The sequence below is a fragment of the Rhodococcus globerulus genome (assembly GCF_019334125.1).
GTDB classification, from domain to species: Bacteria; Actinomycetota; Actinomycetes; order Mycobacteriales; family Mycobacteriaceae; genus Rhodococcus_F; species Rhodococcus_F globerula.
Genome location: NZ_CP079698.1, coordinates 4,290,698 through 4,406,040 on the forward strand (window position 1 = coordinate 4,290,698; position 115,343 = coordinate 4,406,040).

Genomic DNA, 115,343 nt, shown 5'->3' on the forward strand with positions numbered 1-115,343 from the left:
ACAGCAACGACTCTAAGGTTCTTTCCTTACCGGTAAGTTTGTTTTGCGGTATATGTTACCCTGCGTTCACTGTGTGTCAGAGCACAGTGCAAACGACGTGGGGAGAACGTGAACGTGAAGAACCGAATGTGGTGGGCAGCAGGCCTGTCCGTTGCAGCACTGGTGGTCAGTGCTGCAACGGCGCCGTTCGCGGCAGCTGAGCCGGCGGATTTCTACACTCCGCCGACTGAACTGCCCGCCGGGGACAACGGCGACCTCATTCGCAGTGAGCCGACGCCCTTGCTTCTCAGCGTGCCGGGATCGAATGGTCCGTGGCCGGCTACCGCCACCAAGATCATGTACCGCAGCGAAGACGCCACTGGTGCTCCCGTTGCAGTCACCGGCACGTACCTCGAGCCGACAAACCCGTGGACCGGGCAGGGGGCGCGTCCACTGGTTGCCAGCGCAGTAGGTACTCACGGACAAGGTGACCAGTGTGCCCCGTCCAAGCTGTTCAACACCGGACTGGAATACAGGTTTCCGACGGACGTGATGGTCGGCTACGAGTCCATCTGGGTGAATATGTTGTTGCTCAACGGCATTGCCGTTGTGGTCACCGACTACGACGGGCTGGGAACGCCGGGCGACCACACGTACGTGAACCGCGCCGCCGAAGCGCACGCCGTCCTCGATTCGGTGCGGGCTGCGCAGCAACTTCCGAACACCAGCATTCCCGACAACGGGCCCGTCGGCCTGTGGGGTTATTCGCAGGGTGGCGGCGCTGCCGCTGCAGCAACGGAGCTGAAGCCGTCGTACGCCCCGGAGCTCGATCTGAAGGGCACGTACGCGGGCGCTCCTCCGGCTGATCTGGAAGCCACCCTCGAGCAGATCGACGGCACATTTCTCACCGGCTTGATCGGATACGCGCTCAACGGAATCGTGGCTCAGTACCCCGACGTGGAGCCGCTACTCGACGCGGAAATCAACGATCGTGGACGCGCGATGCTCGCGGCGACCAAAAATCAGTGCGTCGGCGAGACGGGCCTGCAATTTGCCTTCCAGAAGACGTCGGAGTTCACGAAATCGGGCGAATCGTTGTCGGTTGTGCTCGATCGCTTGCCCGTTGCACAGGGGATCCTGGCAGAACAGAAGATCGGCAACCTGACGCCGACGTCGCCGGTCCTGATCCAGCACGGGCGAGCTGACGACATCGTGCCGTTCGGCCAGGGACAGGAACTCGCGCGGGAATGGTGCAGCAACGGCGCGACGGTGCAGTTCTCCGTCAACGAGCTGCCCTCTGTCGCTCCGGGTGTTGCACTGGGCCATCTAGCCCCGTACATCACGGGAACCCCGGAATCCATCGGCTACATGATCGATCGGTTCAACAACGTTCCGGCGCCGTCGAACTGCTGACCGGCGCTCACCAACGAAGAGAGGCCCGGAACACACTGTGTTCCGGGCCTCTTTGCTTCAAGATCTACGCAGTCTGTTCGTCAACTCGCGGCGGAGCCGACGCCACCGGCGGGTGCTCGCGGTGGCGGCTCTTGTAGAAAACAGCTCCACCGATCACAGCCACACCGGCAATGACGAACAGGCCGATGCGCTTACGTCCACGCGGCTTCGGTTCACGCTCTGCACGCGCCGCTGACTTGGCGGGGAGGGACTTTGCACACTCCACGCCCTTCTTGGCGAGAACAGCGCTCTGACGGCCCAGGAACAGGCCGAGCTGTCCGGCGCCACGGGCAGTTGCCGTGGCGACAACAGCGGCGATGCGACGGGCGTTGTCGGCTGCGTCAGATTCCTTGATGCGGGTTGCTGTTTCCTCGAAAGAGTCTTCGACGCGGGCCACGGCCTGGTCGAACGTGTCGGGAAGCTGGCTGCTGAGGGACTCGGTCACTCGTGTCATGACTCCACTTTGTCACAGGATCTGCCCCAGGAACGCCCGGGTGCGAGGATTCCGAGGGTTGTCGAAGAATTGATCCGGAGCAGCGTCTTCGACGATCTTGCCGTCACTCATGAAAACGATGCGATCCGCGGCAGCGCGGGCAAATGCCATTTCATGGGTGACCACCACCATGGTCATACCTTCGTCGCGAAGCCGGACCATCACGTCAAGCACCTCCTTGACCATTTCCGGGTCGAGCGCCGAGGTCGGCTCGTCGAAAAGCATGACGCTCGGCTTCATGGCCAGTGCTCGGGCGATGGCAACGCGTTGTTGTTGTCCGCCGGAGAGCTGGGAGGGGTAGTTCTCGGCTTTGTCGGACAACCCGACGAGGGCGAGGAGTTCGCGCGCCTGCGCCTGGGCTTTGTCCTTGGGTACTCCCTGTACGTGACGTGGGCCGGCTGCGACGTTCTCCACAGCGGTCATCATCGGGAAGAGGTTGAAATTCTGGAACACCATCCCGGTGCCCTGCCGTTGTTTCGCGATCTGTGCTTCGCTGCGCAAGCGCCGTTTGCCGTTGCTGTCGACGTAGCCCATCGATTCGCCACATACTTCGACGATCCCTGAGTCGATGATCTCGAGGCAGTTGAGGGTGCGCAGGAGGGTGCTCTTGCCGCTACCGGACGGTCCGAGCAGCAGTACAACTTCGCCCTCGGCGACGCTGAAATCGATGCCGTCGAGTACCCGGACGTCGTTGAAGGACTTGATCATGTTCTCGACGCGAACAACCGTTGTGGCGGCGGCAATGTCGGTGGTGGTCATCTGTTCACTGCTTCCGCTAGCTGAGCCGACTCGGCGACATTTGCATCGCCGGAAGTGTTCTTGCGCTTGTAGTTACGGTCGTATCCCCGGCCGGCGCGGGCTTCGAGTACACGCTGAATCATTCCCCAGGCAGTGGTCAGGACGAGGAAGTACAGAGCCGCCGCGCACAGGCCTTCGAGTACTCGGAAGTTGACCTGTACCAGAAACTGTGTGCGCCGCAACAACTCTTGGACCGAGATGACCGATACCAAGGTTGTGGTCTTGAGCAATCCGTTGAAGCTGTTGCCCAGCGGAGGAATCATGACGCGAAATGCCTGGGGTAGCACTACAACTCGGAATACCTTGAACGGCGACATGCCCAGCGCCCGGGCCGCCTCGGTCTGACCGGCCGGCACCGACATCAGTCCGGACCGGACAATCTCGGACAGGTAGGCGGCTTCGTTGAGAACAAGCCCGAGTAGGGCGGACTCGATGACTCCGAGCTTGATTCCCACCTGAGGCAAGCCGGTATAGATGATGACCAATTGCACCAGTAGGGGAGTGCCGCGCATCAACCACACGTAGAAGCCGACAATTGCCCGCAGAATCCACCAGCGGGAGGAGCGTGCCGCAGCAACGACGACGGCCAGTATCAGGCCGAGAACCATGCTGACGACAGTGAGCCAGATGGTGACCCATGCGCCCTCGAGCAGCTGCTTACTGGTCAAGATCGAGAAGAATGCATCCCAGGACCACATGGGGTTACCTTTCGGCTAGATGAGCGGAGCTCAGCGTTGAAGATGAGCGGAGCTCAGGGCTGCAGCGGGCCGGTACTGACGGAGATATCGCCGTCGTAACCGTCGACGCCGTATTCCTCGAACAGAGCGGGGAGGTAGCCGTCGGCACGCATGTCCGTGAGGACGCGCGCCACCTCGACGGCAGTTTTGCTGCCTTGGGAGAATCCGAGGGCCAAGGGTGAGTTGTTGATGCCGTCGACGCCCGTCTCGAAGCGGCCGTCCTTCTGGTAGAAGGAGGTTACCGAGCTCACGATCGCCGCCCCGTCCGCTTGTCCTGCCGAAAGTGCTTGGTAAGCATCAGCATTCGTCTTGAAGGTTTGCACGTTCATGGTCGGCTTGCCGGCGGCGCTGAATGTCTCGTTCAATGCGTTGAGCGTGTCGAACTCGTATCCCGGTGCCTCGACGGCGATGGTCTTACCGGCCAGATCGTCGACGGACGAGATGGACTCGGGGTTTCCTGCCGGTACCGAGACGGAGACCGCCTGTACCTCGTAGGGAACGAGCGAGATGGTCTCGGCGCGAGCCGGTGTGTAGAACATCCCGGTGTCGATCATGTCCCAACGGCCGCTCTGCACGCCGGGGATCTGGGCGTCGAACTCGATGTTGACGAAGTCGGCGCGCAGGCACAGGCGGTTCGCGATCTCCTTGCCCAGGTCAACGCGCATTCCGACGACCTTGCCTGACTCGTCCACGTACTGCATCGGTGGGAGCGTGGCGTTGGTGGCGATGGTGAGGGTGCCTTCTTCTGCGAGGTCCGATGATCCCAGTGTGGGGGTGCAGTCGGTGGGAGCGGCAGTGTCGTCGCTTCCCGATCCACAGGCTGTGAGGGTGGCTGCCAAAGCGGTGGCGGCTGCGACTGCGAGGATTCTGCGCATTTTTCGAGTTGCCTTTCGGGAGTGGCTTCCGCCTACATTTTTTTCGGGCTCCAAAGCACATTTTGGGGAGGCTCTGAATCGTCCGAATCAGTTTCATGGGATCGATTGCACTGAGCTTGGCACGCGATTGATGAAGGGTCAACGCCGTTAACGCGAGAGATACCGACGAAACGAACTGTTAACGAAACAGCGTGTCGTGCGCCACGATCGTTGCTGTTTTCAGTGACCTCCGTCATGTGGCGCGCAGGAATTTCGGTCGATCAGCGTCGAGCCGATCCGGTAGGTACGGCCATGGTCTTCTTTGCCGAGTTTCCCCGAATCTATTTGCTGGAAAAGAAGATCCATTGCGACATTGGCCAGTTGTACTGCACCGTTGTCAATCGTGGTGATCGCGGGTTGCCACATCTCTAGCCACGGCATGTCCTCGTGGCACACCAGGGACAACTCGTTCGGAATGCTCACGCCACGGCCGACGAGGGTGGGAAGGATGCCGAAAACCGCTTCGTGGTTGGCGGCGTACAACGCAGTCATCTTCGGCGCGTGATCGAGCAGGGAACCTATTGCCTCGGCTCCGAAATACGTTGTGAAAGAGCCTTTTCTGACCAGGGATTCATCCACCTCGACGCCGTACTCTGCCAGCGCGCGGCGGTATCCCTCGAACCGTTCACGGCCGGACGTCGCGTCGTCGGTGCCGCCGATATAGCCGATGTTGCGGTGGCCGAGTGCGAGTAGATGACGGGTAGCGAACATGGCACCGTCGATGTCGTCGGCAAGAACGTTGGGTGCTTTGCTGCCTTCCACAGACCGAATGAGGTTGACGACGGCGCTTCCCGAGAGCAGGTCGTTGGTCGCGGTGGCGTTACGGCCGCTACCGATCACGATCGTCCCGTCCACGCCGTGCTCGGCCAGCATCTCGAGCACGTCACGTTCACGCGACACATCAGCGTCTGTGATGCAGAGGATGACTTGAAAACCCTTGTCCGACGCTCTTTTCTGCACTACTTCGGCGACCGTGTGGAACGACGCGTTGAGCAGGTTGTTCATCACGAGACCGATGAGGTGTGACCGCCGGGAGCGCAGCGCGCTCGCGGCGCGATTGGGGCGGTACTGCAGCTTGCGCGCGGCTTCCTGCACGGCCGCCCTGGTCTGCGGAGAGATCAACGCCGATCCACTCAATGCGCGTGATGCAGTGCTTCGCGAAACACCGGCGGCGTTTGCGACATCGATCAGGGTGACTGTCATCGTGTCCTCTTGGCTTCATTGACTGCGTGGTTGCTTCATTCGACTATGCCCGTGTTACGAGTCTGTTTCCTGGCTTGACGATTTTACCGGTTCGGAGCAATGTATGGAATCGATCCCATTCGCACAGTCTGTGCATCTCCATCGAGAGGTCTACTTCTATGAATCGCGACGATGTCGCTTGGTCGGGCTATTGGCCCGCGTCTCCCACCCCGTTCGACGCTGCTGGAGCGGTGGATGTCGATGCATTTGCCGAGCTCATGGATCTCTACGCACGTATGGGCGTCGACGGAGTTCTGATCAACGGCAGCACCGGTGAGTGGTTTTCCCAGACCCATGCCGAGCGCAAACTTGTCGCCGAGGTGGCAGTGAGCGCCGTGAGTGGTCGCTTCCCCGTGCTGATCGGAGTGAGCGCATACACGGCTGACGAATCACGGCGACTCGCGAAGCACGCGGCCGGCACCGGTGCGGATGGAATTCTTGCGACCCCGCCGCCGTACGTTCACACGTCGGCCGACGAGACGGTTGCGTACTACGAAAGTGTTTCCACAGCAACAGATCTACCGTTCATGGCGTACAACTGGCCGCGCGGGGTCTCGGTGGACATGGGTAAGATTCCCGGATTATTCGCCCGCATCGCGGATCTAGAGAATGTGGTGGCGATCAAGGACAGCACCGGCGATTGGCTGAGCATGCTCGACACCGTCGAGCAGTTCTCTTCGCAGGTAAGGGTTTTCGGTAGTTTCCTGCATCGCCGCGGACTGGCCGCGCTTCTCGAACTCGGTGGTGACGGCAACATCGACGGCGGTGGCGTCGGCGCTCCCTTCGGTGTCCCCTTCTATCGCGCTGTTGCCGCAAAAGATGCTGCGGCAGCGCAGGAATGGGCCGACCGTTACCGCGCACTTTCCGGTGCGCTGATCAACGGTGACTACAGCGGCATTCACGCGTCACCGATTCCCCAGCTCAAAGCGGTCATGAACCTGCTGGGGCAGCCAGGCGGTCACGTGCGGGAACCGCTGCTGCCGGTCACCGACCCGAGCATCATCGAAGCCCTGCAGTCGATCATCGATCGATCCGGCATAGCCGAAGCCAGCGCACATACGTCGAAGGAGTTCACACATGTCCACTGAGTTCATGACCAGCGAGGTCGATGTCGTGATCATCGGTGCCGGAATTGTGGGAGCTGCAGCGGCATTTCGACTGACCGATGCAGGCTTCCGTGTCGTGGTGCTTGATCGGTCGGTACCCAATTGCGCCGGATCGGGAACGACGGCCGGAAATTTGCACATACAGACGATTCACACGCGCCGACCCGGTCAGGGTGTGGCACTGGATGTGCGTCGTCTGCTTCCACTGCAGCTAGCGGCGAGTCAGTTGTGGGATCAGCTCGAGCACGATGTTCCCGGCGGTGTCGGCCTCGTCCGCTGCGGCGGTTACATGGTTGCCGAGACCGAGGAGCAGTGTGCCGCTCTGGTACAGAAGCACGAATGGGAACGGGAAGTTGGAATTCCGACCCGTCTTCTCACCGGTGACGAAGTACGCCAAGAGCTTCCGTTACTCGGATCGACCATTGCCGGTGCCAGCTGGTGCGGCTTGGACGGTTACGCGGAACCCGATATCGCGGGCCCGGCTCTCCTGGCGGAAGCGGTCGCTCGTGGTGCGCAGCTGGCTACCGATACCAAGGTCACGGCAATCGAGCGGATCGGTGAATCCTGGAACGTCAGTACCGCGAAGGGGACGTGGCAGGCACCCCACGTGGTCAATGCTGCGGGTCCGTGGATGGCAGAGGTCGCCGCGATGGTCGACGTGCAACTGGAACTGCGGGCTCTGTCGCTGCAAATGCACACCCTTGCCGCCCCGCCCGAAACCTTGAATGTGTTGGTACAGCACGTCGGTGAGGGTATTTCGATCAAGCAGGACCGGCGCAATCGCATAGTGCTCGGCGGTGGATGGCCCGCAGGACAGTTCCGGACTGCAGGTGCGGCACCGATCCGCGAGGAGAGCATCGCGGGCAATCTCGCCCAGACTGGGCGGTTGATGCCGGGCCTCGGTGAGATCGAGCTGTCCGACGTCTGGACCGGCCCGGTTGTGACCACACCGGACGAATTGCCGATCATCGGTGAACTCGAGAGTGCATCAGGCGTTTTTGTTGCGGGTGGAACATACTCGTTCACCTTTGCGTCGCTGTGGGCCGACGTCCTCACAGCTCTGGTCCAGGGCAAGGAACCGGCTGTCGATGTCAGTTCCTTCGGGCCGGCGCGACTGACCGCCTCTCACTGATACCAACGTTATTCGAAACTAGAGGAGACAAGAATGGCAACCGTGACGATGTTCGTGAACGGGCAAGCACTGTCCGGCGGAACACTGAACGACGCGCTGGCAGGGGCAACGTTCCTGGGTGCGGCCGATACCGCGCCGAACTACCAGTTCTTCTCCGTGCGAGACGAATTCCCCGGATTGCACCCGGTGGCCGAAGGTGGATTCACCGTGCCCGGTGAGCTGTACGAGGTCGACTACGACCTCCTTCGACTCGAACTGCTGCCCCGTGAGCCGGAGGAGTTGGAACTGGGCGTGATTCTTCTTGCCGACGGACGAGGGTCGTTGTCCATGCGCATGCGGGCCGAGTGGCTGGATCGTCCCGAAGTGGTGGACATCAGCGACCGCGGCGGTTGGCGTGCGTACCTTGCGAGTAAGTCGTGACCACCTCCCCACTCACTGTTGTGCGGGGCGGAACGGTGGTGGAGTCGTCGTGGAGCGAGCTTGCCGATCTGGTGATGCGCGACGGCAAAATCATTGCAATAGCCGAGCCGGGCGGGCTGATTCCGGACGGTGCGACGGTGCTCGACGCTACGGGGAAGCTGGTTATGCCGGGTGGGGTGGATCCGCACTGCCACGTCGGGTTCACGTCGGGTGAATTCACGTCGCTCGATTCCTACGCCGAATGCACCACCGCCGCAGTGTTCGGCGGCACCACTACGATCATCGATTTTGCGATACCTAGGCCGGGTCAGGATCCGCTGGATGCGGCGAACAAGCTCCGAACCAAAGCTACTGAGGGTCTGTGTGATTCGGCTCTGCACGGATGTGTTGTCGAATGGGACGATACGACGGCCGATCAACTGGCTACGATGGCTGCCGCCGGAATCCGCACGGTCAAGATGTTCACGACCTATGCCGGCGAGTCGATGGCCGACGAACACACCATTCTGCGCACCATGCAAACCACGCGTGATCTTGGTGGCATGGTGATCATTCACTGCGAATCGGACGCCATTGTCGGTGACGCGCAGAATGCCGCCGCCAGTTGTGGGCACATCGATGCGGCCGGGATGGCGACCACGCGTCCGGAATTAGCTGAAACAGCCTCGGTAGCAGCAGTATTGGCTATTGCGGAATCGCAACGGGCGCCGGTGTACTTTGTGCATCAATCGTCGGCGGCGGCTGTCGAACTGGTTGCCGATGCTCGCAAGCGTGGGTTGGTAGCCTTCACCGAGGTCGTGGCACATCATGTGACACTGGATGATTCGGAGTACCAAGGCTCAGAACCGGAACGATTTGTGTGCTGCCCACCGCTGCGTTCACGCGGTACCGTCGACGGATTGGGTAAGCACCTCTTCACCGGTCACATCACGACCATCGGTTCCGATCACTGCTGCTACGACACCGCGCAGAAGCGTCAACACCGCCACGATGTTCGTCATATGCCGAACGGCTTGCCTGGCGTCGAGACTCGCCTGCCCGTCGTATTCTCGAAGTTTGTTGCGGCCAACGGTCTGTCGCCGAGTCGTTTTGTGCAGTTGACGGCTGCCAATCCGGCTCGCACCAATGGGCTCTATCCGCGCAAGGGTTCGATCATGCCGGGTTCCGATGCCGATGTAGCTATCTGGGACCCGGATCTGGAATGGACCGTCTCGGACGCAGACCTGCACATGGCCACCGACTACACGCCCTACGAAGGTCGGCGGCTGCGCGGAAAGCCGGTGACCGTTGTTGTCGGTGGTCACGTCGTCGTCGATGACGGGATTCTGGTGGACGACACTCCACGGGGACGCCATCTACCCGCCGCGCCGCTGGATTTCACGTCGATGTGTTAGATCTTGTTGCGGTAGTTGAGCTGTGGAGCCACAGTCGGGCGGGAGCGCAGCCCCACAGTTCAACAGCGCGTGGTCAGTGCAGGTGTGGTGTCAGCCGAGCGATCCGCTGAAGAAATCGAGGGCGCTGAAGAGATCGGTGAAGGCGCCGAAAAGATCAGTCAGGTAGCTCAGGTCCATGGTGTGTGCCTTTCGTTGGTGATTGCGCTGATGTGCGCATCTCGAATGATTCCAGCGCTCCCTGGTAACGAGGTTCCGTGAAACTGGCGATCGCCTGGGAAAGCCTGAACGCTGGCTTTTGCCCCGGTTTGGCAGCCTCACATCCATCGGAAGCCAGACAATGGCACGATGGGGTGGTGACTTCAACTCATCAGACCGCAACCGCAACGCTGCACACGAACCGCGGCGACATCAAGATCGCTCTGTTCGGCAACCATGCGCCGAAGACCGTCGAGAACTTCGTCGGCCTGGCCGACGGCTCGAAGGAATACTCCACCGAGAACGCATCCGGCGCCAAGACCGGACCGTTCTACGACGGCGCAGTCTTCCACCGCGTCATCGACGGTTTCATGATCCAGGGTGGCGACCCCACCGGAACCGGCCGTGGCGGCCCGGGTTACCAGTTCGGCGACGAGTTCCACCCGGAACTGCAGTTCGACCGCTCCTACCTGCTCGCCATGGCTAATGCCGGCCCGGGCACCAACGGATCGCAGTTCTTCATCACCACCGGCCCGACGCCGCACCTGAACCGTCGCCACACCATCTTCGGTGAGGTTCTCGACGACGAGTCGCGCAAGGTTGTCGACGCTATCTCCTCCACCGCGGTCGATCGCTCCGATCGCCCGGTCGAGCCGGTCGTCATCAACAGCATCACCATCTCCTGAACAGGTAAACAACGAAGATGACTAACCCCGGTTGGGGCGGCGGTGCGAGTGAGGGCCTCCCGCCCCAACCGCGGTGCGTCCGCCATCCAGATCGACCCACTGCTCTCTCCTGCAATCGTTGCGGCCGCCCGGCGTGCCCCGATTGCCTCCGTGAGGCTGCGGTGGGCTACCAATGTGTTGACTGTGTAGCTGCCGGTCAACGCGATGTTCGACCCGTGCGTGGCGTCGCGGGTAATACCGTGACGCAGGCGCGGCCGGTGCCGGTCGTGACGTACACGCTCATGGGCCTCAACGTCCTGGCGTTCCTGGCGACGCTCGTGCAGTCGCGCAGCATCATGAACAATCAGGTCGATTCGTCGATCTTCGCGAACTGGGCCCTCAACCCCGCACTGGTTGCGGGCGGCGAGTGGTTCCGTCTGATCGGGTCGGGATTCCTGCACTTCGGAATCCTGCATCTGGCCGTCAATATGTATGCGCTCTACATCCTTGGCCGCGACACGGAGATCGTGATGGGCCGCTCCCGGTACATCAGCATCTATCTCGTGTCGCTGGTCGGCGGCAGCGCGTCGGTGATGGCGTTTCAGCCGGTCTTTGCGTCGGTGACGTCGCTGTCGTGGACCGCGGGTGCGTCCGGTGCGATATTCGGCATCATGGGCGCGCAGGCGGTTCTGCTGCTGCGTCTGCGTCGTAGCCCGGTCCCGATCATCTCGGTGATCGCGATCAATGTGATCATCAGCATTTCGCTGCCAGGCATCTCGTTCTGGGGACACGCGGGTGGTCTGCTGGCAGGCGCCGCTGCCGCTGCCGCATTCCTGTACGTGCCGCAGTGGTTGGGTGCGGGTCAAGATCGGCTGAAAGCAGTCCGGATCGGCTGGATCGCTTTTGGCGCCGTCACCGTGGTCACGATCGGAATCATCGTGATGCGCGTCGTGCAACTGCGCGAGCAGGGGCTGTTCCTCACCAGCGGCTAGAGATAGTGCACATAGCGGTACTTCTTCTGTGGAGATAATCCACATAGTGCGACGAAGCAATGAATTCTACTGTGGCTCGAGTCACGTAAGTAGAAGCGATGCTTCCGGCCATTCTTAGGAGTACCACCCGCAATGACCTCCACCGATCGCGCCACCCCTGACGGTGGAGTTGCGCCAAGCGAGATCGAATCTCGTGTGGTGAAGAAGGTAGCCAGGCGGCTCATTCCGTTCTTGATCCTGCTCTATTTCGTGAACTATCTGGATCGTACGAACATCGCGTTTGCCAAGCTCACCATGAGCGCCGACCTCGGCATGACCGAGACGATGTTCGGGCTCGCGTCCGGCCTCTTCTTTGTCGGCTATCTCCTGTTCGAGGTGCCGAGTAACTTGGCCCTCCACCGTTTCGGCGCACGCTTGTGGATCGCGCGCATCATGCTCACCTGGGGCATTCTGGCCGCGGCTCTGGCCTTTGTACCGAATGTGGGAAGTCTCTACTTCCTGCGAATTCTCTTGGGTATCGCCGAGGCCGGCTTCTTCCCCGGCGTGCTGCTCTACCTGACATTCTGGTTCCCCAAGAAGTACCGCGTTCGTTTGATGGGCCTGTTCCTGCTGACACTTCCCCTGTCGTCGGCCCTCGGCGCACCGCTGTCCGCTGCGATCATCCAGTACGGCGACGGCTTGTTCGGCCTGGCCGGGTGGCGCGTGATGTATCTGATCGAGGGCTTACCCGCGGTGATCCTGGCGTTTGTCGTGTGGTTCTATCTCACCGATCGACCCGCCGACGCCAAGTGGTTGACCCTGGAAGAGCGCACGTGGCTCATGCGATCGATGGAAGACGAGGAACGAGAACTCGGCGACGCCGGTCACCAGTCGGCCGCCAAGACACTGCGTGATCCGCGGGTTATCGGATTCGGTTTGGTGTACTTCGGCATCACGTACGGCCTGTACGCCCTGAGTTTCTTCCTGCCCAGCATCGTCGCCGGATTCAAGCAGACATTCGATACCGACTTCTCGCTCATGGAGACCGGCCTGATCGTGGCAGTTCCCTACGCAATCGGTGCCGTGGCGATGGTGCTGTGGAGCCGTCACTCCGACAAGACCGGTGAGCGGATGTGGCACGTGGCTGCGCCGACGCTCCTCGGTGCCGTCTCTATTCCGATTGCGCTGTACCTGGATTCGCCGTTCACCGTCATGATCGCCGTATCGCTCACCGCTGTGGGCGTACTGTGCGCGCTGCCGGTCTTCTGGTATCTGCCCACCACGTTCCTCACGGGAGCGAGTGCGGCCGCCGGTATCGCGATGATCAACTCCATCGGCAACGCGTCGGGCTTCGGCGCTCCGTACATCACGGGATGGCTCACCGATGTGACCGGAAACGCCAAGGCGGGCCTGTGGGTGGTGGGCGGCGTGATGCTCTGTGCTGCAACCCTTGTTGTGATGTTGGCAAAGCGATCGGACAATCCTGCTCAGATTTGACCGAGCTTCCCCGCACTGGCACGCAGTCGGATCAGGAGCGCAAGATCGAGCGCCTGGTCCGGCTGACGCCATTCGGCGCCGATCAATCGGTCGATGGATTCGAGTCGTTGATACAGGGTGTTCGCGTGGATCGCGAGGGCAGTTGCCGTCGCGGAGTGCCGGCAGTTGTGAGCCAGGTACGACGCAAGGGTGTCCAGCAACGGAACACCGCGCCGGGTTTCCTCCTCGAGGAGCGGCCCCAGGGACCGCTGCGTCAGCATTTCCAGTTCGTCTCGGCCGGTGCGGCTTAGCAGGATTCGATAGATGCCGAGCGAATTCGCGGCCTCGACCTGTGATTCTCGGCCCAGAGTCTCGAGAACGTCGACGGTGCGCTGTGCCTCCACGTATGCCCGCGCCAGACCTTCTCCGCCGACGGCTGGATCGGCGATACCGACGGTGGGATTCTCAGGTGGTTGTACCCAGGCGGCAGCGACCTCGGCGGGTGTCATCCCCGGAATCATGGCAATGACGCGGGAACCATGTTCGGCAACAACAGTTCCCGGAGGAAAGATGATCTCCTCGATGCTCCGACGCGTTCGTTCGACGGCGTCGGCAGGGCGGGCCACCACCACGGTGTACGAGCGGTCCGGATTGAGACCGGCCAGCCGGAACTGCCCCGTCACCTCGGCCGGCGTCGGTGCCGGCCGGGTGATGAGGTCGACCAGGAACGCGTCGCGGGCGCGGCGGGTGGCTTCCCGGGCTGCACGTTCGCCGACCAGCGCCAGCGCTACGGCCGGGGCCGAGCGTTCGAGAACCAATCGCATTGCCGCAGTAGGATCTTGGCGTGAAGTCAGGAACAGCACGCCGAGGCGATCGCCGGCGCTGCGGACCTCGACGGCAAACAGGAACTGATCACCGTCGATCAGAGTCAGCGCTTGTTCACGTCGATCTGCGGCCAGAATTTCGAAGGCGCGCACCACAGCGCCACGCAGGTGCTGCAGTCCTGACGGGATTTCGGCCGTGCCGGTCACGAAGAACACCGGGCATCGCGTCGACGACGATGCCTCCTGCACCAGTTCGCGAACTCCTCCGCCGCGCAACACAACTTGGGTAAGCGAGCGGTCCCACGTCAGAGTCTGTTCGAGAAGTGCTGTGCGCTTGGCAAGTTCGGTATTGGCGGCGTTGACTTCCGCGACCGTCGCGCGGTACTGCTCGAGGAGGCGGGCATTCTCGATAGCCACTGACGCATGAGCGGCAAGTGCGGACAGTAGTGCAACTTCCTCGTTGCCGAAGCGTCGCTCCTGGCGCTTGCAGGCACACAACGCGCCCAGGATCTTGCCGTCGACCTGCAATGGAACGGCCAGCAGTCCGCGCATGTTCTCGGCTCGAGCGGCGTCGTCGGCGGGGCCGATGTGCGCAAACGACGGATCATTGCGGTAGTCCGGTGTCCATGCGGGAGAGGAGTTTTCGACAACGCGTCCGATGAGGCCTTCGCGGAACGGGACGGTGAGTCCGAGTAGCTGTGACGTATACGCGCCGCTGGTCACTTCGATGATCAGGATGTCGCCGTGAATGAGCGCGAGGTACGAGAGATCTACTCCGAGTAGTCGTTTTGCCTGGTCTACGATTTCCTGCAGTAGCGCGTGATGGTCGTGCATCGTGGTCAACAGTGTTGCGATGTCGTTGAGAGCGGACAGTTCGGTGGCGCGCTGGCGGCGCTGGGCGAGGAGGCTGCGCAGTTGGAGAGCGGATCGTGCTGCCTGTTCGATGTCGTGAACCGCGCCGAGAGGTGCGGCCTCGGCGAGTTGATCACGATGAGCAATCAGTTCATCCGTTGATGCCTCGGTCAGGAGCATCTGTAGCCATTGTTCGTGCATTGTCACTCCCGCGCATGGAGAAATAGCCCATGCATTCGCCGATTTCCTGGAGTAAATCTACATGGGCTGGCATTTCGGGTGTCACTATCGTGGAATTATGACTCCGCTTGATCAGGCCACCGTCGATTCCGCCGCGCTCCTCGAGGCGATCGGCTCGCAGATCGATGCGGATCGCCTGATCGTCGATCCGGACATCATGGCGAGCTACGCGCACGATGATGCCGAATGGGCTCCGTACGCCATGCCTGTTGCCGTTGTGCGTCCCCGCACCGCGGAGCAGGTCCAGGCCGTTGTCCGCGCCTGCATCGCGCACGGTGCGCCGGTGGTGACGCGTGGCGCCGGAACGGGGCTGTCCGGTGGAGCCAATGCCGTCTCCGGTGGTGTGGTGATTGCCTTCGACGCGATGAACGCCATCAAGGAGATCAACACTCTCGAGCGGTTGGCTGTCGTTGAACCCGGCGTGGTCAACGATCACCTGCGTGAGGCCTGCGCCGAGCAAGGCCTCTGGTACCCGCCGGACCCGGCCAGCGCCCCGTGGTCGACTATCGGCGGTAACGTCGCGACCAACGCGGGCGGTCTGTGCTGCGTCAAATACGGCGTCACCAAGGACTACGTGTTGGGGATGCAGGTGGTCACCGGCACCGGCGAACTCGTTCGCCTTGGGCGTCGTACAGCCAAAGGTGTTGCAGGATTCGATCTTTCGGCACTTATGGTGGGATCGGAGGGCACTCTCGGCGTGATCACCGAGGTAACCGTGAAACTTCGCCCTCAGCGCGATCCCGAACGCACCATCGTCGGCTACTTCGACTCCATTGTTGCCGCCGGCAAAGCTGTCGAAGCCGTTGCCGCAGAAGGTCTCACACCGTCAGCCCTCGAACTGATCGATCGGCAATGCCTGCTGGCCGTCGACGCGTGGAAGAACATGGGCCTCTCCGCCGATGCCGAGGTGGTGCTCCTCGGACGGATCGACACTCCCGGTGAGATCGGCGACGCCGAAGCCGAGCGAATGTTGGCGTGTTTCAACCGTTCCGGCGCTACGTGGAGTGCCCGCTCCACTGACCAGGAAGAAGCCGACGCGCTGTTCTCGGCTCGTCGTCTCGCGTATCCGGCGCTCGAGCGACTGGGCCCAGTGCTGACCGAGGACATCTGCGTCCCGAAGGCCGCGGTTCCGGAAATGTTGGCCCGCATCGAACAGATCTCGGCTCGGCACGACACCCACATCGCGAATATCGCTCACGCCGGTGACGGCAACCTGCACCCCTTGTTGATCACGCCGCACGACGACGAGGCGGCCCGTGCGCGTGCCCAGGCCGCTTTTGCCGAGATCATCGACAACGCCCTCGAGTTGGGTGGAACCGTCACCGGTGAGCACGGCGTCGGCCTCCTCAAGATGGGTGGTCTGGCCCAGGAACTCTCGCCGGCCGTGGTCGCGATGCACCACGCGATCAAGAATGCTCTGGATCCGCACGGAATTATGAACCCCGGCAAGGTGATCTGAGCGCCGCCAGTCGTAACCGAATCGATTTCCGGAGTTACATCGGCGAAATCCCACCTCCCTACTCTCGAGTTGAACCACTTGGTTCAACTCGACGTAGGGAGTCACGAATGTTCTCTTCTCAACTGACCACGGCCAGTATCGTTCCCCGGCGCGTGGACACCGTGGCGGCAGTTCGGGCAGCCATCGCGCTTGACGGCGCCGCGGTGTTCGGCGGATTGCATACGGAAACCGACGCCATTGCGTTTGCGTCGAAGTTGCTCGGTGACAAGTACATTCGCGTCGGACGCCAGTTCGAGGCAACAGCCCGCAGCCAGGACGCGGAAGCTGCTGTTGTCGACGAGCAGCCGGTGGACAAGCGTGGCCGCAAGCGGTATTTCGACATGTCGCCGGACCGTATGACGGCACACAACGACGGCTTTGCCTTTGGCGACTACGCGCCCGATTATCTGTTCCTGTGGTGCAAGCAGCCGGCGCTTCCCAGTGGTGGAGATTCGTTCCTGATCGATGCGGTCAAACTCACCAGACTGCTGGCACTGGATCCGTCCACGGCGGAGCTCGCGGACTTCTGCTGGAGCGTGGACATCGACCATTCCGAACCGAACTTTCAGCAGTCCACGTTCTCGCCCATCGCCAGGACGGTTGCCAGTGGTCGTGAGCAGGCGCGATACCACCCCTTCCTCGCGCCGATCGAGGGTGAATCCGAAGATGCGCAGTGGCCGATGGTCCGTAGATGGAGCGAGACGGTGACTCACGTGCGTGACAGCGGACCGATGTTTCGCGCCGAGGCCGGCGAGATGATCTGCATCGACAACTACCGCGTGCTGCACGGCCGTGACGGATACACCGATCCGAACCGTGAGTTGTACTCGATCTGGGGATGGTCGACCGAAGCCGTCGCGGTTCCGCAGCAGGCCCTCGACATCGTCCAACCGGACCTTGCGGCGCTGGCTATGTAATCGGTTCCGCAGCAGCGATGATCGACTCCGTCAGATGCCGAGCGGCGCGATTGACCAGTGTGCTGTCCCCACCGCCGATCAGCGTCATCTGGAACCCGCGCCACGCGGCCACGATTTCGTGTCCCAAAGTTTCGGCAAGTTCGGCGTCGACGCCGGTTTCGGCTATGGCACGGGCGGTTTCGTCGGCCCACTCGTTTGCGACGCCCTCGAGGAGTGGTCGGTACTGCTCCGAGTCGAATGCGGCCACTCCGAAGAGTTCGAAGAAGAGCCGATGGTAGGCAACAAGTTCGGGGTCGGCGAGGATGTCCCACGCGCCGTGGAGACGGTCCGCGATGGGGATCTCGGAATCGCGGATCAGATCGAGGAGGTGGGCTATTCCGGAAAAGCGAAGCCCGGCGCGGCGTAGTGCCTCGAGGAGCAAACCGGCCTTGCTCCCGAAGTAGTACAGCAGCATGCGATTGTTGGAGCCGAGGGCGCGGCTCAACCCGCGGAGCGTTGCAGAGGAGACGCCGAACTCGAGCACGTAGTCGGCAGCTAGGTCGAGAAGGCGATCGCGCTCTGCGCTCTCCGGACTACTCACCGCTCGACTCTACTTCTCGGGCGGCACCAAGCCGTGGACTGTGAGCACCTCGAGGACATCCTCGGGGTTGGTGCCCAGATCCCAGCGTCCGAAGATCAACAGTTTCTCGGTGTCGGTCGCACGGTCCACGATGTCGATCTCGAGCATGGGGACGCGTCGACCCAGACGCGGGTAGCGCACCAGGCGCACCCGGTCGATCTGTGGCCGGGGAAACACGTGGCGCGCTAGTAGACGCTGCACGGCGATAGCTGGGGTGCCGTTGTCGTCGATCACGGCGAGTCGCGGACGCTGCTTCAGGGCGAGCCCGGCCATCACGAACAATCCGATCACGGCAAGGGCGAGAAGGAACCGTCCGGCAGTCTCCGTCGGCACCACGATCGCGGCGATCGCAAGCGCGATTCCACCCGCAAACATCGCGTAGACAGCACCCATCGGAGTGGCCCACGAGACTACGTCCGAGCCGTTGTCACGAGGCTGTGGATGAAATTCATCCTCGAGCATGTGGATAACTTCCTAGGTTGTCCACAGGAGTTATCCACACTGGGGATGAATGACACCCATGTAATTGAAAGCCGGTCACGATCAGGACTAAATCGAGAACGCGCAGGTCAACGCCATTTCATGGTCATGATGAGTCCGACAACCATGAAACCGAAGCCGATCAGGAAGTTGTACGCTCCCAAGTCGTTCATCCATGTGATCGAATCTGCGGCCAAGTAATACACAATCAACCATGCCAATCCGACAAGCATGAAACCGAGCATCACCGACACGTACAACGTGCTCGACGGACCCATCTTCACCTTGACCGGAGTGCGGTTCGCCGGGTTGATCGTGTAGTCGTTCTTCTTGCGTACCTTCGACTTGGGCATAACGTCCTCGCTCTTACGGTGTGACCTGCATATGTGTACCTACACGCTAACGTAGCTGGGTCCGGCCGGTCACGGGCCGACTGGGCATGACAGAGGAAGAACCAGGACAGGAACTAGGAGAGTGACGTGGGACAAACCGTCAGGTCCACCGGGTCACGCAACACCGGGTCACGCACCTTCTGGCGCGTCGGTGTCCTTGTTGTCTGCCTCGTGGCGGGACTGATGGTCGCCACCGCTTCGCGTTCGGCCGAAGAAAATCAGCTTCAGGTCACCGACAGCACCAGGCTCTCCGATCTTGTGCGCAGCGCACAGGCAAACGCCGACGGTATCTCCTCGACGCGCGACGAACTCTCGGCGCAACTGAATGAACTGCAAGTGGAGGCCGCGCGGTCCGACGACGGCGTTGCCGAGGCGCTTGCGCAACTCGACGCGATGGCCGTCGACGCGGGTCTGACGGCCATGACCGGTCCCGGTGTAGTCGTCACCATGACCGACGCTCCGCGCAATGCGGATGGCAAGTATCCCGTCGACGCCACCCCGGACGACCTCGTGGTCCATCAGCAGGACGTCCAGAGTGTCCTGAACGCTCTGTGGGCGGGCGGAGCCGAAGCGGTCGGGATGCAGGACCAGCGAATCGTGAACACGTCGGCGCCGCGGTGTATCGGCAACACGCTGCTCCTGCATGGTCGGACGTACAGCCCGCCGTACGTGATGCGAGCGATCGGCAACACCGAACAGCTCGAGGCGGCGTTGGCCGGCGAACCGGGAATTCGCGTGTTCAAGCAGTACGCCACCAGGTTCGGTCTCGGCTATACCCAGGCGAGTTCGGGCGAGATCACAGTGCCCGCGTACACCGGCGGTTAGCTCGGGCGTTTACCCTGCTCCTATGAGGATTCTCGTCGTCGACAACTACGACAGCTTTGTGTTCAACCTGGTTCAGTACCTGGGTCAGCTCGGAACCGAAGCCGTGGTGTGGCGTAACGACGATCCGCGACTGACCGCTCCGGGCGGGCTTCATGCGGCTGCAGAGCAGTTCGACGGCATTCTCCTGAGCCCCGGCCCCGGCACTCCGCAGCGTGCGGGAGTGACCATGGACCTGGTGAAGGTATGTGCCGAAACCAAGACGCCGGTACTCGGTGTCTGCCTCGGCCATCAGGCGATCGGCGCGGCTTTCGGTGCCACCGTGGACCGTGCACCGGAGTTGTTGCACGGAAAAACGAGCAAGGTTCTTCACATGAACGTCGGCGTACTGGCCGGTTTGCCCAATCCGTTCACTGCGACGCGCTACCACTCGCTGACGGTCCTCGAGGACACCATTCCCGACGAACTGGAAATCACCGCGCACACCGAGAGTGGCGTCGTGATGGCGATGCGCCACCGCGAACTTCCCATTCACTGCGTGCAGTTCCACCCCGAATCCGTCCTCACGCAGGGTGGGCATCGGATGCTGGCCAACTGGTTGACGGTATGCGGCGAGGCTCCACCGGAAGCGCTTGTCGCTGCCCTCGAAGCTGAGGTCGCGTCGGCGCTCGGTGGAGCCCTGCCGGCAATACTCTGATTTACCGACTCTGAACTATCGGTTGGGAATTCCCAACGCTCCCACACTGACCGTGACGACCGCGTCCTTGGAGATCTCGGACCCGGCGGGCTGAGTCTGCGAGAGAATCTTGCCGACCATTTCCGGTATCAGTGTGGTGGTCTGCGTCTGCACCAACTGGCCGGCCGTTCCCGCCCAACCGGCTGCACGCAGCGTGGTCAACGCTTCGGAGACGGTCTTGTTGGTGAGATCGGGAATCGCGATCTTGTTGCCGTTTGACACCCGAAGCGTCACCGTCGAGCCCTTGGTGGCAGACGTTCCACCGACGGGATCAGTGGAGACGACCTGGCCTGCAGGCAGGCCTGAGTCGATCTCGGTTATCTGAACGACAAATCCGGCACCTTCGATGTTGGGTCGCGCCACCTCTTCACGCTGGCCAGTGACATCGGGAACGCGGACCTGTTCGGGACCGGAACCGACGGTGATCGAGACAGCCGAATCGAGAACAACCGAAACCCCGACCGCCGGATCTTGACCGACAACCTTGTCCACCTCGGCGATCGTCGACGCGGCCTGACCGATCGTGGGATCGAGTCGCAGGCCGATGGCGGTGAGTTTGCGTTCGGCGTCGTCCTGACTCAATCCGGTCAAGCGCGGGATGGCGACCTGCTCCGGTCCGGTGGAGACGTCGAGCGTGACTGTGCTGCCCTTTTCGAGGTTGACTCCGCCGACCGGGCGCGTGGTGATCACATTGCCCGGCGCAACAACCTTGTCGGTCTTGTTCTGCCGCTCGACGTTGAAGCCGGCGTTGCGGAGAGTCGCCTCCGCGGAATCGGCGGGCTGATTGGTCAGGCCCGTCGGCACGGCGACGGTTTCCGTCTTCGGCGAGTTCACCTGCCACAGGAAGGCTCCGATCAACGCGATGACGATGACGGCGGCGAAGCCCATCAACGCGTAGCGCAGACCTTTCTTCTTGGCCGGCGGCTCCGGTGCCCGCCTACTCGCGGCGGCGGTGGTGACGGGAGCAACGGGATCAGCTGCGGTGCGGAGATTTCCGGTCTCGCTGCCGACGGCACCGAGAATCGTGGTGCGATCCTCGTCGTTCATCACCATCGGCGCGCTCGGACGCTGGCCGCCAAGCACCCGAACCAGATCGCTTCGCATGTCGCCCGCGCTCTGGTAACGGTTGGCGGGGTTCTTGCTCATCGCCTTGAGGATGATCGAATCCAGCTCGCGCGGAATGTCGGGGTTGATCTCCGACGGCGTCGGCGGATCCTCACGGACATGCTGGTACGCCACGGCAACGGGAGAGTCGCCGGAGAACGGCGGCTGACCGGTCAGGACCTCGTACAGCACACAGCCGAGCGAGTAGACGTCCGAACGTGCGTCGACCTGCTCGCCGCGAGCTTGCTCGGGTGAGAGGTACTGGGCGGTGCCGATCACGGCAGCCGTCTGCGTCATCGGGCTGGACGCGTCGGAGATCGCTCGGGCGATACCGAAGTCCATCACCTTCACGGCGCCGGCGCGGTTGATCATGATGTTGGCCGGCTTCACGTCACGGTGGACGATGCCGTTGCGGTGACTGAAGTCGAGTGCGGCGCAGACGTCCGCGATCACTTCCATCGCATGACGCGGCGCCATCGGGCCGTTGCTGCGCACGATGTCACGCAGGGTGTCGCCATCGACGTACTCCATCACGATGTACGGCAGCGGTCCGGCGTCGGTCTCGGCCTCACCGGTGTCGTAGACGGCCACGATCGCTGGGTGATTCAGTGCGGCAGCATTGTGTGCCTCACGACGGAATCGCAGGTAGAACGTAGGGTCGCGCGCGAGGTCGGCCCGCAGGACCTTGATGGCTACATCTCGGCTGAGGCGGAGGTCGCGTGCCAGATGAACCTCGGACATTCCACCGAAGCCGAGAATCTCACCCAGCTCGTATCGGGAGGAGAGATTACGAGGTGTCGTCATTCGTCTTGTCCTAGCGGTTCTTCTGCAGCGTTTGTCGTGGTGGTTGTAGTTGTCGTGGTGGTTGTGGTCGTTGTGGTGGTCGGCTCGGTGGTGGTCGTCGTAGTCGGCACCGTTGTTGTCGTGGTGGTCGGCTCGGTCGTTGTTGTCGTCGGCCGCGTTGTCGTGGTGGTCGGCTCGACGGTTGTGGTGGTGGTGGGACGCGTCGTTGTTGTCGTCGGCCGCGTTGTTGTCGTCGTGGGACGCGTGGTTGTCGACGACGTCACGACGGCCGGCGAGGAATTGTCAGGGCCGTCCGTCGCGATCCACACGCCGCCGATGATCAACGCCAGAGCGATCAAACCACCGCCGGCCCACGCCATCGCCTTCTGGCCACTGGTCAGTCCACCTGCTGCGGCCGCATCGTCAGCGGCCATCGCGGCCGGACCCGCGTAGCCGGCGGTCGGGGGCATTATCTGAGTGGCGCCCGTCGGGGGCAGCGTGCCGCCCTGGCCCAATCCTGGTGGCGGCGGACGCCTTCCAGCGCGGACGGCTGCGACGGCGTCGGCGAATTCGCCACCGTTTGCGTAGCGACCGGCCGGGTCCTTGGTCAACGTGATGTCGATGAGTTCGCGGATGTTGGGCGCCAGGTCGGCCGGCATCGGAGCCGGAATCTCCTGGACATGCTTCATTGCGACGGTCAAAGCGCCGTCGCCGGTGAACGGGCGACGGCCTGAAAGTGCTTCGTAACCAACGATTCCCAGCGAGTACACGTCACTGGCCGACGTGGCGTCCTGCCCGAGGGCCTGCTCGGGAGCGATGTACTGGGCGGTGCCCATCACCATTCCGGTGCGCGTGACAGGCGCGCTCTCGACGGCCTTCGCGATACCGAAATCGGTGATCTTGACCTGACCTGCGGGTGTGATGAGGATGTTGCCCGGCTTGACGTCCCGGTGCACCACACCTGCATCGTGCGCAACCTGCAGGGCCCGACCGGTCTGCTCGAGCATGTCCAGCGCATGGGGAACCGCAAGACGGCCGACGCGCGCCAACACGGCATTGAGCGGTTCGCCGTTGACCAGTTCCATCACCAGGTAGGCAGTGGAATCGCCTGAGCTGTCCCGAGTCTCGCCGTAATCGTAAATACCGGCAATGCCAGGATGATTCAGCTGCGCTGTGGTGCGCGCCTCGAACCGGAAACGTTCCAAGAACTCCGGATCGGACGAGAACTCGGACTTGAGTACCTTGACGGCAACGCGTCGATTGAGCCGAGAATCCGTGGCTTCCCAGACCTGTCCCATACCGCCGGTGGCGATGAGACGGTTCAGTCGGTAACGATCGGCGATCAAAGCGCCATTGTTCAACGCCATGGTTCAGCCCCCTTGTATTCCGGCTGCGATAACTGCTCGACCGATCGGTGCAGCCACCGAGCCACCGGTAGCGGCAAGTCCGCGGTCGCCACCGTTCTCGACGATGACGGCGACTGCAACCGTCGGATTCTGAGCCGGTGCAAACGCGATGTACCAGGCATGCGGCGGTGTTTCGCGCGGATTCACGCCATGCTCGGCGGTGCCTGTCTTGGATGCGATCTGGACGCCGGGGATCTTGCCCTCGCCGCCGGTGAAGTTCTCCGAGCCGATCATCAGATCGGTCAGAGTTGCCGCCACCGTCGGTGAAATCGCCTGGCCCATCGATACCGGGGCCGGTGCACTGAGCTCGGTCAGGTCCGGTGCCTGCAGTTGGGAAATCAGATTGGGAGCCATCCGCACACCACCGTTGGCGACGGTAGCGGCGATCACGGCATTCTCGAGCGGCGTCACAGCGACGTCGCGTTGACCGATACTGGTCTGTCCGAGGGCCGCGTCATCGGGGATGTCGCCGACGGTGCTGTCTGCGACCGACAACGGGATGGCGGGAGTGTTGGGGCCGATGCCGAATGCCTTGGCCTCGTCCTTGATGGCGTCGGCGCCGTCCTTGATACCCAGCTCGACGAATGCGGTGTTGCAGGAACGCGCAAACGCGTCACGCAGCGACGCCGTCGGATTGGATCCGCAGGTGCTTCCGTTGTAGTTCTCGAGCGTGGTGCTGGTTCCGGGCAGCGTGATCTGCGGCGCCGCAGTCAACTGATCCTCCGGGGTAGCACCGTTCGTGAGCGCAGCCGAGGTGGTGATCACCTTGAACGTCGAGCCGGGCGGGTAGGTCTGGGAAATAGCCCGGTTCACCAACGGATCGGCTGGGTCAGCGTTCAGTTCGTCCCACGCTTTTGTCGTCTCGGCGCCGTCGTGGCCCGCAAGCAGGTTCGGGTCGTAGCTCGGTGTGCTCACCATGCTCAGGATTCGGCCGGTGCTCGGCTCGATCGCAACGACGGAACCGGTGTAGCCCTTGCTGGTCAACTGGTCGTAGGCAACCTGCTGCATTGCCGGATTGAGAGTTGTCACGACGTTTCCGCCGCGCGGATCGCGACCGGACACCAGATCGAAGAATCGCTGGCTGAACAACCGGTTGTCCGAACCGTTGAGGATCGGATCTTCGGTGCGCTCGAGGCCGGTGCTGCCGTACTGCATCGAGTAGAAGCCGGTCACCGGCGCGTACGGGTACGGATTGGGGTATTCGCGCAGGTACTTGTACCGATCCTCGGTGATGCTGGATGAGGCCAGTACCTGACCGGCAGCGGAGATCTGACCGCGCTGGCGTGAGTACTCGTCGAGCAGCACCCGCGAGTTGCGGGGGTCGGCCCGCAGGTCATCGGCTTTGATGACCTGAACGTAAGTCGCGTTGGCGAGGAGTGCGACAACCATCAACATGACGGCCATCGCGACGCGGCGTAGGGGAATGTTCATACGCGCGGCATCATCTCGGTATTGGCGTCGGCGATAGGGGGCGGACCCTTCTTCTTGGCAACTACCGGCGCGCGGGCCGCGTCGGAGATTCGGATGAGGATGGCCATCAGGAGGTAGTTCGCGAGAAGCGACGAACCGCCGTACGACATGAATGGCGTCGTCAAACCTGTGAGCGGAATCAGCTTGGTGACGCCGCCGACGACGACAAAGATCTGGATCGCGATGGTGAACGACAAGCCGGCGGCAAGCAGCTTGCCGAAGCTGTCACGCACGGCCAGTGCCGTGCGCAGGCCACGAACGATCAGGATCAGGAACAACATCAAGACAGCAGCGAGGCCGATGAGCCCCAACTCTTCGCCGATGGTCGCGATGATGAAGTCGGTCTTGGCGAACGGCACCTGATTGGGCCGGCCACTGCCCAAGCCTGTACCGGCGATACCGCCCGTGGCCAGGCCGAACAGCGACTGTGAAATCTGATAACCGGTGTTGGCGTAGTCGCCGAGCGGGTCCAGCCAGGTGTCGACGCGCACGCGGACGTGGCCGAACATCTTGTAGGCGAAGAAGAATCCGATGGCGAGCAGTCCGCCACCGATCACGAGCCACCCCACGCGCTCGGTGGCGATGTACAGCATCACCAGCACCGTGCTGAACAGCAGCAACGACGTACCGAGGTCGGTCTCGAACACGAGCACCCCGACGGACACGATCCAGGCGAGCAGGATCGGACCGAGATCGCGGGCACGCGGAAAGTCCATGCCGAGGAAGTGCTTGCCGGCCGTGGTGAACAGATCGCGCTTGGCAACCAGGACCGACGCAAAGAAGATGATCAGCAGGATCTTGGCGAACTCACCAGGCTGAATGCTGAATCCGGGCAGACGAATCCAGATCTTCGCGCCGTTCACACTCGAGAACTTCGCCGGCAGGATTGCCGGGATCGCCAAAAACACCAGTCCGGCCAGACCCAGCGTGTAGCTGAACCGGGCCATCAACCGGTAGTCCCTCAAGAACACCAGCAGCAGAACAAAACCCGCAATCGCCAGGGCCGTCCACATGACCTGCTGGTTAGCGTCCGGCGATGGCGCTTCGACGCCGTTGTACAGCGCAGTCTGTTGGTCGGCCAGGTCCAGACGGTGAATCAGGACCAGGCCGAGGCCGTTGAGCAATGCCACGATCGGCAACAGCAACGGATCCGCGTACGGCGCATATCGCCTGATCGCCAAGTGTGCAATCAGGAACAGACCCGTGTACGCGAGCGCGTACTTCGCCAGATCCAGAGTGATCTTCTGCTCCTGGCTTGCCTCCACCAGCAGCAGTGACACCGTGGTGATGATGACGGCAAACCCGAGCAGCATCAGTTCCATGTTGCGCCGAGTGGACTGGACCGGCGCCGGAGCAAAACCTCCGGGCGGGCTCGGAAAAGCCGTCCCAGCAGTGGCGTTGGACGACATCAGTTGACCGTCCTGCAAGTCTGACCGGGAATTCCGGTCGGGGTCGGTGCCGGTGTCGGAGTGGTGGTTGTTGCCACGGGAGGCACAGGCTCTACCGGTGGCGGCGGCGCTTCGGTAGTCGGAACCACCGCTGTTCCCACCGGCGGCGGCGTCGGAGTCGCCGAAGTCGTGGTGGACGGAATCGATTCACAACGAGGCAGAAGGTCGCCGCCGATGAGCCGGATCATCTGGCTCTGCGCGTCCGTACGATTGCCAGACGGCAGCCCGGCCCTGACCTGTTCCTGCGCCGACGGTTGCAGATCGGTCACCTCGAGGACGTTGCAATCGCTCGGGATCTCGTTCGGGGAGACAAGCGTCAGGACGTCGTCGTCGCCGACGCACCCGATCAGGTCAGCTTCCTGCAGCGAGTAACCGAGGACTGAACCGGGAATTCCGCGCAGCACCGTGACGCGGCCCTCGTCGGCTCCGACGTAGTAGTTGTTGCGGATAACGGTGCGTCCGATGACGGCGCCAACTCCGATCACCGCGAGCAGCACAACGGCGATAACCACCCACCACAACCGGTTCCGCTTCTTCTTCGGCTCGGGTTCAGGCTGGGAAACAACACGTTTGGGTGTCGCGCGCGGTGGACGCATAGCGGCAGCGCGTCCGGCAGCGGTATTGGGAGGAGGAGTGAACTCTTCTTCCTCGGTGGACGCGGCGCCCGCGACGATGGGACGTGACTGTCCGTAATCGAGGTCGATGACGTCGGCCACGACGACGGTGACGTTGTCCGGACCGCCGCTGCGCAGGGCCAACTCGATGAGTCGGTCCGCGCACTCTTCCTGCGAGCCCTCGCGCATCGTGTTCTCGATGGTTTCGTCGCTGACCACGTCGGACAATCCGTCGGAGCACAGGAGATAACGATCGCCGGCGCGGGCTTCGCGCATGGTGAGCGTCGGCTCGATCTCGTTGCCCGTCAGCGCGCGCATGATCAGCGACCGCTGCGGGTGAGTGTGTGCCTGCTCTGCAGTGATCCGGCCCTCGTCGACCAAGGACTGAACAAAAGTGTCGTCGCGGGTGATCTGCGTCAGATGGTTGTCGCGCAGCAGATACGCGCGCGAGTCACCGATATGCACCAGGCCGAGCTTGCTGCCCGAGAAGAGAATCGCGGTGAGCGTTGTCCCCATGCCGTCGAGTTCAGGTTCTTCCTCGACATGATCGGCAATGGAGTCGTTGCCCTCACGCGTTGCCGCCTCTAGCTTGCCGAGCAGATCCTCGCCGGGCTCGTCGTCGTCGAGATGGGCAAGTGCCGCGATCATCAGCTGCGACGCAACTTCACCGGCCGCGTGGCCGCCCATACCGTCGGCCAGAGCCAGGAGGCGAGCGCCCGCGTACACGGAATCTTCGTTGTTGGAGCGCACCAGACCACGGTCGCTGCGCGCCGCGTAGCGGAGAACAAGGGTCACGGGCGTAACTCGATTACCGTCTTGCCGACACGGACCGGGGTACCCAACGGGACCCGCACAGCCGTGGTGACCTTGGCGCGGTCCAGGTAAGTGCCGTTGGTGGAACCAAGATCTTCGACGTACCAGTCGGCCCCGCGTTGGGAGAGCCGCGCATGGCGCGTCGACGCGTAGTCATCGGTCAGGACCAGCGTGGAATCGTCGGCGCGACCGATCATGACGGGTTGCGAACCCAACGTGATGCGAGTGCCGGCGAGAGCGCCCTGTGTGACGACCAGATAGCGAGGCACCTTCGTTTTACCGAGGGAGGGGAGGACTTTCCCGGCGCGTGTGTACCGCTGAGGAACACGCACTCCGGAGCCGGCGTAGATATCCGACCGCAGCGTGCGCAGGACTGCCCAGACGAACAGCCACAAGAGGAGCAGAAAGCCTGCCCGTGTGAGTTGCAGAATCAGGCCCTGCACGGCTGTCCACCTCCTTCTATGGCTCGATCCCCGCCGCAGCAAGGGTTCGAGCGTTGTCGACTGGCAGCATCATATGGGGCACGGGGCCCCGAAAGATCACGATACTGACATGGAGTGCCGGAGGCGCGCCGACGGACCGCCCTATGTTCGATTGTTATCGGAATATTCGCCAGCAACCTTCGTCACACTCAGAGGATACGGACCAAGATCTCGGAGTGACCAGCGCGAATGATGTCGCCGTCGGCGAGTTGCCAGTCCTGAACCGGCGCCCCGTTAACTGTGGTGCCGTTCGTGGAACCGAGATCGGACAGCATTGCCGTCCGGCCGTCCCAGCGGATGTCGATGTGACGACGTGAAACACCGGTGTCGGGAAGGCGGAACTGTGCTTCCTGGCCGCGGCCGATGATGTTGCTGCCATCGCGGAGCTGGAAGTGGCGTCCACTGCCGTCCTCGAGCTGGAGGGTTGCCGTCACAGCAGCCTGCGGGGCTGCGGGCGCGTAACCACCCTGGTTGTAACCCTGCTGGGCGTACGACTGTGTCTGGTCGTAGTTGCCGCCCTGATTGTTGTATGCCTGCTGGTCGTAGCTGCCCTGATCGTAAGACTGAGCGTCGTACGGCTGCTGCTGGTAACCCTGCTGTTCGTAGCTGCCCTGATCGTAAGACTGGGCGTCGTACGGCTGCTGCTGGTAACCCTGCTGGTCGTAACCACCCTGGTACGCCTGCTGGTTGTAACCGCCCTGGTCGTAGGACTGCTGATCGTAGGCAGGCTGCTGGTAGCCGCCCTGCTGAGCGTCGTACGGCTGCTGCTGCTGGTAACCCTGCTGGTCGTAGCTGCCTTGGTACGCCTGCTGGTTGTTGTTGTACGGCTGCTGCTGGTAGCCCTGCTGGTTGTACCCGCCCTGGTCGTAGGGCGCCTGCTGCGGCTGATCGTCACCGGTGCGGTAACCGTCGCCGCGGTCGTACCCGTTCTGCGGCGGCGCTTCCTGGCCCCGTGGTGCCGGGTAGTTGCCGTCGTCGTGTGAGTATCCGTTGCGCGCCGGCTGCTGATCGGGCTGGCGACCAGCCGGTTCGCGGCTGGACTCGTAGCCTGAGTTCTGCGTCATGGTGCCGGCTCCTGGTTGTGACGGGACTGGATTCGAAACAGGGGGAACAATAGGTGCAGGTGATTGTGGCGGTCGAGACGATACCTGCGGAACATTGGACCGGGGCGATGCCTGATCGGCATCGTCGTCCGGGTCGACAGTGCCGCGGGTGCGGAACTGACCGGTATGCAATGTAGGCGAGGGCTCGAAAGTCACCGAAATATCGCCATACGTCTGCCAGCCCTGATCTCGGATGAAATCCTGCAGATGCCGGCTGAAAGCCTTGATAGTGAGGTCGCGGTCGGCCGCCAACTCCTCGTGATCCGAATTGTTGATCGTGATCACATAGTGGTTGGGGGCAAGGAGAATTCCGCCGCCGAGGTGCTCGACGCGGTCGCGCGCTTCCTGTTGGAGCGCAGCCTCTACTTCTTGCGGTACGACGCCGCCGCCGAAGACACGTGCGAATGCGTCGCCGACAGCTCCTTGAAGCTTTCGCTCAAAACGCTGAACGATGCCCATCGGGGTCTCCTCTCGCTTCGCATTTCCCGGTGGAAAAATGCTCGGCAACTAGCGCCGGCATCGCCCACTCGCGTGTCGTTCGAACTACTGTCAGGTTCCACGGTACTGTCAAACGGCTGTTCGGCAGTATCTGCCTCTGGTTCCTGCATGATATCGGTTCCTCCCACTGAAGTACCCTGTGTTCTTCGTTTCATGCCGTGACCAGTACGAATAGAAGTTTCAAATGTTGTCGTGATAATGTTTCGACGTTGCTCGGGCGAGTGGCGGAATGGCAGACGCGCTGGCTTCAGGTGCCAGTGTCCTTAGGGACGTGGGGGTTCAAGTCCCCCTTCGCCCACCACAGACGAGGCCACAAACTCTTTCGAGTTTGTGGCCTCGTTTTTTGTTGGTTGAGGTAGTCCGGAAATTACGCGTTGTTCTGTCGTCGGACCATCTCGTTGATCCAGATGGGTGCAAACGGAGATGTGCAGTTCGGGGGAGTCGGGTAATCCTCGAGTACCCGCAGTCGTTCACCGATGTCGATTGCCCGCGCCCGGTACTCGGCGTGCTCGATCCCGATCTGAGCCAGGGTGTGGTTCATCGCCCACTGCAAGCGATCGGGGGCGTCCTTCATCTCCGCCTCGATGACGTCGAGCAGACGCGCTAGGTCGAGGCCCTCGGGTTTCTTCGCCACGCGCTCGGTGGTCAGTGCCCAACCGGCGCTCGCGACCACTGGATCCGAATCGCCTGACCAGGCGAGGCGCAGTTCCTCGGAGTGCGGGTTCTTCTTCACTACATAGTTCACGAGCCAGTCGTGAACCTTGGGAGTGCGGGCCTCCCGCAACATGGCGTCCAACTCGTCGCGGTCGAACGCCTTCGGACGGCAGATCAGGATCGCCAGCAGGCGCGCTGCGGTGTCCTCCGTCTTCCAAAGCTGTTGTGCGAGTTTCTGCTGCGTCTTCAGTCGCTTCGCGATGGCGCGCAATTTGCTGAGGTTCACGCCGTGATCGTCGCCGTGCTTCTCGTTCACCGCGCGGGCTTTCGGATCCTCGAGTGCGGCCAGTTCGGCGATTACCTCGGCCACTGTCGTATCGGCCACCTCAGCTTTATCGGCCACCTCAGCCTCCTGTCTTTCGCGTCTGAGTTTTCAGTCTAGGAGGGCAGTGTCGTCAGGAGGGCAGTGTCGTCGACCATGGTTTCCAGTGGCCATCCTGCGGCGGTTGCACCGGTGCGGCCCGAAGTTCAGCGGCTCGCTCCTTGGACAGAGGTGTTTTGCCGCTACGCCCCCAGTCATTGCCTTCCCAGGAATGTTCGAGGACCGGTGGGATGCTGCCCGTGATGCGTTCGGACAGCTGCCCGGTGGTAAGAGCTTCGGCGTAGTTTGCCAGTTCCCGCGCAACGTCTTCGGCATCCTCATCGCACGCGTCGCATCCGCATGCGGGGAGCGCGATGTGCTGCCACGCACCGACGTCGAGATACAACCCGGGAAACGAGGTGAAGGTGATCGCGAGCGGTGCCTGGTCCACGTGAACTGGAGTTATCTGTACAGACTCCAACGTCGCGACGGTCTTGGACTTCGACGGTGCCGCCGGACCGCGGGAAATCGTCACGTCGAACCTGCGTGCGAGATCGCTGATCAACTCTTCGGCAGCCGGTATCAACGGAGCAAACCGTTCCGGGTTCGTCACTCGCCCGTATGCCTCTTCGGGTGGATCGTCCAACGTTGTATCCCTCCGTCATGACCGCTGTGCTCACGCTCCGTCACTTCTTGCCTGAAATATCGTCCCCGCGGGGACGTTTCAGAAGCAATTCAGCCCAGGTGGCTTGTCGGTCGATCACGCGACAGACACGGGACCATTTTCAGTGCAAAAATATCTCGTTGCGTTGTTTTGGTCAGCGGTTTCATGCGCGGTGAGGAATTCGATGAGCGGTCCGAAGGGAATTCAGTACCGAGTTGACCCGAAAGTGGCGCGTCGTCTTGCCGAGGAGCAGCGAAGCCGACAGTTACTTGCACGATGGCGGCAGATCGAATCTGCGGCGATTCGCTTGTCGGCACGTTGCCACGCACACGATCTTCCCATCCTCGCAGTAGCGATTCCGACGGTGGCTGCCGACGACACCGCGCAGATGGAAGCTCTCGCGGATCAGCTCGAACATGAAGTGAATCAGTCGAATCGGCAGTTGGACGCGAAGGTGCGGGAGAATCGATCACGACGGTTCGATCACGATCTGGAAGCCGTTCTAACGGACCTCGCGGCAGTCGAGGAAGCGGCGCGAGTGGCGAGACCGGTCGACGCTGACAAGTCTGTCGATACCTCGAGGAATGCGTCGGATTGCACTGCTGCCGAGCGTCGTAAGCGGCTGTCGGATCAGGTGTCCCGCCGTCTCGGTCGACTTGTCGAACCGGCATCCGAAATCGAAGATTTTGCAGTGGCTGTCGTGACGGCACCGCTGGATCGTGCCCCGATGCTCCTCGACGAACTTGATGCGCAGATTTCCGAACGGAACGCCATCACGAATCGGGTCGGTGCGGATAATTCTCGGCTCGACGCGCTGCGAGTGAAGGCGGCTGCTTTGCAGGATGCCGCAGCAGTCGGCGGCCTTTTGGCGCAGGCAGCCAACGAGATCGAGTGTCAACGTTCCGCTGCTGCGATTCTGGACGCAGTGACGAATCTCGTAGATGCGGCGACTGCCCGCGTCACGGCAGAAGTGGAGCGCCAGTACGTGCTCGAAGCGGTACGAGAGTCACTCGAGGAACTGGGATACGTCACCACCGAAGTTGACGGTGGTGGTCCGGACAGCGTGGTGTTGAGTCGCGCCGGCTCGACAACTCATGGAGTTCGCGCCCGAGTATCCGAAGGGGAGGTCGACCTGCACTCGATCGGTTTCGCAGACCGTAACGACAAAGCGGCGGATACGGCCGCCGATCAAGCGCTGTGTGGCGACCTCGATCCGATGTTGGGAGCACTCGAACGCCGTGGTGTGTCGCCGGGGCGGGTCCGCAGAATCCCGGCTGGTGTTCTCCCGGTGTCGCTTGTTCGCGTTGTCGAACCTCATGGGGAAGGAATCCGAACCGCGCGTAGATCGACTCGTGCGCAAGTCCGGGAGACAGGGCTGTGACGGAAGTGGTGGCCGTGCGAGTTTCCGGGCTGACGCATCATGGTGCGGTGCGCACGAACAACGAGGACGGTATCGGCTGGCTCGGCTGGTCGCTCCGGGGTATGAGCCCAACGGTGTGGGAAACCGACGTGCTCGTGACCGCACCTGTGACGCTTGTCGTATGCGATGGCATGGGCGGTCACGCAGCAGGTGAGGAAGCCAGCCGACTTGCCTGTGAAATGCTCACCACTCCAGGCTATTTCGATCACATTGCGGATGCACAGAGCGCGCGTGAGGCAGTTCGGGTGTTGGTGCAGCGAACATCGGATTCCATTAACGATCTGTCCGATCAACAGCCGTATCTGCGGGGCATGGGTTGCACGGTTGCTGGGGTGGTGGTGTTCCCCGACGGAAGTGCGTTGGTATTCAACGTCGGAGATTCTCGTGTTTACTGCATGGATGGTGACTACCTAGGTCAGTTGACCGTTGATCACCGATCAGCTGATACGAATGCACTCACTCAAGCGCTCGGAGGTGGGCGTCGGGTGGTCCTCGAGCCCGCGTTCTTCGAATGCCGAATACCGGGCAAACCTGGGCTACTGCTGTGCACCGACGGTCTTGACGATTACGCCGACGAACTCGACATAGAGCGGTTGATGGCAGGCGATTCGAACAACATCCTCTGTGAACTCCGAGATCTGGCCCTGTCCGGCGGCGGAGGGGACAACATCACCTTGGCGCGAATCACCGCGCACAAGCGCACCGCGAACGGAGAAATGCATGGCTGATGTGACGCGTCTTGACGGCGGACGAGTTCCCGCACCTGCCACCAGGCTTGACGGTGCAACTCCAATTGCGCAGCCCTCAAACTACATTCGCGAGAACCTGCCAACAACTCTCGCGCAGAGATACAGTATCGTTCGCGAACTGGGCCGCGGGGGCGAGGCGACGGTGTGGCTGTGCACGGATACCGTCGGCAATCAAGTCGCGATCAAGATGTTCCAGCATCCTCCGACCTACAGAACAGATTTCGGTTCTGCCGCATATCGTGATCGATTCCGAGCCGAACACACGGTCCAGGTATTCGCCCGTGGACAGGACGATGGTGTCTCTTACGAAGTGATGGAGTTCTGTGCTCTCGGGACACTCGAAGATCACATGAACCGACACTCGGGCAAGATCACTCACGGAGATGCGGTCGACATTCTGAGGGAGTTGGCCGGGGCGCTGCACGGAATGCAAGGGCCTGACACGGGCATGAAATTGGTACACGGCGACATCAACCCGAAGAACATCCTGGTGCGTACCGATCGGCCCTTGGATTTGGTTCTCACAGACTTCGGCCTGAGCGTCGACCTCGCCGGACGGTCCAGGCTGTCGAACACGGGAAAGGGAACTCTCGCTTACAGCGCTCCTGGTGCGATGCGGTACTACACCCAGGCCGACGACTGGTGGAGTGTTGGCATGACGATGTACCAAATCATTGTTGGGCGCAACTACTTTCAACGGTCGGACGGGCATTGGATCAGCGACGATCGGATCGAGAACGAACTCACCGTGCGAGACATCGCATTGGGTGAGATCAATGAATTGCCGTTCACCGAGCACGAGAAGAAGCGGTGGCAGCTTCTGCTTGCCGGATTGCTCACCCGTGACCGTGAATTCCGTTGGTCGATGCGGGAAGTCGGCGAATGGTGCGGAGGTGGTGCACCGAAGGTGCATCGACTAATCGACGTATCAAAGGTTCCCGATTCGGAATTCGGTACCGGCACAACCCAGGAGAATCAGCATTCCATACCGCCTTTTGCACTCGCCGGTGTCGGGGAGTTTCGAGACCCTCGCGAATTGGGGGAGGCAATGGCCGCAGATCCCAAAGCTGCCGCACGTGCCGTCAGTGGTCGTCGAGCGCAAGTATTGCTGGCGTGGCTGAAGGACGAGGTGAAGACGAGGGCCAGTTATGCGGAGTTGCGAACGTACAGCGACCTGTGGGGACCCGACGAGATTGCGGTCTACTTCGTATCTCAGCTAGCGCCGGCCGCTACTTTGACGTATCGCGATCATCCGATCTCCACTCCTGGAGATTTACGGAAGTTAGCTCAGTCAGCCAGCACGGTGACGGTCGTGAGCCGACTATTCGAGACCCATATTCTTGCGGGCATCGACGGTTCTTCCGCGGAGCGTGGAAGATACAGGATGATTGATGCGAACTGGCATGACATGGTCGAGCAGGCGGACGATCAGGCCAGGTCTGCGAGGGTTTCGATTTCTTCCGACGAGCGAGCCGGACTCACTGCCAATGCGCTGTTGATCGCGGCGTCGGACGATGCGGTTGCCCGAAAGTACATCGCGTCGGTGGCAAAGCGAGTCGAGCAATCAGTAGCGGCGCGTGAGACGTCCGGTTGGTTCGCTTCGATCAGACGGGGATTCGGTCAGTGAGGTTCTCAGCGAATGGCCAATCCATTGTTCCCCGCGTCCAATAGATTTGTCGAGACGGTGCGCCCCCATTCGGTGCGAACGTTGAGCCACACTTCTGCTGGGTCGTGATTCTGCACCCACGAGTTGGACGCGAGAACCTCATCATTGGCGCCGACGTATGTCCAACGGGCATCAGACGAGTCATCGAATTCGTCACCGTCAGTGAGGGATAGGTAACCCATATAGATCCATCCTTTGTAGACGGAGACACGGTTGCACCCTTCGCCTGTGTATCCCTTGTCCGATCCCAGATACATCTGCCACAGCTGGTCCGGGACAGTCGTCCCCTCGGGTGCGCGGACAGTCAATTCCAGTGCATGGCCACACTCGAGATATCTTTGGGTGAAGGGAAATGCTGTCGAGGACAGCTTGGCTATCGAGTCCTCCTCGGCGCCGGCGAAGAGAGATTTCCCCGTGTTGAGAGCCCAAATTCCGCCGATGAGCAGCACAACACCGACTGATCCGAACGCCACTCGCGCCGTCCAGGGGCGGCATACGAGAACGGCTCCGACGATCAACGCGATCACAGACCAACCGGCTACCAACTCCGCCCAGAAGTACGGCAGGAGTGCCCGGATCTCAGGCTCGAAAACCCCCGGGTCCTCCGAGAAGATTCGGCCGCGTAACACGAAATGTCCTATTGCCCAAGGTATAACGATGCTCATTGCGGCCAGGGCGCCCAGCCGTACAGCTGTACCGTCGATCCTGCGGCTGCGCTGCGCGGCGGAAGTGCGTCTTGCCTGTTCTGCGGCGGCTTCGGCCTGTAGTCGATCCGCCGTTTGTTGAATTTCCGCCGCGTCCTGGGCGGCCTGCCGTTCCCGTACCTCTTCCTCGGCGCGTGGGAGTGTCGCATCCAACAGGAGAGCCTGTGCCACCACGTTGTTGTTCATCCTGGGTCCTCCTCGAGGTGGTACGAAAATTCAGTCGATCTGCAGGTCGAGGCTTACGTCAGCGGCCAGGCGTACAACTTGACCGGGTCGGACCTCGTATTCGGTTTGAGGGTTGATTCGAACCCCTTCGATGAAGATGCCGTTTGCCGATCCGGTGTCCGTAACATGGAAGCAGCTACCGTCGAATCGCAAAATACCGTGTCGTCGTGAGAGATTCGGGTATTGCGCGAATATCGCTGCTTGCGGATAGTCGTCATCTCGGCCCAACAGCAGTACGTCGTCTGCGGTGATGTCGAGCGTGTCGCGACTCCCGATGACAACATGGCCGACGCGACGCCGAGTGCTCGGACGGTCGATGACAGTTCTTGGGGACATCGCAGATTCCGACTCGTGCGTATCCTGAGACGTCGGTTCGGTCGGTGCTACGAGATCCCACAGGTCCATACCGCAACCCGGGCACTGCGCGAACACAGAACGATCGGCAACCGCATTGCACCCGCAGGTGACGAGGTCGGTTGTCATGACAGCCACGAGGTGCGATCGAGAGTGACGCCGCGGTCCGCGAGTGCCCCACGCAAACGCGTCATGTCATTCTGCAATGGAATTCCAACCATCCATATTGTGTGTTCGTCCACGTGAACTCCGATTTCCCGACGCTGATCGGCGTACGTTTCTTCACGGCTTTCCGCCGGATATCGCATGGCGCCCAATTTCGAACAGACTTCGACGACTTGGTTCGACGATCCGCGTAATGCACTGTCGGAAGCTAGTTCACGAATGTACGGACCGCTGACCACAACATCGACCGCTTTGCTCAACCAGGGTAGGGACTGAGCGAGTTCATCGGTTGTACGGCCGGAGTAGAGCAGCACGTCCACATCATTGGCGCGGGTCGCGCGCCACATCTCGATCCCGTTGAGCAGTATCCGAAGTGCATCGGGCTGATCTGTCGGTTCACCGCCCGAGACCGTAATCCCGTCGACGTCATCGAGCTCCCTCAACCAGTCCAGTACGCTGTCGATTTCAACGCGCATCGCTTCGTCAGCCGGCCAGGTATCGCGGGACACACAGCCGCGGCAGTGCACGGTACAACCTTGGACCCAGATGCCGGCGCGCCGTCCGAAACCGAGACTGGTTACCGGATAGTGAAGGCGCGAAAGCAGCATCGTCGTCACGACAGTGTCACCATCCATCCGGTGGAATCTTGTGTGATCGCGGTGACCGTGGCGTGGGCTGTGGAAATATCCATCTCGAACAGAGCGCGAGAGAGGGGGTTGACTAGCATTGTCTCGACAATTGTTCCGACCCCACGACCGCCGAAATCCAGTCTTTCACAAGCTGATTCGACGAGTTGCTGAATTACGGAGTCGGCCACCGAGATGTGTGTCCCACTGATGCTGTGCACGCGCCGCGTGACGTTGTCGACGAACATCGGCACCAGATCTTCTGCTGTTCTCGGTGAGATGAAGTCGAAGACCACAATATTGTCGCCGATGCGGTTCAGTAGTTCAGGTCTGCCGATGTCTTTTGTGAAGTGCTCGGAGACAGCAGCTCTGATGGTCGACTCGATCTCGGTATATGGCCGACCTCGGGAGACGACGGGTACCCGTTCGCCCTGACTGTCGGTCCGGTAGACACCTAGGTTCGACGTGAAGACGATCAACGCTTCGGAGAAGTACACGGTCGAGCCGTTTCCGTCGGTCAGTCGGCCGTCCTCGAGAATCTGTAGGAATTTGTCGAGGATCCTCGGATGCGCCTTCTCGATTTCGTCGAATAGGAGCAGGCTGAAGGGATTGTGCCGCACGGCATTCGTGAGTTCGCCCCCGGTGTTATAGCCGACGTACCCTGGTGGTGCGCCGATCAGCCGGGCTTCGGCATGCTCGGATGAGAACTCGCTCATGTCGAAGCGAATGAACGCATCCTTGCGTCCGAATACCAACTCGGCCATCGACTTCGCGAGCTCCGTTTTTCCTACCCCGGTCGGGCCTGCAAAGAACAGAATGCCTTGCGGACGGGAGCTGTCGCCTGACCCTTGTGCGCCGGTCAGGCCGGTCGTCGATCGAATCAGGATGTCAACCGTTTTCCGAATCGGCGCCTGCTGACCGAGAACTCTGCTCCCGAGATACTTGGCACCCTCACGAATTCGCTGTTTGAGCGCGGGATCTTGCCAGGGATTGTCGGGCACCCCTACCCGGAAAGTGCGGATTGCGTCCTCGATCGACGTGGCCGCGATTCGACGATCGATTGCGAGTCGGTTGACCTCGGTGATGGACCGCAGAGTCAATCCGTTGGTTTGTGCGGCGTAACTGTCGATTACGGCTTCACGGGCAGTTGGATCTAGGTCGACACCTCCAGGTAGGGAAGGAACAAGGCTGGTCACTGCTGTCCGACGCTGACCAAATGTAGGTGCGGGGATGGACACGACCCGGACCGCATCTGTGGCGACTAACCAATGCGGTAGATCGTTTTCTTGGTCGACAAGCCAGAAGACCGTGTTGTACAGCGGCGTGATGTGTGGCCCCGGAACTGGATTCCGGCGCGCGGTGGACAACAGTTTCTCTGCTACTACCAGGACACGATGAAACTCAGGATCACTGAAGTCGGGTCCAGGCGTCAGGCGGGAGGCGTTGTCGATGACGAGACACATCGGTCGTTCGGAGACGGCAACTGATTCAAGGAGTTGTTGAAGTGCGGGAAGCTGGCTCGTTCCGGGGGCAGAGGCCTTCCGATCCAGCTGCGACAGTACAGCTGCAGCGCTGCCGCTTTCGTTGTCGTGTAGTACGCGTGCTCCGCTGACGATGTCGAAAGTGATCTGGCATGAGTGGCCGGCGATCGACAACAGGGTGCTCAATGCCTCGATGACAGTTGCAAATCGTGGATGTGGAGTGCCCGGGCGCGGGAGTATTACAAAATCGCGCAGATTGCCGGTAATCGCAACCTGGGGATTTGCGGCGAGTGCCACATCGATTTCTCGGAGCCAGTTGGGGAGATTCTTGATGTGCTCAGGGGTAAGAGTAGGCGCAGTCACGTGAGCAACCATTTTCCTGAGCCGGCCATGGCAGTTCTCCTCTTGTGCCGAAAATTGTCCAGGAACGGAGTATTTCATCGTTGATGGAAATCGGCTGTCGTTCGTTTGACCTACACGCGCAAATGATCCGGGGGTTCGGTCCATGACATGAAAGCTCTCGACAACCAAGGAGACCCTCATGACAGTTCGCACACGTACAGCCGTTCTGGCACTTGCCGCTTCGGGACTTGTACTCACCGCACTGACGGCACTGCATGCTCCGGAGGCCGGCGCCGCTATACGGACCGGCAAGGTGATACAGCAGGTTAACGTCCGCAATGCTCCGAATACGAACGGACCGGCGGTTCGGACGATTCCTGCGGGAACCAACGTCGGAATCAATTGTTGGGTACCGGGACAGGCAATCACCGGACCGTACCGGACAACTTCTACGATCTGGTACACCATCGACGGCGGTGGTTATGTCACTGACTCCTACCTCGAGACCGGTTCCAACGCTGCTGTGACTCCCCGGTGTTCCGCCCCCGCTCTTGCGGGTGGTCGGGCCATGGGACGCAGCATGACAGTGAACGACGCTACTCCGGGTCAATGCACTTGGGGTGCAAAGAATTACTGGAAGCAAGCAACCGGCTATTACCCCAATATTCACGGCGATGCCAAGGCCTGGGCCAACGATGCACGTGCAAACGGGTGGACGGTGGTCGCCGACGCTCAGGCACGGAGCATCGTCGTGTTCCAGCCGGGCGTGCATGGTGCCGACCGCAACTTCGGCCACGTGGGGTGGGTCGATTCCGTCGAGAATCGTGCTGACGGTCGGTACATCCGGGGTCGTGATATGAACGGTTACGGGAATTTCGTGCTGAAGGACGTTCCAGGGATGAGTTACATACTCGCACCGTGATTGACGCGCCCACAGGTCGTCAGATCACCGGAACCACGGTGGGTCCCGAGACTGTGCCGTAACGCGTATCCATCGAGCGCAGGTAGCGCTCGAGTGCGATCTGCCCCCCGGGCATCTGCAGTAGCGGAGGTGGGCGCATGGGGAGTGCCGCGCCGGCGACGAGGGCACTTGCACCGCCCATGCCAAGACCAGCGTCGTCGGCGATCTGAGGTGTCGGCGATTCGATGTCGACATCGGTCAGGAACCGATCGGCCGAAATCTCGGCCACGTGCGTTCCGGAGTTGATCGTCGACTCGACGAGCTCGCTCAAGAGCTGTCGATCGCCCAATTTGTCCGCCCACACGAATATCTCCGCCATCCACTGCGAAGCCGTTTTCTCCCAGGAGAGTCGACTACTGGCGATCTCGAACTGGAATCGCTGCGCGTTGACGTACTGAACTGCGGGCAGTGCGAGTTCGAGTGCTTCACGGTAGCGTTCGCCACCGGAGGCCGCAATAATCGATACGGCGGCCAGGAAGTCGCACTTGGCAACATCGATCATGGTCCTCAGCGCCAGGAACAGCTCCCGTGCGGCACCTAGGTGCACCAGTGCAGTGCCGGGACTTCCTTCCATGATTTCGGCGCACGCAAGGTTACGTTGGCACCAGCCGACATTGCGTCTGTAGGCGAGATCGGAACCGAAGTCTTCGATGGCCTCGGTAAGCACCTTCTTGGCTCGAACGAAATCCGAGGTCATGAAAGCAACGACCCCGATATTGCACCGGCAGACGGCCGCTCGCGCGTGTTGCCCCAGACCGGCGAAAAGTTCCGCTGCACTGGAGAACGCCGCCTCGGCAAGGTCGAAGTCTCCTCTCGCGACATGAAGGCCACCCACATTTTGGTCGACCATCGCGACTCGATCGGTCGAGCCGAACGAGTCGAACGCCGCGCGAGCCTTGACAAACGAATTCTCCGCGTCGGCGAGCCTTCCGGCCTCAAGATAGACCTGACTGAGGTGGGAATCGCTGGTCGCAACGCCGAAGCGAATGCCACTGTTCGAAAAGGCTTTTCGTGATTCGAGTAGTGCTTGCTCGGCATCGTCGTATCGACCCAAGGAGAGGAGGCACACGCCGATACTCTGTTGGCATGCGGCAGACTTCTCGACATTCTCCCCGTTCACGAATGCGGCTCGAGCGAACTCGAGCCCGTCAATTGCCGCCTCGTATTCAGCGTTTTGCATCAACACCAGAGCTAACTCTTGCCGACAATCCGCCTCCAACTCGGACTCGCCCAATCCCACGATCAGTGCGAGCGATTGGTTGACAAAGTCTTCCGCTCTGGATAATTCGAGCTTTTCTCGCGCGAGCGCGCCGAAGTATCGTAGGCATGTCGCACGAAGTACCGGCTCTTCCGCGGCGCTGAACTCTGCCAAGGCCGAGATCAGTAGTCGCTCGGCGGAGACCAAGTCACCGAGCTGCATCTGGACTGTGGCCAAGTGCATGTCGCACGTGGCCACAGAAACGATGTCACCAAGGCGTGTGTGAGCTTGTCGCGCACGGTTATAGGCGTCAACTGCATCGGAATGCCTTCCCTGGTCTTCGTAGATCATTCCGAGGCCGACGTCGATACCTGCTGCGTCGTCCGGATGTTCGTCGGCAAACAGATTGCGCGCGGATACCAAGGATGTGATTGCGTCGTCGATCATTCGGAGATGCAACAGCAAGAGTCCCAACTGCCTGTGGCAGTGTGCGCTGCGACTTGGACGGTCTGTGTGCGAGTGCAGCGCGATCGCCGCTCGGTAGGACTCGACTGCGTCTGTCACACGTTTAGCCTCGAAGTAGAGGTCTCCGAGTTGTTCCCAGCAATCTCCCTCTGCATCAGGGACTTCAGCCGTTCGAAAGAAATCGATTGCCGCGTGCAATTCGATTTCGGCGTCAGCAAGGTCCTCGACAGTTGACGTGATTCCGATGAGGTACTGGCACCGAGCAGCTTCCGGACCTTTGTCGACTTCGCGGTAGAGTGTCCGCGCGATGGTGAACTGCGCCTTTGCGGAAGTGATGTCCTCCATCTCGAGGAGACACGATCCACCACCTTCGTGGCAGCGGGCGGACTCCTCTATCTGCCCGGTGGCGAAGAATCCGCGTGCCGCCCGACTGAACGCAGCGTACGCATGCGCGACAGCGCCACTGTCCTCGTACAGTTCGGCGAGCACACCGCAGTATGCGGCTCCGGTCTCGACATCACCCCAGGATTCGAAGAGGTCACATGATCTCTGGAGCCACATGATCGCCTCGCGCTTGTCACCTGTGTCCGCGAGAACGAGGCCGAGTTCGCCGGCACAGTCTGCTGTCAATTCCGGATCGTCGAGATCTGTCAGCAATTCCAGTGCCTGGTGCAACGTTTTGATCGAATCTGCGAATTGTTCGATGTCCGCCTGTGCAATGCCGATCAATCGTAGGCAGTGTGCAATGCCGTGAAGTTCGCCTTCTCTGACACATTCGCGCTGTGCGGCCCGAAGAAGTTCCAGCGCGTCGATGGCGTTGCCATCGGCAAGAAGATCGAGTCCGTCTAGATACAGACGGCTCGGCCAAGGGTGGTGTTTCATTTTCATCGCACTCGGTCGGGCATGAATTTGCCGATCGTCCATCGACCTATTCCGAATACAACTGCATACGTGGCAAACACTGTCAGTGATCCCACAGAATCAACCTCGTCGCAATTGGTGGACATTCCAGATGCCGACGAAAGTAGCACGATAAGTCCCAATGCGGTGCCGACGATCAAGAGTCCCGTCTCAGGCCTCGCTCCGATCGTGCTTCCCAGAATTACAGCCGCAATAATACCGAGTGCAAGTGGAGTGGAACCCGAGGTGACCCCGACAGGAGAGGTGAGAAACAGGACGACATCAATAGCGCCGAACCAGGCCAGGCCGGCGACTGCTGCGCCGTTTATATTCATACCCCCGATAACGAACCCGCACGCAGCGCTGAGGAATGCGATCGCGACGAACAGTGCAACTGCGCTTATCCGCAGCGGTACATTCGTATCTATTCCGCAAATACTTGGCTCAGTGAGTTCTGACATCGCCGGCACCAGGGCTATAAGTCCGATCACGGAGTAGAGCAGGTCAGCCCCGATGGATACCCCTGGCAACGAGCCGAGCAGGGCAACGACCAGGGCGAAGATGCCAACTGCCACTCCCACTTCGGCCGGAGAGCCAAACGTCGGACTCTCGGACGCTGACAGTTGCACAAGCGCACTCACTGCTATGAACCCTGCCAGAAATGAACGTCCAAATCTATTTGAATTCGATGACGGTTTCAATGGGAAGGTTGACCCACCTGGGTGTTCAGCGCGCGATGCTCGCCCGCCGAGCACGAAATACACCACCATCATCAGGAAGGCTAGAACGATGACGATCGCAGTCATAATGGGAAGTGAGTAGACATTGCGACCAGTCCTTCCGTCCGATCCGATATTGGCGAGGTTTCGAATAGGAGGACGATCACCTGCTTGTCGGATAATGATGAAGGAGTTCAGCGCCGGCCGAAAGTCATTCGATGAGACTAATCTACGAAGACGTTTCAATAGGGAGTTGGTGACATGTCGGGGAGCAGTGACTGGGCCGTCAGTGGTTGGTGGATCGGCCGTGAACTCGGCCGTGGTGGTCGTGCCGAGGCAACCCTGACACGAAATGACCTGATCGAATTATGGGTTAAGGCTTCGGCGTCACCGAAACCGAATATCAGGCACTTCGCCGAGGATCTTACGACGTGGACACACGAACTGGGAGCCACTGAATGGGTCGAGACGATGACCACACCCGAGGTTGCGCGGCGTATGCGTCAGGGTGTCAACGAAGTGGCAACAGGTGTCGAAATTTGGGACATGGTGAGCATGATTGCTGCAGAGTATGCGGATCCCTTCGCGCGATGCTCCGCCAATGTTGTTCGGGACGTGAGGGCAGAGCGTCCTAGAGGTCTGTCCACTGCAATGGTTGATTCCATTCGGCCGCTCGAAGAAAACCATCCACGCACCGCTGCGCGAAACGCCATGATCGCAACCGAGCAGTGCGGCACAGTGACATCAACTCGAGATCATGCCGATCGCTTTGTCGAGACCCCGCAGTCGTTCACGAGTGAGATCGTGGCCGCAGCTATGCGGGGGTACAGCGGAAAGTTGGTGGACTATCTGGATCGAATCGCCGACGATGACGGCAATGAAGACCTCGAAATCCTCAGCAGCGCAATCGAAGATATGACCATCAGATATGGTGAACCCGACGTTGCGGATCGCTCCCCGTCAGCAGAGGAAATCGAGTTTGTCGAGCGAACTCTCGAGTCCTATCTCAATCGACGAATTGTCGACACCGGAGATCTCGACAGGCCACTGATCCAAGGAAGCAACCTGTACACCAGCTCCGACGTCGTGGGCGAGACATGGCGCCGTGCACGTCGAAATATGTTGAAGCTTCATATCGCCGAAATTGAACTGACCGATGACCTCGTGACACGCGTCTACAAATCGAATCGCCACCGTGCGACGCAGGATCTGCGGCGGAAACTGTTCCGGTCAGCTGATCGGACGGCCCACGCGCAACACCCTGAGAGCTATGGTCTTGAACACACTGAACTTGCGCTCGGCTACCGAGGTGCGTTGATGAGGCTTCTGTTCGCCCGCGCGCGTACGTACGTGATGGACAGCTCGATCGAGTCGAGTCATCCGTGGGGCGAAAAATACGAAGGGCCGCTGCCGTGTTGGGAACGCGAGGTAGTTCTCGGCATACTGCAATCTGATGCCGAGACCGTGGTCGATGGTTCCGTCCCCGAGGTCGCAGCATTCATAGATCGAGGTGCAGTTCGGCCAATGGTGCGTCACCTGCTCGAAGTACACAGACCCACGAACACCCTCGCCCCTAGTCCGACCAAATCGGTTGCGCTGGTCATGCAACTCTTACAGGGGGCCCTGGCAATGGCAATCAATGACGACGACATCTTTGCCGGCGACGGTATCGAACTCGTCGGAAAGAAGGCCGCAGGACAAACCTGGACGCAGAAATCTGCCGAAATCATTCGGAGGCTTCGGACACACCGCGACGAATGGACCGAGTTGACGGAGACGAACAAGTGAGTGCATCGAAATACCCGCGCTCGATACGACGCGATGGCGGCGATCTCTCTTGGGATAGTGACGTTGCTCCCGCGGTTGCAGAAGTTGCGGTGTCCATCGCACCCGGCGTTGTAGTAGTCGTCGACGCTGCGGACACGTCGACGGTCCTGCGTTGGCATGTGGCCGAGGGCGGTGGGATCAGGGCGCTGGCCGCGGCCTGTGTGGAACCTGGCCTTGGCGGAATCCTCGAACGTGCGGCCAGTGGCATCGAAAGCGAATGTGACGCTGTTCATCTCGATGCACGGTGGACTCGTCTGGGTCTGACCGCGGCCTGTGGTCGCTGGTCGATGGTTCGGATGAACGAGAGCGTACTGGTGTTGGACGGCGCTGCTGCACGACACCGAATCGGCGATACCACCGCGGCTGCTCGCCTTTTTGCGGTTGCGTCTGCAACTCTCGAAGGGTTGGGGGTGGATTGTTTGAACGGTGAGATGTCCAGCAGCGCAGCCAAAGAGATGGCGATCGTGACGCTGGAAGCGGCAGAAGCGGTATCCGAAACGACGTGGGGTTACGTTCTGATGGACCTCGCTGCCCGAGTGCAGGCCGCCACCGCGTTCGACGACGACACGCTGCGGCAGTGGATCGAAGATCTGGTGGAAACACAATCGTTGAGCTTGGTGGATACGGATATGGCCGGTGGCGGAACTCGCTCTCGTGCTTCGGTCTTCAGTGGGTACATCGATCCGCATGTGGTACCTCCGCGGATTCTCGCGTGGCGTGGTGCGAGCACGCCGGAAATCGAAGCGACTTATCGCGTGGAGGGGGAGACGGGGAGAGTGATTTTGTCCGCACAATTGGCGCAAGGCATCGATCCCCACTCCCGCGAAGCCGGAGAGATGTTGGCGTACGCTGCAAATCGCAGATCAGGGCAGCTTCTCGTTAGCGTTCCGATGGTGGCCGATGGAACCAGCCTGATCGGGATAATGGAGATCGACGAGGATTCCCTTTCCGACATATGTTTCGGGATCTTTTGTGCTTCTAGCGATCCTCGCGATCTCCGTGCCGGCGATTCGGCCGGTGTGCTGGTCGATGTCGATCGGCTCATGCTGGAAGCGTGGGGATTGCAACGCGCGAAGTTGGCCGCCCTGTACGTCGCGAACTCGACGTCGGAGTCGGAGGCTCGTAGAGCTGTGACGTCGGCAGCGCGCGGATTCACTCGGGAGGCATTGGATGCGGCTGAATCAGCGGTGGAGAAATTGACTTGGCTGAATGATGAATTCGGTCGCGACAGTCAGTCGTGGGGTGCCCTGCTGGAAAGCAGAATCGAGGCAATCGAGCGCTTCATGGCAGCTGTGGAGGATGACAGGGCTGAACCACCAGGCACGCAGCCGCTATTGGCCGAATTGTTGATCACGCCGTCGGATGACGACAATGACCGCTCGGACGGGCGATCGTGACTCTCAGGTTCGAGAATCGCTCGGTTGTTCTTGTGCGAGCCGCCGATGCGGGCCCCACGTACATGTCATGGACGTGGATGGATACTCCAGACGTTCCCCATGCCGAACGTCTGGACAGCGAGAACCTTTCCGCAGCCATGACAATGCTCGATCAAGCCCTGTTGTCGCCATTGCCGTTGGGCCGGGGAGAACAGTCACAGGTCGAGTCCAAAGAGGATGCGGCGAGTCGGGCGCTGTTGCAGGGTGCGTTCGCCAGCCTCGACGGTGAACGGAAATTGGCTGCGTTGCTCACCGAGGCTGCGCTTCCGACGACGTTGCGCCGACAGATCTGTGAGCGATTCGAATCCCACGGAACAGTTCACGTCAGGATCACCCCTAGTCCTCGGATCGCACGTGTTCCCTGGGAATTGCTTTTCGCGGACGCCGATCGGAGATTGCTGGACATTGCGCTGGTGACCTTCGACCCGCCGGCGACAGTTCACACTCGTCGAAGTGTGCTGCCCCCGAACTGGGAAGATGTGCGTCACCTTCCTCCACTTCATGTCCTCGATCCACGTCTGCCCCCGAGTGCCCTCGAACGCGGCTTTCGGCAAACTTTGTCGGGTTTGTCGAAAAATGCACTGCTCGATGGCATTTCGGAAGAACTCGAATCGGTTTTCGGGGATCAAGCTGTCAAGATGGACGTGCCGAGAAAATTCGACCGAATTGCGTTGTCAGACGCTCTGAAGAACGGGAGATCTCGGTTGTTCTATTTCGGGCATGTATCCTCGAGTCCCGACGAACCAGGGTCTGCGTCTATTCACCTGTTCGATACGGTTGGCCCCCGGACTTCTGGGCGTGGGCAATGGGGAATGGCAGAGCCATTTCGATCGGCGACGGCACCCGGTCATGCGGCGTCGCCCAGCCAAGACCGTCACCTACCCTTGTGCGCACTGGATTTCCTTCTTGGTACTCAGCAGTGTTCGGACGAGCGCGTGTGGAGTCGGTACGGATCGGATCGAAGGAATTACGGCTTCGAAATCTGGCCTATTCCATGTCGTGTAGCTCTCATAGCGTGTGAGGGTGGCGTGGATTTCCGATCGGCCGAGACTTTCGGTTTGGTGATTGCGTTGGTGGACTCTGGGGCTTCGCTGGTGACCACTACCCGCTGGACGCTTCCGACCGATAGTGCTTTCCACAGCATCGGAAAAGTGCGGCGATCAACGCTTCCCACAGTCGAATTAGCGCTGGTTGTCGATCGCGCGCATGGTGGGCCCAACGCGGTGGAGGCCGTGACCCATTGGCAACGTGAACAATTGCGCTTGTGGGAATCCAACTCGGGTGATCTGGCTTATTCACCGATTGTGTGGGCATCGCTTACGCACACTGTTGCTGAAGCTCGACAGGTGGAGTCCACCGAATCATAGAGGGGGTTGAATCTTAGGAGCGATTGAACTTTCCCGAGTCGACCGAAGCACTCAGTTCCTGAGGAACTGTGTGGGTGAGGTAGTTCCGCAATTTGTCGTTGACCGCGATTCCCACTGCCCCCGCAGTGCTCAGATACGCAGCCAACTTTGCGTGATCGAAGTTCGGCGCGCTGCCCAGCTGATGCAACTCTGCCCAAGTGATGTCTTCACGTCCGATCGTTAACTCGTGCAACAACTCCCACGACGCCGATTCTATTGCCCGCAATAGGCTATCCTCGTCGATGTTCTCCCTGGGTGATCGGCACAAGCGGAGAATCTCGTCGCGTACGGTGGCGTATTCCGGGATGGCGACCATCATGTAGATCGACCATCGTGGATCGCCGTCGTCCATCGAAGACCCCCCGAGTGAGGCGGCGTCAGCGAACGCCGCGCGCCTCACTCTAGGTTTCGATTTTCGCATCGGGTATCGAGTGAACGACCGACAGATGCGTGGGAGGCGCGGGGTCTGTTAGAGCTCGTCGATCCCGATAAGTCCGTCCTGGAGTGCCCGCGCAAGCAACGCGGCTTTGGTCGGAGCGGTTCTCCCAGCCTCGTCGTACTTGCCGCGAATTCGAGTGAGATGAGTGTTGACCGTTCCCGGTGCGATGTACAGCCTTCGCGAGACTACGGATTTGGAGTCGCACTGAATCCACGCGAGTAAAACCTCCTTCTCGCGCGTACTGAGGCCCGGATCGATGCGGCGTGGACGATTGTCATTGTTGTTCGGGTCGCAGTCACTGGAGATCATGTGGGCGTCCTTGGTGTCCGGGCGCCACCTTTGGTGGCGATGGTTTCTTGACTCCTATGAAAAGCGAGATTTTTCGGGAGGTCACTCCCTCTGGTGATTGCAGGTTCATTCACGTGATAGTGAACACTCTCAATTCGGGGCGAAAATGGGCTGTAGCTGGGTAAAGTGTTCTTCGGGATATAGCCGTGGAAAGTTGTTACTGGACACCGAAAGGGCAAGACATGTCGGACGATGCCACGGCCGTGCAATTCATCGATGCCGGAGTGGCATCGTTGACAGAGAACTCGCGGGATTTCCTCCGACGTGGATTGCGAATTGACGACGTTGTCAATCAGGCAGGTTCGTCGTCGGCAACGTTCTTTCGAAAATTCAACAGTAAGGCGGTTTTTGTCGAGGCCGTGCTTGCGCGGTTGAGCGAATCCAATTGGAACTCGACTGACGAGGTCAGGGATATGGTGCGTGGCCAGTTGCAGGCCTGCGGCAATTCGCTCCGCCCGGCGGTCACCGCACTGGTTGCCGAAGCGTTCCGCCCGTTGGTGGACCGATCTTCCGTAACCGAGAATCTCTTGTCTCATGTGTTTGCGCACAATCACAGAGGTACTGCGCAGGCCGTGAAGAATGATTACGTTCAGCGGGACGCTCTGGTTTTGGCCGCATATGAAGGCTTGTTCGAACAGGCCGACGCCGCATTCCGGAGGCCGTTTACCGCAAGATCCTTTGCAGCGGCATTCAATGCCATTCTCGATGGCTTCCGGATTCGGAGTCTGGCTGACCCCGAGTCCGTGTCCGCCACGGTTGTCTCCGATGCACTGTTCGCCTTTCTCGGGGCAGTGGTCGACACTTCCGGGCGTCACCAACATCTCGACGATATGGTCGGCAATGTTGATGCTCCTCCCTCGCTCGGACCGCTGCCCCGAGATCCCCGGGCAGCTATTCTTGCCGCTGCCCGGGGTGAATTCGGGAAACGCGGATATTTCATGACTCAGGTAGACGACATTGCAGACAACGCGGGTGTTCCGCGCCCGACCGTCAAGAAACTGTTCCCAACCAAGCCTCATATTCTTGTTGCAGCGCTACAGGGGAGGGTGGACATTCTTCGAGAAACCGTTGCCGACGATGTGTTGATCGGCCTGGACGAGATCACGATCGTCGAGAATTACATGCTTCGCTGTGCGCAACTCGCGACAGACGAGACCGAATTCATGGACGCCCTGTTGGTCGCAGTCGCCCACGACACGTACGGCGAGCCGGAAAGTTTGCTGTCACTGAAAACGCAACTCAACCTTCCGGCCATCATCGCACCGGTTGTTCAGCAAGGTCAGGACAACGGGTTGTTCTCGACTATCGGCACGCCGATAGACATCGCCGCCGGTTTGACGAACGCTCTCCTGCTGCGTTGTTTCACCCGGCGGACCGAGACGCCTGAGGACAACGCCGCTTTTGTCGGTGGTCTGCTGCTGCGCGGGTTGACCAGACCCTGAACGTATCCGTACGCCGATCATTCGGCCATGAGTGCCGTGAATGTGCGTTCGTCGAGTTCATTCCAGCGACGAGTTGAGTTGGCGCCGTCGCCGAGCAAGACCTGGTCCAGATCGAAGCGGTATCGACGCGACGGTAAGTCCGCCCCGCATACCAACAACCGTGCCGCTAATGCCGCGACGGACCCTGCTGCAGTGGCAGCGGTGCCCAACTGCGGCCATGAGGGCAATGTCCGACCGACCTGTGTGAGTGAGTAGCGAGTTCTCGGAGTGACCTTGCTTCCGACAATCGCATTGGCTATCCGTGCCCGATTCTCGGGATCGCGAAGTTGGTCGTCGGTCAATCCGATCAGCTCTCCGGCTTTGCCGTGAAACGGGGGATAGTCGGGATCCAGATCGTAGCGCTCGATATCGAGAATCACGTTGTCGCCGTTATCCGTAGCCATCACGACCGGTATGCCCTTTGCCCGTGCGCGCAGGCGAATGGCGACTTTCATCGCGAGGTCGTCCATTTCCTCTACGAGTACCGACAAGGATGCGGCATCGATGCCTCCCAAGAATCGGTCCGATTCGGTTTCCGAGTACCCGCGCGGGAAGGAATCTATGTGGGTGTAGGGATCAGTTTCGAGTAGACGGCGTTGCGCAAGAGTCACTTTCGACTCTCCCAAGTCGCAGACGGACGCAGCGAGGCGATTGAGATTACTGGGCCCCAATGTGTCAGGATCTGCGATGCGAAACCGACGCGCGCCTGTCAAGGAGCAGACGGAGACGACCGACGATCCAACGCTGAGTCCGGCTACCCCGATCAATGCCCGACCCCACGCGTGTTGCTCGTCGTCGTCGAGGAGATATCGGTTTCGAGTGGTTCGCAGGCGGTAGAAGTTCTCGGCGTCAGGCAACCGAACGATTGCCGACCGCCACGGGTAGACGACGTACCGACTTGCGCATTCGATGGTGCGCTCGTCGTTCCACCTGTTCGGATCGCCATCTCCGAACGAATCGATGACGGTCAACTCCGAGCGCGCGGATTTCCAACCGTCGACAAATCGTAGACCCGATTCGGGTCGTAGCAGAGTTCGAATGCGGTCGGAGTCTTGTGTGGGATGCAGTATTTCGATCATTATGCGCCTACCTTTTCCACCTGTGTTTGCTTGATTTCGTATTGAAAGTCGGTGCTTCCGAACAGGCAAAAGTGCACTTTCGGCTTTGCGCGGTCACCCAAAATCTGCACCAGTTCGCGGTATTCGCTGCTCGAGGCAGCAAGAGCCTCGACCACCGTTCGGCGAATCAGTTCAGCGCATGCGGTATTCCCACGCGTGTCCAGAGTCTTGTCGCGTCGCAATTCGACTCGCAGCTCCAATGTGTCGCGCAGGTCGGCGCCGGGTCGCCGAGCGAGTACAGATTTTCCGGTGATCGTGTCGACCAACTGCGGGTGCGACAGCGCGGCACGGATGGGTTCGGGATACAGATTGACCGCGTAGAACGACATGGCGACGTCGGCACGCCGCTTCAGGACGATGAAACCCGCTCTTGCGGAAGATGTTCGAAGATCCAGGTCGTGCCCGAGTTCGGTCAGATATCGACTGGTGTCGTGCTGGCTCAGAATTCGGCCGATGTCATTGATTCGGTAGCGGATCAGCGGAATCGTATTGTCGACCGTGAACAGCAAATGACCCTCCTCGTCGATTTCCGTGTAGCGATACGAAGGGTCGTATTCGACGAGAGTCGACGACGCGGCAGCACCACCGAACAGCGCCTCGTCGACATCGTGATGTTCGAGGGCAAGACGGCGTAAGGAAATCGATGTTGGCGTCTCGTGCCCCATCATCCCCGCGTCGGCGGTGCCGTAGACAAGGCATATGTCTTGCGGGCGACCGGACTTGCCGATCAGATCCAGCACGCCGTCGCGCCAGGATTCTCCGATGCTCTCGCCGGCAAGCAGCAACTTCAGGTCCTGGTTGAGGACCACCGGATCCGCGCCGTCGAGAACGTCACGGACGAATGGTGGATAGCCTGCGATTACGACTTGATCGTGGTGTTTGCCGAGCGTTGCGATGTTCTCACGAACCGTCTCGATGTCCACCCCTGGAGCTATGACGGACAACGGGAACCCACGCTGATTCAGTTCTTCCGCCGCGCGCAATGTATATGTTCCACCGATCCAGTTGCCCATCGCGAAGCAGACAACGAGCAACGTCGAACGCTTGTCAGCATCGAATTGCCGCATGATGCGCCCATGGAGCGCAACGCTGTGTGCCAGAGATGCAGCGGACCGTGGCCAGTGCGTCGGCCGACCGGAGGATCCCGAGCTCGACGACCAGATTCGTGCTCCTGTGACATCGCCGCCAAGCATGAGATCTTTCAGCTCGTACGCAGCAATGTAGTTACTTTTCGACGTCGTGGGAATCTTCGTGAAGTCGTCCACGCCATGGATCTCGTCTGGATCGAATCCTTGTTCTGACAAGAATTGTGTGTAGGCGGGTACGACGTCAACCGCACGCCGGAAAATGGCCAATGCGTGATCGGCGCCTGGTGAAGTGGGTGACGAACTGGTCGGATGCATCAGGGCGGGTCCTTTCGTGTGGCGAGTTCTGATGTCGCCGTGCACACGAGAGACCGAACCCCCGGAGCATCACCGGGAGCCGATGGTTGCCGAGAATCGTGAGGTAGTCAGGACCGGAAATCGCCCATGTCAGTCGATCGGACTATTGAACGGACGGTCAACTGTGGTGCAAGGTTTTTTGACGCAGCAACCACAAACGAAGGAGTTCGACATGGCGGAATGCAGGAAGTGTCACAGGCCGGTTCATGACTGCTCGGCGTGCAACGGAGGACGAGCGAGCGGCATGTTCGGAAAGCTCACATGCAGCAAGTGCAACAACACCGGCTCGACATGCAATGAACACGGCGGCTACTGGAAGTAGAGCCCTCGGAGGGCCGCCCCGTATCTTCATGAGAGGAAGCTTCGTGCAGATTTTCCTGGCTTTTTTGATCGTCACGATAGTGGGTTTTGTTTCAGCACTTGCAGTTGGCGGCGGGGCGGCATTCTGGTTTGCCATCGCATGGTTTGTGGGCCTGGTGATCCTCAGTTTGGTTCTCGGCGCATACGCCAAACGGCAGATAGATCTAGCGCATTCCGCTGATCCCCCGACAATCCAACAAGTAATCGAAAGCCATTTCAGTGGGGTTGGATGGAAGAACGTCCAGGGTGACGGTTTGATGAACTTCCAGTCGCGAGGGATCGGGATCAATTCGTGGAACTCGAAGAACCCCGTGGTGTCAGTCAGCCTTTCGCCGACTGTCGACGGCGGTACTGAAGTGTCAATCTGGATGTCGGAGTGGATGACTCGAACGGGGATTGTCTCTTCCTGTGACAGAGTTGTATCCAAGCGATGGACTTTGCTCAGGAAACTCGCTGCACTCGAAGGTGAGTCCGAGGTTCGGCTGTAGCAGGATTAGAAGGGCTGTGCATCATGGGAATGTTCTCCCGAACCAAGGCGCCGACCACCGACTGGACCACTGAACGCATTGCGGCAGTTCCCAACTGGGCGGCCCACCAAAGCCTGCGGCCCGGACTATCCGACGTGGCACAGGAATTGGTCGACAGCCACTCGGGAAGTTTCAACGCCATCGACGTGGACAAGGTTGTCCAGGCCATCGTAAACATTGTGGAATCTATTGCTGTAAAACACCTTCCGGGCAACGCGGATGCGATCAGCGCAATCGTGCGTCGTCCCGGGCCTGAACGCGACGACATCTGGAATTACTTCACTCATTGCGCTGCCAAAGGTGTTGCGGTGTCGGAACATATCGGCGGGATTCTGGTCGGACCACAAATGGCCGAAACTTTCGAGACCATGGCCCGAGAAGGACATTTCTCGAAGTCCGGGAATGTCACTCCTGAAGGCCTACCGATTCTGTCTCCGGATTCGAGTGACACGACAACGTTGAGTGACCCGGGACTCGGTGAGAATGACCCGATACAGATAGCGTTCGGGCTGATGTCCAGCGTTGGTCTGAGCCTCGTCGTCTACGGTCCGTCGGATTTGGCGAGTTGTTTCACTGCCGTCGCCGGCGTGATTCCCGCGTTCCGCGGTTCTGCGACGGAGGGTGGATGGCTTGGATCGTTCTCGAGCATCGAGAATGTGTTGTGGTTCGGGATCGAGAGCGCAGACAGTTCTGCGATCATCGTTACCGTTCTGCCGGATGCGGACTCTGGGCGGGTGCTCCGTGAATTCGTCAATCCACTCGGCGCTCTGGATGGGTCATGGTTCACCGCCTTGGCGCAGAAAACGTTGGTGCCCAGCACCTTTGCCGATATCTTCGGCAGGTCGGTTCATCGTCGGATTTGGCACCTTCCAGGTCTCGAACATCTCAGACCACACGATCACGGACCGATTGAGCTTTCGTGGGATTTCAAGCGCCGGCTGGCGGGGGCCGGGTGGGACTCTCTCGACGGTGACAACTACAAGAAGGACGTACCTTCTCCGGAGGGTTCGTCGATTGTGTATTTTGCGCCGTGGAGAGATAAACACTGCGTCTTTCTCGTGCTCGGGCCTTCGGAGAACGGGCAGATTCCCGAGAACTTGCGCGGTGTCGATCTGGACGACTGCCAGATCGGCGTCGAGTACGAACACATCACCTTGATCAAACCGCTGTATTCGTCACCCTCGTTGTCGGACGTGCAGGCTGCGACGGAGCGTGTCCTCGACCGGGCGAGGTTCCTGTTCTCGAGCGAGACATCCAGTGTGCCGGATATCTTGACGTTGACCAAAGGTGCGAACACTCCCGTCCGGGCGCCCCTGATTCGTGTTGCGCTTGCGTGGCACGGCAACCCAGCCGAAGCCAATGTGGATACGTCGGCACTGCTTCTCGGAGCAAACGAGAGGGTGCAATCGGATAGTGATTTTGTCTTCTACAACCAGCCGGTTCATGCCACCGGTGCTGTGGGCTACGAATCTCGCCAGGTAGCGAACGGTGTTCCCGGTTGTGATTCCATCCGGATGGACTTACCCCGCGCGGCAACGTACACCGACAAGATCGTGATTGTCGGATCGATCGACCGTGGGCAGTTCTCGGGTCTTCGTGGTCTCCATGCGACCGTCGTCGATCTGAGTACCGGTCATCCTGTGATCAACTTTCCGATTGACGGACTCACGTCTGAAACCGCGTTGGTGGTCGGAGAGCTGTACCGCCGCAACGGTGAATGGAAGTTTCGGGCAGTGGGGCAAGGCTATGCCTCTGGTCTGCGCGGTGTCGCAACGGATTACGGAATCAACGTGGACTGAAGTGCCACCTGCGCCGCGTTGTAGCCGCACATCCCGTGGACGCCGCCGCTCGGGGGAGTTGCTGACGAGCAGAGGAAGACACCAGGAACTCCGGTGGCATAAGGATCCAACCCGAACCTGGGGCGGGCGATGAGCTGCCTCGGTGTGTTTGCTCCGGCAGAAATGTCCCCGCCGACGTAATTGGGGTTGTAGGCCTCCATCTGCGGGACGTTGCGAACATGCACGCCGACGATCCGGTCCCGGAAACCGGGTGCGAAGCGTTCGATCTGCCGAGTGACGGACTCGGTGACATCACCCGAATATCCATGCGGGACATGTGCATACGACCAGAGTGGGTGGATGTCTCCCACTGATCGTGATGGGTCGGCCAGGAATTGCTGACCCACGAGAATGAATGGTGCTGAGGGCATTTCACCCCGGGCGGTCTGACGTTCGACGGCGGCGATTTCCGGCATCGATCCGGCGAGATGCAAGGCGCCGGCTTTTCGGGCGTGTGGATTCGTCCACGGTACGACGGTTCCGTCGGAGTCGCCGCGCACGGCGTAGTCGACTTTGTAGGCGGCTGGTCCGTAGCGGTAGCGACGGTAGGCGCGCGCAATGCGATCGGGCTGATGACCGTCGAGGAGTCGTGCCGCGGCGTCGGGTGCGAGGTCGAGCATCACGATGTCGTAGCCAGCCAACGGGGAGAAGTCGGTGACCCGGTTTCCGGTTTCGACGGTGCCGCCGAGGCTGCGCAGAATGGAGGTCAGAGCAGCGGCAATAGAGCCGGAGCCGCCGCGGGCGACTGGCCAGCCGTGTGCGTGGGCGCCTGCGGTGAGCATGAGTCCGCCCGCACTGGACAATGGGGTAGTCAGCGCACCGAACATGTGCGCGGCGCTGCCACCGAACAGCGCCCGGGTCTGTGGGGTCTTCCACATACGTGCGAAACCAGCTGCGGGGAGAATCGCGCCGGCGCCGAACCTGGCCAGTATCAGCGGGTGTTTCGGGATATGGACGATCGGTTGAAAGACGTCCTCGACCAACGCGTCGAAGTGCTCCGACAGATACCCGAATACCGAGCGCCACCGCTTACCGTCGACGCCCATCTCGTCGGCAGTTCGGTCGATATCGCGCCACAGAACCCCGGCGGTCCCGTCGTCGAGTGGATGGACCAGATCGATTTCGGGCCAGAGCCATTCCAATCCGTGATCGGCGAAACCGAATTCCCGGTCGAGTCCGCGGAAGAACGGTGATGCCAGCGCGGTGGGATGGAAGCCCGCGCAGTCGTCGTGGATGAGTCCGTCGACAATGTATTCACTGCTGCGGGTGCCGCCGCCGATCTTGTCGGCGCCTTCGATGACGTGGACCGCGATACCGTGTCGGGCGAGTTCGATTGCCGCTGCCAGTCCGTTGGGGCCGCTGCCCACGACCACCGCTGTTGTCATGCGGCTGAGCGTACGGAAATCGCAGGGAGCGTAGGGAAATCACACGAATGAGATTCCGTTAACAATTGATGCCGCAGCAGCCCTTGGTTGATCGATCAACTTTTGCTACAGTTTCAGACACACTGGCCGCAGCTGATCTTTATCGCTGCGGCCAGTTGTTGCATTTGTCGCACTTTTAGGCCGGTTGCCTGGGGATTCGGTATCCTGTGAAGCGGAACTTTTCTGCACGAACGCAGCCCTGAATCTTTCCGAGGCGCTCTCGGGCGTCCTGCATCGCCGCAGTTCAGAGCAAATATAGGGCTACCTTAGTTGCGCGCATGCTGGGGTTCTGAATTATCGTTTTCGTTACACGGTTGACTCGCAGAAGTTTCAACCGACTGTGCCGGACACATCGTCGTGCCGGTGCTTACGAACTTGCATTGCAAGTTGATGACCATCAGCGTTGCTGGTCGTCGGTGCATATTTATGGCATACGAAGGCTGGGTATGAAGCAACTTCCAGGCCCCCAGGGCCTCTATCACCCGTCCAATGAGCACGACTCCTGTGGAGTCGCATTTGTTGTCGACATGAAGGGTCGCCGCAGTCGCGACATCGTCGAAAAGGCGATTACCGCTCTGGTGAACCTCGAGCACCGCGGCGCTGCCGGATCCGAACCCAACACGGGTGACGGCGCGGGCATCCTGCTGCAGGTTCCCGACAAGTTCTTCCGAGCTGTCGTGGACTTCTCGCTGCCCGCCGAAGGCGCGTACGCAACGGGTATCGCATTCCTGCCCCAGGGCGACGCCGAAGCTCACGAGGCTGCTGCCGCGGTCGAGAAGATCGTCGTCGAAGAGGGCCTGACGGTTCTAGGTTGGCGTGAGGTCGGAACCGACGACTCGTCGCTCGGCGCATTGGCGCGCGACGCGATGCCGACGTTCCGTCAGATCTTTATCGGTTCCGAGGGTGACAAGTTCACCGGCATGGACCTGGAGCGTCGTGCTTACGTCGTGCGTAAGCGCACCGAGCACGAGCTCGGCAGCGCGGGCGCAGGCAAGGGCGGCCCGGGTAGCGAGACGGTGTACTTCCCCAGCCTCTCCGGCCAGACCTTCGTATACAAGGGCATGCTCACCACCCCGCAGCTCAAGGGTTTCTACCTGGATCTGCAGGACGATCGTGTCGAGAGCGCGCTGGGCCTCGTCCACTCGCGCTTCTCCACCAACACGTTCCCGTCGTGGCCGCTGGCGCACCCGTTCCGTCGGGTCGCTCACAACGGTGAGATCAACACGGTCACCGGCAACGAGAACTGGATGCGCGCTCGCGAGTCCCTCATCGACAGCGACGTCTTCGGTGGCCGCGAGAACCTCGAGAAGATCTTCCCGATCTGTACGCAGGGCGCATCCGACACCGCTCGTTTCGACGAGGTGCTCGAGATGCTGCACCTCGCCGGCCGCAGCCTGCCGCACGCAGTTCTCATGATGATCCCGGAAGCCTGGGAGAAGCACGAGAGCATGGACCCCGCTCGTCGGGCGTTCTACGAATACCACTCGGCTCTCATGGAGCCTTGGGACGGACCGGCGTCGGTGTGCTTCACCGACGGCACCGTCATCGGCGCCGTGCTGGACCGCAACGGTCTGCGTCCGTCGCGTCTGTGGATCACCGAGGACGGTCTTGTTGTCATGGCGTCGGAGGTCGGCGTTCTGCCGATCGATCCGTCCACCGTCGTCAAGAAGGTCCGCCTGCAGCCCGGCCGCATGTTCCTTGTCGACACGGCTCAGGGCCGGATCATCAGCGACGACGAACTGAAGTCGGAACTCGCTGCCGAGCATCCGTACCAGGAGTGGATCGACGAAGGTCTGATCCACATGGACGATCTGCCGGATCGCCCGTACACGTACATGTCGCACGAGCGTGTCGTTCTGCGTCAGCAGCTCTTCGGTTTCACGAGCGAAGAGGTCAACCTCCTCGTCAAGCCGATGGCCCTCTCGGGTGCCGAGGCTCTGGGCTCGATGGGTACCGACACTCCGATCGCCGTGCTCTCCGCACGCCCGCGGATGCTGTTCGACTACTTCTCGCAGCTGTTCGCTCAGGTCACCAACCCGCCACTCGACGCTATTCGTGAAGAGGTTGTCACCAGCCTCGGTGCCACGCTCGGCCCCGAGGGCGACCTGTTGCACCCGAGCGCTGATTCCTGCAAGCAGATCGCGCTCCCGCAGCCGATCCTGCACAACGACGATCTGTCGAAGCTTGTTCACGTCAACGACGACGGCGAATTCCCCGGCTTCCGCAGTGTTGTCATCCGTGGCCTGTACCCCGTCAAGGAAGGCGGCGACGGTATCCGTCGTGCGCTCGACGGCATCAAGTACCAGGTTTCGCAGGCAATCGCGGGTGGCGCACGCCTCGTCGTGCTCTCGGATCGCGAGTCCACCGAGGATTACGCACCGATCCCGTCGCTGCTCCTGACCTCGGCTGTGCACCACCACCTGGTTCGCGAGAAGTCGCGCACCAAGGTCGGTCTCATCGTCGAGGCCGGCGACGCCCGCGAGGTGCACCACATGGCGCTCCTCATCGGCTTCGGTGCTGCCGCGGTCAACCCGTACATGGCTTTCGAGACCATCGACGAGTTCCTGCAGAACAAGGAACTCGAGGGTCTGACCCTCGAGAAGGGCATCGCCAACTACATCAAGGCAGCCGGCAAGGGTGTCCTGAAGGTGATGTCCAAGATGGGCATCTCGACGCTCGCGTCGTACACCGGTGCTCAGCTGTTCCAGGTCATCGGCCTGTCGCAGGAGCTGACGGACGAGTACTTCACCGGACTGCAGTCGCAGCTCGGCGGTATCGGCCTCGATCAGATCGCAGCCGATGTAGCTGCACGTCACCGCGTCGCGTACCTCGATCGTCCGGAAGAGCGCGCTCACCGCGAGCTCGAGGTCGGCGGCGAGTACCAGTGGCGTCGTGAGGGCGAGTACCACCTGTTCAACCCGGACACGGTCTTCAAGCTCCAGCATGCAACTCGCACCGGTCAGTACGAGGTGTTCAAGGAGTACACGACCATGGTCAACGACCAGTCGGAGCGCCTTGCGGCTCTGCGTGGTCTGTTCGACTTCAACATCGGCAAGCGGCCGTCGATCTCGATCGACGAGGTCGAGCCGGCCAGCGAGATCGTCAAGCGTTTCTCGACGGGTGCGATGAGCTACGGTTCCATCTCCGCCGAGGCTCACGAGACCCTCGCCATCGCGATGAACCGTCTGGGCGCTCGCTCCAATTCCGGTGAGGGCGGCGAACATCCGTCACGCTTCACGCCGGACGAGAACGGTGATTCGCGTCGCAGTGCGATCAAGCAGGTCGCGTCGGGACGCTTCGGTGTCACGTCGCACTACCTGACCAACTGCACCGACATCCAGATCAAGATGGCGCAGGGAGCCAAGCCCGGTGAGGGCGGCCAGCTTCCGGCTCACAAGGTGTACCCGTGGGTGGCCGAGGTTCGGCACTCCACGCCTGGCGTCGGACTCATCTCGCCGCCGCCGCACCACGACATCTACTCGATCGAGGATCTCGCTCAGCTGATCCACGACCTGAAGAACGCCAACCCGCAGGCCCGCATCCACGTGAAGCTGGTCTCCGAGGTCGGCGTCGGAACCGTCGCGGCCGGTGTCTCCAAGGCACATGCCGACGTCGTTCTGATCTCCGGTCACGACGGTGGCACCGGTGCCACCCCGCTGACCTCCGTCAAGCACGCCGGCGCACCGTGGGAGCTCGGCCTCGCCGAGACCCAGCAGACGTTGCTGCTCAACGGTCTTCGTGACCGCATCGTCGTGCAGGTCGACGGCCAGCTCAAGACGGGTCGCGACGTTGTTGTTGCTGCTCTGCTCGGCGGCGAGGAGTTCGGTTTCGCCACCGCACCGCTGGTGGTCTCGGGCTGCATCATGATGCGCGTCTGCCATCTCGACACCTGCCCCGTTGGTGTTGCGACGCAGAACCCGGTGCTGCGCAAGCGTTTCAGTGGCAAGCCGGAATTCGTCGAGAACTTCTTCATGTTCATCGCCGAAGAGGTTCGCGAGCTTCTCGCGGAACTCGGTTTCCGCACGCTGCTCGAAGCAGTCGGCCAGGTCGACATGCTGGACACCACACGCGCTCTCGATCACTGGAAGGGAAGCAAGGCAGGCAATCTCGATCTGTCGCCGATCCTCACCCAGGTCGAGTCCGCGTTCATGGATCAGGATGTCCACTGCACGGGCACGCAGGATCACGGCCTCGACAAGGCGCTCGATCAGCAGCTGATCGTCTCCGCACGCAATGCACTCGACAAGGGTGAGTCGGTCGTATTCGAGTCCGCGATCACCAACGTCAACCGCACGGTCGGCACCATGCTCGGCCACGAGGTCACCAAGGCGTTCGGTGGAGAGGGCTTGCCCGACAACACCATCGACATCACGTTCACCGGTTCCGCCGGTAACAGCTTCGGTGCTTTCGTGCCCCGCGGTATGACCCTGCGCCTGAACGGCGACGCCAACGACTTCGTCGGCAAGGGCCTCTCGGGTGGACGCATCGTCGTACGCCCGCCGCTCAACGCAGCGGAAGGCTTTGTCGCCGAGGACAACATCATCGGTGGCAACGTGATCCTGTTCGGCGCGACCAGCGGCGAGGCTCTGCTGCGTGGGATCGTCGGCGAACGCTTCGCAGTCCGTAACTCCGGCGCCACTGCCGTCGTCGAGGGTGTGGGCGATCATGGTTGCGAGTACATGACCGGCGGCAAGGTGGTCATTCTCGGTAAGACCGGACGTAACTTCGGTGCCGGCATGTCCGGTGGCGTCGCCTTCGTCTTCAATCCGGACCGTGATTTCGAAGCCAACGTCAACAGCGAACTGGTGGATATCGAGGACCTCGAGGGCGACGAGTACGTCTGGCTCAAGAGTGTCATCGAAAGGCACCGCGACGAAACAGGTTCCGAGGTTGCTGCGCGGATCCTCGCGGACTGGTCCCAGCAGGTGACCCACTTCGCCAAGGTGATGCCGCGTGACTACAAGAAGGTACTGATGGCAATCAAGGACGCCGAAATCCGCGGCGCAAACGTCGACGAGGCAATCATGGAGGCAGCTCGTGGGTGATCCAAGCGGTTTCCTGAAGCACGGTTCGCGCGAATTGCCGGTCCGTCGTCCCGTTCCACTGCGCTTGCTCGACTGGAAAGAGGTGTACGAGGAGTTCCCGAAGGAAAACCTCAAGACCCAGGCCAGCCGTTGCATGGACTGTGGAATTCCGTTCTGCCACAATGGTTGCCCTCTCGGAAACTTGATTCCCGAGTGGAACGACCTGGTGTACAAGGACCACTGGCACGACGCTATCGAGCGTCTGCATGCGACCAACAACTTCCCGGAGTTCACCGGTCGCCTGTGCCCCGCGCCGTGTGAGGCGTCCTGTGTCCTGGGCATCAACCAGGATCCGGTCACCATCAAGCAGGTCGAGGTCGAGATCATCGACAAGGCCTTCGACGAGGGATGGGTCAAGCCGGTTCGCGCCGCTCGTTCCACCAACAAGCGCGTCGCAGTTGTCGGCAGCGGTCCGGCCGGTCTGGCTGCAGCGCAGCAGCTGACCCGCGCCGGTCACGCAGTGACGGTCTTCGAGCGGGCTGACCGCATCGGTGGCCTGCTGCGCTACGGCATCCCCGAGTTCAAGATGGAGAAGCGCCACATCGACCGCCGTCTCGAGCAGATGGAAGCCGAAGGCACCGTCTTCAAGACCAACGTCAATGTGGGCGTGGACATCACGGCTGACGAGCTGCGCGAGCAGTTCGACGCAGTGGTTCTGGCCGGCGGCGCTACCGCAGCTCGCGACCTGCCGATCCCCGGCCGCGAACTCGACGGCATCCACCAGGCAATGGAGTACCTCCCGATCGCCAACCGCGTTCAGCTCGGTGATCTCGATGCTCCGACCATCGATGCCAAGGGCAAGAAGGTTGTCATCATCGGTGGCGGCGACACCGGAGCCGACTGCCTCGGTACCTCGCACCGTCAGGGCGCTGCCAGCGTCCATCAGTTCGAGATCATGCCGCGCCCGCCGGAGACTCGCGCCGAGCAGACTCCGTGGCCGACTTACCCGTTGATGTACCGCGTGGCTTCGGCTCACGAGGAGGGCGGCGAGCGCCTGTTCTCCGTCAACACCGAGAAGTTTGTCGGTGAAGACGGCAAGGTCACCGGCCTCAAGGCTCACGAGGTCGAGATGAAGTCGGGTCGCTTCGAGAAGGTCGAGGGCTCGGACTTCGAGCTCGAAGCCGACCTCGTGTTCCTGGCGATGGGCTTCGTCGGACCCGAAAAGCCGGGTCTGCTCACCGATCTCGGTGTCGACCTGAACGAGCGCGGCAACGTCGCCCGCACGTCCAAGTGGAACACCAACGTCGACGGTGTCTTCGTGGCCGGAGACATGGGCCGCGGTCAGTCCCTGATCGTCTGGGCCATCGCCGAGGGACGTTCCGCAGCAGCTGCTGTGGACACCTACCTCGAAGGTGAGACGGCGCTTCCGGCTCCGATCCTCCCGACGGCGGCTCCGCAGCGCTAGTCGCACGAGACGTACAAAACCGCACCCCACCACGACGGTGGGGTGCGGTTTTTCGTGAAGCCGGTCTATCCGAGTGGCGACTGATCAGAAAGATTGGCGTCGAACATCGATCGCCAGCTCGGTGCGGGACGCGCATCCGGTCGCAGCAAGGATTCGGCTGACGTACTTCTTGACGGTGTCCTGGGTGAGATTCAGTTGCCCGGCGATCGAGGCATTACTGCGGCCGTCGGCGACCAATGTTGCTACCTCTCGTTGGCGTGCCGTGAGCTTTGCAAACAGGTCGAGTCCTGGCAGGGTCTGGAGGCCGCGAGTGAGTATCGAGAGCTGCCGGGCCAAGAGTCGAAGAGCCAGAAGATCTTTCGGCCTTATCGCATCTTTGTCGGGATCGAACAGCCCGATCAGTGCATGCCCGCCCGCCGCGAGATCGAGGTGCATCGCAGTGATCGAATGCATCTGGTGCGGATGAAGATATTCGTGAACGTAAACCGCCGCAGGCTTGGGTAGCCCGCCCAACTCGGAAAGTGACGCGACTCTTGTCGATTGGAGCTGCTGCCGTGCTTGCGGGAGATTGAATACGTCGTGGCGTGCCCAATGTTCTTGGTAATTCGCCTTGATCGTCTCCCAGCTGCCGGAGCCGGAGCCGGCAGCTGTGACCGTGGCGTTCCGGTCGGTGAACTGGCTCTCGAAGGTGTCGCCTACGAAACAGGATGCGTGCCGGATGGGGAATGCTGCGGGTATCGCCTCGACTATGACGTCCCGGAACTCCGTCACCGTTCGCACCGAATCGCAGCGATCGAGGACTGCGAAAACCCGCTCGTATTCGACGGCGGTCAACGCGATGTCACTCACTGATGTCCCCCAAAGTGCACTGGTGCTGAGCTAGAACTAATTCTAGCGTCGTATCGACTGGTTCAATCGATATTGAGGAGTATTTCCATGGGCAGGCTACGTTTCGGTGCTTTCGTAGCACCGCATCATGCGGTTGGACAGAACCCGACGCTGGCGTTGCAACGTGACCTGGAGCTGGTGGAGCACCTCGATCGTCTCGATTTCGACGAGGTGTGGATCGGTGAGCACCACAGCGCGGGCAGTGAGATCATCGGCAGCCCCGAGATCTTCATCGCCGCAGCGGCAGAACGCACCAAACGGATCAAGCTCGGCACCGGTGTGACGTCGCTCAGTTACCACAACCCACTTTGGGTCGCGGACCGGTTGGTGCTTCTCGATCACCTCACTCGTGGCCGCGTAATGCTCGGTGTCGGTCCAGGTTCACTGCCGACCGACTCGTCGATGATCGGACTCGATCCCACGGAGTGCCGCGAACTGCTCGAGGACAACCTCGACATCGTGGTACGACTGTTGAACGGTGAGCGCGTCACCGCTAAGACCAAGACGCATAATCTGGTCGACGCGCAACTGCAGCTTCGTCCGTACTCGCACCCGATGTTCGACATCGTGGTCGCCGGCGTGGCCTCGCCGACCGGACCCCGGTTGGCCGGTAAGCACGGTCTGGGGTTGCTCTCGATCGGTGCGACCCTCACGCCGGAAGGCTTCGACGCGCTCGGTCATCACTTCGGGATCATGGAGGAACGTGCCACCGAGTTCGGTACCGTCGTCGATCGTGACCAGTGGCGACTGGTGTGCCCCATGCACATTGCGGAGACGGAAGAGCAAGCGCAGGAAGATGTGCGGTTCGGGCTCGGGGAGTGGATCGACTACTTCGGCAAGGTCGCGGCGTTCCCGCACTTCGGCTCCGGCGGCGCCGACATGGAACAGATGATCGCGTACATGAACCACTCCGGCATGGGCGTTATCGGAACTCCGGCTCAGGCGCGGGAACTGGTCGGCAAACTCGTCGAGCAGTCAGGTGGGTTCGGATCGATGCTGATCATGGGTACCGACTGGGCGAACCCCGCCGCAACTCGGCGCTCGTTCGAGTTGATCGCGCAGCAAGTGGCGCCGCACTTCCAGGGACAATCGCAGCCCACATTCGACGCGGCGACCAGGGCGGGCAAGGTACGCGAAAGTCACAACGAGGCACAACATGCCGCGATTGCGCACATGACAAAGAAGTACGAAGACGAATTGGCGGCAAAGGCATGAGGGCGGCTGTCCTGTATGGCGTCGACGACCTTCGCGTCGAGGATGTTCCGGAACCGGAACTTCGCGAGGGCTACGTGATGGTCGAGGTGGCGTTCAACGGCATCTGCGGCAGCGACCTCGGCTTGATTCACGCTTACGGGATTTCCGATCAGCCGCATCCCTTGACTGGCGCGTGTGGACCGCAGGTCCTCGGCCACGAATTCTCCGGAATCATCTGTGAGATCGGTGCCGGTGTCGTGGACGTGGCTGTCGGAGACCGAGTAGTGGTGGCGCCCAACTATTACTGTGGTCAATGCGCGCGATGCCGTAGCGGTCTCGAGCATCTGTGTGTAATGGCGGCCTTCCATGGGATCAACGCGCATGGCGGAGGATTGTCGGAGCGCACCGCAGTTCCGGCAAGTGCCGTGCATGTTCTTCCGGACTCCGTGACTCTCAGGCAGGGCGCGGTGATCGAACCGCTATCCGTCGCACTGCATGCGGTAGAGCTCTCCGGCGCGGCGGCAGGTCAGTTTGCGCTCGTCCTGGGAGCGGGGCCCATCGGTATCGCGACTGCCCTCAACCTCCGGGCCGGTGGAGTGGACCGGATTCTGCTGAGTGAGCCGTCGCCGGTACGCCAATCCGTGGCCACGAAGATGGGGTTCGACGTGATCGATCCCGGTATCGATGATCTGGCTGCGGCCGTCGCCCAGCGAACGGACGGGAACGGCGCCGACGCGGTGTTCGAATGTGCCGGTGTCGCAGCGACAGTCGAGAGTGCACTGGCATCGGTGCGAGCGCGCGGCGCAGTCGTCCTGGTAGCGACGTACAAGGAACCGCTCCAGTTCAACCCGTATGCGCTGATGTTGACCGAGGCACGAGTGATGTCGTCTCTCTCGTGTTCGCGTAAGGAATTCGAGAGCGTCATCGACCGGATGGCGTCGGGCGCTTATCCACTCGACCACTGGGTGGAATGTGTCCCCCTTGCGGACATCGTGGTCGAAGGAGTTGAGGCGGCGTCCGCTGGTCGCCGGATGAAAGTACTGGTTGAGGTCGCCACAGGAGGGCTCTGACCAAGTATGCTGCTCAAATATCTGCGGTGACTACAGGGGTCTGCCCGATCGGATGCGGGGTGTTTGATGGGTGCAAAGCGCTTTGTTGCGATGTTGTCGGTTGTTGCGGCCGCTGGTGTAGTGCAGGCCGTCGGCGCACCGACGGCGTCCGCAGCGCCCTGCCCCGAACTGTATGTCGTAGCGATTCCGGGAACGTGGGAGCCCTCAGGCGCTTCGCCCGGTGCAGGCATGCTCGCGCCGGTCACCAGTGGCCTCCCGTCGTCGGTGCGAACCGACTACGTCACGTACTCGGCCACCGCTTTCCCATGGGAATCGAATGTCTACGCCAGGTCGAAAAGGCAGGCGGTCGACAATGCGCGCGGCATGATCGGGGCGATGGCGGCGTCGTGCGGCGACACTCGATTCGCGATAGTCGGGTACAGCCAGGGCGCCGACGCGGCCGGCGACCTCGCAGCCGAAATCGGGACAGGCATCGGCGTCGTTCCGCCCAATCGTGTTGCGGGAGTCGGTCTGCTGTCCGATCCGCGTCGCGCCGAGTCCGATGTGTTGATCGGTCCGTGGGTTGGAGGTAACGGCGCCAGTGGTGCTCGCATCGGCGGATTCGGTTGGCTGTCAGCCGATACCGTCACTCTGTGTGCTGCGGGCGATCTGTACTGCTCGACGCCCGAAGACGATTTTGTGATGCGTCTGGCCGGCTTCATGGCGCAAGTTTCCGATCCCACTCCGGCAACGGCTCTCTCGTTGCGCGACGAGGCGGCTGTGATCGTGCGTGACTTGATCACTGCGGGTGGGCTTCCCGCTCTCATGGCGCAACTTGATCCCGGCGCCAACGATCGGCGTGTCGATCAGTTGGTCGATTTCTACGGGTCACAGGTTCATACCGACTACACCCGTTACGTAGTCGACGGTTCGGGCACCACCGCTACATCGTGGCTGCACAACTGGCTGGCCGGTAAAGCCTGATCAGCAATACGTGTTTTCTGCTGTCTCCACATAGATTTCGGCGATTCGCTGTGACGGCATCGGAGTGACCTGGGCATACACGTCGCCAACTGCCTTGAACTCTGCGAGCACCTCGGATCGCGGCATGCCCTGGGCGATGGCGTTGCAGGTTCCGTCGGCATAGAGGATCTCGGCGGAATCCATGCCGCTCGGGGGGATTCCCGCCAATCGCAGTGCCGCGAGGTAACGCTGACCTCGTTCACCGGCTCCGGCAACAATTTCGTCCGGTGAGCGCGCGTCGATGGGTGCACCGGCTTCGGTAACTGCCGGCGGCAACGGTTGTGCCGCAGTGGCTTCCGCAGAGGCTGGCGGCGGTGGCGCAAGCGCGGGCGTCGACTCCGCGGGAGTGGGTGGCACCGTCTCGGAGGGCGCTGTTTCGGAGCTTGCCGCAGATGAGGCTGCCGCAACAACGGCGTTCGACGTTGGAGAAGCAGAACTTGTTGTCTCAGTTGCTGATTCGTTGCCACAGGCCGCGAGAAGCAGGCTGGCGGCAGCAAGGCACGTGATCAGAAGTCTGGTGTTCATCGCCAGTGAGTGTTACACATCGTCTCGGGTAGTTTGGGCGTTTTAAGGAAATTTCCTTTTACCCTTCCTTCGGGTCGAAATGCCGTGTTATAACTCTCTTAGTTGTTACTTGTGAGTAAGAACATTCCCCTGCGGCCCAGTCGCCCAGCAGAACACAAGCAGCGACAGTCCATTTCTCGACCTCGACCAGGGAGTCATCTGTGCGGAATTCTCACAAGAAAACAAGCATTCGCGCGACTGTAGTTGCGGGCACTGTCGGCGTAGTTCTGGCGATATCGGCTCCGATGGCGTCGGCTCAAGATCCGGTGGCCGAGTCGATTCCCGGCGCGGCTGTTTGTCCGGCGACCGCCGAATCCTGTGTGTCCGTTGTGGTCAACAGCGGGACCTTCAACAACAACGGGTTCAACCTGCCCATTGGTGACGGTGACATGATCATCGCGGCAGAAGCTGGGGCGGGCGAGGGTGTGAGTACTGTTCTTCTGCCACGCGATGACGGTCATTTCGGTGTTTACGCCAAGCCGATGACCGTGCCGGGTGGTGTGCTCGGTATCGATCTTCCGTTCAACAATCTATTCGGTTTGGCGGGCGTCACGGCTGAAGTGCAGGCGGTGGGCGTGCCCGTCTTCAACGATCTGATCACCAACATGGATATCAGCCTCCCGGTTCGGATGAAGATCAACAACGCTTTCCTCGGCAACAACTGCTACCTGGGATCCGAAACGGCGCCGGTGAACTTCCACCTCACGCCTACGGCTGAATCCAGTCCGGCTTTCGAAGTAGCGCCGTCGGGGGCGTTGAAGGTTAGCCCCGTCAAGAGTGCGACAACCGATTTCGCTATTCCGTCTGCCAGTGGTTGTGGCCCGTTCGGAGTGTTGAATCCGATCGTCAATTGGCGCGCCAAGGCGCCGGCAACTTCGGGTACGTCGCTCAATACGGTGTCCACGGCATACCTGTTCCCGGGCGGTATCGACGGATCTGATCCGCTCGACGACCTCGGTGGTGGAACAGGCTCACTCGGGTCGAGCGGTAGCTCGGGTTCCTGACCGTTCTTGCCGCGCTTCGGCTTCGGTTGCCTCATATTTGCCCGTAGCTCAGTATTGTCAGCGGAAGTCATTGTCTGCTGTTCACTACATACGGGGGAGATTCATCGATGAATCATGTTCGAGTTCTGACTTGGGCGGCTGCAGGTGCTGTGGGAGTAGCAATATTCGCTGGCGCACCTGCAGTTGCCGAACCTTTGCCTCCGGTGCCATCGGTGGTAGCGGTCAATTCGATCGAGCTCGTTCGCTCGCTGCCAATCGGCGCCGAGGTTACGGTGTCGGGAATTGCGACTACGTCATCCGGGGATTTCGAATCCAGCTTCTATGACAAGGGATTTGGTCTCCAGAGCGGCAATTCGGGCATTTATGTCAGTGATCCTGACAACTCGGTTGTGACTGTTGGTGACCAGGTCGAGGTCAGTGGTGTTCTCGCGGATCAGGAGGGCCTGCTTGTCATTCGTCCGAGCGTGGTCACGCGTCTTGGTTCCGCCCCGGCGGTACGGCCGGAGCGGTTGCCGCTCAGTGCAATCGGCGAGAGCAGTGAGGGACGGCTTGTCACGGTGTCCGGCATCGTCAGCGCGCCGGTCATCGACGATCTGCCGTACGGACACAAGATCTTGGTGTCGGGAGCGGGAGGAAACACTGTCATCTTCGTGAACACGCAGGCGGGTCTCGACCCGGCGTCCATTCTGGTTGGCCGACCGATCACCGTGACCGGCTTCAGTGGGCAGTACGCGGACACGTATGAAGTGCTTCCCCGATCGAAAGACGACGTCCGACAAGGATTTACGGGAAGTCTTTCATTCGGGAGCTAACAGCCGCCTCATAGAGCCCGCCTCATAGAGCATTGATGCGGGCTCCGACGCGCATGGAACTCGGGTAGAACCGGCTGAGTCGGTACCCGAGTTTCGCTTCGGGGGTGACGGGCACAATTGCCTTGTTGGTTCGCACTGCCTTGACGATTGCGCTTGCCACCCGGTCGGGCGTGAAGTTTCGTCGACGGTAGAAGTTGTCCGCCTTCGTTTGGTTTCGAAGTTGTTCCGCTGCAGTGGTTCCGGCAAACTCGGTGGTCTTGACGATGTTGGTGTCGACAATCCCCGGGCAGATGGTGCTGACGCCGATTCCGTGCGGAAGTAGTTCTGCGCGCAGGCAATCGGAAAGCATGAACACTGCGGCTTTGCTGGTCGAGTAAGCGGTCAACGCTTTTTGGGGTGTGTATGCCGCGGCGGACGAGAGGTTGACGATGTGTCCGCCGGAGCCGCGTTTGATCATCATCGGTGAGAAGGCGCGGCAGCCGTACACAACTCCCCAGAAGTTGATGTTCATGACTCGCTCGAACTGGGCCACAGTGGTGTCTGCGAAGGTTCCCGAAAAACCGATACCGGCATTGTTGACGACGATGTCGGGAACTCCGTGGTGTGCGGCTACGGTTTCCGCGAATCGAGTCATGGCGTGCTCGTCGGAAACGTCCACGTGATACGCGTGTGCGCCTCCACCGAAGACGGCTTCGGCTCCGCCGGCGCTCGCGGGTAGGTTGATGAGTGCGGCTGTGTCCTGGGCGCTTTCGAGGTTGACGTCGCACACAACGACGATTGCGCCCTCGGCGGCAAAAGCGAGCGCGGTCTCGCGGCCGATGCCACTGCCGGCTCCGGTGACAACCACGAGTGTTCCGGTGAGGTCGCGTAGGCGTCGCTGCAGCTTTGCTCCGCGTCGCCAGCTCCCGATGTCCTTCAGTAGTCCCATGCGGTTCAGTCTCATGTGTTTCCCCCGTCGTTTTGCGCAGCTTAGGCTATTTTGCGAAACACTGTGTCTCAGGTCACAAACTGTGAGAACTTCGCTTCACACCGCAGTTGTACGACCGACCTGGAGGTTTCGATGAGCCGCAATTCCCGATCAGGTAGTCGCCGCGCGGCAGCTGCCGCATTGGCGATCACCGCAAGTTTGTTCCTTGCATCATGTGCTGGAAATGACGACAACGAGGGCGGGGGCGGAGGCGAGTCGGCTGATTCCGGGTCGTCGTTGAAGATCGGAATGGTCAACGAGCAGGCTGATCCCGGATCGCCCACCAAGGGCGGTACTCTCACGTTCAGCGGCTACTCGCCGGTGACGACGCTCGATCCGGCCAAGGCTCAAGTGAGCGGCTCCACCGGTGGTAGCGAGCTCAGTGCAATCTACGACGTGCTGATGCGATACGACCCCATCGAGCAGACGTTTGAACCGCAGCTGGCGGAGTCGCTCGAGCCGAATGCGGAAAGCACAACGTGGACGTTGAAGCTGCGCGACGGTGTGACGTTCAGCGACGGAACACCTTTCGATGCGCAGGCCGTCACGGCGAGTATCAACCGGTACATGACCAACAAGGGACCGCAGTCGGGGTTGTGGATTGCCAAGGTCGCCTCGATGGACACGCCGGATGCAACGACGGTCGTCTTCAACCTGGTTGATCCCTGGACGGGAATCGAGCCGATGCTCTCCACCGGCCCCGGAATGATCGTCGCTCCGGCTGCGCAGCAGGGTGATCAGTTCACGCCGATCGGCGCCGGTGCGTTCACGCTCGAGAAGTTTGCTCCCAACGAGGAAATGCTGCTCGCTGCTCGTCCCGATTACTACGGCGGCGCGCCGAATGTCGACAAGCTCAAGATGGTCAGCATTCTCGGTGCACAGCCCACCTCCGAGGCGTTGAAGTCCGGTGGCATCGACGCCGCCTACATACGAACGTTGGGGCCGATCCTCGATCTGGTGGAGTCCGACTACCCGGGATTCATCGACATTCCCTCGCTCGGCTACATCGCAAACGTCAACATGGCCCCTGGTCGACCCGGGGCGGATCTGCGTGTGCGCCAAGCGATGGCATACGCCGTCGATCCGGCCACCCTTGATGTCCGGGCCAATGACGGCAAGGGACTTCCGGGTCAGGTGATCTTCCAGGACACGTCTCGCTGGCACAACGATGTCGCTCCGATCGGTGTGGATCCGGCCAAGGCCAAGGAACTGCTCGATCAGGCGAAGGCGGACGGTTACAACGGCAAGATCAGCTACCTCACCATGCAGGAGCCGTCGGCGCAGGCCACGGCACTCGCTGTGCAGGCCATGCTCAACGCCGTCGGGTTCGACGTCCAGATCGAGAACGTCAACAATGTCGGTGACCTGGTCAAGCGGATGTACGCCGATCGCGACTACGACATGGCGACCGCTGCTCTCAACCTCACCGAGGCGGACCCCTCCGAACGTCTCTACACGGGCCTCAAGACCGGTGGGCGTAACAACACCACGGGTTACTCGGACGCCGAAATGGATCAGTTGCTCGACGAGTTGGGTGTTGCAATCAGCGACGACGACAAGAAGGCCGTCCTCGTGAAGATTCAGGAACGCGCCAACGAAACCCTGCCGTGGCAGGTGTGGGGCACCGGACCGGCTTTGGACGTGTGGAACCAGAATGTGCACGGACTTCAGCCGAGTATCGACGGGATTCTGCTCTTCGACGAGGTGTGGAAGAAGTAGGGGCTACGCCCCCGTGCGCCTTTCTGGTAGCCCCCACTGCCAGAAAGGCGCACAGGCCATTGGCCTCGTACTTTCCACTGAGTGGGACTGAGAATTAATACTTGTGCCTTAGGTCACAAACTGTGACAGCTTCGCATCACATCACAGTTGAAGGTCCGATCTGGAGGTTCGTAAATGAGTCGCAGTTCTAGGCGCGGCAGTCGAAAGGTCGCAGCAGTCGCACTGGCTGTTTCCGCCGGTTTGTTCTTGGCTTCGTGTGCCGACAGTGGAGCGGACGGCGGCAGCGGCGACGCACCCGAGTCCGGCTCAGCTCTGACGATCGGTCCCGTCAACGCATCGACGAACGAGGGCGATCCGGTCAAGGGGGGAACGCTGACATTCAGTGGATACTCCGCGGTGACAAGTCTCGATCCCTCGAAGACACAGATTGCCGGCTCGGTGGCCGGCTCGGAGCTCGGGGCGATCTACGACACCCTGCTTCGTTACGATCCCACGTCGCAGAAGTTCGTTCCGAAGCTCGCCAACTCGATGTCGCCGAGTTCGGATTTCAAGACCTGGACGCTCAAGCTGCGCGATGGTGTGAAGTTCAGTGACGGCACGCAGGTCGACTCTGCGGCAGTGTCGTCGAGCCTGGCTCGATACGTCACCAACAAGGGACCGCAGTCCAGCCTGTACGCGTCGAAGGTCGCGTCGGTCGACACGCCGGACGCGTCGACGGTTGTCTTCAATCTCGTCGACCCGTGGACGGGTATCGAGTCGCTGCTCGCCACCGGCCCCGGAATGATCGTTGCGCCCAGCGCGCAGCAGGGTGATCAGTTCACGCCGATCGGCGCGGGTGCGTTCACACTCGAGAAGTTCGCTCCCAACGAGGAGCTGATTCTCGACGCTCGTGAGGATTACTTCGCGGGTGCCCCCAACGTGGACAAGTTGCGCATGATCAGCATCGTCGGTTCGCAGGCCACGAGCGAGTCGCTCAAGAGTGGCGGCGCAGATGCCGCCTACATGCGATCACTGCCGAACGTGCTCGACCTCATCGACTCCGGCTACCCGGGCTACGTCGACATCCCGTCGCTGTCGTACCTGTCACTGCTCAACACGGCTCCGGGTCGCCCGGGCGCCGACGTGCGCGTGCGTCAGGCACTGGCTCTGGCAACGGATCCCGTTGCACTCGACAACCGACTCAACGAAGGTAAGGGCCTACCGGGGCAGGTCATCTTCCAGGACAGCTCGCGCTGGCACAACGACGAGGCTCCGATCGGTGTCGACCCGGCCAAGGCCAAGCAGCTTCTCGACGAGGCCAAGGCTGACGGTTACGACGGCAAGATCACGTACCTGACAATGCAGGAGAATTCGGCTCAGGCGATGGCTCTCGCGCTGCAGTCGATGGCAAATGCCGTTGGTTTCGACTTCCAGATCGAGTACGTCAACTCGGTTGCCGACGTCGTCAAGCGTTTGTACGTCGACCGCGACTTCGACATGTCGACCGGCTCCGCCAACCTTCCGGAAGCCGATCCGTTCGAGCGTCTGTACTCGAACCTCAAGACCGGTGGACGTAACAACGCAACAAGCTTCTCCGACGCTCAGATGGACACGCTGCTCGACGAGTTGGGTGTCGCGACGTCCGATGACGCGAAGAAAGAGGTCCTGGCCAAGATCCAGGCACGCGCCACTGAGGTTGTGCCGTGGCAGATCCTCGGCAACACGCCGTGGCTTGGCGTGTGGGCCAAGAACGTTCACGGTGTCCAGCAGAGCATCGACGGAATCATGTTCTTCGACGAGGCGTGGAAGACCAACTGACGGAACGTGAATAACTGAGTACGGCAAAGCTGAAGCCGGAGATGCGCACTGCATCTCCGGCTTCGGTGTATTTCGGGGTGTCCAGGTATTTCGCGGTATCTAGTCCATCAGATCGTGGACATAGCACCAGCGCCAGGACTCGCCAGGTTCGTGGGACCGCATCACGGGGTGTCCGGTCTCGCGATAGTGATTGGTGGCGTGTTGGTGCGGGCTGGAGTCGCAACATCCGACGTGGCCGCAGGTGAGGCAGATTCGCAAGTGTGACCAGTTGTCCTCGCCCAGCTTGGCGCATTCTTGACAGACGCCGGGAGTTAAAGCGGCCGGGTCGGTTTCGGGCGTTTCAGCCAATTCTTCGCAACCGCTTGCCACCGGTTCGGGTGCCGGTGTGCGGGCGGCGACGCGCTTCAGGATTTTTTTCATCACCATCCATAGTGCACGGTGGCCGCCGATCCTGCATGCTGCCAGAGTGAACGGCATATTACTGGGGGTTGTAGTAGCGGCTTTGCTGGTCGCAGCGGTTGCGCGTCGATTCGGTTTGTCGTCGCCGTTGATACTGGTGGTCTTCGGGTTGATCGCGTGTCAGGTACCCGGCGTACCGGATCTCGAGCTCGATCCGGATCTTGTTCTGTTCGTGGTGTTACCACCGTTGCTGTACTCGGCGGCGTTGGACAGTTCATATCTGGCATTGCGATCGAATCTGCGTCCCATCGGGTTGCTCGCGGTGGGTCTGCCCCTCGCGACGACCGCAGCGGTCGGCTTGGTCGCGTATCTGATCGTGCCGGAGTTCTCGATTGCCGCGGCGTTGGTTCTCGGTGCGATTGTGGCGCCGCCGGATGCGGTGTCGGCGAGCGCAATCGGACGCAGGCTCGGACTGCCGCGTCGGATCATGACACTCCTGGGCGGTGAGAGCCTGCTCAACGACGCCACCGCCCTGACGGCCTACAAGGTTGCCTTGGCGGCGGCCGTTGGCACGGGTGCCACATTGGCGAGCGGGTTCGAGACGTTTGTGATCGCCGCTGTCGGCGGAACGGCGATCGGGCTTGCGGTGGGGTTCGTGATCTCCAAAGTGCGTGGCAAACTTCGCGATCCGGTGATGGAGAGTGCAATCGGCTTGGTGGTGCCGTTCTTCACCTACCTGGCTGCGGAAGAGATCCATGCGTCGGGCGTCATTGCCGTAGTGGTGGCCGGCCTTTTCCTGGGTCAGCGTTCCACTCGGGCCAGTTATGCGACACGCCTGCAGGATACGGCCGTGTGGAAGGCCGTCGACCTCATCCTCGAGTCGTTTGTGTTCCTGTTGATCGGACTTCAATTACCCAGTGTCGTGAGTGGATTGCAGGGGTACAGCACCTCGATTGTGGTGTGGGCGTCCATTGCGGTGCTCGCGACCGTTGTGGTTGTGCGGATTGCGTGGGTTTTTCCGGCCACGTACCTGCCGCGGTGGTTGTCGCCGCGGATCCGCGCGCGGGAACCGGACGTGTCGGTGCGGTCGGTATTTGTCGTGTCGTGGGCAGGAATGCGCGGAGTCGTGTCGCTGGCAGCGGCATTTGCCATTCCCTTGACAGTGAACAGTGGTGAGGAGTTCCCCGGGCGTTCGCTGATCTTGTTCCTGACATTTGTCGTCGTGGTCGGAACATTGCTCCTGCACGGTCTTTCGTTGCCGTGGGTTATCCGCACGCTCGGTGTTCAGGGGGAGGAAGCGCAGTCCGACGCGAGAGCGGAGGCGGCGGCGCAGGACAAGGCGGCGCGGGCAGCAGCAGCGCGGCTGGACGAGTTGGTTGCCGAGCAGGACGGAGGTGTGCCCGCGGTGCGGGATCGAGCGGCGGACATCCTGCGGACCTGGAATACGCACCGAGCCAATTCGGCGTGGGAGCGATTGGGGCGTAGCGACGACGATCTGGGGGAGAGCCCGTCGGCGGCATTCCGGGCTCTGCGTCTCGAGATGATCGACGCCGAGCGGACTGTGTTCATTGCCGAACGCGATGGCGGCCGCATCGATGACGAGGTCCTACGGAAGGTACTACGTGAGCTGGATCTGGAGGAAGCGACCTTGGATCGGGACTAGATCGGGACTAGACCGATAGGTCTCTTTGGTTTGGCGGAATGCGCAGGCCAGGGCGATTTAGATAACCGTTGAGGACCGCAACTTAACCAATTCCACTGAGCGGGACTCGTTCGAACCATTCTGTGCGTCGCATCACACACTGTTTCTTGTTCAACAAGAAGTCACAGTTTTTCCTGCCTTGGAGGCATCAGAATGAGTCGTAGTTCCCGCCGCGGGCATCGCAGATTAGCTGCGGTCACGCTGGCGATCACCGCAAGTATGTTCCTGGCGTCGTGCGCCGACAACGGGTCGAGCGGCGGCGGTGAATCTGTCGAGTCGGGTTCCGCGCTCAAGATCGGATTGGTCAACGAACAGGCTGATCCCGGCACCCCGACCACGGGTGGCACGCTGACGTTCAGCGGTTATTCCGCAGTGACATCGCTCGATCCGGCGAAGATCCAGGTTGCCGGCGCAACAGGTGGCAGTGAGCTCAGCGCGATCTACGACGTGCTGATGCGCTACGACCCCATCGAGAAGACGTTCGTTCCGCAGTTGGCGCAGTCCCTCGAGCCGAGCTCGGACAGCAAGACGTGGACGCTGAAGCTTCGTGACGGCGTCAAGTTCAGTGACGGAACATCTCTCGATTCCAAGGCAGTTGTCGACAGCATCAACCGCTACGTCAACAACAAGGCAGCGCAGTCGAGCCTGTGGGCAGCCAAGGTTGCCTCGATGGACACCCCGGACGCGTCGACGGTTGTCTTCAACCTCGTCGACCCGTGGACGGGTATCGAATCGATGCTCTCTACTGGTCCCGGCATGATCGTCGCTCCGGCTGCGCAGCAGGGTGATCAGTTCACGCCGATCGGCGCCGGCGCATTCACACTCGAGCGTTTTGCTCCCAACGAGGAGCTGTTGCTCGCTGCCCGTCCCGATTACTTCGGCGGCGCACCGAAGGTCGACAAGCTCAAGCTCATCAGCATCGTCGGAGCTCAGCCCACTGCCGAGGCTCTCAAGACCGGTGGCATCGACGCGGCGTACATGCGTACGCTCACTCCGATCCTCGATCTGATCGAGAACGGCAACCCGGGCTTCATCGACATCCCGTCGCTCGGCTACATCGCGAACGTCAACATGGCCGAAGGTCGCCCCGGTTCGGATCTTCGTGTGCGCCAGGCAATGGCAATGGCGATCGACCCCGAAACCCTCAACACCCGCGTCAACAACGGCAAGGGCCTTCCCGGACAGGTGATCTTCCAGGACACCTCCCGCTGGCACAACGACGTCGCTCCGACCGGTGTGGATGCGGCCAAGGCCAAGGAACTGCTCGATCAGGCCAAGGCAGACGGCTACGACGGCAAGGTCACTTTCCTCTCCATCCAGGAGCCGTCCGCACAGTCGACTGCGCTCGGCGTGCAGGCAATGCTCAACGCAGTCGGTTTCGACACGCAGATCGAGTACGTCACCGGCGCAGGCGATCTGGTCAAGCGGATGTACGTCGACCGTGACTACGACATGAGCACCGCAGCCGGCTCACTGTCCGAGGCAGACCCGTTCGAGCGTCTGTACACGGGCATCAAGTCCGGTGGCCGTAACAACGTCACCAACTACGCCGACGCCGAGATGGACGTCCTTCTCGATCAGCTCGGTGTTGCCACCAACGACGAGGACAAGAAGGCTGTTCTCGCCAAGATTCAGGAACGCGCCACCGAGACGGTGCCGTGGATCGTCTGGGGCAACGTCCCGACGCTGGACGTGTGGAACACGAACGTTCACGGCCTGAAGCAGAGCATCGACGGAATCATGCTGTTCGACAGCGTTTGGAAGTCCTGACTCGACCTACACGTGTCCGGCCCTCGCGGGGCCGGACACGTTAACCGAGACGAATGAGATACGAGGAATTGCTGTGAATTGCGAGTTGGCTGCCCGAAGGAGACGAAATCTATGAACATCGGCGCAATCGGTAAGAAGTTGGGCCAGCTCGTCATTGTGCTCCTCATCGTCAGTTTCGGAACCTTCGTGCTGGCGTCGTTGATCCCCGGTGACCCGGCGGTCGCGGTATTGGGTGAGGGTCGTACCCCCGCCGAATACGAGGAAATGCGCCAGCAGCTCGGACTCAACGATCCACTCCTGGTTCGTTATTGGGACTGGTTGACGAGCGCCCTTACCGGTGATCTCGGTACCTCGCTGGTCCCGCCGCAGCAGGAAGTTCTCTCCGCAATCGGCTCGGCTCTCCCGGTCAGCGTTCAGCTTGCAGTGATGGGTCTTGTCATCGCTCTTGTTGTCGCCGTTCCGCTCGCACTGTGGTCGGCACATCACGAGGGTGGCGTCATCGACCGCGTCATCAGCGCCGCAACGTTCGGTGTTCTCTCGATTCCGAGCTTCCTGGCCGGTTTGCTCCTCATCATGGTGACGGTGAACTGGTTGGGTTGGTTCCCCCGCTCGCAGTGGGTGCGAATCGGGGACAGCATCTCCGGAAACCTATCGCACGCAATACTTCCCGCAATCACCATCAGTCTGCTCGAGATGGCGATGTTCACCCGCGTTCTGCGCAGCGACCTCGTGACCACCTTGCGTGAGGATTACATCCTCGCTTCGAAGGCCAAGGGCATGCCCACGCTGCGCGTCCTGTTCAGTGACGCCTTGCGGCCGTCGTCGTTCTCGCTCATCACCATGATGGGTCTGGCACTCGGCGGCATGATCGGCAGCACCGTCATCGTCGAGACACTGTTCTCGCTGCCCGGTATGGGCACACTCATCGTTCGGGCTGCACAACAAGGCGATTCGCCGATGCTGTTGGGTGCGGTGGTCGTGATTGCCGTCATCTACGTGGTCGTCAACAGTGCGATCGACGTTCTGTACACCTATCTTGACCCGAGGAGTCGTCGTGTCCATGTCTGAAGTGACGCCCGACGGAGCGGCCCCCGCGCCGGCCCCGTCCGAGGTGATGACATATCGGCAGCAGACCGTCCTGCTTGCGCCCGGTCCGATAGAAACGCTGGAGAAGCCGAAGAATCTGGTCCTGATCGGCACGATCCTGACCGTCGTCGGTATCGCTCTGCTCGGCACCGCCCTCTTCGGGTCCGGCATCATGATGATCGTTCGTATCGTCATCGGCCTGGCCTCGCTCGTGTTCCTGTTCAAGGGACTGGGGAAGATCGGTATCGCCAGGTGGGGAAGCCAATTCGACCTGTCGTACTGGCTGGCCTGCATCTGGCTCGTAGCGCTGGTTGTTGCGGCCATCGTCGCGCCGCTCCTGCCGCTCGGTGAATACAAGGACACGGTCAAGACTTTGGCCGAGCCCGGCTTTGCACCTCCGAGCCTGCTCTCGGAGCATCCGCTCGGTACCAACAACTTCGGTCTCGATCTCCTGGCCCGCGCGCTGTACGGAGCGCGTGCCTCGCTCACCGTCGCAATCTGCGCGGTGCTCATCGGCATCGTCATCGGCGGCACGATCGGCGTCATGGCCGGGTACTTCCGCGGCAAGATCGACGCGGTAGTCGGGATCCTCACCAACTCGCTGCTCGCAATTCCGTCCCTGGTTCTGCTGATCGCGCTGGCTGCTGTCCTTACGTCGAACCTGCGCAACATCACGCTCGCACTGTCGATTCTCTGCATTCCCAGCATGGTTCGAATAGCAAGAGCGAATACGATAGTGGTCGCCCAACGTGAGTTCGTGCTCGCTGCCCGGGCAATGGGTGCCACCAAATGGAGAGTCATCTGGCGAGAACTGGTACCCAACGTTCTGGTTCCCGTTGCAGCACTCGGCCTCGTCGCCGTGTCCGGCCTGATCGTCGCCGAAGCATCGCTCAGCTTCCTCGGGCTCGGTATCGCTCAGCCGGATCCGACGTGGGGCAACATGATCGCGGAAGGCCAGGGCGGCATCGTGGAGAAGCACCCGTTCATCGTCCTGGTGCCCGGCGTATTCCTCTTCCTGACGGTGTTCTCGTTCAACCTCATCGGTGAGAAGTATCGGAGCAAGCTGTGACCACTTCAGTGACAAATGGCGTACCGCTGCTGCAAGCGGACAACATCCGAACCGTATTTGCGACTCCCCGAGGCAAACTGCGGGCCGTCGACGGTGTGTCGATCCACGTTTCCGAGGGTGAGACTCTTGGCATCGTCGGTGAGTCGGGTTCCGGCAAGTCGGTTCTCGGCCGCACCATCATGGGTCTGCTGGAGAAGGGTCCGGCACTCGACATCACCGGAACGGTCACGTTTGCCGGCCGCGACATGTCGACGATGAAAAAGTCGGAGATGAAGCACTTCTGGGGCCCGGAGATCGCCATGGTCTTCCAGGATCCGATGACGTCGCTCAACCCGTTCAAGCGAATCGGCACGCACATCACCGAATCCTTGAAGTTCCATCTCGGACTCAAGAAGGACGCGGCCCGTGACCGCGCCGCTGAACTCCTGTCGATGGTGGGAATTCCGGAGCCCAAGCGCCGCCTCGACCAGTACCCCCACGAGCTGTCCGGTGGTATGCGCCAGCGAGTTGTCATCGCAATGGCTTTGGCCTGCGAGCCGAAGCTGCTGATCGCGGACGAGCCGACGACGGCTCTCGACGTGACGGTGCAGAAGCAGATCCTGGACCTGCTCGCCTCGCTCAACGACAAGCTCAACATGGCCGTGATTCTCATCAGTCACGACCTGGGCGTGGTGTCGGGACGTTCCGATCGTGTCGCCGTCATGTACGCCGGTTCCGTCGTGGAAACATCGGCGACGGAAGAGCTTTTCTCGCGTCCACGGCATCCGTACACCGAAGCGCTGATGGCCGCGATTCCGCGACTCGAATCGCCGACGCACACGGTGCTGCAAACCATTCCGGGTGGACTGCCGGACATGACAAAGCCGATGACCGGTTGCCGCTTTGCAGCACGCTGCAAGTACGCGCAGGACGACTGCCTGACCGGGGACCCGGCACTCGCGCTCGGCGGACCGGGCGACAACACGTCCGACGGCCACTCGTTTGCGTGCCATTTCCCCGTCGACACCCCTGAGGGCACAGCGGCATTGGTAGCCAACGAGAAGGCCGGCAAGACCGCAGCGGGCCTCTCGCTCGCAGTGAAGGAGATGGTCTGATGACTGCAGCAACCGATACCAAGAAGCCGGTAAAGCTCGACGACGCATTGACGGTCGAAGATCTGGTTGTCGAGTTCAATGTCGGCAAGGGACAGACAGTTCACGCCGTCTCGGGAATCAGCTTCACCGTCGCTGCGGGTGAAACCCTCGGCGTGGTGGGCGAATCCGGTTGCGGTAAATCGACCGCCGGGCGAGCCATCATGCAGTTGCCCTCGCCGACATCGGGGTCCATCCGGCTCGGTGACGTGGAGATGACGGAGCTGGGCTCGGAAGAGTTGCGTCGCAGCCGTACTCAGCTGCAGATGATCTTCCAGGATCCGATTTCCTCGCTCAACCCGCGCCGCAAGGTCAAGGCGCTCGTGACCGAAGGACCGTCGATCTGGGGTGGTGAGGACAAGGCTGCAATCGAGGCCCGCGCCCGCGCCGTCCTCGCCGAGGTCGGCCTCGACCCCGACGTGGTCTGGGATCGCACCCCTCGCGAATTGTCGGGCGGTCAGTGCCAACGTGTCTGCATCGCAAGAGCTTTGATGCTCGATCCCAAGGTGCTGATCTGCGACGAACCCGTCTCCAGTCTCGACGTCTCGGTGCAGGCACAGATCCTCAACTTGCTCGAGGATGCCAAGCGGCGGCACGGGCTGTCACTGCTCTTCATCGCGCACAACATGGCCGTTGTGAAGAACATCAGCGACCGCGTGATGATCATGTACTTGGGCCGCGTCTGCGAAATCGTTCCCGCAGAAGACATGCAGAACCGTGCGCTGCATCCGTACACGCAGTTGCTGCTGTCTTCGATCCCCGATCCCGACGCAACGGTGACTGCGGCGCAGAACGTCGACCAGAAGGTCGTGGAGCTTCCGTCGCCGCTGAACCCGCCGAGCGGCTGCCGGTTCCGCACCCGGTGCCCTCTCGCCACGGATCGCTGCGCCGAGGAAGTTCCGGAGCTACGACTCGTAGACGGCGGACACCAGGTGGCGTGCCACAACGTGTGAGTTGAGCTAGACGCGCAACATGTTTCGAACGTGACCTGTTTCGTTGACCGACGCAACCCGTCGATTGCCGTTGCGGGACACGAGAATGCGAGTGACGGAGACATACTCGATCGGGAACGTCAGCGGACGCTCCAGGCCGAGTAGCTCCTGGAGAACGATATTGACGACGCCGCCGTGGCAGAACACCGCCACGGTGGCGTCGTTGTCCGTTGACGCCACGATGTCGTCGATCGCTCCGAGGACACGAGTGCGGAATGCGTCGGCGTCGATCGATTCGGGTAGCCAACCGGCTTTGATGCGCTCGTAGGTCTGTGGTGCTCGCTCCAAGACCTGGTGCATCGGAATGTAGTGGGATTGCTCGGCGTCGTACTCGGCCAGACCCGCAAGCACGGTGACCGGGAGTCCTAGAACTTTCGATACGGGAGCCGCGGTTTCCAGAGCGCGCTTTTGTGGGCTGCTGAACAGCCCCGTGATCCGGTACGGGGCCAACGCCGCAGGCAGTCGGTGTGCCTGGGCGTGGCCCTCGTCTGTCAGCGCGGGATCAGCACGACCCTCGGTGACCTCTGCCAGTTCAGGGAGCGCGTGTCGGATCAGGAGTAGTTGCACACGGGACACCTTGCCAGACGGCCGTGTCGGCGGGGATCGTGCCGTTGCCGGGTAGTGGACCACTGGCAAGCAGAACGTCACCGTCGGGAAGCGCAATTGGCTCGGAAGACGTGTTGACGACGCAGCGCAGCGCACTGCCGCGCCGGAAGTCCAGCACCTGATCGTTGTCGTCGCTCATCCAGGTCAGCGGTTCGGTGGCCAGCGCCGACAGGCTGCGGCGCAGGGACAGCGCGCTGCGGTAGAGCTCGAGAGTGGAGTCGGCCTTGCCCGTCTGGAACTCGACGGTGCGCTCACCCCAACCCTGCGGCTGTGGCAGCCAGGGCGCCTGGTTGGCGTTCGGGGGGCTGAAGCCGTACGGGGCGGTGTCGCCCGACCACGGCAGCGGAACACGGCAGCCGTCGCGGCCACGCTCGCGGTGCCCGGTCCGTTCCCAGATCGGATCCTGCAACTGATCGTCCGGGATGTCCTCCACCTCGGCCAGGCCGAGTTCTTCGCCCTGATAGATGTAAACCCCGCCTGGGAGTGCAAGCATCAGCATCGCCGCGGCGCGCGCCCGGCGCTCGCCGAGTTCGAAGTCGCCGGGGATGTCGCGGATCTGGCTGAGGAACCAGGTGCGCGAATCTGTCTGCGGCCTCGCATATTTGGAAAGATGACGGACGCCGTCATGGTTGGACAGTACCCAGGTGGGAGATGCATTCACCGCAGCATGCGACGTGATCGTTGTGTCGATGACGCTGCGCAGCGTCGCTCCGTTCCACGGCGCGAGCAGGAAGTTGAAGTTGAAGGCGCTGTGGAGTTCGTCAGGGCGCAGGTAACGGGTGAGGCGTGCGGGGTTGCCCACCCAGGCTTCGGCGACAAATACGCGCGGCGGATCGTAACTGTCGGCCACCGCTCGCCAGGAACGGTAGATGTCGTGGACTTCGTCGCGGTCGAAGTGCGGATGCTCCACCGGTTCGGAACCGTCGGCCGGGACCGGCGTGGGGTATGTGAGCCCGTTCAGGTCGGGCAGATCCGCGTCCTTGCACAGTGACTGGGCGACGTCGATGCGGAATCCGTCGACACCACGGTCGAACCAGAACCGCAACGTCGTCTCGAAGTCGCCGCGGATATCCGCGTTGCGCCAGTTCACATCCGGCTGTCCGGGTGTGAAGAGGTGTAGGTACCACTCACCTGGATTGCCGTCCGAATCCTTGACGCGCGTCCACGCGGGACCGCCGAAGGAGCTGACCCAGTCGTTAGGTGCCTCGTCACCTGCCGCACCTTTGCCCGGGCGGAAGTGGAATCGGTCGCGCTCGGCTGATCCGGGCTGCGCGAGCAGGGCTTCCTGGAACCACGGATGCGCCTCGGAGACGTGGTTGGGCACCAGGTCGAGGATGACGCGCATCCCGAGATCATGGGCTTCGGCGATCATGGCCTCGGCCTGTTCCATCGTGCCGAATGACGGTTCGATGCTGCGGTAGTCGGAGATGTCGTAGCCCGCATCCTCCATCGGCGACGGGTACCACGGGTTGACCCAGATGGCATCGACGCCCAACTCTGCCAGATAGCTCAAGCGATTTCGGATTCCGGCGATGTCGCCGACGCCGTCACCATTGCCGTCGGCAAAGCTGCGGATGTACACCTGGTAGATCGCGGCGCTGCGCCACCATTCGTTGTCGCGGAAGGTGTTGTCGGGCAGGGTGAGATTCGGGGATTCGTGGGGCACCCTTCCGTTCTAACAGGTTGAGTGCGGCCAAATTTCGGCAGTCTTGTTGAGTGAGAAGTTCGAGGTTTCGAGGTCGAGACGTCCCCGCGGGGACGTTTTCGGCAAACCTGTCGGTACCCGCGTCTACTGTCGACGCACATTCGTAACGGTGGGGGGACATCATGACGAAAACAGACAGAGGCGTGACCAGGGATAGTGGCGTGACCAGGGATAGTGCCGCGACAACAGATCGGGATACAGCCGACCGGCTCGGTACCGAAATCTGCGCACTTGCCGGACATATTGCGGCAGCTACCGCCAGATTTCTGACTTTGGTGGCGCGATTCGACGAGACTCGCGGCTGGACGGGGCCTGGCCTGCATTCGTGCGCCCATTGGCTGTCCTGGAAGTGTGGGCTCAGCCAGCATACCGGGCGCGAATATGTCCGGGTTGCAAAAGCTCTCACCACGCTGCCGAACATGCGTGCTGCGTTTGAAGAAGGTCGCTTGTCCTATTCCAAAGTCCGATCTTTGACTCGTGTCGCCACGCCGCTCAACGACAAACAGATGGTGCGCCTCGGCACGAGTGCTCCGTCCGGCCAGATCGACCGTCTTGTTGCCGGCTTACGTAAGGCAACGAGCGATGATCAGGGCAAGCCGAAGCTGGACCGGTTCGAAACCCGGTGGCACTGGGATCCGGATACTGGCGACTTCGTTTTCCGGGGACGCCTCGCAGCGCAAGACGGTGCAAAGGTATTGGCGGCGTTGACAAATGCGGAACGAGATCGCACGCGCACCACTGAAGCAGCTGGGGAACCTGAAGAACCACAAGAACCACAGGCTGCCAATACGGTGCGGCGCCCACTGCGCGACATCGGTCCGGCACTGGTCGCGATGGCTGACATCGTCGCGGTAGCAACGGATGCGGGTAAGCATAGCCGCTCAGCCGAAGTGGTGTTTTTACGCGAGGAGAAGGTTGTACGCGTGTCCGGTGGGCCCGCGCTCGAGGACGCTGACGCCGACGAAGCGCTGTGCGACGCACGGGTGCGGGCCGCAACCACCAAGCAGGGGTGCATGCTCAGCCTGGGTCGGCGTACCCGCATTACCAGTGCAAAGCAGATGACTGCGCTCATGTACCGCGACGGGTGTTGCCGCACACCAGGATGCGGACGCACGCGCTTCCTACACGCTCATCACGTTCGATTCTGGCGTGCTGGTGGGAAGACGGATCTCGACAACCTGATCATGTTGTGCGGCACGTGCCATCGAGCGTTGCACCGCGATGAGTTCATGATTACTGCGATTGGAGAGCAACAATTCGAGTTCCGGCTTCGTGGCGGTTCGGTGATGGAACCGGCGCCGCCGTCAGTGGGTTTCGCGGATCGGTTGCTCAGCGGTGAGATCGCTGACGATGCGATAGTGCCCGACTGGGGCGGCGACGCTCTCCGCCTGAATCACGCAGTCAGCGTCATTCTGGACGGTTGGGCTGCGTAAGACGGTTGGGCTCGTGGAGAGTCACCGTTGCCAATGCGAGCAGTCGATCGTCAGCACTGGCGTCGACTAACTGGATGCGCAGCACTGCGTGATCAGCGGCGTCGCGGATCACGGTGCCGTAGGACCGCGCTGGTCCGGTGCGGACTTGCGACAGGTAGTGCATCTGCATGTCTGTTGCAACCAGTTCGGGCCGCATGGCCTGGGCCGCCGACTCTACGAGCAGGGCCTGCGCGCCGCCCATGATCGTGCCGATCTGATTGACCACAAACGGAGTGAGTTCGAGTTCGAGCACGCCGGCCGAAGCATCGATGACCCGCATTCCCAATCGGGAGTAGATCGTTCCCTCGACCGCTTGGGTCGGATGCTCCCTGAGTGTGCCGATCCACTGGTCCGGGGTGTACGAATCCGCGTCCCCCGCAGCCGAACGAGGAATGCGGGCAAAGGTGACGAGTCCGCGAGCTGCGAGGGTGGGACCGCTGCCCGAGTCGATCGCGTCGGCCAGCTCACGGAGGTCGGTGAGGCCATGGCCGTCGTAGACATCGGCGGAGACGATGATCGTCTTCTTGCCGATGCGCACGAGGTTACTGTCGACAACGATCGGCCCCTCGGTGAGCGGACCGGCCGAATGAAGTGAGAGATCTTGGGTTGCAGTCCAATCGGGCCGACAGGCCACCAATGCCGGGTCGGAGGTCACATAATCCGCCACGGTGACCAGGACTCCCAGGGAAGCCTGGCCCCCGTGTGACCGCAGTTTGTCGGTGAGATCGGCGCGCATCAGCGAGCGCTCCGGCGTCGGCTGGAACGAGGCCAGCCCGAAGTCGGAGGTGAAGGTTTTCATGCTTGCAAGCACCTGTGGCGACGAGCCGTTCGCGAGGACCATGAAAATGAGAATATCATTCTCATGTGACGGATCGGATCAGCTCCGCCAGTTTTTCGGGCTGATCGATCATCGCGTGATGGTGGGCGGGACGCAGGACGTGGAAGCGCCCGCCCAGGTATGTTGCGAGCCGCTGTTGTTTGGCCATCCAGGACACCGACCACGGGGTCGAGTGGCCGGTGTGGGCGGCTACGACGCTGATGCCGATGTCCGGCAGTCGGTGATCCTCGGACTCGCGTAACTTGTTGAGCTCCATCGCCATATCGGTGTAGGCGACGTATTCGATCATGGCGGCTTCTAGATAGTGCGGTTCGCGGTAGATGTGCCCAACCCATTCGGCCATTGTGTGGGAGGGGCCTGTCGGGGGCACGGATTGGTTGAGAATCTTTCGGGTGGTGGTGCCTAGAAGTCGTTGCAGCCCAGCGGTACTGGCGGTTGTAGCGGCCAGGTGTGAGGCCGTGAGCAGGAGGTTGCGCGGGACGAGCCGCTTCGGATTTTTCTCGGCGCTCGAATCGAGGAGCAGGATGCCCGCTGCTCGCTCGGGAAACAGCCTCGCAAAACCCTCGGCATAGAAACCGGCTATCGAATGACCCACTGCCACAGCTGGTTCAGTGATTCCCACGGCATCGAGAACGTCGGCGATACGCTGCGCTTCGCCGCGAACGCTTGGGATTTGGGCCGAAGGCTCGCTGAGTCCGAAGCCGGGCCGATCGAACCGGACTACGGTGTGGTCGAGACTGAGGTTGCGCGCGCAGTCGTCCCAGTCGAACCAGTTGCCGGCCAGTCCGCCGGAGAGGACGACGGCAGGTCCGTCGCCCTCTACGAGCACATGCAGGCTGTCCCCGCCGACCGTCATCAACTCGCCCGGTGGTTTCACGTGGAACAGTCCCGGCATCAGTGCCTCGATTACTGGCGTGGTTTCGCGAGGGGGAACGCCAAGGTTTCGCGGATGCTGCCGCCGGTGATCAGCATGACAACACGGTCGACACCCATTCCGAGTCCACCCGTCGGCGGCATTGCGTGCTCGAGCGCTTGGAGGAATTCCTCATCCAACTCCATGGCCTCCGGGTCTCCGCCGGCCGCGAGCATCGACTGCTCGGTGAGGCGATTGCGCTGATCAACCGGGTCCGTCAGCTCGCTGTATGCCGTGCCGAGTTCCACTCCCCACGCCACCAGGTCCCACTTCTCGGCGACACCGGGAATGCTGCGGTGCGGACGGGTGAGTGGCGACATCGAGGTGGGGAAATTGGTGTAGAACGTCGGGAACTCGGTGAAATCCTCGACCAGGTGCTCATACATTTCCTGTGCCACGGCGCCCGCGTCCCAGTTGGATTGATACGGGATTTCGTTGTCGTCGCACAGTTTTTGCAGCTTTTCGAGGCTTGTCTCGGGAGAAACATCGACGCCGAGTTTTTCGGCAACTGCCCCGTGCATCGTCTTGACGGGCCACTCGCCGGAGATGTCGACCTCGACCAGTTCGCCGTCGGCTCCTGGCCGCATGATGATCTCGCGCCCGAAAGCCGCCACAGCCGCAGCTTGGATGAGCTCGCGGCACATCCGCATCATGCCCTCGTAGTCGCTGTGCGCTTCGTACGCCTCGAGGATCGTGAATTCGGGGTTGTGTTTGAAGTCGACACCTTCGTTGCGGAACACGCGACCGATCTCGAACACCTTCTCCATACCGGCGACGCACAACCGCTTCAGGTACAGCTCGGGCGCGATGCGCAGGTACAGATCGAGGTTGTACGCGTTGATGTGCGTCAGGAACGGTGCGGCGTTGGCGCCGCCGTGAACCTGCTGCAGGATCGGCGTCTCCACTTCGAGGAACCCACGGTTGCCGAGTGAATCACGCAGCGACTTGACGACGGCACTTCTGGCTTCGAGTAGGTCGCGGGCCTTCGGGTTGAGGGCGATGTCGAGGTACCGCTGACGAACGCGAGTTTCGGGATCCGACAGGCCCTTCCACTTGTCCGGCAACGGATGCAGGCACTTGCCGTTCATGCGCCATTCGAGCGCGATCAGCGACAGTTCACCCTTACGGCTGCGACCAATGGTTCCACTGACCTCGATCAGGTCGCCGAGATCGAATTCGGCAGCGAACTCCGTCAACTTCTCGCGCCCGACGTGATCCTGGTCCACCAATACCTGAATGTCGCCGGACCAGTCGCGCACGTCGGCGAATGCAACACCGCCGTAGTCGCGGACCCGCAGGATTCGTCCGGCAATGCGTACGCGGGTGCCTTCCGGTGACTGTGCTGCCGCGGCGATCGTGTGAGTCGGAGGGTAGGCGACGGGATATGCGCTGATGCCTTCGCCCTCGAGCGTCGCCAGTTTGTTCATTCGCACGCGAACCTGCTCGGGTCGCCGCGGTCCCGGTGCTGCCATCGCCGGTGCGGAGTCCGGCAGGCTGCCGTCGGCGTGAATGCCTTCGGCGGTGACCAGTGCAGCAGGCAGCGTTTCGTGAATTCCGGTGTGCTTGGTGGCCTTGCTCGATCTGCGACTGAAGGTGGGGAGAACAACAAAACCCTCGGCGATCGCCGACGCGAATCCGACGCGTGGGAGTTCGCGATTGTCCTCGAAGCACAAAAAGCGTGGTTCCCAGTCCGGCTGATACTTCACGTTGGAGCGGTACAGAGCCTCGAGTTGCCACCAACGGGAGAAGAAGACCAACACCGATCGCCAGATACGCAGGATCGGTCCGGCGCCGATGCGCGAGCCCTCCTCGAACACGGAGCGGAACACTGCGAAATTGAGTGAGACCCGAACGATGCCGAATTCGTCGGAGCGCGTGGCAAGCTCGGAGACCATCAACTCGACAACACCGTTGGGTGCCGTCGGCTTACGACGCATCAGGTCGAGGGAGACTCCGTTTGCCCCCCACGGGACGAGCGACAGCATGCCGACGACGGACTCGTCGTCGGTACCTTCGTCCATCACGGCTTCGACGAGGAGGCAGTCGCCGTCGAGTGGATCGCCTAGTCGTCCGAGTGCCATGGAGAAGCCACGTTCGGTTTCGGTGTCGCGCCAGTCGTCGGCGCGAACGATGGCGGCGGACATGTCGACCGGGGGCACGTCGCGGTGGCGTCGCATCCGGACGGTCACGCCGCCGCGTCGTACGCGAGTGACTGCCTGTCGAACGGGGCGCATGTCGCGTCCGTTGAGATTGAATTCGCGGGTACGCAGGATGGCCTCGTCGCCGAGCTGCAGGACGTTGAGTCCGGCCCGCTTGTAGGCGGTTGCACCGGTTTCGCTGGCACCCATGACGGCTGTTGCCCAGCCGTACTTCGAGGCCAGATCCTGCCACGCTTCGATGGCGTGCGGCCAGGCTTCGGGGTCGCCGATCGGATCGCCGCTGGCCAGGCAGACGCCGATCTCGACGCGATAGGTGACCGCGGCTTTGCCGCTCGGAGCGAAGATCGCGGCTTTGTCGCGTCGGGTGGCGAAATAGGCGAGGGAATCGTCGGCGCCAAAACCTTGGATGAGCCCGCGGATCGCCGACTCGTCGTTGCCGGTGAGTGCGTTGTTGGAACGTTGGGCGCGGAAGAGCGTGATGACGGCAGCGAGGAGTGCGATAGCACCGAGGAGACCGAGGATCGTGTTCACGAAGGCATGCGGATGACCGTCGAAGACTTCGTTGTCGACCGCCGCTGCAGCGGTGACACGGTTGAGCGCCCACGCAAAACGCTGATCTTCCGGAAGTGTGCCTGGGAAGAGTTCGACCAGTCCCCAGCCCAACAGGGTGGCGATCGCCAAACCGCCGATCAGTACGCCGAGAGCTTTCCAGCCGGCTCCGCGTCGTACGCGGGTGTAGAACTCGGGACGGGCCGCGATCAGAATTCCGATGACGACCAGCAGTACGACAGCAGCTACGGCATTATTCGGATTTTTGTCGGTGAACGTGAACAAGATGTTGCTCAGGGCGATCACGGAGAGATAGACCGTCAACAGCCACCACGCGATGCGCTTGCGGCTGGCTAGTGCGGCAGCAAGAAGACCGACGACGAGCGCCCACGACAAGCTCGTATCCGGTGCGTCGAAGTAGTAGTTGTCGATGTATTCGCGTGGGACCCGGACGATATGACGCAGCGTCGGCGACAGGCTCCACAAGAAGACGAGGACGGAGAAGACTCCGAGGATCAAGCCCGAGATATGCGGGACCTGGCTCAGCCGCCCCGACTGGAAGCGGCGTGCCTTTCGCGGATTCTCCGGCGGAGTTTCAACCAACTCCGCGGTTGTATCCGTTATCTCGCTGATAGGTGCCATCGAGCGTCCTCCCATACCGGTCGATCAGTCTCACTGTTCAGTGTGGCCGTTCGTGTCCGGTTTTGTGCGAGGAGCAGAATGATTGCCATGAGCGCCAACATCCCCGCAGTACCGATCCGCGACGAAATGATCCGTCTCGGCCAGTTCCTCAAGCTCGCCAACCTCATCGAATCCGGCGCAGAAGCCAAGGAAGTCATCGCCGACGGCATGGTGTCGGTCAACGGGGAGGTGGAGGACCGTCGTGGTCGTCAGCTGCGCGACGGTGATGTAGTCGAGATCGGCGGGATGGCCGCCAAGGTGGAAGCTCCCGCCTGATCTCGAGCTCTACTTCTAGCTTTCGCGGACGACTACCCCGTCCTGGTCGCTGTAGACGATCTCACCGGGATTGAAGGTGACGCCGCCGATTTCGACGGGCACGTTCTTCTCGCCGGAACCGGTCTGTGTGCTCTTGCGTGGGTTGGTGCCGAGCGCTTTGACGCCGATGTCGAGGGTGCGCAGGATTGCGGAGTCACGGACGGCGCCGTTGACGATCACTCCGGCCCAGCCGTTGTCGACTCCGCGTCCGGCGATGATGTCGCCGACCAGTGCGGTGTGGATGCTCGCATCACCGTCGACGACGAGGACACCGCCGTTGCCCGGTTCGCTGAGGGTCTGCTTCACCAGCAGGTTGTCCTGGAAGCACTTGATCGTGGTGATGGGGCCGGCAAAAACCTCACGGCCACCGAACGCAGTGAACTGCGTGTCGCAGCTACGGATGTCTGGTCCAATTTCGTCGGCAAGGTCAGCAGTGGCTACAGGCTCGGTCATGCACGACAGAATAGTCGGCAGAGCGACAAAAGCTTCCTTCAACTTCACGCGATCACACCGTCAGCGGAATGTGCTTCCGATAACGTGGCCTTGAATTATTCGATTCACTGCAGTTGACGACTAGGAGTGTTCTGTGACGATTTTCGCGATTTTGGATGTGCGGTTGAAGAAGGAGAGCCTTGATACCGCGCGCGAGGTGTTCGGGCGAGTTTTGGCTGAAACCCGTGCTTTCGAGGGTTGCGAAGGCGTCGACGTGGTGATCGATGCCGAGGACGAAACGCACTGGTTGTGCGTCGAGAAGTGGGCGTCTGCCGAGGCTGATGCCGCTTACCGCGAATGGCGCGCGGGTCCGGGAGCTATCAAGGATTTGGGACCACTTCTTGCCGGTGCGCCCGGTCTGGGTAAGTACGAACTGGAATCCGCGATCTGATTTTTTCGGGGGCGTTTCCTTCGCGAACTGTGCCGAAGGAAGCGCCCCATTCTTGTCTTTCCGCCACGTCACGCTTGGGCTTGTTCACTCGGCTTCACGTGCTTGACGGGGCACCCCGTGGGAAAGGTTCCCAGTTGGTCGACCTTGTAGCCGGCTGGGTAGCTGCGGATATTCGGAAGATCGCGGGCGAATTTCCGGGCGGTGCGCGGTGGGAAGAATCGCAGCAGGCGGCCGCGTGCTTTGAGTGCGCCCCTGGAGAGCGCACGAACCACCGCAGGTGGGCGCTTGTACCCGAACGCCTCGAGAAGGTGATCGTCCATGAGTGAGTAGGCGAATGCCTTGATCAGGGGCTTCGGCGCTAGGTTGTTGGGCGGGAACGTGCACATGAGTTCCAGTGTGGAGTCGGCAACCGCCCTGGCACCCGGATCGAACGAAAAGTGTTCGCGCTCATACTCGTCCAAGAGCTTCGCGAATCCGTCGTAGGTCGTTGGCATGTCCTTGATGTTCATGTGACGGCCGAGTTCGCGGTAATAGAAGGTGGATCCGGCTATTTCGTTGGGCGTCAACGGGCGCCAACCGTACGATTCGAGCCAGCGCACCGGAGTGACGACAAAAGTAGCCAACACGTATCGCATGTCGTCGTTGGAGATGTCGTACGAGCCGTGCATCTGGTTCATCCGGCGAACACTCGATCGACCTTGGTCGCTGCCCAGGCCGTGTTCGAGGACGGCGTCGAGAATGAGGCTGGTGTCGTCGTACCGTTTCTGGACCCGGTCGGTGAATTCACCCGTGGAGAAGAGCAGTTTGCCGATCGACGGCACCGCATAGGTGCGGAACAGCGCAAAACTGAGGGCCTGGTTGATGTCCCAGGGAAACTCTTGAGCAGCAAGAATGCGAGACATCTCTTCGTAGTCGGTCTCGGGATCGAGCTGATCTGTGCGCGCGCGAAGGTCGTAGCGCTTCATGTGAACACTCCCATGGCTTCGGTGTGAGCTGTGCCACCGAGAGTAGTTCTGACAACGCATGTTGTCTAGAGGTGTCGAATTGCCACTGTTCGGTCGTTTCGGGTGTTGTACCAGGGGTATCCGATCAGGGAGTTGTCGACCCGAGGAGTTTCAATGAGTATCTCCCGTACTGCCCGAATCCTGGCAGCCGTAGGTTTGCCGATCGTTGCGTCACTCGCATACGTGGGCACCGCTTCGGCGGATCCACCCCATCCGTTCGGTGGTGCTGCAGTGACCATCGGTTGTCCCAACCAGGGGTCACTGGCGTCGATGACCGGTCTCACCGGGCAGTCCGGGCCTGAAGCCAATCCGCCGATCGCCAAGGGCGACATACGCTTCGAATCCTTCCCGGCAGCAGCACCGATACCGGCCGCCGGGCAGGTCACCGTCGCGTGGGTCAACACCGACACCGGTAAGGCCGGAATCGTCGATCTGATGGGGACGTACCCCTATCTGTCGGCGACTGTGAATACCGGTGTCGGCAACGTTGTTGCGACCGCTTTCGGTTCCATCAACTGGGGCAGTAGCCCTATCTGCCAAAGCAATCCGACAATTGGACGGTTCATAGCCTGACTTGTGCCTGACTCTGTGTCCTGACGCCGCAGCAGTGGCGGTATCGCGTGATTATCTGTCATCTCGGAGATACCGCCACGACCTTGCTGTCCCATATTCTGAAACATGTTCGGTAAAAGTATATTTCAGGTGAGGGAGAAGGCGGCGGCGTGAACGGGTCGAGTGCACGTCAGTTGATGAGCCGGCTGCTCGTCGAGAAGCGTAGTAGCCTTGCGCCCGAGAAGGTCGGTATTCGATGCGAGGGTGCTCGTCGCATGCACGGCCTCAGCAGACGTGAGGTCGCGCAGATCGCCGACATCAGTTTCAACCACTATCAAAGGCTGGAACAGGGTACGTCCGTGGGTGTTTCGTCTCGGGTCATGGTTCGTATCTGCGATGCATTGTTGATGGAAGACGACGAGAAAGCGCGCATGCTGGCGTTGCACCAAGCATGGGCGCGTCCGCGTCGTCCGGGGGCCCGGCCTCAAGCTATTGGGGAGATTTCCGGCAGGCAGCGCTCGAGTTCCGCCGGCGTGTAGAAGAAGCTTCCGCTTGCAACCGGCGTGCAGGGCGCTGCAAACGCGGTTTCACGCTCGTTGTAGAGCATGCGAACCAGCTGTGCGTTGTCCGGTCCGGCAAAGACGTCCCACTGGATGTTGGCGCCCATCGGGCTGACCTGCTCGCCCCGCCACGGGTTGTTGTCGTACGTGTACAAGGTGCCCTCAGGCTGTGCGACCGTGCTGCCGGGCAGCTTCAGCAGTGCAGCAAAGGGGATGATCGTCTCGGCGTGCGCAAATCGAAAGTCGGCCCCGGGCAAAGAATCTGCACCTGAATGTTCTTTCAGCCCAGCCAGGAATTCGTCGCGGAGCACCGTCGCCATCCGGTAGGTAACGTCCTCACCGGCAAATCCCGGTCCCTTGGCGTAGAAATCCTCTGCGTCGTTGGTGTACGCCAGCCACTGAGCGTCGTCCTGGTCGATGAAGCGACCGAAATTCCAGTCACCTTCCTCCGACATACCCGGGGTGATGATGTACGTGTTGTAAAGCATGTACGCGGCGTCGACCTCGTTGTTGATCTCTTCCGAGCCCTTGCCCCGGTCGACGAGTGAGAACTCGCCGGCGACAAGACGATCCACAAAGCTCTTCGAGTACAGCTTCTCCATCATGTGACGTGACACGTCGCGAGTGCGAGGCAGGTTCTCGATCTGCTCGTCCACGGCTTCGAGGCGAGGATCGGAATCCTCGTATTCCTTGTAGTCCGCGTTCAGATCGGAATCGTGGAAGTAAAGGACGTCAGGATCAGACGTGACAGCTCCGATATTTCCGGCGATCGCCGGAAATGCGGTGCTCACGCCCTGGGCGAAGTTGGCGGCACTGTCCACTGCGCGGTCCACACCCGAGGACGTCAGGGTGATCGAGCCGTCCTGCTTGGCAATTGCGTCGAACAGCTGCGGAAGGCGTTCCGTCACACGGGCACCCATCTCGCGATGCTCGGTAATGCCGAGGCCGCTCAGATTGCCGTAGCCCAACGTCTGGTTGGCCGCCATGAGTTCACGAAGTACGGGGCCGAACTCCTTGCCGACGGGAGTTAGAGCGTTCTCGGCTTCGGCGATCTCCCAGAGTTGCAGGCTCAGGTCGTCGTACTTCAGGCTCGAGAGCGCGCGGGAACCATGACGTGCAACGTTTTCCGTGTACACGGGCGTGAAACCGGCGGGCACGGCCTGGAGTCCGCCAATGGCCTGGCCGGGTGAATACGGAGTCTTGGACGTGAAGCCCCCGACGGCAGGTGTGCCCGGGGCCCCGAGAGAACCGGTGTCGAGAGAACCGGTGTCGAATGAACTGAATGGTGACGCGTCGGCAATGGCAGAGGTGCCGGTCGTGACAAGCATGAGTCCGACAGCGCCTGCGGCCGCCAGCAATCCGAAGCGGGGGCTTCGCATGGTGATGAGTCCTTTCTGCTCGCGCCGAAATGGCACGACGAACAGGAAGTTAGATCGGCTAAGCGTCCGTAGGTGGCCATAGGACAGACGTCCAGGTGGCCGCAGGGTTAAAACTCGGATTCACATGGCCAGTCCGGCTACGCTTTTGGCTAACAGCACGGTTGCCGCGGCGAGGATGATGTAGGTGGTTGTGCGACTCAAGACCGCCAGGGAGATCCGCCGCGCCAGGTACGAGCCGAGCAGGTGTCCACCCACCAGCAGGGGAGACAATGCGAGTGCGGCAAGCAATTCGCTTCCGGTAACACCGATCTGGAACTGGAGTGCCATAAGCGTCGCCGCAGCCATGACAAGAAAGATCGTCGACAACGTAGAGCGCAGGGTGGCAGCATCGTCCGGCCGATAGGTCAGCGACAGCGGTGGGCCGGGCATCGCGGCCAATGCGCCCATGAACCCGGCCGCGGCCCCGGCGCCTGCCAGGGTTCGCCGTGATTCGGTCACGGACTTACCCGCGAGCATCACCGCCCCTGCTGCCAGCGCGAGAACGGCCACCAGGAGTTGAACGGACGCCGTTTCAACGCGCTGTATGACCCACAGGCCTGCGGCGATACCGGGAATCATTGTGGCGGTCGCGATTCCGACCGTGCGTGTGTCGCAATGCCCGCGTTCTCGCGCCGCCACCATCAGCATCATCGGGATGGTGAGAATCAGTAGCGGGGCTGGAACAAGCCACGGGGCAATCAGAATAAGGGCGGGTCCGGCGATCAAGCCGAAACCCGAGCCGGTTGCCGATTGAATCGCCGAGGAGGCAACAAGTACGCAGGCAACCAGGAGAAGAATCACAATCCCATTCTCTGGGCGATCTGGTACTGACGGAAGATCCAGATCGTGGGAGCATTAATGGGGCCAGAATCAGGAGGAGCAGGTTGCGATCACACGAAAATCTCGGAGAGTTCCTCGAGGGCAGGTCGGCGTATCTCGACTCGGCCACCAACACGCCGATGTACCGGCGCGTGCGGGCCATGCTCGAAGACCTGCTTGCACGTGGAGTGTTCGACGGTGGTCGACCCATGCCGTCGACGCGCTACCTGGCGCAGGAACTTGGCGTTTCCCGAAATACGGTGGCAGCGGCCTATGACGAGCTGATCGCGCTCGGAGTAATCGAGAGTCGTCCTCGCAGTGGTCTTTACGCGGCAGCCCCGCTCACTCGAACACCTTCTGCAGAGTCGTCGCCGCCCGCTCCGCCAGTTGACTGGTCTACATTGCTCCAGCCCCGCGAGAGCGTCGAGTTCACCCGAACTCTGGGCCATCCCGACGCCTTCGACTATCCGTACCCGTTCATCAGTTCTCAGCCCGAACTGCGCTCCTTCCCGGTCCGCGGTTGGTTGCGCGCGGCGAGTGAGGCGATGACGGGCCCGCATCTGCGATACAGCGTGCGTGACGCCGTCGATCAGGACGATCCACTGCTGGTGGAGGCGCTGCGCAAGGAAATTCTCCCGTCGCGAGGCATCGAAGCAGCGGCTGACGAGATCTTGGTGACCAGTGGAACTCAGCAGGGGCTGTCGCTGATTGCCGACGTACTGTTGCGACCCGACAAGATCATGGGCTTCGAGAACCCCGGATACCTCGACGCTATGCACATTTTCAAGCGCTCCGGTGTGGAACTGTCTCCCATTCCCGTTGACGGGCGTGGGGCGGTGTTCGACCGATCGACTGTCTTCGACGCCATGTATCTCACGCCGAGTCATCACCACCCCACCAACGTCACATTGAGCCTGCCTCGCCGCAAGCTGCTCCTGGAATTGTTGGAGGAGAGAAACGGTTTTGTGATCGAAGACGACTATGACAGCGAATTCCGCTTTCGTGGGAGGCCGACTCCGTCCCTCAAATCCTTGGGGGACAACCGCCGGGTGATCTACCTCGGTTCCTTCTCGAAGTTTCTCTCGGCCGGCCTGCGCATCGGGTACATCGTGGCGGATCCGCCTGTCATTGCGGCACTTCGAGCAGAACGGCACCATCGAACCAAACATCTTCCGGGACATATTCAGCGGTCGCTGGCGTTGTTCATCATGTCCGGTGATTACCACAAGGTGTTGCGCTCGCATCGTCGTCGGCTCAAGCAGAACTGGGAAATCATTACCGAGTCGATCAACAAGTACATGCCACGAGTTGAGACGCCGTCGTTTCCTCCGGGCGGTGTCAGTGTCTGGTACACCGGCCCGGAGGATCTTGACGCTGCCGAACTCACGGAACGTGCAGCCCTGCAGGGGATCCTGGTGGCCGACGGCTCCCGCTACTTCTTTCCGGGGACAGGCTCCCGAAACTGCCTGCGACTGGGTTTCGGTTCGATAGACCAGAATTCGATCGAACCGGGCATCGCACTGCTTGGAGGAATTGCTCACCGACTACTGGATGAGTCTCGCCGGATCAGTGAGTGAGGCCCCGCGCGCGGTGGGCACGAGCGACGCGACCGACTGCCAGGGTCATCGCGGCGTGTCGGAGCGTGGTGCCGGTAGCACCAGCCTGATCCAGTACCGCAGCCCAGGCTGCAGTCATCCGATCATCGAGTCCCCGTTCTACTTCGGGGAGAGTCCACCAGTAACCCTGTTGTGCCTGAACCCATTCGAAGTAGGACACGACCACTCCGCCGGCGTTGGCCAGGATGTCCGGGACCACCAACACTCCCGCTCGCTCGAGTGCGGCGTCGGCCTCGGCGGTGGTTGGCCCGTTTGCACCCTCCACGACAATACGTGCCTGGATGCGATGTGCGTTGCCGCCGTGGATAACTCCTTCAACCGCAGCGGGAACCAGGAGGTCGACATCCAGTTCGAGAACGGCAGCGGGGTCGATCTGCTCACCTCCGGGGAAGCCTGCGACGGAACCGTGCTCGGTGACGTGGGCTCGCAGAAGGGGCAGGTTCAATCCGTCGGCGTTGTGCACCGCGCCGAATCTGTCGCTGACAGAGATGATCCGGACTCCCGCGTCGCCGAGGTAGTCGGCAGCGTCGGCTCCCACCTTGCCGTATCCCTGGACGACGGAGGTGGCCGAGTTCGGTTCTATGCCTGCCTTTTTCAGAGCCAACAACGCGATGTGCGCAACACCGCGTGAGGTTGACGTCCGGCGGCCGAGCGAACCGCCGAGATCAAGCGGTTTGCCCGTCACCACGCCCGGGACACCACGGCCCCGAGTTGCGGAGTAGGCGTCCATCATCCAGGCCATCGTCTGCTCGTCGGTGCCGACGTCCGGAGCGGGAATATCGTTGTCCGGCCCGATGACGGGTGAGATTCCCTGGGTGTACGTCCGGGTCAGTCGTTCGAGTTCGGCCGGGGAGAGAGTCAGGGGATCGACGTCCACCCCACCTTTTGCCCCGCCGTACGGAATATCGAGGAGCGCGCATTTCCACGTCATCCACATGGCGAGAGCCCGCACTTCGTCAAGATTCACTCCGGCGCTGTACCGGATCCCACCCTTCGCCGGTCCGCGCGCGATGCTGTGCTGCACGCGGTATCCGGTGAACACTTCAACGTCGCCGTTGTCGCGGACCAGCGGAACGCTGACGGTCGTCTCACGTCTGGCGGACCCGAGGATGCGGTGCAGGCCGTCCGGGTAGCCCAGGGCCGCCACTGCCTCCGCGAGTTGCGTGCGCGCGTCGTCGAGCGCACTGGCGTGAACGGCCGAGGCTGTCACCGGGGACCGTCGTAATAGGAATCGGCCACGTCGAGGGCAGTGTCGAGCATGGCGAGCGCCGCGTCGACCTGCGTCGGCGTCACGGTGCACGGCGGGACGACGTGGATGCGGTGGTAGTTGTTGAAGACGAGCAGTCCGGCGTCGCGGGCGGCGGCCATCGTCTGGCCGATCGCGGCGTTGGTGCCGCCATACGGTGACAGGGGCTCGCGCGTCTCGCGGTTCGTCACGAGATCGAGTGCCCAGAAGACTCCGAGACCGCGGACGTCCCCGATGCTCGGGTGCTTGTCCGCGAGAGCGCGTAGGCCCGGTCCGAGTGACGTGCGACCGATGAACTCGGCATTCTCGACTATGCGCTCCTCATGCATCGTGGTGATGGTGGCCACTGCTGCGGCGCAGGCGAGCGGGTGGCCGGAGTACGTCATGCCGCCGGGGTACGGACGCTCGGCAAACGAGTTGTAGATCTTCTCGCCGACGATGACTCCGCCCAGGGGCACGTAACCGGAGTTCACACCCTTGGCAAACGTGATGAGATCGGGGACAACGTCGTAATGGTCGATTGCCAGCCAGGCGCCCGTGCGGCCGAAGCCGGACATGACCTCGTCGCAGATCATGACGATGCCGTATCGGTCGCAGATGTCACGAACACCCTTCAGATATCCGGGCGGCGGCGGCATGATGCCGGAGGTGCCGGGAACGGATTCGACGATGATCGCGGCAAACGCGGCCGGACCTTCGAAGCGGATCAGAGTTTCGAGATGTTCGAGAGCTCGCTCACATTCCTGTTCCTCTGTCTCGGAACGGAATTCGGATCGGTACAGGAAAGGTCCGTGGAAATGAACGGCGCCCGAGTTTCCGTAATCGTTCGGCCACCGGCGGTGATCGCCCGACAGGTTGATCGTCTCGGCAGTAGCGCCGTGGTACGAGCGGTACGCCGAAAGGATCTTGTAGCGACCGGTATGCAAGCGCGCCATGCGAATTGCGTGCTCGTTGGAGTCTGCGCCGCCGCTGGTGAAGAACACCCGGTCCATTCCTTCGGGTGAAATCTCGGCGATCAGACGCGCTGCCTCGGACCGAGCCTCGTTTGCGTGCGCCGGCGCGATGGTGCAGAGCTTCGCAGCCTGCTCCTGTACCGCCGCGACAACCTTGGGATGCTGGTGACCGACGTTCGTGTACACGAGTTGCGACGAGAAATCGAGGTATTCCTTGCCGTCGCCGTCCCACAGGTAGCAGCCGTCTGTGCGCTCGACCACCATGGGCTGCAAGGATTTCTGTGCCGACCATGAGTGAAAGACGTGTGCGCGATCCAACTCGTACGTGCGTTGTGACGTGCTGATTGCGGGAGCTGCCATGGCAGAAACCTCCTGATCGAGGGTTGGAACTTCTTCAGTCCACTCAAGGATGGGGAATGGTTGTGGTCCTGCGCCAGATCCAGATTCGAGGGCATCTCCTGGGGCCAGTTACACGATGGAACCTTCGCGTTAACACGAGACGGCTACGTTACGACTGGCCCGAGAAATTCACCACGCAGGTGGCACTGGAGTGGGGGCCAGATCACGAGCACACTGGTGAGCAGTTCATTCACCGCCGTCGGGATCTCGTGTCTGCGGATCTCTCAGGGCCGAAACATCATTCATCGAGGAGTTCACAACTATGTCCGTCATGAAAGCTCCAGTTGCCGTGGTCACCGGGGCCAGCAGCGGCATCGGTGCCGCTACGGTGCGCCACCTCGTCAAAGAGGGTTTCGACGTGGTGATGGGTGCACGCAGAATGGATCGACTCGAGGAGTTGGCACGTGAAACAGGTGCTCGCGCTCTGTCTCTCGATGTGACGGACGTCGAATCGGTCGACGCCTTCTGCGCGTCGATCGGGCGGTGTGACGTGCTGGTCAACAATGCCGGCGGCGCATTGGGAGCCGACAGTATCGCCGACACCGACGAAGCCGACTGGACCGCGATGTTCGACGTCAACGTACTCGGTGTACTGCGCGTCACACAGCGGCTTCTCCCGCGCCTTCGTGAGAGCGGAAACGCTACTGTCGTCACCATCGGGTCGATTGCCGGACGCGAGCCCTACCTCGGCGGCGCTGGGTACAACGCCGCGAAACATGCTGTGACAGCACTCACTCGGGTTCTTCGCCTCGAACTGCTCGGCGAACCCATCCGTGTCTGCCAGATCGATCCCGGCATGGTGGAGACGGAGTTCAGCATGGTGCGCTTCGGTGGCGACAAGGAGCGTGCCGATGCGGTGTACGCCGGCGCCGATCCGTTGACCGCGGACGACATCGCGGAATGCGTTGCCTGGGTTGTGACCCGCCCGAGCCGAGTCAACGTCGACTCGATGCTTGTACTGGCTCGCGACCAGACCTCAGCTCAGCGAGTGCACAGGAGGACGGCATGACCACCACTGCTTCACCGAGTTCAACTGCTTCACCGAGTTCAACAGAAGCTACGCGTGTACCTACTCCTCCGCCCGCAGTGTCCGCGAAGAAGCGCACACCGATCTTCACACCGGAACGGGTGCGCTCCATCGGAGTCCGGATTGCGGCTCTGGTTGCGTTCCTCGTGGCGTGGTGGGGTGTTACCGCAGCCGGTGTGATCGACGAATTATTCCTTCCTTCACCAGGTTCGGTGTGGGATGCGTTCATTCGGGCCAACACCTGGCATCAGGTGGCGCCCGGTGTCGACCGCGAAGTGCTCGGCGAACAGAACTACTTTCTCTGGGAACATTTGATCGCCAGCGGTCAGCGCATAGCGGCAGGCGTCGGCGCGGCCGTGATCGTGGGTCCGCTGATCGGTTTTGCGATGGGAATGTCCGTCCCGATCAGAACCTTCGTGGAGCCGTACCTGAACTTTCTGCGTGCGTTGCCGCCACTCGGCTATATCGGCCTGCTGATCGTCTGGTTCGGTATCGGTGACACCTCCAAGATCTGGTTGCTGTTCCTCGCTGCCTTCCCGCCGATCGCGATAGCCACACTCAACGGCGTCACCTCGGTGAAGGTCGATCAGATCAACGCCGCGCGAGCTCTGGGTGCGAGCCGAACTCAGGTACTGACCAATGTGGTCTTTCCGTCGACGCTGCCGGAAGTGATCAACGGTATTCGAATCGCGGTCGGCTTTGCGTGGACCACCGTGGTGGCCGCGGAACTCAACAACGGCATACCCGGTATCGGCGGGTTGGCCTATCTTGCCGGCACGCAGCTCAATACACCACTCACAATCGCATGCATCATCGTCATAGGTTGCGCCGCACTTGTTCTCGACTCCGCGATCAAGGCAATCGGAACACTCGTAGCACCATGGAAGGGTAAGGCATGACCGGTCAGTCGAGGCGAATTGCAATCGCGGTGGTTTCCGCTGCAGCTCTGGGAACAACTTTGACCGCGTGTGTGGAAACGGGTCGAGGTGAGATGAGCCGCTCGATGGACAGCTCAGTGAGTTGTCCTGTCACAGTGGATGAATCGGTGACTACATCGGCACGGATCGGGTATCAGGACATTCCGAACGGTGACCTGATCGTCAAGGATCAGGGACTGCTCGAGGCGTGCATGCCCAATGCGGATATCACGTGGAGCAAGTTCAGTTCGGGGCAGGATGTAGTGCAGGCCTTCGGTTCCGGAAGCCTGGATCTGGGAACCTTGGGGTCGAGTCCGGCAACAATGGCGTTGTCGGCACCGCTGAATATCCCCATGCAGGTCGTCTGGATCCAGGACGTGATCGGCGAAGCCGAGTCCCTCGTTGTCAAAGACCCATCGATAACCACATTGGAAGGGTTGAAGGGCAAGAAAATCGCGACACCGTTCGGCAGTACGTCGCACTACAGTCTGCTTGCAGCCCTCGGAGCGGCAAACATGACTGCCGATGTCACCCTCATGAGTCTGAAACCGGACGCAATGCTCGGAGCGTGGCAGGGTGGACAGATCGACGCGGTCTGGGTGTGGGATCCGACGCTGTCGAAGCTGACGGCCGACGGTCACATCGTCATGAGTAGCGCTGATGTTGCGACACAGGGCGCGCCCACGTTCGATCTCTCGGGTGCTACCACTGAATTCGTCTCCGCCAATCCGGAATTCATGCTCATGTGGACCAAGCTGCAGGACTACGCAGCCGGCCGGATCAACGCCGATCCCGCTGGTGCCTCAGTATCGATGTCTGCTCAACTCGGTATTGCCCCCGACGTCATCAAGCCGCAGTTGGCGGGCTACACGTACCTCTCGGCGGCGGAGCAAGCCGGCCCCGCCTTCCTCGGCGGCGAATTCACTCAAAGTCTTTTCGGCACTGCGGAATTCCTGCTGCAGCAGGGAAACATCGACGCAGTAAGCCCCAGCAGCACCTACGCCGAGGGAATCTACACGGACGCCGTGACGAAAGTGGGCCAGTCATGACAAGCACGGCTACAGACCTCAGCACTCGCGTCGTACTCACCGAAGTTCGGAAGGAGTACGTCACCTCAGGTGAATCGGTACTCGCGCTGGCCCCAACCAGCTTGACGTTCGAACCGGAAGAATTTGTCTGCGTAGTCGGACCGTCCGGTTGTGGCAAGACGACGCTCCTCCAAATGCTTGCCGGTTTCCAAGCGCCGACCGAGGGAACCATCATGGTCGGGAACACGCACATCAAGGGGCCGGACCCGGATCGTGGTGTGGTGTTCCAGCAAGCAAATCTGTACCCGTGGTTGTCGGTGCGGAAGAACGTCGAGTTCGGGCTGAAGATGCGGGGAGTTCCTCGCGCCGAGCGTGCCGCCGAGGCCGATCGGATGCTGGAAATGGTCGGCTTGGAGTTGTATGGTGACCGTAAGCCCTACGAGCTGTCCGGTGGCCAGCAGCAACGCTGCCAGATTGCGCGTGTACTTATCACAGACCCGCGAATTATACTGATGGACGAGCCTTTTGGTGCACTCGACGCCATGACCCGCGAGAAGTTGCAGCTCGAACTGCTCGACTTGTGGCGCGAGCGTCGTAAGACGGTCTTCTTCGTCACTCACAGTGTGGAAGAGGCGATCTTCCTCGGAACCCGAGTGATTGTGATGGGCGCCAGGCCGGGTCGCGTCATCTACGACCGCAAGGTGTGGTTCAAGGGTGACAATCGCGAACCCGTCGACACCGCTGTCCGTTCGACCCCCGAGTTCGTGGCTATGCGAGACGAAGTCGCAGCCAAGATCTACGAGGCACAAGGTTTGATCGGCGCAACGGTTGCGTTGCACTGACTTTCACTGCACTGACTTTCACTGCACTGACTTTCACTGCACTGACTTTCACTGCACTGACTTTCACTCATCTGGAGGAGTTTTCGTGAAGATCGACCGCAAGAAGCGTCTGATCCGAGTGTCCAGTGGAGCTCTGGCACTGTGTGCGGCTGCATCGGTAGCAGCTTTTGCTGCCCCGGCGTCGGCCGAAGGGTCATTGTCCTTCGGAGATCCGCAGGCACCACAACTGTCGCCGGGAACTCTGATCACCGCGCACAATCTCACCGAATCTGCCGCGCTGCCCAGCGCGGCGAAGAACGAACGTATCACCTATATGTCCCAAAGTGCCTCAGGTGAACCGATTCTCGTCTCTGGCGTTGTTGCTATCCCCAAGACGCCTGCCCCGGCAGGTGGTTGGCCGGTGATCAGTTGGGCGCACGGCACAACCGGAGTTGCCGACGCCTGTGCGCCGTCGGCGGATACTCCCGCCGGTCCGGTTCACGACTACCTGTCGGTGGTCGACCAGATGCTCGACCAGTGGGTCAGCAGTGGGTACGTTGTGGTCCAAACCGACTACGAGGGTCTTGGTACTCCCGGCGGTCACTCGTACATGAACGGGACCAGCGCAGCCAATACCGTGACCGATATCGTTCGAGCCGCTCGGCAGGTGGACGATCAGGTTGGCAAGGACTGGTTTGCGATGGGTCACAGCCAGGGTGGGCAGGCAGCCGCTTTCACGTCGCAGATCGGCAAGGACCGCGCACCGGAACTGAATCTGAAGGGTGCGGTATCGATAGCTCCCGGAAACGGCACGGCCCAGATTCCGGCAATGGTTGCTACGGGAAATCAGGCTATGGCAGGGGGTGTGCCGTTTGTTCCGGTCATCCTGCTGGGCGTACAGGCAGTTGATCCGTCTGTAGTTCCTGAAGACTTGTTGTCGGACCAGGCTCAGCCGCTCCTCGAGGCTGCCCGGACGGGGTGCCTGGCGGCAGTGCGTGCGGTACCGACTGTCCCCGTTGATCAGATCTTCCGTGAGGGTGCAGATCTGACGGCGTTGACAGCAAACCTGAACGAGCAGGAACTGTCGACCGTAACCCCGAAGGTGCCCACCTTGTTCGCGCAGGGAACCACGGATGTTCTTGTCTCGGTGGCAAGTACGTCCGGTGCAGTCAAGGACTACTGCGCCAAGGGCTCGGACATCGAGTTCAAGACCTACGAGGGTGCCGATCACCGCGGAGCAATCGCGGCGTCCTACAACGACGCGATGGACTTCACGACAAGAATGCTCGCGGGCGGAGAGGTGAACCCCGGGGCTTGTTGACCTCGCTCGGCCGATCGCACTCGTGAGGCTGTCAGCGGCCGTGCCGCTTTTCGTAGTCCTCACGAGTGCGATCGGCGCGGCGCTGGGCTTTCTCGTTCATGAGTTCGGGATCGAGGCCGTGACTCTGAAGGCGGTGACGGCGGTAGATGTTGCCAAGCGCCACGACAAAATAGGCCAGCGGGATGAGCAGTAGCGCCATCATGGCGAGAGGGATCCAAATGGGTCCCGGAATCAGGAGAAACAGCAGGAGGATGAGCGTCGCCGGCACCGTGAAACGAACGATGTAGCGAACCTGGGCGCCCGGTCCGACCAGATCGTTCCGAACCCAATCCTGGTACTTGTCAGGGAGGGTCTTGCCCAGAAGGTATCCGCAGTACTGGAGGAAATTCGGGCGGGTCGATTCAGCCATACCTCCAGGGTAGTTGCCGGGAATGGCAGATTTACCCCGGTGCCTGGAAAGTGCGGCGATAGGCGCTCGGCGAGACGCCGAGCGTGTCACTGAGGTGCTGACGCATCGATGTGGCGGTCCCGAATCCGGTGCGGGCCGCAATCGTGTCGATCGAGAGATCGGTTTCTTCGAGTAGTTCGCGGGCGTGATCGATACGCCGAGCGGTGAGCCAGCGGTTCGGCGTTGTCCCGACCTCGTCGCGGAATCTGCGACTGAAGGTGCGGACGCTCATGTTGGCGCGATTCGCCAGGTCCGTCAGAGTGATCGGTTCCCGGAGATGCTCGAGAGCCCAATGCCGAGCGGCGGCAGTCGATTCGGAAGGTTTGTCGGCCAGCGGGCGTCGAATGTACTGGGCTTGCCCACCGTCGCGCCACGGCGGTACGACGCATCGCCGGGCGACGGTGTTCGCCACTTCCATGCCGTGATCGCGCCGCACGATGTGTAGGCACAGGTCCACTCCTGAGGCCACTCCGGCGGAGGTCAGAATGTGGCCCTCGTCGACGAACAGGACGTCGGGGTCCACCTTCACCTTGGGGTAGATGCGCTGGAAGTGATCCGTGTTGCGCCAGTGAGTAGTGGCCCTCAAGCCGTCGAGCAGGCCGGCCGCAGCCAGAACGTACGAGCCGGTGCAGATCGACACGAGCCGTGTCCCGGGGCGGATGTGTTCGAATGCCGCCGCCAACTCGGGGGAGAGGTAACCGTCCTCGTAGGCGGGACCAAGTTCGTACGACGCCGGAATGACGACGGTGTCCGCTGTGGCGAGTAGTTCACTGCCGTGGTCGACCGTAATGCTGAAATCGGCATCCGTTCGCACGGGCCGGCCATCGACAGTGCAGGTGAGGATCTCGTACAGAGGCTTGTCCTCGGCGTCGACCGCGCGTCCGAAGATGCGCGCCGGGATGCCGAGCTCGAAGGGAATGACACCGTCGAGGGCAAGGACAACAACGCGATGCGGTCCGCTCATGGCCTGATTCTTTCATATATTGGCGATCTGGCCACTGTCGCGGGTTGGCGATGTACAGCAGAATCCTCTTGTGACTTCTGAGATCGCTCTCCCTGAATCGGGCCGACAGCGGGTGCGCCCGCCGCGCTTTCACCGTGCCTGGTCGGTGGCGATCGTGGCCTTCCTGGCGCTGGTCGGTGCTGCCAGTTTCCGAGCGGCACCGTCCATTCTGATCGACCCCCTACATGAGGATTTCGGCTGGTCACGCGCCAGTATCTCGGCTGCCGTATCGGTGAACCTGGTCCTGTACGGACTCACCTCGCCGTTCGCGGCGGCCCTGATGGAGCGCTTCGGTATCCGCGCTGTTGTCACCTCCGCGCTGGCGTTGATCTCGCTCGGCAGTGGTTTGACGATCCTCATGACGTCGAGTTGGCAGTTGATCCTGCTGTGGGGCGTCTTTGTCGGCTTGGGGACCGGATCGATGGCACTGGCCTTTGTCGCCACCGTCGTCGACCGCTGGTTTGTCGAGAAGCGTGGGCTCGTCACCGGCATCCTGACAGCCGGTGGTGCGGCCGGCCAATTGGTGTTCCTGCCCGTCCTGGCAAAGATCGCCGAAACCTACGACTGGAAGAGCGTCGCCTTCACGGTCTCGTTCGCCGCGTTGGCCGTCGTGCCGTTTGTGCTGTTGTTCCTGCGCAACTACCCGTCGGACGTCGGGACGACGCCGTACGGTGCACCCGCCGATTACGTCGCGCCCGCTGCGCCGGTTCATCAGCGTGGCGGCGCCGGGGGCCGTGCAATCTCCGTGCTGATCATGGCCTCGAAGACCAAGGTGTTCTGGCTTCTTGCGGGCACTTTCGCGATCTGCGGCGCGAGCACCAACGGCCTGATCGGCACGCACTTCGTCCCGGCGTCGCACGATCACGGCATGCCGATCACCACGGCCGCGTCTCTGCTGGCGTTGATCGGAATCCTCGACATGATCGGAACCATCGCCTCCGGGTGGTTCACCGACCGGGTGGACTCGCGGAAACTGCTCGGCATCTACTACCTGTTTCGCGGAATCTCGCTGCTCTTCCTGCCGTTGCTCCTCGCGAACACGGTGAACCCGCCGATGATCGCCTTCGTCATCTTCTACGGACTCGACTGGGTGGCGACGGTTCCGCCGACCGTCGCGCTGTGCCGTCAGCACTTCGGCGCCGACGCTCCCATCGTGTTCGGTTGGGTGCTGGCGTCGCACCAGATCGGAGCGGGACTGGTGGCCTTCCTGGCGGGCCTGGTGCGTGATCAGATCGGCTCGTACGACGCGGCCTTCTACGTGGCAGGCGCTCTGTGCGCGATCGCCGCTGTGATGTCGCTGATGATTGCAAAACACCGTACTGTGATCGGCACCACCGACGGGGTAAGTTATACGTAACTCCAAGAACTACTCACCAGTAGGGGTACCGAAATGCCAGCTCCGTCCGCTGCGACCTTCTCGCGGCTCGCCGAACTGATCGCCATCGACAACGCTGCCGATCGCCCGACGAAGTCCATCACCGAGGTGTTCACCGGCAAGGAGCTGGCGACCATCCCCGTTGGCACCGCCGACGACGCACTTGCCGCTATCGCTCGCGCCCGCGTCGCACAGAAGGAGTGGGCAAAGCGCCCCGTCCTCGAGCGTGCCGCGATTTTCCATCGCTACCGCGACCTCATCCTCGAGAACCGCGACGCACTCATGGACATGGCACAGGCGGAGACCGGCAAGTCGCGCGCGGCCGCGCAAGAAGAAGTTCTCGACATTTCGATGACGGCGCGGCACTACGCGCGCGTCGCCCCGAAACTGCTGCGTCCGCGCCGAGTATCCGGAATGCTTCCCGGCCTGACCAAGACGGTTGTGCGGTACCAGCCCAAGGGTGTTGTCGGCGTCATCTCGCCGTGGAACTACCCGATGACGCTGGCGGTGTCCGACGCCATTGCCGCGCTTCTCGCCGGTAACGGTGTTGTGCTCAAGCCCGACAGCCAGACTCCGTACTGCGCTCTTGCCTGCGTCGAGTTGCTCTACAAAGCAGGGCTTCCCCGCGATCTCTTCGCTGTTGTTCCCGGGCCGGGCGGCGTTGTCGGAACAACGCTGGTCGAGAACACCGACTACCTCATGTTCACTGGTTCCACTGCCACCGGACAGTTACTCGGCGAGCAGGCCGGTCGCCGTCTCATCGGATTCTCCGCAGAACTCGGTGGCAAGAATCCGATGATCGTTCTGGCCGGCGCAGATCTACGTGAGGTCACCGACGCAGCGGTGCGCGCGTGTTTCTCCAACTCCGGCCAGTTGTGTATTTCCATCGAGCGCATCTACGTCGAAGAGTCCATCGCACCCGAGTTCATCCGGATGTTCGGTGACCGCGTCAAGAAGATGAACATCGGCGCCGGGTACGAATTCGGAATCGAGATGGGCAGCCTCGTCTCCGAAGCCCAGGTCAAGGCTATTTCCTCGCATGTCGACGACGCTGTGGTGAAGGGCGCCACCGTCATTGCCGGTGGAAAGGCGCGCCCGGATATCGGACCGCTGTTCTACGAGCCCACACTCCTCACCGGCGTGCCCGAGGATGCGGAGTGCTACCGCGACGAGACTTTCGGCCCCCTCGTTTCGATCTACCCCGTCAAGGACGCCGAAGAGGCAATCGCCGCTGCAAACGACACCGAGTACGGTCTCAATGCCAGTGTGTGGGCGGGAAGCAAGGCCGTCGGTGAAGCTATTGCCGCACGAGTCCGCGCCGGAACCGTCAACGTCGACGAGGGTTACGCACCTACCTGGGGCAGCACCGCTGCGCCGATGGGCGGCATGGGAGTTTCGGGCGTCGGACGCCGACACGGTGCCGAAGGTCTGATCAAATACACCGAGCCGCAGACGGTTGCGACCACTCGGGTCATGAATCTTGGTGGGCCACGCGGAGTTCCGGCCAAGCTGTGGGCCAAGATCATGCCCCATGCCATCAAGATCATGTCCTGGGTTCCGGGTCGGTAGGCGTCCAGGTGGATCGCTCGAGCGCGTACATCGAAGCCACGCCCGACTCCGTCTGGACCTTGGTCAGCGACCTCGAAGGGATGGGTCGTTTCAGTCCCGAAAATACCGGTGGTGCCTGGACTTCCGGAAAGCCGGGTACGGTGGGCGCAACATTCAAGGGAACCAACAAGCATGGTCTGGTGCGGTGGAGTACCCGCTGCACCATTACCGAAGTTGTTGGTGGGCAGAAGTTCGCCTTCGAAGTAGCTGAGTCGAAGGCGCGATGGAGCTTCCTCGTGGAGCCGTCGGGAACGGGCACTCTGCTCACCGAGACTCGTGAAATATTCGCGACTGCGCCCCGGTATGTACGGATTCTGTCCGGTAGTGGCGTTCTAGGCCGCGGCCGAGATCAGATCATTGCGGCCGGGATCGACACCACCCTCGCGCGTATCAAGATGCATCTCGAGCAGTAGGGAGAACATGCAGTGGGGCCAGTGCGGCCCCACTGCATGTTTTGATCAGACTGCGGCGTCGGCAATTGCTGTGTAGACGCGCGCCGGTTCCTCGGCAATGCGATTGAGGACGTAGAGCCACCACTCGGTCCCGAAGATCACGTATTCGCGAGTGGTGAAACCGTCGGCATGCAAAGCGTCCAGTTGCTCGGTTCCCAAGCCGAGCAGCATCTCGAACTCGACGTGTTCCGCAGCCAATGCCGAACCATGTTCTGCTCGAAGTGTTTCGAGGATGTCGCGGTCGTGTGTTGCGATCGCCACGAGATGTCCGGCCTTGACGATCTTCGACGCGTAGGTCAGGTATGCGTCCCGCAACTCGGCACTTCCGCGCGGATATGCGATTGAATCCGGTTCCAGGAACGCGCCTTTCACCAGTCTGATGCGCCCGGGCCGATCGAGGAGTGTTGCGATGTCCTGCGCTGTTCGGTGCAGTCTCGCCTGAACGGTGACACCGACGTGAGTGAACCGTTCCGCTAACCGGCCGTGAATGTCGAGTACAAGATCGGTACGGTCGGAGCCTTCGGCCGAGATCATCAGTTCGGCTCCGGCACGCTCGGTTGCTTCGGCGAGCCGAACGACGTTGCGGTAACACAACTCCGGATCGACGACGAGACCGATGTGCGATAGGTCGAATGACACCGTGCTGTCGACGCCCGTCTTGCCGATGCGCTCCGCCAGTTCGACAAACACGTCGGTTTCGGCGTTCGCGACATCAGCGTCACGAACACTCTCCCCGGTGTATTCGATGCTGCCCTTATGCCCACGGGCAAAGATCGCCGGCAGGCGCCCGAAGGCTTCGTCCATCGTTTCGCCACCGATGTAGCGATCGGCGACTCTGCGCGCAATTGCTGCGGATGCCGGATCGGCCATCGTGCGCTCTTTGAGTGTTTCGTCGAGGGCCATCCGTCGGAGTACGTCGGCGGCCTGGGCTGCGGGGTCGGGATTCACGATGTCAGCCTACGTTCCCGGGCGGGGCAGGAATTTTTCTTCAAACCCTTGCGTTCGATCTATTGTCGATATATCGTCGATACGTCAAACAAACACAAACAGTCCAGGAGGACAACATGTACGCCCCACACAACAACCCAGAAATGCAAGAACGCCGCGAAGACTGCGGACGTGGACACCAGCGCCGGGATCGCGGTCAACGCCGCGGATTCGGTGAAGGTCGCGGATTCGGCGGTCGCCCCGAAGGCTGGCCTGAAGGTCGTCCCGAAGGCCGACGCGGCGGAAATCCTGAAGGTCGACGCGGCCGTGGCGGCCCTGATCGTCGAGGTCATGGCGGCCCCGAAGGTCGTGGAGGACGCGGAGAATTTGGTGGCCGTGGCGGTCGCCCGGAGTTCACCGAGGCAAGTGCCGCACTTCGCACTGAGACGGGTCTTCTCCGAGGCGCCGTAGTTGCGGTAGCCACTGGCGGAACACCCGAGCAGGTAGCTCAGGCGCAGGCGATTCTTGCCGAAGCGCGGCGCGCGCTGTTCGAACTGCTGGCCCAGAAGCCGGCTGAAGCGCCCGCTGAAGAATCTACCGGTGAGTCCGCTGAAGAATCTGCCGAGACTTCGGCAGAGTGATCACCGCGCTCAGGCGCCGACGGTAACGTCCTCGCTGTTCATGCCGGAGACATGACCGTCGGCGCCCTCTCGCCAGTACCCGACAACATTGTGCTTGTCGCGGGCGATTCCACGAACTTCCCTCAGATGCTTACGAATTCGTCGGCTTGTTGCGCTTTCGCACGCCACCCAGGCGTAGGTATTCTCAGTAGCGGAGTCAGGGAACTCCACCTTCTCGACAGCATCGAAAAGTGCGCTCGGCGCCTTTCCGAGACCACTGCCCGTGAGCCACGTGTACGTGACTTCGCCGCGAGTGACTAATTCCTGTCGATCCTCTTCCGTTTCCACCTCGATGATCGCGTGTGCGACATCGCCTTCGCGGAGTTCTTCGACAATCCTGCCCAGCCCCGGGAGACCCGTTGCGTCCGCGACAAGCAGTTGCCAACGAGGGCCGTCGGGAGCTTGGTAATGGGAGCGCGAACTATCGGACCAGAAGACGCCGAGCAGGTGTCCGGGTTCGGCCCGCAAAGCCCAATCAGCAGCAATACCGCCAGGGTGCACGACGAAGTCGATGTCGAGACGTCGACCACCGTCGTGCACCTTGCGCACTGTGTAGTGCCGCCACGGCGGCTCGGTCCCCAGTTCGGCTTTGCCGTAGTCGGGATTGTTGAAGAACTCGTAATTCGCCTCTGTTTCACCGGGTTTCGGGAAGGCGAGGTCGATTCGCTCGTCACCCTGCCCGCCGGTCGGCCAATGCCAGTCGCCTTCTGCCTCGATGCTGATCCGCCGCATGTGCGGTGTCAGGGACACGACGGATACGACGCGGGCGGGCTCGCAGAAAGACATGCTTCGACCATAGGGTTTCGGCCTGTCGATGTGGGGACAGATGCTGTCGCAAGGAGGACACAATCCCGCGATTATCGGGTTCAGTCTCGGTGGACGGGGCCCTGGCGGGTGGTGGAGCGTCGGCGTCGCTGTTTCGGGTCGATCGCGGACGGTGGGATGAACCAAGGTTTGTGATCGGTGCCCATTTTGATTTCCCAGATGCCGCGGAACCCGCTGGTGCTGTGGATCAATCGGTGGTGGCTACGGCAGAGGAGGGTGAGGTTGTCCATCACCGTCAGACCGCCGACCGACCACGGTTTTATGTGGTGGGCATCGCACCAAGCCGGGACGGCATCGCAATTCGGGAAGGCGCAGCCTTTGTCCCGGGCAATCAACGCAGTCCGTTGCTCGGGTGTGACGAGGCGTTTGTGTGGGGTCGCATCCAGCGGTGCGGCGTTGCCGTCCATCAACACTGTGGAGAGCATGCAGTCACAGGCGAGCATCCGGGTCAGGCTCACACTGAGCGGTCCCATCCACGGCATGTACCCGACGTCCAGATCCTCGAGATCAGGCTCATCGAAATCCGCCGCGACATCGCTACGCATGGTGGCGCATTCCCGATGCTCGGCAAGATCTTTCGCGGTGATGTGCACATTCACGTGCGGACGCTGACCACCATCAACACCGGTCATGGCATTGTCGAGGTAGCGGCGGATCAACTCCGTGAAGGCATCTGCGGTGCGTTTGGCAGCCGACCGCTGATCCGGGGCCCCGTCGGCGGCCGGTTTCGGCATCGACAGACCCGAGAGAGCCGACAACAACATTTCACCAGTGAGTGCATCGAAATCGCCCTTGATCGCGACCCGACCGTTCAACGTCGGCGAAATCCGCAAGACATTGAGGTCGTCATCCTCACCGGGTGGGATCTCATCGGATTCGAAGATCCGCTGCAAAACTGCAATCGCGTAGCGGAGTTTTATGGTGGTCGCCTCGACACCCGACGCGGCAGCGAGAAGGGTTGCCATGCAGGACGGTAACGCGTTCTCAGGCATACCTTTTGGTGGTGATTCGCAGAACGCGACGATTATTGCCGCATGATCGAGCGAGAGATCGCCGGCCTCGAATTGAGCAGTTATATCCGGGAATACCCGCAGTGCGGCACCGAGTGCGGCAATCTTGTTACCGGCCGCGTTCTGCAGCATCGTGTTCGCCGCCAACCAGCGACCAACACCGCGGTAGCACAGCACCTGCTCA

At 61.3% G+C, this 115,343-nt stretch carries 103 protein-coding genes and 1 tRNA gene (1 of these 104 cut by a window edge); 54 read left to right on the forward strand and 50 right to left on the reverse strand.

Annotated features, from left to right (window positions below):
- Window positions 1–126: 126 nt before the first annotated feature.
- Entirely contained in the window at window positions 127–1,392 is a 1,266-nt protein-coding gene (locus tag KYT97_RS19540; protein WP_202026677.1) for a lipase family protein, read from the forward strand.
- A gap of 64 nt (window positions 1,393–1,456) precedes the next feature.
- Here KYT97_RS19540 and KYT97_RS19545 read toward each other — a convergent pair whose 3' ends face one another.
- From KYT97_RS19545 to KYT97_RS19565, 5 genes are all read right to left on the reverse strand, one after another.
- Complete coding sequence (locus KYT97_RS19545; protein WP_033235316.1) at window positions 1,457–1,885, reverse strand: hypothetical protein; 429 nt, start codon at window positions 1,883–1,885, stop codon at window positions 1,457–1,459.
- 12 nt (window positions 1,886–1,897) lie between these two features.
- The gene (locus KYT97_RS19550; RefSeq protein WP_045066079.1) at window positions 1,898–2,683 is read right to left on the reverse strand and encodes an amino acid ABC transporter ATP-binding protein; all 786 of its coding nucleotides are present in this window, start codon (window positions 2,681–2,683) and stop codon (window positions 1,898–1,900) included.
- Complete coding sequence (locus KYT97_RS19555) at window positions 2,680–3,420, reverse strand: amino acid ABC transporter permease (RefSeq protein ID WP_219110498.1); 741 nt, start codon at window positions 3,418–3,420, stop codon at window positions 2,680–2,682. The genes KYT97_RS19550 and KYT97_RS19555 overlap by 4 nt, the downstream gene beginning before the upstream one ends.
- A 53-nt stretch (window positions 3,421–3,473) precedes the next feature.
- Entirely contained in the window at window positions 3,474–4,334 is an 861-nt protein-coding gene (locus KYT97_RS19560; RefSeq protein WP_033235319.1) for an ABC transporter substrate-binding protein, read from the reverse strand.
- 219 nt (window positions 4,335–4,553) lie between these two features.
- On the reverse strand, window positions 4,554–5,576 hold the full coding sequence (locus KYT97_RS19565; protein WP_219110499.1) for a LacI family DNA-binding transcriptional regulator: 1,023 nt from the start codon (window positions 5,574–5,576) through the stop codon (window positions 4,554–4,556).
- 158 nt (window positions 5,577–5,734) lie between these two features.
- Between KYT97_RS19565 and KYT97_RS19570 the strand changes: the two genes are divergently transcribed.
- The 8 genes from KYT97_RS19570 to KYT97_RS19605 all read left to right on the forward strand — a co-directional run bounded on the left by KYT97_RS19570 (window position 5,735) and on the right by KYT97_RS19605 (window position 12,995).
- Window positions 5,735–6,703: a dihydrodipicolinate synthase family protein gene (locus KYT97_RS19570; protein ID WP_095887553.1), complete on the forward strand. Its 969-nt coding sequence runs from the start codon at window positions 5,735–5,737 to the stop codon at window positions 6,701–6,703.
- On the forward strand, window positions 6,693–7,853 hold the full coding sequence (locus tag KYT97_RS19575) for an NAD(P)/FAD-dependent oxidoreductase (protein WP_219110500.1): 1,161 nt from the start codon (window positions 6,693–6,695) through the stop codon (window positions 7,851–7,853). Before KYT97_RS19570 ends, KYT97_RS19575 begins: the two co-directional genes overlap by 11 nt.
- Window positions 7,854–7,886: 33 nt before the next feature.
- Window positions 7,887–8,273 (forward strand): allophanate hydrolase-related protein, encoded by a 387-nt coding sequence (locus KYT97_RS19580; protein WP_033235322.1) that lies wholly within the window; start codon window positions 7,887–7,889, stop codon window positions 8,271–8,273.
- A complete protein-coding gene (hydA, locus tag KYT97_RS19585) occupies window positions 8,270–9,667 on the forward strand; it encodes a dihydropyrimidinase (RefSeq protein WP_219110501.1) in 1,398 nt (465 codons plus the stop codon). The genes KYT97_RS19580 and hydA overlap by 4 nt, the downstream gene beginning before the upstream one ends.
- A 69-nt stretch (window positions 9,668–9,736) precedes the next feature.
- Window positions 9,737–9,925, forward strand: a complete 189-nt coding sequence (locus KYT97_RS19590) for a hypothetical protein (RefSeq protein ID WP_155276690.1) — start codon at window positions 9,737–9,739, stop codon at window positions 9,923–9,925.
- A gap of 95 nt (window positions 9,926–10,020) precedes the next feature.
- On the forward strand, window positions 10,021–10,548 hold the full coding sequence (locus KYT97_RS19595; RefSeq protein WP_033235424.1) for a peptidylprolyl isomerase: 528 nt from the start codon (window positions 10,021–10,023) through the stop codon (window positions 10,546–10,548).
- A gap of 17 nt (window positions 10,549–10,565) precedes the next feature.
- The gene (locus tag KYT97_RS19600) at window positions 10,566–11,519 is read left to right on the forward strand and encodes a rhomboid family intramembrane serine protease (protein ID WP_045066090.1); all 954 of its coding nucleotides are present in this window, start codon (window positions 10,566–10,568) and stop codon (window positions 11,517–11,519) included.
- A 132-nt stretch (window positions 11,520–11,651) separates the two neighbouring features.
- On the forward strand, window positions 11,652–12,995 hold the full coding sequence (locus tag KYT97_RS19605; protein WP_045066093.1) for an MFS transporter: 1,344 nt from the start codon (window positions 11,652–11,654) through the stop codon (window positions 12,993–12,995).
- Here the strand turns inward: KYT97_RS19605 and KYT97_RS19610 are convergent.
- Window positions 12,986–14,851, reverse strand: a complete 1,866-nt coding sequence (locus KYT97_RS19610; RefSeq protein ID WP_116104233.1) for a helix-turn-helix domain-containing protein — start codon at window positions 14,849–14,851, stop codon at window positions 12,986–12,988. The two genes, KYT97_RS19605 and KYT97_RS19610, sit on opposite strands and share 10 nt — an antisense overlap.
- Before the next feature lie 97 nt (window positions 14,852–14,948).
- Between KYT97_RS19610 and KYT97_RS19615 the strand changes: the two genes are divergently transcribed.
- Together KYT97_RS19615 and KYT97_RS19620 are read left to right on the forward strand one after the other, a co-directional pair.
- The gene (locus KYT97_RS19615; RefSeq protein WP_045066097.1) at window positions 14,949–16,349 is read left to right on the forward strand and encodes an FAD-binding oxidoreductase; all 1,401 of its coding nucleotides are present in this window, start codon (window positions 14,949–14,951) and stop codon (window positions 16,347–16,349) included.
- Window positions 16,350–16,456: 107 nt separating this feature from the next.
- Window positions 16,457–17,305: a TauD/TfdA family dioxygenase gene (locus KYT97_RS19620; RefSeq protein ID WP_033235327.1), complete on the forward strand. Its 849-nt coding sequence runs from the start codon at window positions 16,457–16,459 to the stop codon at window positions 17,303–17,305.
- Here KYT97_RS19620 and KYT97_RS19625 read toward each other — a convergent pair.
- From KYT97_RS19625 to crgA, 3 genes are all read right to left on the reverse strand, one after another.
- Complete coding sequence (locus tag KYT97_RS19625) at window positions 17,298–17,885, reverse strand: TetR/AcrR family transcriptional regulator (RefSeq protein ID WP_051730599.1); 588 nt, start codon at window positions 17,883–17,885, stop codon at window positions 17,298–17,300. The genes KYT97_RS19620 and KYT97_RS19625 overlap by 8 nt on opposite strands.
- 9 nt (window positions 17,886–17,894) lie before the next feature.
- Window positions 17,895–18,386, reverse strand: coding sequence for a PH domain-containing protein (locus KYT97_RS19630; protein WP_033235328.1), 492 nt, complete (start codon window positions 18,384–18,386; stop codon window positions 17,895–17,897).
- A 107-nt stretch (window positions 18,387–18,493) separates the two neighbouring features.
- Entirely contained in the window at window positions 18,494–18,757 is a 264-nt protein-coding gene (crgA, locus tag KYT97_RS19635; RefSeq protein WP_033235329.1) for a cell division protein CrgA, read from the reverse strand.
- Between the two features lie 222 nt (window positions 18,758–18,979).
- On the opposite strand from crgA, the gene KYT97_RS19640 reads away from it, so the two are divergent.
- Both KYT97_RS19640 and KYT97_RS19645 read left to right on the forward strand, forming a co-directional pair.
- Window positions 18,980–19,621 (forward strand): DUF881 domain-containing protein, encoded by a 642-nt coding sequence (locus KYT97_RS19640; RefSeq protein ID WP_080711785.1) that lies wholly within the window; start codon window positions 18,980–18,982, stop codon window positions 19,619–19,621.
- A gap of 22 nt (window positions 19,622–19,643) precedes the next feature.
- Entirely contained in the window at window positions 19,644–20,315 is a 672-nt protein-coding gene (locus tag KYT97_RS19645; protein ID WP_033235330.1) for an aminodeoxychorismate/anthranilate synthase component II, read from the forward strand.
- 15 nt (window positions 20,316–20,330) lie between these two features.
- On the opposite strand, the gene pknB is transcribed toward KYT97_RS19645, so the two are convergent.
- The 7 genes from pknB to KYT97_RS19680 all read right to left on the reverse strand — a co-directional run bounded on the left by pknB (window position 20,331) and on the right by KYT97_RS19680 (window position 30,036).
- Window positions 20,331–22,262 carry a Stk1 family PASTA domain-containing Ser/Thr kinase gene (pknB, locus tag KYT97_RS19650; protein WP_033235331.1) on the reverse strand — a complete coding sequence of 644 codons (1,932 nt, stop codon included), beginning with the start codon at window positions 22,260–22,262 and terminating at the stop codon, window positions 20,331–20,333.
- Window positions 22,259–23,608, reverse strand: coding sequence for a protein kinase domain-containing protein (locus tag KYT97_RS19655; protein WP_033235332.1), 1,350 nt, complete (start codon window positions 23,606–23,608; stop codon window positions 22,259–22,261). Before KYT97_RS19655 ends, pknB begins: the two co-directional genes overlap by 4 nt.
- 3 nt (window positions 23,609–23,611) lie before the next feature.
- Window positions 23,612–25,078: a peptidoglycan D,D-transpeptidase FtsI family protein gene (locus KYT97_RS19660; protein WP_033235333.1), complete on the reverse strand. Its 1,467-nt coding sequence runs from the start codon at window positions 25,076–25,078 to the stop codon at window positions 23,612–23,614.
- Window positions 25,075–26,526 (reverse strand): FtsW/RodA/SpoVE family cell cycle protein, encoded by a 1,452-nt coding sequence (locus KYT97_RS19665; RefSeq protein ID WP_033235334.1) that lies wholly within the window; start codon window positions 26,524–26,526, stop codon window positions 25,075–25,077. Before KYT97_RS19665 ends, KYT97_RS19660 begins: the two co-directional genes overlap by 4 nt.
- A complete protein-coding gene (locus KYT97_RS19670) occupies window positions 26,526–27,974 on the reverse strand; it encodes a PP2C family protein-serine/threonine phosphatase (protein ID WP_172937735.1) in 1,449 nt (482 codons plus the stop codon). The genes KYT97_RS19665 and KYT97_RS19670 overlap by 1 nt, the downstream gene beginning before the upstream one ends.
- Window positions 27,971–28,435 carry an FHA domain-containing protein FhaB/FipA gene (locus tag KYT97_RS19675; protein WP_033235336.1) on the reverse strand — a complete coding sequence of 155 codons (465 nt, stop codon included), beginning with the start codon at window positions 28,433–28,435 and terminating at the stop codon, window positions 27,971–27,973. The genes KYT97_RS19670 and KYT97_RS19675 overlap by 4 nt, the downstream gene beginning before the upstream one ends.
- 188 nt (window positions 28,436–28,623) lie before the next feature.
- Window positions 28,624–30,036, reverse strand: coding sequence for an FHA domain-containing protein (locus tag KYT97_RS19680; protein WP_219110502.1), 1,413 nt, complete (start codon window positions 30,034–30,036; stop codon window positions 28,624–28,626).
- Between the two features lie 254 nt (window positions 30,037–30,290).
- Between KYT97_RS19680 and KYT97_RS19685 the strand changes: the two genes are divergently transcribed.
- A tRNA-Leu gene (locus KYT97_RS19685) sits at window positions 30,291–30,376 on the forward strand.
- Window positions 30,377–30,442: 66 nt separating this feature from the next.
- Here the strand turns inward: KYT97_RS19685 and KYT97_RS19690 are convergent.
- Window positions 30,443–31,114: a DNA alkylation repair protein gene (locus tag KYT97_RS19690; protein ID WP_084702695.1), complete on the reverse strand. Its 672-nt coding sequence runs from the start codon at window positions 31,112–31,114 to the stop codon at window positions 30,443–30,445.
- A 70-nt stretch (window positions 31,115–31,184) separates the two neighbouring features.
- On the reverse strand, window positions 31,185–31,736 hold the full coding sequence (locus KYT97_RS19695) for a DUF6226 family protein (protein WP_181317473.1): 552 nt from the start codon (window positions 31,734–31,736) through the stop codon (window positions 31,185–31,187).
- 202 nt (window positions 31,737–31,938) lie between these two features.
- On the opposite strand from KYT97_RS19695, the gene KYT97_RS19700 reads away from it, so the two are divergent.
- Genes KYT97_RS19700 through KYT97_RS19710 form a run of 3 tightly spaced genes read left to right on the forward strand, consistent with a single transcriptional unit; the run spans window position 31,939 to window position 35,550 of the window.
- Entirely contained in the window at window positions 31,939–33,135 is a 1,197-nt protein-coding gene (locus tag KYT97_RS19700) for a hypothetical protein (protein WP_045066117.1), read from the forward strand.
- Window positions 33,132–33,902 (forward strand): PP2C family protein-serine/threonine phosphatase, encoded by a 771-nt coding sequence (locus KYT97_RS19705; protein WP_239654664.1) that lies wholly within the window; start codon window positions 33,132–33,134, stop codon window positions 33,900–33,902. The genes KYT97_RS19700 and KYT97_RS19705 overlap by 4 nt, the downstream gene beginning before the upstream one ends.
- Window positions 33,895–35,550 (forward strand): serine/threonine-protein kinase, encoded by a 1,656-nt coding sequence (locus KYT97_RS19710; protein ID WP_045066118.1) that lies wholly within the window; start codon window positions 33,895–33,897, stop codon window positions 35,548–35,550. Before KYT97_RS19705 ends, KYT97_RS19710 begins: the two co-directional genes overlap by 8 nt.
- Window positions 35,551–35,555: 5 nt before the next feature.
- On the opposite strand, the gene KYT97_RS19715 is transcribed toward KYT97_RS19710, so the two are convergent.
- The 4 genes from KYT97_RS19715 to KYT97_RS19730 are packed head-to-tail and all read right to left on the reverse strand — an operon-like array spanning window position 35,556 to window position 39,507.
- Window positions 35,556–36,479 (reverse strand): hypothetical protein, encoded by a 924-nt coding sequence (locus KYT97_RS19715; RefSeq protein ID WP_045066120.1) that lies wholly within the window; start codon window positions 36,477–36,479, stop codon window positions 35,556–35,558.
- A gap of 30 nt (window positions 36,480–36,509) precedes the next feature.
- On the reverse strand, window positions 36,510–37,001 hold the full coding sequence (locus KYT97_RS19720; RefSeq protein ID WP_106939723.1) for an FHA domain-containing protein: 492 nt from the start codon (window positions 36,999–37,001) through the stop codon (window positions 36,510–36,512).
- Complete coding sequence (locus tag KYT97_RS19725; RefSeq protein WP_045066125.1) at window positions 36,998–37,672, reverse strand: 4Fe-4S single cluster domain-containing protein; 675 nt, start codon at window positions 37,670–37,672, stop codon at window positions 36,998–37,000. The genes KYT97_RS19720 and KYT97_RS19725 overlap by 4 nt, the downstream gene beginning before the upstream one ends.
- Window positions 37,651–39,507: an AAA family ATPase gene (locus KYT97_RS19730; RefSeq protein WP_239654665.1), complete on the reverse strand. Its 1,857-nt coding sequence runs from the start codon at window positions 39,505–39,507 to the stop codon at window positions 37,651–37,653. Before KYT97_RS19730 ends, KYT97_RS19725 begins: the two co-directional genes overlap by 22 nt.
- A gap of 178 nt (window positions 39,508–39,685) precedes the next feature.
- On the opposite strand from KYT97_RS19730, the gene KYT97_RS19735 reads away from it, so the two are divergent.
- On the forward strand, window positions 39,686–40,408 hold the full coding sequence (locus KYT97_RS19735; protein ID WP_084702573.1) for a CHAP domain-containing protein: 723 nt from the start codon (window positions 39,686–39,688) through the stop codon (window positions 40,406–40,408).
- A gap of 19 nt (window positions 40,409–40,427) precedes the next feature.
- Here KYT97_RS19735 and KYT97_RS19740 read toward each other — a convergent pair whose 3' ends face one another.
- Both KYT97_RS19740 and KYT97_RS19745 read right to left on the reverse strand, forming a co-directional pair.
- On the reverse strand, window positions 40,428–42,992 hold the full coding sequence (locus KYT97_RS19740) for a tetratricopeptide repeat protein (protein WP_045066129.1): 2,565 nt from the start codon (window positions 42,990–42,992) through the stop codon (window positions 40,428–40,430).
- Between the two features lie 2 nt (window positions 42,993–42,994).
- Complete coding sequence (locus KYT97_RS19745; protein WP_146153437.1) at window positions 42,995–43,651, reverse strand: hypothetical protein; 657 nt, start codon at window positions 43,649–43,651, stop codon at window positions 42,995–42,997.
- Between the two features lie 339 nt (window positions 43,652–43,990).
- On the opposite strand from KYT97_RS19745, the gene KYT97_RS19750 reads away from it, so the two are divergent.
- Genes KYT97_RS19750 through KYT97_RS19760 form a run of 3 tightly spaced genes read left to right on the forward strand, consistent with a single transcriptional unit; the run spans window position 43,991 to window position 48,359 of the window.
- Complete coding sequence (locus KYT97_RS19750; RefSeq protein ID WP_045066132.1) at window positions 43,991–45,517, forward strand: hypothetical protein; 1,527 nt, start codon at window positions 43,991–43,993, stop codon at window positions 45,515–45,517.
- Complete coding sequence (locus KYT97_RS19755) at window positions 45,514–46,953, forward strand: hypothetical protein (RefSeq protein WP_045066133.1); 1,440 nt, start codon at window positions 45,514–45,516, stop codon at window positions 46,951–46,953. Before KYT97_RS19750 ends, KYT97_RS19755 begins: the two co-directional genes overlap by 4 nt.
- Window positions 46,950–48,359: a hypothetical protein gene (locus KYT97_RS19760; RefSeq protein ID WP_045066136.1), complete on the forward strand. Its 1,410-nt coding sequence runs from the start codon at window positions 46,950–46,952 to the stop codon at window positions 48,357–48,359. The genes KYT97_RS19755 and KYT97_RS19760 overlap by 4 nt, the downstream gene beginning before the upstream one ends.
- Window positions 48,360–48,372: 13 nt before the next feature.
- Here the strand turns inward: KYT97_RS19760 and KYT97_RS19765 are convergent, their stop codons facing one another.
- Both KYT97_RS19765 and KYT97_RS19770 read right to left on the reverse strand, forming a co-directional pair.
- Window positions 48,373–48,750 carry a hypothetical protein gene (locus KYT97_RS19765; protein ID WP_106939724.1) on the reverse strand — a complete coding sequence of 126 codons (378 nt, stop codon included), beginning with the start codon at window positions 48,748–48,750 and terminating at the stop codon, window positions 48,373–48,375.
- A 117-nt stretch (window positions 48,751–48,867) separates the two neighbouring features.
- Window positions 48,868–49,146, reverse strand: coding sequence for a helix-turn-helix transcriptional regulator (locus KYT97_RS19770; RefSeq protein WP_045066140.1), 279 nt, complete (start codon window positions 49,144–49,146; stop codon window positions 48,868–48,870).
- A 221-nt stretch (window positions 49,147–49,367) separates the two neighbouring features.
- Here KYT97_RS19770 and KYT97_RS19775 point away from each other — a divergent pair, with 221 nt between their 5' ends.
- Window positions 49,368–50,627, forward strand: coding sequence for a TetR/AcrR family transcriptional regulator (locus tag KYT97_RS19775; RefSeq protein ID WP_045066143.1), 1,260 nt, complete (start codon window positions 49,368–49,370; stop codon window positions 50,625–50,627).
- Between the two features lie 17 nt (window positions 50,628–50,644).
- Here the strand turns inward: KYT97_RS19775 and KYT97_RS19780 are convergent, their stop codons facing one another.
- Window positions 50,645–51,745, reverse strand: coding sequence for a ThiF family adenylyltransferase (locus tag KYT97_RS19780; RefSeq protein ID WP_045066145.1), 1,101 nt, complete (start codon window positions 51,743–51,745; stop codon window positions 50,645–50,647).
- Window positions 51,745–53,187, reverse strand: coding sequence for a phenylacetate--CoA ligase family protein (locus KYT97_RS19785; RefSeq protein WP_045066148.1), 1,443 nt, complete (start codon window positions 53,185–53,187; stop codon window positions 51,745–51,747). The genes KYT97_RS19780 and KYT97_RS19785 overlap by 1 nt, the downstream gene beginning before the upstream one ends.
- A gap of 404 nt (window positions 53,188–53,591) precedes the next feature.
- On the opposite strand from KYT97_RS19785, the gene KYT97_RS19790 reads away from it, so the two are divergent.
- On the forward strand, window positions 53,592–54,074 hold the full coding sequence (locus KYT97_RS19790) for a hypothetical protein (RefSeq protein WP_045066151.1): 483 nt from the start codon (window positions 53,592–53,594) through the stop codon (window positions 54,072–54,074).
- Between the two features lie 23 nt (window positions 54,075–54,097).
- A complete protein-coding gene (locus KYT97_RS19795) occupies window positions 54,098–55,912 on the forward strand; it encodes a TerD family protein (protein WP_052683445.1) in 1,815 nt (604 codons plus the stop codon).
- Here KYT97_RS19795 and KYT97_RS19800 read toward each other — a convergent pair.
- On the reverse strand, window positions 55,891–57,336 hold the full coding sequence (locus tag KYT97_RS19800; RefSeq protein ID WP_219110503.1) for a phytoene desaturase family protein: 1,446 nt from the start codon (window positions 57,334–57,336) through the stop codon (window positions 55,891–55,893). The genes KYT97_RS19795 and KYT97_RS19800 overlap by 22 nt on opposite strands.
- A gap of 485 nt (window positions 57,337–57,821) precedes the next feature.
- Between KYT97_RS19800 and gltB the strand changes: the two genes are divergently transcribed.
- Both gltB and KYT97_RS19810 read left to right on the forward strand, forming a co-directional pair.
- Complete coding sequence (gltB, locus tag KYT97_RS19805) at window positions 57,822–62,420, forward strand: glutamate synthase large subunit (RefSeq protein WP_219110504.1); 4,599 nt, start codon at window positions 57,822–57,824, stop codon at window positions 62,418–62,420.
- Window positions 62,413–63,864 (forward strand): glutamate synthase subunit beta, encoded by a 1,452-nt coding sequence (locus KYT97_RS19810; RefSeq protein ID WP_045066156.1) that lies wholly within the window; start codon window positions 62,413–62,415, stop codon window positions 63,862–63,864. Before gltB ends, KYT97_RS19810 begins: the two co-directional genes overlap by 8 nt.
- A gap of 84 nt (window positions 63,865–63,948) precedes the next feature.
- Here KYT97_RS19810 and KYT97_RS19815 read toward each other — a convergent pair whose 3' ends face one another.
- Window positions 63,949–64,713, reverse strand: coding sequence for a helix-turn-helix transcriptional regulator (locus KYT97_RS19815; RefSeq protein WP_045066158.1), 765 nt, complete (start codon window positions 64,711–64,713; stop codon window positions 63,949–63,951).
- 87 nt (window positions 64,714–64,800) lie between these two features.
- Between KYT97_RS19815 and KYT97_RS19820 the strand changes: the two genes are divergently transcribed.
- The 3 genes from KYT97_RS19820 (at window position 64,801) to KYT97_RS19830 (ending at window position 67,979) form a co-directional block, all read left to right on the forward strand.
- Window positions 64,801–65,967: an LLM class flavin-dependent oxidoreductase gene (locus KYT97_RS19820; RefSeq protein ID WP_033235345.1), complete on the forward strand. Its 1,167-nt coding sequence runs from the start codon at window positions 64,801–64,803 to the stop codon at window positions 65,965–65,967.
- Window positions 65,964–67,016, forward strand: coding sequence for a 2,3-butanediol dehydrogenase (locus tag KYT97_RS19825; protein ID WP_045066160.1), 1,053 nt, complete (start codon window positions 65,964–65,966; stop codon window positions 67,014–67,016). The genes KYT97_RS19820 and KYT97_RS19825 overlap by 4 nt, the downstream gene beginning before the upstream one ends.
- A 66-nt stretch (window positions 67,017–67,082) precedes the next feature.
- Window positions 67,083–67,979, forward strand: a complete 897-nt coding sequence (locus KYT97_RS19830) for a cutinase family protein (RefSeq protein ID WP_033235346.1) — start codon at window positions 67,083–67,085, stop codon at window positions 67,977–67,979.
- On the opposite strand, the gene KYT97_RS19835 is transcribed toward KYT97_RS19830, so the two are convergent.
- Window positions 67,980–68,543, reverse strand: a complete 564-nt coding sequence (locus tag KYT97_RS19835) for a DUF732 domain-containing protein (protein WP_219110505.1) — start codon at window positions 68,541–68,543, stop codon at window positions 67,980–67,982.
- Window positions 68,544–68,743: 200 nt separating this feature from the next.
- Here KYT97_RS19835 and KYT97_RS19840 point away from each other — a divergent pair, with 200 nt between their 5' ends.
- Both KYT97_RS19840 and KYT97_RS19845 read left to right on the forward strand, forming a co-directional pair.
- A complete protein-coding gene (locus tag KYT97_RS19840) occupies window positions 68,744–69,586 on the forward strand; it encodes a hypothetical protein (RefSeq protein ID WP_245005873.1) in 843 nt (280 codons plus the stop codon).
- Window positions 69,587–69,693: 107 nt separating this feature from the next.
- The gene (locus KYT97_RS19845) at window positions 69,694–70,398 is read left to right on the forward strand and encodes a single stranded DNA-binding domain-containing protein (RefSeq protein WP_245005874.1); all 705 of its coding nucleotides are present in this window, start codon (window positions 69,694–69,696) and stop codon (window positions 70,396–70,398) included.
- 22 nt (window positions 70,399–70,420) lie between these two features.
- Here KYT97_RS19845 and KYT97_RS19850 read toward each other — a convergent pair whose 3' ends face one another.
- Entirely contained in the window at window positions 70,421–71,326 is a 906-nt protein-coding gene (locus tag KYT97_RS19850) for an SDR family NAD(P)-dependent oxidoreductase (protein ID WP_219110506.1), read from the reverse strand.
- A gap of 132 nt (window positions 71,327–71,458) precedes the next feature.
- On the opposite strand from KYT97_RS19850, the gene KYT97_RS19855 reads away from it, so the two are divergent.
- Window positions 71,459–73,084: an ABC transporter substrate-binding protein gene (locus KYT97_RS19855; protein WP_219110507.1), complete on the forward strand. Its 1,626-nt coding sequence runs from the start codon at window positions 71,459–71,461 to the stop codon at window positions 73,082–73,084.
- A gap of 174 nt (window positions 73,085–73,258) precedes the next feature.
- Window positions 73,259–74,881 (forward strand): ABC transporter substrate-binding protein, encoded by a 1,623-nt coding sequence (locus tag KYT97_RS19860; RefSeq protein ID WP_033235349.1) that lies wholly within the window; start codon window positions 73,259–73,261, stop codon window positions 74,879–74,881.
- Between the two features lie 99 nt (window positions 74,882–74,980).
- Here the strand turns inward: KYT97_RS19860 and KYT97_RS19865 are convergent, their stop codons facing one another.
- Window positions 74,981–75,301, reverse strand: a complete 321-nt coding sequence (locus tag KYT97_RS19865; protein WP_033235431.1) for a UBP-type zinc finger domain-containing protein — start codon at window positions 75,299–75,301, stop codon at window positions 74,981–74,983.
- Between the two features lie 46 nt (window positions 75,302–75,347).
- Here KYT97_RS19865 and KYT97_RS19870 point away from each other — a divergent pair, with 46 nt between their 5' ends.
- The 6 genes from KYT97_RS19870 (at window position 75,348) to KYT97_RS19895 (ending at window position 82,990) form a co-directional block, all read left to right on the forward strand.
- A complete protein-coding gene (locus KYT97_RS19870; RefSeq protein ID WP_095887565.1) occupies window positions 75,348–76,943 on the forward strand; it encodes a Na+/H+ antiporter in 1,596 nt (531 codons plus the stop codon).
- A 192-nt stretch (window positions 76,944–77,135) separates the two neighbouring features.
- Entirely contained in the window at window positions 77,136–78,752 is a 1,617-nt protein-coding gene (locus KYT97_RS19875) for an ABC transporter substrate-binding protein (protein WP_219110508.1), read from the forward strand.
- A gap of 111 nt (window positions 78,753–78,863) precedes the next feature.
- Entirely contained in the window at window positions 78,864–79,820 is a 957-nt protein-coding gene (locus KYT97_RS19880; protein ID WP_033235352.1) for an ABC transporter permease, read from the forward strand.
- Window positions 79,813–80,907, forward strand: a complete 1,095-nt coding sequence (locus KYT97_RS19885) for an ABC transporter permease (protein WP_230590249.1) — start codon at window positions 79,813–79,815, stop codon at window positions 80,905–80,907. Before KYT97_RS19880 ends, KYT97_RS19885 begins: the two co-directional genes overlap by 8 nt.
- Window positions 80,904–82,001 (forward strand): ABC transporter ATP-binding protein, encoded by a 1,098-nt coding sequence (locus tag KYT97_RS19890; protein ID WP_033235354.1) that lies wholly within the window; start codon window positions 80,904–80,906, stop codon window positions 81,999–82,001. Before KYT97_RS19885 ends, KYT97_RS19890 begins: the two co-directional genes overlap by 4 nt.
- Window positions 82,001–82,990 carry an ABC transporter ATP-binding protein gene (locus KYT97_RS19895; protein WP_033235355.1) on the forward strand — a complete coding sequence of 330 codons (990 nt, stop codon included), beginning with the start codon at window positions 82,001–82,003 and terminating at the stop codon, window positions 82,988–82,990. Before KYT97_RS19890 ends, KYT97_RS19895 begins: the two co-directional genes overlap by 1 nt.
- A gap of 6 nt (window positions 82,991–82,996) precedes the next feature.
- Here the strand turns inward: KYT97_RS19895 and KYT97_RS19900 are convergent, their stop codons facing one another.
- A complete protein-coding gene (locus tag KYT97_RS19900; RefSeq protein ID WP_116104248.1) occupies window positions 82,997–83,596 on the reverse strand; it encodes a histidine phosphatase family protein in 600 nt (199 codons plus the stop codon).
- Window positions 83,562–85,301 carry a glycoside hydrolase family 13 protein gene (locus tag KYT97_RS19905; protein WP_219110509.1) on the reverse strand — a complete coding sequence of 580 codons (1,740 nt, stop codon included), beginning with the start codon at window positions 85,299–85,301 and terminating at the stop codon, window positions 83,562–83,564. Before KYT97_RS19905 ends, KYT97_RS19900 begins: the two co-directional genes overlap by 35 nt.
- Before the next feature lie 200 nt (window positions 85,302–85,501).
- Between KYT97_RS19905 and KYT97_RS19910 the strand changes: the two genes are divergently transcribed.
- Window positions 85,502–86,773, forward strand: coding sequence for an HNH endonuclease signature motif containing protein (locus KYT97_RS19910; protein WP_245005875.1), 1,272 nt, complete (start codon window positions 85,502–85,504; stop codon window positions 86,771–86,773).
- Here KYT97_RS19910 and KYT97_RS19915 read toward each other — a convergent pair.
- The 3 genes from KYT97_RS19915 to lysX form a co-directional block, all read right to left on the reverse strand.
- The gene (locus KYT97_RS19915; protein ID WP_219110511.1) at window positions 86,748–87,611 is read right to left on the reverse strand and encodes a PaaI family thioesterase; all 864 of its coding nucleotides are present in this window, start codon (window positions 87,609–87,611) and stop codon (window positions 86,748–86,750) included. The two genes, KYT97_RS19910 and KYT97_RS19915, sit on opposite strands and share 26 nt — an antisense overlap.
- 61 nt (window positions 87,612–87,672) lie before the next feature.
- Window positions 87,673–88,545, reverse strand: a complete 873-nt coding sequence (locus tag KYT97_RS19920) for an alpha/beta fold hydrolase (protein ID WP_219110512.1) — start codon at window positions 88,543–88,545, stop codon at window positions 87,673–87,675.
- Between the two features lie 11 nt (window positions 88,546–88,556).
- Window positions 88,557–91,913 carry a bifunctional lysylphosphatidylglycerol synthetase/lysine--tRNA ligase LysX gene (lysX, locus tag KYT97_RS19925; protein ID WP_172936948.1) on the reverse strand — a complete coding sequence of 1,119 codons (3,357 nt, stop codon included), beginning with the start codon at window positions 91,911–91,913 and terminating at the stop codon, window positions 88,557–88,559.
- Window positions 91,914–92,000: 87 nt separating this feature from the next.
- Between lysX and KYT97_RS19930 the strand changes: the two genes are divergently transcribed.
- On the forward strand, window positions 92,001–92,228 hold the full coding sequence (locus KYT97_RS19930) for an RNA-binding S4 domain-containing protein (protein ID WP_033235435.1): 228 nt from the start codon (window positions 92,001–92,003) through the stop codon (window positions 92,226–92,228).
- A gap of 15 nt (window positions 92,229–92,243) precedes the next feature.
- Here the strand turns inward: KYT97_RS19930 and rraA are convergent, their stop codons facing one another.
- Complete coding sequence (rraA, locus tag KYT97_RS19935) at window positions 92,244–92,720, reverse strand: ribonuclease E activity regulator RraA (RefSeq protein ID WP_033235436.1); 477 nt, start codon at window positions 92,718–92,720, stop codon at window positions 92,244–92,246.
- 133 nt (window positions 92,721–92,853) lie between these two features.
- On the opposite strand from rraA, the gene KYT97_RS19940 reads away from it, so the two are divergent.
- Window positions 92,854–93,150, forward strand: coding sequence for a putative quinol monooxygenase (locus KYT97_RS19940; protein ID WP_033235359.1), 297 nt, complete (start codon window positions 92,854–92,856; stop codon window positions 93,148–93,150).
- Between the two features lie 68 nt (window positions 93,151–93,218).
- On the opposite strand, the gene KYT97_RS19945 is transcribed toward KYT97_RS19940, so the two are convergent.
- Window positions 93,219–94,115 (reverse strand): oxygenase MpaB family protein, encoded by an 897-nt coding sequence (locus tag KYT97_RS19945; protein WP_033235360.1) that lies wholly within the window; start codon window positions 94,113–94,115, stop codon window positions 93,219–93,221.
- 153 nt (window positions 94,116–94,268) lie between these two features.
- Here KYT97_RS19945 and KYT97_RS19950 point away from each other — a divergent pair, with 153 nt between their 5' ends.
- Window positions 94,269–94,727, forward strand: coding sequence for a hypothetical protein (locus KYT97_RS19950; RefSeq protein ID WP_033235361.1), 459 nt, complete (start codon window positions 94,269–94,271; stop codon window positions 94,725–94,727).
- 125 nt (window positions 94,728–94,852) lie between these two features.
- On the opposite strand, the gene KYT97_RS30975 is transcribed toward KYT97_RS19950, so the two are convergent.
- Window positions 94,853–95,038 carry a hypothetical protein gene (locus tag KYT97_RS30975; protein ID WP_233364796.1) on the reverse strand — a complete coding sequence of 62 codons (186 nt, stop codon included), beginning with the start codon at window positions 95,036–95,038 and terminating at the stop codon, window positions 94,853–94,855.
- Here KYT97_RS30975 and KYT97_RS31290 point away from each other — a divergent pair.
- Entirely contained in the window at window positions 94,982–95,245 is a 264-nt protein-coding gene (locus tag KYT97_RS31290; RefSeq protein ID WP_353805919.1) for a helix-turn-helix domain-containing protein, read from the forward strand. The genes KYT97_RS30975 and KYT97_RS31290 overlap by 57 nt on opposite strands.
- Here the strand turns inward: KYT97_RS31290 and KYT97_RS19960 are convergent.
- Together KYT97_RS19960 and KYT97_RS19965 are read right to left on the reverse strand one after the other, a co-directional pair.
- On the reverse strand, window positions 95,191–96,645 hold the full coding sequence (locus KYT97_RS19960; RefSeq protein ID WP_219110513.1) for a histidine-type phosphatase: 1,455 nt from the start codon (window positions 96,643–96,645) through the stop codon (window positions 95,191–95,193). The genes KYT97_RS31290 and KYT97_RS19960 overlap by 55 nt on opposite strands.
- A gap of 120 nt (window positions 96,646–96,765) precedes the next feature.
- A complete protein-coding gene (locus KYT97_RS19965; RefSeq protein ID WP_219110514.1) occupies window positions 96,766–97,485 on the reverse strand; it encodes a TSUP family transporter in 720 nt (239 codons plus the stop codon).
- Between the two features lie 83 nt (window positions 97,486–97,568).
- Between KYT97_RS19965 and pdxR the strand changes: the two genes are divergently transcribed.
- Complete coding sequence (gene pdxR / locus KYT97_RS19970; RefSeq protein WP_141485335.1) at window positions 97,569–99,080, forward strand: MocR-like pyridoxine biosynthesis transcription factor PdxR; 1,512 nt, start codon at window positions 97,569–97,571, stop codon at window positions 99,078–99,080.
- On the opposite strand, the gene KYT97_RS19975 is transcribed toward pdxR, so the two are convergent.
- Together KYT97_RS19975 and KYT97_RS19980 are read right to left on the reverse strand one after the other, a co-directional pair.
- Window positions 99,070–100,329: a Glu/Leu/Phe/Val family dehydrogenase gene (locus tag KYT97_RS19975; RefSeq protein ID WP_219110515.1), complete on the reverse strand. Its 1,260-nt coding sequence runs from the start codon at window positions 100,327–100,329 to the stop codon at window positions 99,070–99,072. The two genes, pdxR and KYT97_RS19975, sit on opposite strands and share 11 nt — an antisense overlap.
- On the reverse strand, window positions 100,326–101,678 hold the full coding sequence (locus tag KYT97_RS19980) for an aspartate aminotransferase family protein (protein WP_033235366.1): 1,353 nt from the start codon (window positions 101,676–101,678) through the stop codon (window positions 100,326–100,328). Before KYT97_RS19980 ends, KYT97_RS19975 begins: the two co-directional genes overlap by 4 nt.
- A gap of 301 nt (window positions 101,679–101,979) precedes the next feature.
- Here KYT97_RS19980 and KYT97_RS19985 point away from each other — a divergent pair, with 301 nt between their 5' ends.
- From KYT97_RS19985 to KYT97_RS20005, 5 genes are all read left to right on the forward strand, one after another.
- A complete protein-coding gene (locus KYT97_RS19985) occupies window positions 101,980–102,726 on the forward strand; it encodes an SDR family NAD(P)-dependent oxidoreductase (RefSeq protein WP_116104257.1) in 747 nt (248 codons plus the stop codon).
- On the forward strand, window positions 102,723–103,643 hold the full coding sequence (locus KYT97_RS19990) for an ABC transporter permease (protein ID WP_080711777.1): 921 nt from the start codon (window positions 102,723–102,725) through the stop codon (window positions 103,641–103,643). The genes KYT97_RS19985 and KYT97_RS19990 overlap by 4 nt, the downstream gene beginning before the upstream one ends.
- A gap of 146 nt (window positions 103,644–103,789) precedes the next feature.
- Complete coding sequence (locus KYT97_RS19995) at window positions 103,790–104,710, forward strand: taurine ABC transporter substrate-binding protein (RefSeq protein ID WP_245005876.1); 921 nt, start codon at window positions 103,790–103,792, stop codon at window positions 104,708–104,710.
- On the forward strand, window positions 104,707–105,531 hold the full coding sequence (locus tag KYT97_RS20000; protein WP_141485338.1) for an ABC transporter ATP-binding protein: 825 nt from the start codon (window positions 104,707–104,709) through the stop codon (window positions 105,529–105,531). The genes KYT97_RS19995 and KYT97_RS20000 overlap by 4 nt, the downstream gene beginning before the upstream one ends.
- Window positions 105,532–105,643: 112 nt before the next feature.
- Window positions 105,644–106,831, forward strand: a complete 1,188-nt coding sequence (locus KYT97_RS20005) for a lipase family protein (RefSeq protein ID WP_425332410.1) — start codon at window positions 105,644–105,646, stop codon at window positions 106,829–106,831.
- 31 nt (window positions 106,832–106,862) lie between these two features.
- Here the strand turns inward: KYT97_RS20005 and KYT97_RS20010 are convergent, their stop codons facing one another.
- The gene (locus KYT97_RS20010; protein WP_033235370.1) at window positions 106,863–107,240 is read right to left on the reverse strand and encodes a DUF5313 family protein; all 378 of its coding nucleotides are present in this window, start codon (window positions 107,238–107,240) and stop codon (window positions 106,863–106,865) included.
- Window positions 107,241–107,271: 31 nt separating this feature from the next.
- A complete protein-coding gene (locus tag KYT97_RS20015; RefSeq protein WP_033235371.1) occupies window positions 107,272–108,243 on the reverse strand; it encodes a GlxA family transcriptional regulator in 972 nt (323 codons plus the stop codon).
- A gap of 70 nt (window positions 108,244–108,313) precedes the next feature.
- Between KYT97_RS20015 and KYT97_RS20020 the strand changes: the two genes are divergently transcribed.
- Genes KYT97_RS20020 through KYT97_RS20030 form a run of 3 tightly spaced genes read left to right on the forward strand, consistent with a single transcriptional unit; the run spans window position 108,314 to window position 111,678 of the window.
- The gene (locus tag KYT97_RS20020) at window positions 108,314–109,639 is read left to right on the forward strand and encodes an MFS transporter (protein ID WP_219110517.1); all 1,326 of its coding nucleotides are present in this window, start codon (window positions 108,314–108,316) and stop codon (window positions 109,637–109,639) included.
- Between the two features lie 33 nt (window positions 109,640–109,672).
- Window positions 109,673–111,226 carry a succinic semialdehyde dehydrogenase gene (locus KYT97_RS20025; protein ID WP_033235373.1) on the forward strand — a complete coding sequence of 518 codons (1,554 nt, stop codon included), beginning with the start codon at window positions 109,673–109,675 and terminating at the stop codon, window positions 111,224–111,226.
- Window positions 111,227–111,234: 8 nt separating this feature from the next.
- Entirely contained in the window at window positions 111,235–111,678 is a 444-nt protein-coding gene (locus KYT97_RS20030; protein ID WP_033235374.1) for an SRPBCC family protein, read from the forward strand.
- Between the two features lie 45 nt (window positions 111,679–111,723).
- Here KYT97_RS20030 and KYT97_RS20035 read toward each other — a convergent pair whose 3' ends face one another.
- Window positions 111,724–112,665, reverse strand: coding sequence for a proline dehydrogenase family protein (locus KYT97_RS20035; protein WP_219110518.1), 942 nt, complete (start codon window positions 112,663–112,665; stop codon window positions 111,724–111,726).
- A gap of 116 nt (window positions 112,666–112,781) precedes the next feature.
- Between KYT97_RS20035 and KYT97_RS30980 the strand changes: the two genes are divergently transcribed.
- A complete protein-coding gene (locus KYT97_RS30980) occupies window positions 112,782–113,285 on the forward strand; it encodes a hypothetical protein (protein WP_245005878.1) in 504 nt (167 codons plus the stop codon).
- A gap of 9 nt (window positions 113,286–113,294) precedes the next feature.
- Here KYT97_RS30980 and KYT97_RS20045 read toward each other — a convergent pair whose 3' ends face one another.
- Together KYT97_RS20045 and KYT97_RS20050 are read right to left on the reverse strand one after the other, a co-directional pair.
- Window positions 113,295–114,110: a siderophore-interacting protein gene (locus KYT97_RS20045; protein ID WP_219110519.1), complete on the reverse strand. Its 816-nt coding sequence runs from the start codon at window positions 114,108–114,110 to the stop codon at window positions 113,295–113,297.
- Window positions 114,111–114,190: 80 nt separating this feature from the next.
- On the reverse strand, window positions 114,191–115,343 hold the 3' portion of the coding sequence (locus tag KYT97_RS20050; RefSeq protein ID WP_219110520.1) for an HNH endonuclease signature motif containing protein. The gene runs 188 nt beyond the window's last position; 1,153 of the gene's 1,341 nt are visible here — the last part of the coding sequence; its start codon lies off the right edge, out of view; it ends in the stop codon at window positions 114,191–114,193.

What these genes read in the sequence shown, in the direction of transcription:
- KYT97_RS19930 (WP_033235435.1), top strand. Translation starts at nt 92,001, where the DNA reads ATGAGCGCCAACATCCCCGCAGTACCGATCCGCGACGAAATGATCCGT.
- KYT97_RS31290 (WP_353805919.1), top strand. Translation starts at nt 94,982, where the DNA reads ATGCACGGCCTCAGCAGACGTGAGGTCGCGCAGATCGCCGACATCAGT.
- KYT97_RS19600 (WP_045066090.1), top strand. Translation starts at nt 10,566, where the DNA reads ATGACTAACCCCGGTTGGGGCGGCGGTGCGAGTGAGGGCCTCCCGCCC.
- KYT97_RS19615 (WP_045066097.1), top strand. Translation starts at nt 14,949, where the DNA reads ATGACTCCGCTTGATCAGGCCACCGTCGATTCCGCCGCGCTCCTCGAG.
- KYT97_RS19980 (WP_033235366.1), bottom strand. Translation starts at nt 101,678, where the DNA reads ATGGCAGCTCCCGCAATCAGCACGTCACAACGCACGTACGAGTTGGAT.
- KYT97_RS19710 (WP_045066118.1), top strand. Translation starts at nt 33,895, where the DNA reads ATGGCTGATGTGACGCGTCTTGACGGCGGACGAGTTCCCGCACCTGCC.
- KYT97_RS19720 (WP_106939723.1), bottom strand. Translation starts at nt 37,001, where the DNA reads ATGACAACCGACCTCGTCACCTGCGGGTGCAATGCGGTTGCCGATCGT.
- KYT97_RS19880 (WP_033235352.1), top strand. Translation starts at nt 78,864, where the DNA reads ATGAACATCGGCGCAATCGGTAAGAAGTTGGGCCAGCTCGTCATTGTG.
- lysX (WP_172936948.1), bottom strand. Translation starts at nt 91,913, where the DNA reads ATGGCACCTATCAGCGAGATAACGGATACAACCGCGGAGTTGGTTGAA.
- KYT97_RS19985 (WP_116104257.1), top strand. Translation starts at nt 101,980, where the DNA reads ATGTCCGTCATGAAAGCTCCAGTTGCCGTGGTCACCGGGGCCAGCAGC.
- KYT97_RS19800 (WP_219110503.1), bottom strand. Translation starts at nt 57,336, where the DNA reads ATGACAACAGCGGTGGTCGTGGGCAGCGGCCCCAACGGACTGGCAGCG.
- KYT97_RS19740 (WP_045066129.1), bottom strand. Translation starts at nt 42,992, where the DNA reads ATGAAACACCACCCTTGGCCGAGCCGTCTGTATCTAGACGGACTCGAT.
- KYT97_RS20045 (WP_219110519.1), bottom strand. Translation starts at nt 114,110, where the DNA reads ATGTCTTTCTGCGAGCCCGCCCGCGTCGTATCCGTCGTGTCCCTGACA.
- KYT97_RS19610 (WP_116104233.1), bottom strand. Translation starts at nt 14,851, where the DNA reads ATGCACGAACAATGGCTACAGATGCTCCTGACCGAGGCATCAACGGAT.
- KYT97_RS19860 (WP_033235349.1), top strand. Translation starts at nt 73,259, where the DNA reads ATGAGTCGCAGTTCTAGGCGCGGCAGTCGAAAGGTCGCAGCAGTCGCA.
- KYT97_RS19540 (WP_202026677.1), top strand. Translation starts at nt 127, where the DNA reads ATGTGGTGGGCAGCAGGCCTGTCCGTTGCAGCACTGGTGGTCAGTGCT.
- KYT97_RS19560 (WP_033235319.1), bottom strand. Translation starts at nt 4,334, where the DNA reads ATGCGCAGAATCCTCGCAGTCGCAGCCGCCACCGCTTTGGCAGCCACC.
- KYT97_RS20015 (WP_033235371.1), bottom strand. Translation starts at nt 108,243, where the DNA reads ATGAGCGGACCGCATCGCGTTGTTGTCCTTGCCCTCGACGGTGTCATT.
- KYT97_RS19920 (WP_219110512.1), bottom strand. Translation starts at nt 88,545, where the DNA reads ATGCCGGGACTGTTCCACGTGAAACCACCGGGCGAGTTGATGACGGTC.
- KYT97_RS19655 (WP_033235332.1), bottom strand. Translation starts at nt 23,608, where the DNA reads ATGGCGTTGAACAATGGCGCTTTGATCGCCGATCGTTACCGACTGAAC.
- KYT97_RS19850 (WP_219110506.1), bottom strand. Translation starts at nt 71,326, where the DNA reads ATGGGACTACTGAAGGACATCGGGAGCTGGCGACGCGGAGCAAAGCTG.
- KYT97_RS19835 (WP_219110505.1), bottom strand. Translation starts at nt 68,543, where the DNA reads ATGAACACCAGACTTCTGATCACGTGCCTTGCTGCCGCCAGCCTGCTT.
- KYT97_RS19950 (WP_033235361.1), top strand. Translation starts at nt 94,269, where the DNA reads ATGAGTATCTCCCGTACTGCCCGAATCCTGGCAGCCGTAGGTTTGCCG.
- KYT97_RS19575 (WP_219110500.1), top strand. Translation starts at nt 6,693, where the DNA reads ATGTCCACTGAGTTCATGACCAGCGAGGTCGATGTCGTGATCATCGGT.
- KYT97_RS19885 (WP_230590249.1), top strand. Translation starts at nt 79,813, where the DNA reads ATGTCTGAAGTGACGCCCGACGGAGCGGCCCCCGCGCCGGCCCCGTCC.
- KYT97_RS19960 (WP_219110513.1), bottom strand. Translation starts at nt 96,645, where the DNA reads ATGCGAAGCCCCCGCTTCGGATTGCTGGCGGCCGCAGGCGCTGTCGGA.
- KYT97_RS19855 (WP_219110507.1), top strand. Translation starts at nt 71,459, where the DNA reads ATGAGCCGCAATTCCCGATCAGGTAGTCGCCGCGCGGCAGCTGCCGCA.
- KYT97_RS19665 (WP_033235334.1), bottom strand. Translation starts at nt 26,526, where the DNA reads ATGTCGTCCAACGCCACTGCTGGGACGGCTTTTCCGAGCCCGCCCGGA.
- KYT97_RS19630 (WP_033235328.1), bottom strand. Translation starts at nt 18,386, where the DNA reads ATGCTCGAGGATGAATTTCATCCACAGCCTCGTGACAACGGCTCGGAC.
- KYT97_RS19820 (WP_033235345.1), top strand. Translation starts at nt 64,801, where the DNA reads ATGGGCAGGCTACGTTTCGGTGCTTTCGTAGCACCGCATCATGCGGTT.
- KYT97_RS19645 (WP_033235330.1), top strand. Translation starts at nt 19,644, where the DNA reads ATGAGGATTCTCGTCGTCGACAACTACGACAGCTTTGTGTTCAACCTG.
- KYT97_RS19845 (WP_245005874.1), top strand. Translation starts at nt 69,694, where the DNA reads ATGAATCATGTTCGAGTTCTGACTTGGGCGGCTGCAGGTGCTGTGGGA.
- KYT97_RS19830 (WP_033235346.1), top strand. Translation starts at nt 67,083, where the DNA reads ATGGGTGCAAAGCGCTTTGTTGCGATGTTGTCGGTTGTTGCGGCCGCT.
- KYT97_RS20025 (WP_033235373.1), top strand. Translation starts at nt 109,673, where the DNA reads ATGCCAGCTCCGTCCGCTGCGACCTTCTCGCGGCTCGCCGAACTGATC.
- KYT97_RS19640 (WP_080711785.1), top strand. Translation starts at nt 18,980, where the DNA reads ATGGTCGCCACCGCTTCGCGTTCGGCCGAAGAAAATCAGCTTCAGGTC.
- KYT97_RS19945 (WP_033235360.1), bottom strand. Translation starts at nt 94,115, where the DNA reads ATGAAGCGCTACGACCTTCGCGCGCGCACAGATCAGCTCGATCCCGAG.
- KYT97_RS19875 (WP_219110508.1), top strand. Translation starts at nt 77,136, where the DNA reads ATGAGTCGTAGTTCCCGCCGCGGGCATCGCAGATTAGCTGCGGTCACG.
- KYT97_RS19715 (WP_045066120.1), bottom strand. Translation starts at nt 36,479, where the DNA reads ATGAACAACAACGTGGTGGCACAGGCTCTCCTGTTGGATGCGACACTC.
- KYT97_RS19680 (WP_219110502.1), bottom strand. Translation starts at nt 30,036, where the DNA reads ATGGGCATCGTTCAGCGTTTTGAGCGAAAGCTTCAAGGAGCTGTCGGC.
- KYT97_RS19915 (WP_219110511.1), bottom strand. Translation starts at nt 87,611, where the DNA reads ATGAAAACCTTCACCTCCGACTTCGGGCTGGCCTCGTTCCAGCCGACG.
- KYT97_RS19990 (WP_080711777.1), top strand. Translation starts at nt 102,723, where the DNA reads ATGACCACCACTGCTTCACCGAGTTCAACTGCTTCACCGAGTTCAACA.
- rraA (WP_033235436.1), bottom strand. Translation starts at nt 92,720, where the DNA reads ATGACCGAGCCTGTAGCCACTGCTGACCTTGCCGACGAAATTGGACCA.
- KYT97_RS19865 (WP_033235431.1), bottom strand. Translation starts at nt 75,301, where the DNA reads ATGAAAAAAATCCTGAAGCGCGTCGCCGCCCGCACACCGGCACCCGAA.
- KYT97_RS19605 (WP_045066093.1), top strand. Translation starts at nt 11,652, where the DNA reads ATGACCTCCACCGATCGCGCCACCCCTGACGGTGGAGTTGCGCCAAGC.
- KYT97_RS19735 (WP_084702573.1), top strand. Translation starts at nt 39,686, where the DNA reads ATGACAGTTCGCACACGTACAGCCGTTCTGGCACTTGCCGCTTCGGGA.
- KYT97_RS19775 (WP_045066143.1), top strand. Translation starts at nt 49,368, where the DNA reads ATGTCGGACGATGCCACGGCCGTGCAATTCATCGATGCCGGAGTGGCA.
- KYT97_RS19795 (WP_052683445.1), top strand. Translation starts at nt 54,098, where the DNA reads ATGGGAATGTTCTCCCGAACCAAGGCGCCGACCACCGACTGGACCACT.
- KYT97_RS19660 (WP_033235333.1), bottom strand. Translation starts at nt 25,078, where the DNA reads ATGAACATTCCCCTACGCCGCGTCGCGATGGCCGTCATGTTGATGGTT.
- pknB (WP_033235331.1), bottom strand. Translation starts at nt 22,262, where the DNA reads ATGACGACACCTCGTAATCTCTCCTCCCGATACGAGCTGGGTGAGATT.
- KYT97_RS19785 (WP_045066148.1), bottom strand. Translation starts at nt 53,187, where the DNA reads ATGCATCCGACCAGTTCGTCACCCACTTCACCAGGCGCCGATCACGCA.
- KYT97_RS19620 (WP_033235327.1), top strand. Translation starts at nt 16,457, where the DNA reads ATGTTCTCTTCTCAACTGACCACGGCCAGTATCGTTCCCCGGCGCGTG.
- KYT97_RS19570 (WP_095887553.1), top strand. Translation starts at nt 5,735, where the DNA reads ATGAATCGCGACGATGTCGCTTGGTCGGGCTATTGGCCCGCGTCTCCC.
- KYT97_RS19895 (WP_033235355.1), top strand. Translation starts at nt 82,001, where the DNA reads ATGACTGCAGCAACCGATACCAAGAAGCCGGTAAAGCTCGACGACGCA.
- KYT97_RS19825 (WP_045066160.1), top strand. Translation starts at nt 65,964, where the DNA reads ATGAGGGCGGCTGTCCTGTATGGCGTCGACGACCTTCGCGTCGAGGAT.
- KYT97_RS19545 (WP_033235316.1), bottom strand. Translation starts at nt 1,885, where the DNA reads ATGACACGAGTGACCGAGTCCCTCAGCAGCCAGCTTCCCGACACGTTC.
- KYT97_RS19765 (WP_106939724.1), bottom strand. Translation starts at nt 48,750, where the DNA reads ATGGACGACGGCGATCCACGATGGTCGATCTACATGATGGTCGCCATC.
- crgA (WP_033235329.1), bottom strand. Translation starts at nt 18,757, where the DNA reads ATGCCCAAGTCGAAGGTACGCAAGAAGAACGACTACACGATCAACCCG.
- KYT97_RS19725 (WP_045066125.1), bottom strand. Translation starts at nt 37,672, where the DNA reads ATGGATGGTGACACTGTCGTGACGACGATGCTGCTTTCGCGCCTTCAC.
- KYT97_RS19770 (WP_045066140.1), bottom strand. Translation starts at nt 49,146, where the DNA reads ATGATCTCCAGTGACTGCGACCCGAACAACAATGACAATCGTCCACGC.
- KYT97_RS30980 (WP_245005878.1), top strand. Translation starts at nt 112,782, where the DNA reads ATGTACGCCCCACACAACAACCCAGAAATGCAAGAACGCCGCGAAGAC.
- KYT97_RS20000 (WP_141485338.1), top strand. Translation starts at nt 104,707, where the DNA reads ATGACAAGCACGGCTACAGACCTCAGCACTCGCGTCGTACTCACCGAA.
- KYT97_RS20010 (WP_033235370.1), bottom strand. Translation starts at nt 107,240, where the DNA reads ATGGCTGAATCGACCCGCCCGAATTTCCTCCAGTACTGCGGATACCTT.
- KYT97_RS19750 (WP_045066132.1), top strand. Translation starts at nt 43,991, where the DNA reads ATGTCGGGGAGCAGTGACTGGGCCGTCAGTGGTTGGTGGATCGGCCGT.
- KYT97_RS19555 (WP_219110498.1), bottom strand. Translation starts at nt 3,420, where the DNA reads ATGTGGTCCTGGGATGCATTCTTCTCGATCTTGACCAGTAAGCAGCTG.
- KYT97_RS19700 (WP_045066117.1), top strand. Translation starts at nt 31,939, where the DNA reads ATGAGCGGTCCGAAGGGAATTCAGTACCGAGTTGACCCGAAAGTGGCG.
- gltB (WP_219110504.1), top strand. Translation starts at nt 57,822, where the DNA reads ATGAAGCAACTTCCAGGCCCCCAGGGCCTCTATCACCCGTCCAATGAG.
- KYT97_RS19565 (WP_219110499.1), bottom strand. Translation starts at nt 5,576, where the DNA reads ATGACAGTCACCCTGATCGATGTCGCAAACGCCGCCGGTGTTTCGCGA.
- KYT97_RS19550 (WP_045066079.1), bottom strand. Translation starts at nt 2,683, where the DNA reads ATGACCACCACCGACATTGCCGCCGCCACAACGGTTGTTCGCGTCGAG.
- KYT97_RS19780 (WP_045066145.1), bottom strand. Translation starts at nt 51,745, where the DNA reads ATGATCGAAATACTGCATCCCACACAAGACTCCGACCGCATTCGAACT.
- KYT97_RS19580 (WP_033235322.1), top strand. Translation starts at nt 7,887, where the DNA reads ATGGCAACCGTGACGATGTTCGTGAACGGGCAAGCACTGTCCGGCGGA.